Source organism: Advenella sp. FME57 (genome assembly GCF_014897675.1).
Lineage (GTDB): Bacteria > Pseudomonadota > Gammaproteobacteria > Burkholderiales > Burkholderiaceae_B > Advenella.
This window is the reverse complement of record NZ_JABUXU010000001.1, coordinates 1-115,343: the sequence shown is the minus strand read 5'-3', so window position 1 is coordinate 115,343 and position 115,343 is coordinate 1. Positions and strand designations below refer to the sequence as shown.

Below are 115,343 nucleotides of genomic sequence, written 5' to 3'. Positions count from 1 at the left end.
TCGGCTTGAACCGGCCATTCGTGGCCGCATTCGGGACAAATGTAGAGCCCGCTACCATCTTCATAGGTGAGGCTGGACTGGCATTGTGAACAGGGGGGTAAAGTACTCATATCAAAGAATCCTAGAAACTTGCTCCGGCTTACCCGAGAGCCCTCCCAATACCGTGCCGGCATCACTAACACGGTGGTGGTACCGGTGTTTTTCTCAACGGTATACCTGCCGGACATCATGAAAAATACCTTTAATGATGTGCGAGATATAGTTATCGAGTCAAAATTTTTGAAGTTAAATCTATAACTTATAAATCGACCTCATTCCCACTCAATCGTCGCAGGCGGCTTGCTGGAAACATCATAAACCACCCGGTTGATGCCGCGCACTTCGTTGATAATACGAGATGACACACGACCCAGTAATGGGTATGGCAGTTGCGCCCAGTCAGCCGTCATGAAATCAGAAGTCTGCACCGCACGCAACGCGACCACATAATCATAAGTTCGGCCGTCGCCCATGACACCCACCGATTTGACTGGCAGAAACACGGCAAAGGCCTGAGAGGTCAGGTCGTACCAGGATTTGCCTGATTCTTCATCGGTTGTGTTGCGCAGTTCTTCAATAAAAATCGCATCAGCCTTGCGCAGCAGATCGGCGTATTCTTTCTTGACTTCGCCCAGAATGCGCACGCCCAGGCCGGGGCCGGGGAATGGATGGCGATACACCATATGATGCGGCAGACCCAGCGCCAGACCCAGTTCTCGCACTTCATCCTTGAACAGCTCGCGCAGCGGCTCCAGCAGTTGCAGATTCAGCGTTTCCGGCAGGCCACCCACGTTATGATGCGACTTGATGGCAACGGCCTTGCCGGTTTTGGCGCCGGCCGATTCAATCACATCGGGGTAGATCGTGCCCTGGGCCAGCCAGCGCGCGCTTTTGCGTTTGCCTGCTTCGTCCTGGAACACTTCCACAAATTCCCGACCGATAATCTTGCGTTTTTTCTCCGGGTCGGTTTCGCCGGCCAGCTTGCTCATGAAGGCGTCTGTTGCGTCGACATTAATCACATTGACGCCAAGGTGTTCGCCAAAAATCTTCATGACCTGCTCTGCTTCATTCAGACGAAGCAGCCCATGATCTACAAAAACACAAGTGAGTTGATCGCCGATGGCCTTGTGGATCAATGCTGCGGCCACGGATGAATCCACGCCGCCGGACAACCCCAGAATCACGTCATCGGTGCCGACCTGCTCACGGATGCGCGCCACCGCTTCTTCGACGTAGTCGGGCATGTTCCAGTCATTGCTGCAGTTACAAATGTCATTAACGAAGCGGTTCAACAGCGCCCGTCCCTGCGTGGTGTGAGTCACCTCCGGGTGAAACTGCACGCCATAGAAATGACGGGCTTCGTCGGCCATGCCAGCTATCGGGCATGAAGGCGTAGAAGCCATCAGCACAAAGCCGTCGGGCAGTTCAGAGACCTTGTCGCCATGGCTCATCCAGACCTTGAGCATGCCATGACCCTCTGGCGTGACAAAATCGGCAATGTCCTTGAGCAGTGCGGTATGGCCATGCGCGCGCACTTCAGCGTAGCCAAATTCACGATGATCGGACCAGCTGACCTTGCCGCCCAATTGCGAGGCCATGGCCTGCATGCCGTAACAGATGCCCAGCACCGGCACGCCCAGCTCGAATACCTGCTGCGGCACCTTGAGTGACGCTTCATCATAGGCAGACGAATGGCTGCCGGACAGAATCACGCCCTTGAGCCCCAGGCTCTGCTGTTCTGCAAGAAAAGCAGCATCGACATCGCCGGGGTGAATTTCACAAAACACCCCTGCTTCGCGCACGCGTCGCGCAATAAGTTGTGTAACCTGTGAACCGTAATCGAGAATCAGAATCCGCTGATGCATGCTATATCCGCCTGAGGACAAAAGAAAAGAAATTGGAAGACGACATTATAATGGCTGTGACGCCCAAAACGGTGTCAAAACCTGACTGCGTATAAGATGTGACAGTCAGGCTTGTTTCCCGTGCCGCCGCCCTGAACGCAAGCGCGATCGTTTGGCGCACGAACGCAGCAACGCACGCCAGGACAGCGTGTCTGTTTTACCCCTTGTTTCGCTCACCTAGCAAAGGCCCTGAATCAATGAAAAATACCCAGAATCAACCCTTTACCGATCCTGCTCCCTCAGCAAAAACCTTTGTGCTGGTCCATGGTGCCTGGCACGGAGCCTGGGTCTGGGACGAGGTTGCGCAACAGCTACGGGATCAGGGGCATATCGTGTATACCCCCACGCTGACAGGTCTGGGAGATCGCGCAGCCGAACTTTCAGCAACCATTTCGCTTGACACGTTCATTGAGGATATCGAAACCGCAATATTGCACCCGCAAACGGCGCCGGCGCTTGCGGGCTCATCTACTGATTTCAATTACAGTTGCAATAATGCCACAGCACCTGAACAAGACTCGCCAGGGCCTGGCGCGGCGATATCCGGAGCTCTTGCCAATACGTGTGAACCCGGCGCTGGCGAAGCACTTGCCAACGTAATTCTCGTCGGCCACAGTTTTGCCGGGTTGATCATCAGTGGCGTTGCGGATCGTATCGCAGATCGTCTGGACCGCCTGATTTACCTGGATGCCTTTGTGCTGCCTTCAGGTCAGTCCACGTTTGCGACTTTGCCCGATAAGGTGGTCAATGCACTGACTGCCTCTGCCCAGGCACACCATGGATATGGCATTCCCGCACCGGATCCGATTCATTTGGGCATTCCCGCCGATACTGAGCAATACACATTCGCACGAGGAAAATTGACGCCGCATCCAATCAACACCTATGCCAGTGCGCTCTCGCTGAACGCGCCATTAGGTGCAGGCGTGAAAAAAATCTATCTGGCCTGCACCACTCCACCCTATAAGCCGGTCGTAGCCTCGCATGACTGGGTAAAAGACCAGCCAGACTGGGTCTGGGCAGAACTGAACAGCTCTCATTCGGCCCCGTTACTGGCGCCGAACATGGTGGTTGAAAAATTTCTGGCGCTGTCCTCGCTGTGATAACGTGCAGCAACGTTGCCCGAATGAACATTGACCGTAGATCCATCGATACTGATTATTGCTTCATCGGTCAACTGAGATAATCCTGGCTGCATCACTTGCATGGTAGGCAGCTACACTGCCCGCAACAATCTGATGCAATCTATTGGGACAATAAAAACCCGGCGCTGTGATAAACAACGCCGGGTTTGGTTCCGGGTTTCGGTGCCGATCACGCAGTGTGCCACGGCATGCGTGGCGTCACTGGTGCGGCTGTACTTAGTCGGCGCGGTAGTTCGGTGCCTCTTTGGTGATTTGCACATCATGCACATGCGATTCGCGGACACCGGCAGAGGTAATCTCTACAAATTGCGGCACGGTACGCATGTCATCGATCGAGGCGCAACCGCAATAGCCCATGGAAGCGCGGATACCGCCTACCAACTGATAAATGATGGCCAGCACACTGCCTTTATATGGTACACGGCCTTCAATACCTTCCGGCACCAGCTTGTCGACGTTGTTGGCAGGATCCTGGAAATAACGGTCGGCAGAGCCTTTTTCCATGGCACCAAGACTACCCATGCCCCGGTAGGACTTATAGGAGCGCCCCTGGAACAGTACGACTTCGCCCGGCGCCTCTTCAGTGCCGGCGAACATGCCGCCCATCATGCAGGCAAAGGCGCCCGCAACCAGCGCTTTGGACACGTCGCCGGAATAGCGGATGCCGCCGTCGGCGATCAGCGGTACGCCAGTGCCTTCCAGCGCCTTGGCAACATCGGAAATGGCCGTGATCTGGGGAACACCCACACCCGCGACAACTCGCGTGGTGCAGATTGAGCCCGGACCAATACCCACCTTGACACCATCGGCTCCAGCATCCACCAGCGCCTTGGCGGCTTCGGCAGTGGCAATATTGCCACCAATCACGTCAACTTCCGGGAAATTCTCTTTCACCCAGCGTACGCGATCAAGCACTCCCTGGGAGTGGCCGTGTGCGGTATCAACGATAATAACGTCGACATCGGCTGCGGCAAGCTTGCGTACACGCTCTTCGGTGCCCTCGCCCACGCCGACCGCTGCGCCGACACGCAATTGACCGAATTCGTCCTTGCACGCGTAGGGGTGTTCCGTATTTTTAACAATATCCTTGACGGTAGCCAGCCCGCGCAATTCAAAATCGTCATTGACAATCAATACACGTTCCAGACGGTATTTGTGCATCAAGGCCTGGGCTTCGCGCAGCGTGCCACCTTCATGCATGGTGATCAGCCGTTCCTTGGGCGTCATCACAGAGGTGAGCGGCACGTCAAGACGGTCTTCGAAACGCAAGTCCCGATTGGTCACGATGCCAACCACCTTGCCGTTGTCTACCACGGGCAGACCGGAGATGCCATGCTTTTTCTGCAGGGCAATGGCATCGCGCACCTTCATGTCTGATGTGACCGACACCGGATCGATAACAATTCCGAACTCATGACGTTTGACGCGAGCCACTTCTGCGGCCTGCTCATCTGCGGTCATGTTCTTGTGGATGATCCCGATCCCGCCTTCCTGAGCCATCGCGATGGCCAGACGTGCTTCGGTAACCGTATCCATGGCTGCCGATACCAGCGGAATATTCAGTGTGATATTACGGGTAAGTTTAGTTTTGAGAGACGTGTCGCGCGGCAACACATTTGAGTACGCAGGTACCAGAAGAACATCGTCAAAGGTAAGTGCTTTTTGAATGAGACGCATGAAATAACTCCGGGCGCAAAGCAAAATTATACGCTTGCGCCCGAACGGAATCAACCGGGTTCGCCCACACAGCGAGAAATTCCCCGCTGCGCGAACCGTTTTCTATCCCATGGCCACACGGGCGTTCATGAACATCCGCATCCACGGCGTGTAGTCGCCACCCGTATCCTGGTCGCCCCAGCTGTCCGGATGCCAGGACATCATGACATTGCGCGTAACCCTTTCTGGATGGGGCATCATAATGGTGAACCGGCCATCTGCCGTCGTGACAGAGGCAATACCCTGCGGACTGCCGTTGGGATTGGCCGGATAGGCCTCTGATACAAACCCTGCGTTCGATACATAGCGCAAGGCTGTCTGGACGGCATTGATATCGCCTTGCAGGCCAAAATCGGCAAAGCCCTCGCCGTGCGCCACCGCGATCGGCAGGCGGCTGCCCTGCATGCCGTTAAAGAAGATGGACGGAGACTGGTCAATTTGCACCAGGCTCAGGCGGGCTTCGTACTTGGCTGACTGATTATAGGTAAACCGTGGCCAATCCTGTGCACCAGGGATCATGTCAGCCAGCGTAGCCAGCATCTGGCAGCCATTACACACGCCCAGCGCAAAGACGTCGGGCCGCGCGAAGAAGGCAGCGAACTGTGCAGACAACGCCGAATTAAACCGAATGGTGCGTGCCCACCCTTCGCCAGCGCCAAGCACATCGCCATAACTGAAGCCGCCAACCGCCACCATGGCCTGATAGTCGTTAAGCGAGGAGCGACCGGACAGAAGATCGGTCATATGCACGTCGTAGGCATCAAAGCCGGCCTTGTCGAAGGCCCAGGCCATTTCAACCTGACTGTTGCAGCCCTGCTCGCGCAATATGGCAATTTTAGGACGTATGCCACTTGAAATAAAGGGCGCGGCCAGCGGCTCCTGGGGATTAAAGCTAATAACAGCATTCAGGCCTGGGTCTTTGCGCTCGTCCCAGTTGTCGAACTCAGCCTGGGCACTGGCCGGGTTATCGCGCCGTTTCATTATTTCGTAGGTAACCTGGCTCCAGGCCTTACCCAGATCGACGCGATCCAGACCGAGAATACGGCGGCCATCACGGTAAAACTCGATCAGGTCAGAGGTATTCGGCGCTCCTATTACATTTGAAATGCGGGACAGCCCGGCTTCACGCAAGGCCTGTAGCACCTGATCACGCTGTTCGGCTCGCACCTGAATAACAGCGCCGGCTTCTTCGTTGAACAACGCCTTGACCGTCAATTCATCGCGTTGCACCGCCACCTGTTCGGGACGAATTTTATAATCCCCCCAATCGGCAGAGGTTTCGTCAAACGTCAACATGTCCAGATTGATGGAAACACCCACGTGGCCTGCGAAGGCCATCTCGGCTACCGTAGCAAGCAGACCACCATCGGAGCGGTCATGATAGGCCAGAATCAGCCCGCGCTCGACCAGCGAACGGATGGTCAGGAAAAAGGTTCTGAGCAACGCCGGATCGTCCAGATCAGGAACGTCGGAACCATACTGGTCAATCACATTTGACAATACCGAGCCGGCCAGGCGCTGTCGCCCCTGCCCCAGATCGAGCAGAATCAAAGTGGTATCGCCCTGGTCAGTTACCAGTTGCGGCGTCAGGGTTTTGCGTACGTCGGCCACCGGCGCAAAAGCCGTTACAACCAGCGAAATCGGTGCTACCACTTCTTTGGGCTCGTTTTGTTCGTCCCAGCGTGTCCGCATGGACAATGAATCCTTGCCTACCGGGATAGATAGACCAATCGTCTGACACAGTATTGAGACGGCGTTCACTGTATCAAACAGTGCGGCGTCCTGACCCTCGAAGCCGCAAGCGGCCATCCAGTTGGCTGACAGCTTGATGTCTTCCAGCGAAGCGACATCGGCTGCGGCAAGATTGGTCAGCGCTTCGGCAACCGCCATGCGACCTGATGCCGGCGCGTTGCCAATAGCCAGCGGCGTACGCTCGCCCATCGCCATGGCCTCTCCACGCACTGATTCATAATCGGCCAGCGTAACCGCGCAATCGGCCACAGGCACCTGCCATGGGCCGACCATCTGGTCTCGTGAACATAGGCCGCCCACGGTGCGATCGCCAATGGTAATCAGAAATGATTTGTTGGCTACCGTCGGGTGGCGCATGACTTGCAGTGAAATATCGGCAAGATCCAATCCCGTTACGTCCATTGGCACCAGCGTACGTGCCTTGTGTTCGGCCTGACGCTTCATGCGGGGCAGTTTGCCCAGAATAACGTCCATTGGCACATCCACCGGCGCAGGGCCCTCGGCCTGCGCTGCGGCTTGCGGCTCGGAAAATCCCGGCAAGCCCTGGCCATCAGAGACCTTCAAATGACGCTCTGTCGTGGTTACCCCCACGACGGCAAACGGGCAGCGTTCGCGCACAGCAATCGCCTCGAAACGCGACAGGTCTTCAGGCAGGATGGCCAGCACATAGCGTTCCTGCGCCTCATTGCTCCAGATCTCCGCAGCCGACAGGCCGGACTCTTCCAGATGAACCCGTTGCAGATCGAAAATCGCGCCGCGGCCCGCATCATTGACCAATTCAGGAAACGCATTGGACAAGCCGCCCGCGCCCACATCATGAATGGCAATGATCGGGTTGTCTTCTTGCAATTGCCAACAGCGATCGATCACTTCCTGGGCGCGACGCTCGAGTTCCGGATTGCCGCGCTGGACCGAATCGAAATCAAGCTGCGCGGTATTGGCGCCGGCGCTCATGGACGAAGCCGCACTGCCTCCCATCCCAATACGCATGCCGGGCCCGCCAAGCTGAATCAGCAGCGCCTGTCCCGGTATGACATCTTTATGGGTAAGCGTAGCGTCAATGCTGCCCAGGCCGCCTGCAATCATGATCGGCTTGTGATAGCCCCAGCGCACCCCATCGATCGTCTGTTCGAAGGTGCGGAAATAGCCCAGCAAATTTGGCCTGCCAAATTCGTTATTGAACGCAGCGCCACCGATTGGGCCTTCAATCATGATGTCGAGCGGGCTGGCAATTCGATCAGGCAGGCCATAAGGCTTGGCCTCACGCGATTCGGCGATATCAGGCAGATTCAGATTGGATACGGTAAATCCGGTCAGGCCCGCTTTGGGTTTGGAACCTCGCCCGGTTGCCCCTTCGTCGCGGATTTCCCCGCCGGCGCCGGTGGCCGCGCCTGGAAATGGCGCAATTGCCGTTGGGTGGTTGTGCGTTTCCACTTTCATCAATGTATGGGTCAGACGCATCTGGCTACCGTACCTGGGCGCCGCCGCATTGTGATCCTCTGCCGGCAAGCCAGCAAAAAACCGGCTTGCCGGCCCGCCTTCCATGACGGCAGCATTATCCGAATAGGCAACCACGGTTCCCTTGGGCTGTGCCGCATGTGTCTTGCGGATCATGCCAAACAGGGTATCCTCTTTTTTCTCGCCATCAATTTCCCAACTGGCGTTAAAAATCTTATGACGGCAATGTTCGCTGTTTGCCTGCGCAAACATCATCAACTCGACATCAGTGGGATCGCGTCCGAGCTCGCTGAACGAGGTCAGCAGATAATCTATTTCCACAGGCGACAATGCCAGACCCAGGTTCTCATTGGCCTGGTCAAGCGCCGTCCTGCCTCGGGCCTGAACCGGAATTTGCGCCAGCGGCTTGCCAGGCAAAGTTTGCATTAATATTGAGGCATCAAAGGCCGAATCTACCACGGTCTCTGTCATCCGGTCGTGGACAAGCGCTGCAATTTGCGACAGCTGCTCTTGCGTAAGCTTTTTGGCGCCCAGCAACCCTTTTTTTGGAACAAACCGGTATTCAATGCCCCGCTCTATGCGCCGCACCGCCGATAAGCCGCAATTGTGTGCAATATCGGTTGCCTTGCTGGCCCACGGTGATAATGTCCCCAGACGTGGCAGGACCCGCAGCACCAATGCATCTTGCGCCGGCACGCCTGCCTGGGCGGTGCCGTAGTTGAGAAGCTGATTCAACCGTTGTTGATCTTCCTGAGACATAGCGCCGTGAATGAAAACGTGGTGCTCGTAGCGGGCAGTCATGTCCTGCACAGGCAACCCGGCCTGGGCAAGCGCCACAAGCAGTCGCTCTTTCTGAAACGGGGTCAAGGCGGCACAGCCGTATGCAATTTGGTGCTGATGTTGAGTATCTGACACAATAAAAACCGGAGTAAATGAAAATTGCCTGAACAGGAAAGCGTTATTTTATCGCCCCTGGCCCCGTCTCATGCGCAATAACCATGCAATTGCGATATTTACCCTGACGCTTCAGGGAAAAGTCGCCTGCTTTTCTACCTATTTCCCTCAGGAAAACATTTGATACAATTTAGTGTGTTTTAGCCAAAAATAGCCGTATTTACGTCTATTATCTTCGTTCCTCGTTTATTTTGTTATTAAAATGCAAACCAAAGCTTAAGCTATCCACTTAACAGTAAATTTAGATATCGCCTCTAACCCATTAATAAATATATTTTTTTTCAAATCTTATTTATAATTGCGCTGACCCTGATCTAATTTGCCCGTGACGAACCTATGCAAAAATATCTTAGAAAAACCCTGACCGCATGTCTGGCCGTGGTGCTAACCACTGGTTCCATTGTACCCGTTTCCAGTTTCGCCCAGGAAGACGATGGAAGCCCAACCTATGACGCCCTGCCACTGGCCAGCACCGTTGTCGGCCAGGCCGATAACGGTGGTATTGTCCGTTCCCAGGTCGCCTATGTGGTCGATCTGACTGACAACCGTATACTTTATTCCAAAAACGCCGATGTGATCCGGCCCATTGCGTCGATCAGCAAACTGATGACAGCACTGATCATTACCACTGCCAGTCTGAACATGAACGAGCAGATCGTCATTACGGCGGATGACATTGACCGGGTCAAAAAATCATCTTCGCGGCTGTCCGTTGGCACTACATTGACGCGCCGCGAGTTGCTGCATCTGGCCCTGATGTCGTCGGAAAACCGGGCAGCTCATGCGCTAGGCCGAACCTACCCGGGCGGCATGAACGCTTTTGTGCGCGAAATGAATGCCAAGGCGCGCCAGCTGGGCATGACCCGTACGCGTTTTGTAGAGCCGACGGGGCTGTCGCCACAGAATGTCGCCTCTCCCCGCGATCTGGTGCGCCTGATGCAGGCTGTACATCAGCAGCCTCTTATTCGCGAATACACAACCAGCGACAAATACGAAATTGTAACCAGCAACGGCCGCGAACAGCGCTATCGCAATACCAATCGCCTGATCCGCAACAGCAACTGGAATATCCAAATATCCAAAACAGGCTTTATCCGTGAAGCGGGCGACTGCCTGGTCATGATGACCGAAATGGATCATCGCCCGGTTGCCGTCGTGCTGCTTAATGCCGATGGCGGACTAACTCGTTTCGCAGACGCGGTACGTGTGCGTCATATGGTTCAGCAGGATTACCCCACCTTGCTATAAAGGCCAGCCAGCCGGTCCGGACAGCAATGGTTTGCTGTCGGGCTGCTGCTCTAATGCAGAGACGTGGGCGGAGCCCTTCCCTCTTCTTGCCTATCGCTTTCAGACTCTGCGGCATAGCGCCAGTATCGCAATGGCACGCAGGTTTTCAGTCGTTCAAACATTTTTCCAATCAGCACTTCACTAAACGACTCGGCCGAGTTCATGGCAATGTCGATTGTCGCGTCCGCCTGCAGCAACGCCATCCGTTCATGCGCCTCGCGGGCCCGAGCCGATGAAATCGTTGTATCGCGATCGGCATGCAGCAGATGGACCGTTGTATCCAGAGATAACTCCAGTGGATAGGCAGGAAATTTCGCCCCGAATGTAATAAGCCTGCCGGCAATCGGCTGCTCCAGCAACGTCAGGCCCAACACCAGCGATCCAGCAGGGCCCACACCAATTACGGCTGTGGCTTCGCTCAGTACGCCGTGTATGTTCTGACCCATCTGAATATCATGTTCCAGCGATTTGATATTGGCCGCCAGGCGCGGCGCAAGTTGCGCCGTTTCCGGCGCGTCCGGTTCGGTGTCCCCGGCGTCCAGCCATGCCGTATCTTCGTCCAGAGCAACCACCGCGATCCGGATCACAGCATCAGGAAATTCAGCCCGAATGGTACCTAACAGAAATGGCATATTCGTCAATTGCTCGTTCTCTTCATGCAGTATGTAAAACAACTGGCCATGCGCGTCGCCTTCCGGGAGAAGAATCTGGGAAGTCTTTATTTCCGTCATATATGTCTCCGAAAAAGTTATGCCATAATATGAAACTAATCTTACCATTCCCGGAATAAATTCATGTCTTCTTCCCTCAAAATAGCAATATCAGATGGCGTCAAAGACGCCATGCGCGCCAAGCAGACGGCAAGGCTGGGTACACTGCGCTTTCTGCAGGCCGCTATCAAACAGAAAGAAATCGATGAGCGCATCGAATTGAATGACGACCAGGTGCTGGCCATCATTGAAAAACAGGTCAAACAGCGCAAAGAGTCCATCACTGCTTTTGAAAATGCCGGCCGCACTGAAACTGCTGAAGCCGAAAAAGCCGAGCTTGAAGTGCTCAGGGAATTCCTGCCGGAAGAAGCATCAGAACAGGAAGTGACTGAAGCAGTTGACGCGGCGCTTACCCAGGTGACTGCAGACGGCATTACCGGCCCGGCAGTCATGGGCAAGGCCATGGCCATTCTCAAGCAAAAGCTTGCCGGCCGTACAGACATGGCAGAATTGTCCAAACGTCTGAAAGATCGCCTTAAACCGTAAACCCTGTGAATTGACAATACGCGCCCGATCATTGGCGCGCAATACGGTTGCCGTTAGTACGCGATCGTGTAGACGCCAACACAGTGAGTGCCATGCCATTTTCCTGCCGGCCAACAGCCTGAAGAAAATGGCATTTTTCTTGTGCGACGCAGGCCCTTAAATGCCTCGTATATTCGTAACCCCGCATCTTCGATATCAGGCGTCTTCACATTCTCCTGCGTCCGCGCATGCGTGACGGTTAGTGCCAGACAACACACTGCCTACAGCAGCGATATTTGCACCTCAATCTCATCAACTTCGGCAAACGCGCTAATGCCCAGGCCAATGAGCCGATACAGCGTATGGCGTTTATCGGCTTCGACGCGCGCCAGCAGCGTGGCCGCGGCCTGCCGCACGTCATCCACCGAATACAGCGGACTGGAATAAGTCTGCGATCGGGTCACTATCCTGAATGAGGCGCTTTTGAGCTTAAGCGTGACGGTACGCCCGAACTTGCGTTTGCGCAGCACCTGCTCCCATAGTTTTCTGGCGATGGCGTCCAGTGGATCCTGTAGTTGCAGATAGGGCAAGTCCTGATCAAAGGTGGTTTCTGTGGAAATCTGCTGCGATTGCTGATTGGTGTCGACTTCGCGCAGATCAATGCCACGCGCCAGTTCGTACAAACGACGGCCATAGCGTCCGAAATGATGCGTCAGCTCCCATTCACTGCGCTGGCGCAAGTCAGCAATGGTTTTCATTTGCAGCCGATGAAATTTTGCCAACGTCACGCGTCCGACACCGGGAATCTTTTCCAGCGGCAGATCCTGCAAAAATGACATCACTTTGGATGGCGGAATAACACAAATTCCATTGGGTTTATTCCAGTCCGACGCAATTTTGGCCAGAAATTTATTGGGCGCCACCCCAGCAGACGCGGTAAGCGACGTCTCAAGGAAAATGTCCTCCTGTATCCGGCGGGCCACTTCTGTCGCAGACGCAATACCCTTGTTATTGACGGTGACGTCCAGATAGGCCTCATCTAGCGAAAGCGGTTCAATCCGGTCAGTGTACCGCTGGAAAATGCCGCGCACCTGGCGCGACACGTCGCGGTATAAGGTAAAGTTGGGGGCGATATAAATTGCATGTGGACACAGTTCGCGTGCGCGCCTGACCGACATGGCCGACCTCAAGCCATATTTGCGCGCCTCATAGGACGCGGCAACAATCACCGAACGAATGCTGTCCCAGGCAACAACCACGGGCAAGCCTTTGAGCTGCGGATTTTCACGCAGCTCGACAGAAGCATAAAATGCGTCCATATCAATATGGACAATTTTTCGTGTCATGGATCCGGGCGGTCAGTTCGTATTACAATTGCATTGTAGCGATTCCCGCTAGCTCTCATTCCAGGTACTTTAACTATCATGCAAAAATTTGTCGCATTGACTGCCCTTCTCATCGCCCTGGCCGGTTGCGGCGTATACCAAGGCCATTATAAGGGTGCACCGGCCGTGCCCAGCGATGCGCCGCCGCCAACATCTTTGCTTTCTGAATAAATCATGACGGTTGAACCTGGTATACAAACAAGCCTAGTTCGGGCGATCCATAACGGCATTCAGGTGTTGGCGCAAGCCAACGGTCTGGCACTGGACATCTATTTAATTGTGGAAGACGTAGACTTTGACCGGATTCCGGATATTTTGCCAAAAGCGCGTTTTGAGCAGGACGGCCAGATCCATGTCTCCAGCCTGGGCCTTGAAGAGGAACCGGTAGAAGATGAAATGGAATCCATTCTGGCCAATATGGACTCAGATGATACGGTTCTTTTTTTCTGTGCCAACCTCGATGCCTATGATACAGCGCTTGATTTTATCAACTACACCGGCGATCGGGCGTTTCTGCCGATCAGCTAGCGCGCTGCCGCGCGTGTGCAAGCGCCAGCCAGGCCGTGGGCCGCAAGCTGTTTTATCTGGGATGTTTGATGCGCTTGCGCCGCCAGAGGGCCTGTTCGCTCTCCGGCAGGCACCTCTTCTTGCATTGCGTAAACCAAAGCGGCGGACCACGGCTTTATTATCCTGCAGCAATTCCGTCACGAATACCGATATATTTTTTTTGTCTTGTGGCACCAGCAGCCACACATGCTTTCTGGCGCGCGTCAGCGCGACATAGAACAGCCGACGCTCATCGGCGTGCTCAAAGCCCTCCGGCTGCGGCAGAAAACGTTCAATCACAAGGTCCGATCGCCTGCCTGAAGGAAAGCCGTAATCCCCCTTCTCCATATTCAGAATCAATACATAGTCAGCCTCCAGTCCCTTAGATGCATGCACGGTGCTGACGCTGATCTGCAAAGCAGGATAGCGCACAGCGTACGCGTTCAGCCTTTCGCCATCCGGCAGCAGATGTGCAAACCGCGCCAAAATAAGCACCGATGCCTTCGGTGCCGAAAGCGGTTCTCCACGACAAGCGTCGGTCTCCATGGTTGTCGTTGAACAGGTAGAAGGATCGACTGAGTCGATGGTAACGGCTGCAGACAATAACCTGGCCAGCACCGGCGCCGCAAAACCAGCGCGTGCCGCGATCCGAGTCGTTCTCTTGACGCCTGCCGCCAGCAAGACTGGCGCAGCACAAACTCGCTGAACAAGCGCCTTGGCTGTGTGACCGGAGTCGTGATCTGCGTCTGCGCGCTGCTGCACCGCGTGCTGCAGCATTGATAAAATAACCGCCAGGCCGTCCTCCTGCCGAGCGACAGTCACCACCGGCCGCATGTCATTACATGCGGCGAACAACTGCTTGCGATTCTGGAACGGGTTTTTCATCAGGAACTGGCTGCTGATGTCGCACAGTGCCTGATTGAACCGGAAGGTGCAGCTCAAGGGCACCATGCGGGCCTGAGGATGAACATAATCAGAAAATTGCGTGCTGTATCGGATCTCACTGCCTGCAAAACGATAGATGGCCTGCCAGTCGTCACCCACGCAAAAAAGTCGCAGACCTGGCCGCTGCCGCAACATGGCAGCAATCAGCGCAAAACGCGGCAGCGAGATATCCTGGAATTCATCAATCAGTATGTCACGCCAGGGAACAACAAAGCGACCGGTGGCGACATACTGCGTTGCCCGGGCGATCATATCGTCAAAATCAATTTGACCATGCGTATGCAAACGCGCTTTATAGGCCTGCGCCAGCGGCTGCACCAATGCAGTGATATTCGCAATGCGGCGCCGTTCCCAAGCCTGCTTCAGTTGGGCACGCTTTGTGTCCGTAACCGTCTGTGCCTGCCATTGAAGGTATAGCGGCAGCACAGTGGCTAGCGCGTCCAGCAGCGAAGACCAACGCGCAGTGCCGACCAGCGGCCGCAGGCAAGCACGATACCTGTCTGCCCTGCCGTGATTATGCGAAACCCAGTTATTCTGAACGCTGCTCTGAGCAGCGTCGGCCCTGTCCGGCCACGCCGATATACCACACTCAATAAACTTGCGGCTTAGCAGCTTAACCAATTGCCAGATGTCGAGCACATAGCCTGGCGCTTCCCAAAGAATGATATGACGAGTGCCATATTGACGATGAATGCGGGCAAGCCGGCTCGCCAGCGCAACAGTGGCACATTTCGCGCTGGTCGGTCTCGAGCAATCGAACACATCAATATAAACGTCTGTATCTGGCAGATAAAAAGTACTCTGGTATGGACGGCGCCTGGCCAGGAATACGGGATGAGGATAATGTTTTCGATAGTCATACTCAATACCCATCAAGCACAGCGCATTGGCCACCAGGCAATCAAACGGACAACGCACGACTTCACCCCGAACAGCCTGTAAAAGGTGGGCCGAATACTCGGCCTGATAATTGCTGCGCTTGGCAAATTCGCATGACAATGCAAGATCAGGTTCGATCTTTGCAAAATACTCAAACAGCACGCCGGCAAAGTCGGCCGATCGCGCTGTCAACTGCAGCATTTGCTCGTGAATAAACGCAAGCAGTTTCTGCCGGTTACCGCACAGTTCGGTCAGCACGGGCGCGCTGCCTTCGACTTCGCGTACGATACGCAAACCCAGGCTATGAAAAGTGCTTGCTGCAAAGCCCTGTATCGGCCAGCGCGCAGCAAGCCGGCGTTGCAACCGATCATCAATTTCCAGCGCTGCTTCACGGGCAAACGCCAGGCAGAGAATGTCGCCAGGCTTAGCCAATCCATGTGCCATGAGAAACGCCGCGCGCCCGGTCAGCGTGCTGGTCTTGCCTGTTCCGGCGCCGGCCAGAACAAGTGTCGCTGGCGCATTCGAGATACACGCCTGGCGTTGCTCTGGCGTCAATGGCGTGCTTTCAATATTGTCGAACAAATCGGCATAGCGTGTCAGTAACGCTGCCGGACTGTCGTTGGTTGTCATTTTCAATGGCTGCATTCGGTGTCTGCGCTTATACCGAGCGAATGCCACCAGATTAATGAATGCAAAGCGTTAACGGGGTCATATGCGGACGTTTTTATCTCCTGGTATTTACCAGCCGCTTCGGATGCCGCGCTGTATATATCGGGTGTCGTTGCCTGAATGTCAGCGCCGATCGCCAATAGGTCGCCAGGTGGGCGCCCGACAGTACCCCTGCCCCTTATGCGTTACTTTGGATCTTCATTGACGCCGCGTATAATAATCAAACTGATTGCGCAATTGACCGGCTGTTGCAGGCACTGCGCGTACGAAGTCCACAACTGAATCCACGCACGATTAGAACAAAAAAACCGATAACGCAGCAACGCTATCGGTTTTCGTGTAGCCAGTAGTAGGCAGATCCTCATGATGGCATAAACAACAGCAATAATAATGCGCGCTATCTATATCTGCGGATCATGCCCATATGGCCAAGCGGCATTATACTGCCAAGCCACAAGCCATCAGGGCTGTGGACGAGACAGATCCTGAACAGGTGCGCCACTGGTACCTTGCTGCATTGGTACTGGCTGGCCTGGCGCAGCTGGCTGAGCAGGCTGCTGCATTGGCTGCGCAGGCTGAGAAACAGGCTGACCGTCAGGGCCAATCACTGTTGTCGTGGTGGTGCCTGTAGGTGGAACGGTGCCAGCAGGAACTGTCTGAACCGGTAAGTTTTGCTGCTGAGCTTGCTCCGGCGTGACTGGCACAGTTGTCTCTGTCATGCGCAGTGTGGGCTCAACATACATATCCTGAGATTTGGCCCAGGCCGAGCGGGTATCCTTTGCCTCGCCCAACGCATGCCGGGACAGATTGTCAGATGGCGTAGCAGCGTGTACGTTTACTGTTGCTGCAGTGGCGAGAACGATCATAGCGGGAACGAGAAATTTTTTCATAGAAGTACCCCTTTAAAAGACATAAACAAAACTTATACGACTCTCATCATAACAACAGAATCACACTTGAATGTAACGGAATGCATACAAATCAAACATATCACTTCCCACATTGGGGCAAATACAGACGTTCAATTCAATACGTTACAGGATATTGTTCTACTACTATAACTGAATTTAATTAAAATAAAAGTGCGTGATTAATAATCCGATACAATACAGCCACTAGACAATACAGCCCCAACAGGAGTTCGTGAATGAAAAAACTGCTATTGCTTCTTGTCCCTATCGTGCTGGCCGGGTGTGCATCCAGTGGGCTTGACGTGACAGATCGCGGCAATTATGGCGTCAAATGTTCACCCGATGCGAAAACGCCACCGAACTGGGAAATGTGTATGCAGACGGCCCAAAAAACTTGCGGCTACCAGAAACCTGTCAATATTTCACAACACAATCCCACCGGTACTGGTACGCCAGAAGACACCTACTTCATCAATTTTCAGTGTCAATAGGCGCCAGGCACCATAGTGATGTCGTCTCGTGTGCGCGTGCCTCATGCAACGGATCTGAACGATCTGCGGCACGGGCGTGAGTCGGCTTGGCTTCATAAACGGCAAGCACGCGCAGATCATTATCACTAAACAGCTGTGTCAACTCGTGCGCCGCACGCAAGCCCAGCAACTGGGCTAGGTCAGACATGATCAGCCAGATCTGACCACCCGGCTCCAGATGTTGTCGCGCTTTTTGCAGAAAACCTTTCAGCATCTGTTCGTTCGGGTCATAGACGGCCGCATCAAGTGACGAAGTGACCTTGCCGGGCAACCAGGGCGGATTGCACACTAGCAGGTCGGCCCTGCTCTCGGGGAAAAATTCAACTTCCCGCACGGTTACCTGATCGCCCAACCCCAGTCTGTCCACATTGTCCTGCGCGCAAGCGACCGCGCGCGGTGAGGAATCGGTGGCAATGATCCGCGCGATGCCCCGTTTGGCCAGCAGGACAGATAGCACACCCGTGCCGGTGCCGATATCGAATGCACTCCGGCAGTTTTCCGGCAATGGCGCCTGCATGAGCAATGCAAGATACTCGGCGCGCGAGGGAGAAAATACGCCATAGTGCGGATGAATCCGAAAATCACAGTCGGCGATGAGCATCCCTTTGCGGCGCCATTCATACGCACCGACTACGCCAAGCAATTCTCTTAACGATACCAGCATGGGCGGATGCTCGGCCCCGTATACCTGCAGCAGAGCCTGCTCCCAGGTTGGCGCCCGACGCAGTGCAATCGTATTATCAGATTCGAGCCGGATCAACAACAGACCAAGCAAGCGCGCCCGTTGTGCCTGCTGCATCCGGTAACGGTGAAAGCGCGCCGCCATAGGCTCATCGCCATGATCATTAGCGGCTTTAGACTTTCGGTCCAGACGGCGCCCCAAAGCCTGCAGCAGTTGTCTGCCATTCTGGAAGTCACCTCGCCAGAGCAATCCGATGCCGTTGCGCATTTTTTTCAAGGCCTGATCGGCCCGCATTGTATCGTCGGCATGCTCCAGAGAGATTGGCGCAGCGAAGCCGGCCTCGGAATGCCAGACAGCCGTTTGCTCGCCATCAGGCAGGATTTGGCTCAACCCCTGAGTGCTGCTCTCGGTCTGTTCGGTATTCATTTATTCAAATTCCTTAGATTGCATATACTGCTGTTTATCGCCGGCCAAACGACTTTTATGCTTGTTCTTACGTTGCCTGCATGCGGTTGAAGTGCTGGATGTGCTGGAAAGCGCCCAGATGGCCAATCCCCAATCAGCACGCCAAACCGGACAAACAAGGCATTGTGCCATAAAACAAGCCTGGCACTGCCTTTGTTACAGCACGCAGTGGCCCGGTATTGGCTGTACACCCAACAAAATTCGTCGAGCACGGTAACCGGTTGCATTTTGGATTTGCCTTCATGACGAAAATGAAGAATACCGAGGGCATGCCATTACTTACAGAGTACTGAATAAATTCATGATAAATTATCAGGAAGATTCGCACGCCAGGCACCAGTTTATCGCCTTGCCATCACTATTTTTTCGGGAGTATATTGAATGACCTTTGTATTATGTAACGCTGCTATTTCCGCAGCCCTGCTCTGCGGCATAGCTGGCACGGTCCATGCTGAAACGGCAAACTATGAAGTGGAACCGACCCACACATTTGTGACCGTGGAGGTCATGCATTTTAAGACTTCGACACTGCGCATTCGCTTTGATGACGTCCAGGGCACCATTGCCGCCGATGCCAAGCAAAACAAGGGAAACGCCGATATAAAAATAAAGGCCGGATCGGTCAATTCAGGCACCAAGGATTTTGATGATCATTTGAAGTCTGCTGATTTTTTCAACGCCGAAAAATATCCTGAAATCACGTTTGCCGGGAAGTCGTTTGAATACAAGAGTGACAAACTCGCCACGGTAGGTGGCGACCTTACCCTGCTGGGCCAGACTCATCCGGTGACGTTGAAAAATACCAATTACAATTGCTATTTCCAGCCCGTTCTGAAAAAGAACATCTGCGGTGGCGATTTCGAAACCACAATCAAACGCTCAGAGTGGGGCATGAACTGGGGCATCGACATGGGCATTCCCGACGAAGTCAAAATACTTGTCCAGATCGAAGCCATCGTCAAGTAACAGATGACACATTTTCCTGTTATTCACAGGAAAATGCACTTGCCGGGGCCTGGCGCGGTTTTTGCTTTTACCTGGCAACCCTGCAATAGCCGCCGGCAGCATCGGCGGCTAATTGTATGCACTGACTGTTCTCTGATTTATTCCGCTGTCATTCCCCTCTTTCTGACTCGCCTTATCTGAGTTCCCTTTTCTGCGCTTTTTCTGGCAGCTTACCTCTTCGGGTTCCTCTTTTTTATCCCCCACTGAATCACTGCCATTGCCTGGCGGCTGACCCTCCATGCGCCCGCCTCCCGTCAACCAGCCAACCAGCCAGCCAGCCACACACTAACCAGTTTTCTGCCCCCGGCCTCTTTCCGTTCTTACATTCTGGCATCGCCAACGCCATCCCATCCGGGAGAAACCTTTTTTCCAAGACGCGCAAATGGAGAGCATGAGCCTGGCCGCATTCACATTCCATTCATAATTTTTCTCTTTGTATCAATTCTAAAGTTGTATATACTTTTGCGCAGGCAGGTTCCCTTCTCTAGCTAACGTTTCTTGCTTCAGGAAAATTCGAACATGACTTCAATAGTGAAAAAGACAGCCGTTATCACAACCTTAATTATGTTGGCAGCCTGCTCGTTTACTCAGTCCGATCCCTATGCGGAGTTCACCGCACAGGAGCTGGAATCGGATAAAGCCATAACAGCAACTGCAACAGCCTTCGCCGATAAATATCCGCCCGCATCGGTGAGCCGCTGCGAGGCCATGACACATGAATCCTATGAGAAAGGAACGCGATGCTATCGGGTGATCAATCGCAATTGGGAGCGTGACTACAAGCACGCATATGACAATGCTGACAAGCGTACCCGCCCCATGTTAAAACGGTACTATTCCAGTTTCTCTTCGTATTACCTGGCTCCGACAACGCCGGCCAGGCAAAGAGCAGCTGAACGAGCTTATGAACAACTGCAGCGCCGAATCGGCTCCTGACCGCACAGGCCAGGCACGCTGAACGCGCCAAGCCACGCGGTCTGCCAAAGCCGGGGGTGCAATTTACAAGGGGCGATCAATGTCATATCAGGGAAGCTGCCACTGTGGCGCAGTCACTTTTACGGTCAATGCCGAATTACCCAGTCAGGCAATCAGTTGCAACTGCTCGATCTGCAGGCGCACCGGTTCATTACTGGCCTTCGTTCCCGGCGACCAGTTTGAGTTGAACAGCGGCAGTGAACAGCTAAAAACGTACGAGTTCAATAAACACAAGATCCAGCATCTATTCTGTCAGAACTGCGGGGTCCAATCATTTGCGACAGGCCGACAGCCGGATGGCACGCAAACCTACGCGGTCAATTTGCGCAGCGTGCCCCAGGCGGACCTGGGTGTCCTGGTGTTGCAAAAATATGACGGTGCCGCGGTTTAGCGTTTTATCGGGTTCTCACAACAGTGCGGTTGGCAACATCTGCCGCGCCAGCCAACAATGCCAGCGATAAGACGACAACCACTCATATATGATGTTGCGGCGTCGGCGTTGCAAAAAACAGGCAGGAACGCACTGATTATGGCGCACGAACCCATCAATCGCGGGCCAGATTTTTCATGGAACCTGCCTTGGACGATTGAAAAAAAATAGTCACAATGATATGATGCACGACTTAGCTTGGATCGTATCACTAACCTGCCATTTCCCCAGGGTTTAGTCGAATGCGATTTACCTCAAAACTGCTAAGCGACAACATCGTCGGGGCGTAGCGCAGCCTGGTAGCGCACTTGCATGGGGTGCAAGGGGTCGAAGGTTCGAATCCTTCCGTTCCGACCAACAAAATCAAGGACTTACAAGATGATCTTGCAAGTCCTTTTTTATTATTGTATGTAAGGGGTAAACGCGGGGGTAAACAGCTATTTGAAACACGTTAACTAACCTTATCGGCCTCCTCCTGTCCTTCCACGCTTGCACTTAATTTTACAGCAAGAAGATAGACGAAATTTTTCTGGCGTTTCTTCCTAAAGGCCACGGCTGGGTATTGCATACATGTAGGGGTGGATTCACTTCCCCCAAAGTGCGGATCGAATCGTCCAGGTTAGAGCATCGCCAAGAATGCGGCAACATTCTTTAGAATTTCAGCAGCTTGTCGAAACGCTTAAGGCATTTCAATTCTAAATCAGATGCTAACAATCGGCTGTCCTTATCGATTCCGTTACGGAATACATAAGAAATCAGATAGTCTGAATATGAGCCTACATCGTTTTTTTCCGACATATCTTCTTTAAACAACTGAATTGGCTTCCCTCTTTGTCGCAGCGTTTGAATTTCTCTAATAGCTGAACTTAGAGATTCACAAAATTTTTCTTTGCTTTCTCTTGATTTTTGATAGCCGGCAAAACTACGTATAGTGCTATCAACAATCTCATCATCGCACTTAAACTTATTGTCCCCAGAGTAAATCAAGTCACAAAGACTCGGGCGAGTTGTCTTAGGATCTAAATCCTTTTCTATGGCAAAAATCCGATTCCGGTAATGTTCGGTAGTTTCATCAGCCTTCACGTATACCTGCTCCATGATGAATTCCATGTCACTGGAGCTGGGAACCGACTTGGCCTCGGTTGCGTAAACAACATTTACTAAAGCGTATGACAATGCTGTGACTAGTATCCTGAAATTCGTTGTTTTCCGATATTTAACTTTCATAAATTCCTATCTCATATGAGCCGCCGCTAACGGGATTCTAACTACGATGGTGCCTGCATCAAGACATTGAGTCGTTGTCTTGTCTTGCATAGCACCTCATGAGAGGAACGTGCCTGCCACCAAAAAAATACGACAGCGAGTATGCTAGCCAATCCCATGCAAATTACAAGGAGGCAACTGCTAGTTGAGAAATGCTGCCAAACTACTGCACCAAGTCCAATAATGAAAATAGGTGATGCCCAAATCATTGCCAATTCAAAATAGAGGCTTGTAACTATCTTGGCCAAATACGAATACCCTATCGGCTTTGGTTCGAGCGCACTAGCCAAATAGATGTGCCAGTTCTTTTCGATCTCGTAATTCGTCATTCTTGGACAGTTGTCCCATGAAGCTTCAAAATGACTTCCAAGCCCTTCAAAAATCGAGCCTAATACCGCAGCTAGAGTGATCACAATTGCCGGCAGTAAAATTGGGTTTACAGAGCCTACTTGTGGGTTCGCATATTGATGTAAAAGGAGCAGCCACGGGCAGAGGGCAAACAAGCCAGGAATTAAAATTGTCAATATGGATCGCGTCAACGTATGTGGCACGGTTTACTCCCAATGTAACATTATATCTTATAATATTACCTTATATTTTCAATTCGGAGAACATGATAATTTTCTGGCTAAATTTTGAACAAAACTGGTGTGCATTCTAAATCGCCCGTAGTAGCAAGACACCAAGTTTCAGCTCAGCTACCATGCGGATGAATGCAGCAATGGTGGATGTTAATCGCTAGTGCCAGCGACAACGCCACAAGGCAGGCTCCCATTCTTCCGCTTAACGAGTCCCAATACAAATGATGGAAATTCCATCAAACCTAATTGGTTGCCCGTAATATCGCATTAATTCGATGACCTAGTTTCTGCCAGGCCTCCTGTTTTTCCTTAGCATAGTCATATTTCAGATAGTGTCGGCGCACTCTCGATCCGCCCAACACATGATTTTGGCACCGGTCAATAATATCTAGCGGCACGCCCAACTCCTGCATCAACGTAGCGCCGGTGCGGCGCAAATCGTGCGGAGTCCATTCCTCATCACCAATCACCAGCGTGTTGTCGTTACGGCGGCCCTTAAGGCCGTTTGGACGGTCCTTGAACTTCTCCTGACGGTCGCCGATCAGCTTGGATACCGATTTGACATCCACGTGATTTTCGCCATCACGCGCCGGGAAGCACCATTCGGTATTACCTGTTAGAGCCTCCAGGCGTTTGAACTGCGCAATGGCAAAATCATTCAGATAAATGTAGTGGTCTTGTTTTTTCTTCCCCCTACCCTTTACATTCTCGCGAGGAATTGTCCAGATACGACCGTCCAAATCGACGTGATCCCAACGAGACATTAGTAACTCTCCGATACGGCAAATAGTAGCAAAGCATATCCAGATAGCACACTGCGCTCTGGGATTAATAGCGCGCTGCGCCACGCGGCGATCTGGAGCGTTCAGATAGGCCGCGCTCTGTTCCCGAATCAATCGATCTAGCGTGCGAACTTCCTCATCACTCAACACTCTATCGCGTTCTTCCGTATAGTCGTCGGATATGAGCTTTGAGACATCCACCATCAAAGCCGGATTGCCATTCGCCAGTAACGTGCGCCAGGGCTGACGTTGCTCGGCCCATCTAAACAGTTGACGAATTGAGGCAGACAAATCCACTACTGTGCGATCCCGAGGGTTCCTTTCGGTCCCCCTAGCCAATACAGCGCGGTAAATGGCGCGGAGATCTTGCTCAGTCACGGCCCGCAATGGCTTATCGCCAATAGCTGGCAAAACGTCCTTTTCGAAGCCACGTTTCAAACCCGCATTATCATCCTGCCGTGACACCCCTCCATCGAGCCAAGCTGCAAACATTTCCCGAAATGTCTTATTCCGCTCTCGTTCGGCACGCTCTTCTGCCAAAATTGCTTGAGTCTGATTTTTAGCCTCAATGCGGTCGGCTTGCTTTTTCTCATTCGGATTGATTCCGTCATGAACCTGTCTTTTAGCAAGGTCGCGCCGCTCCCGAACCTCTGCCAGTTCGACCGTGGGCCAGGTGCCACACTGGAACCACGATATTCTAGTTTCCCATCGGAACGCATAACGCCATCGCACGGATACAGAACCATCGTTCACTCTCACTTCGCCTGACAAGCCACCGCCATCGCTCAAAGTATCCCCTTCCCAATCCACTGGGATGGCATTTAACTCACGTAGGGTCCATCGAGCACCCTTTCCTTTTTTGGGATAGCGCGTCATATTTTAACCTCCAAAGGGGTAAACATAGGGGTAAACAAATATTCAGCGCTGACTCTATCATGTCAAATTCAGTTAGACAATAGAGTTGTCTAACTATTTGATTATATGGACTTTAATTAAATTTCACAGTTCAAATAAAAAATTGAAAATATTTATAATAAATGCATGGGGTGCAAGGGGTCGAAGGTTCGAATCCTTCCGTTCCGACCAACAAAATCAAGGACTTACCGAGAAATCGGCAAGTCCTTTTTGTTATCTTACGCCCACAGCACCCGCTGCAGTACGCTAGCGACAATGCGGTCGCAGTTATCACCATCAAACTCAAACATATCGCGCGCAGTCTGATCCAGATCACGCGCCAGCAGTTTGCGCAATATTGCGTTGGCACGATGATGCCGGCTGCGCACCGTTGCTTCGGGAATGTCCAGGCACAGTGCCGTCTCTGCTACTGACATTTCCTCGACCGAGCGCAGCACAAATACGGTGCGAAACGATTCCGGCAACTGATCCAATCGCGCCTCCAGAAGCGACCGAAACTGTCTGCGTGTCGCTTCATGGTATGGTGGATTGCTATCGGTGATCAACATGGCATGTGTCTCGTTTTCGATATTGTCCGCCACTGAAAATAGCCTGCCACGTCGTTGCGTCTTTCGCAGTCGGGCAAAACAATCATTCAGCAGCATGCGAGAAAGCCACGTGAAAAGTGATGCCTCGCCACGAAAATTGGCAATGCCACGGTACGCAGAAAAATACGTATCCTGCAATGCCTCCTCGGCGTGCTCATCGTTGCGCAACGTCGCCCGGGCCAACCTGTACAGGCGCCTATTGTGGCGGCGCATCATCAACTCCAACGCCGCCATATCCCCGGCAGCGATCCGCTGCGCCAATGCGACATCTTCGCTGACATCATCAATAGTGGTTGCCAGTAACTCATGTATCATCTCTTGAGTCTCCCGCATGTTTTTATTGTGCCATCAATGTCGCCTGCATTCCAGGATGGTATCGGCAAACATAGCCGAGCGTTCCCTCCTTTTTGACAGTATACGCCCAGGATGCGCCCGCAGCGATAACGCCCGAATCAAATTGCGAACCAGCTGCGCTGGCCGTATGCGGCACCAGGTCTTTATTGACCCACGTCACTCTGTCACCAGGTCGGACCGTCAGCGCTGCTGGCACAAACTGCATGTTCTGAATCGTCACGACATGTACTGTCGCTGCAACCGCCACCCCCTTTTTCGCACCATGGGCCAGCGGTGCCTGCAGCAGGCATGCCAGCAGGAATGCTGTCGCCCATTCAAATGGTCGTCGAACGCCGGGTTTTCTGCTCACACCGGCCTCGGTCATGCACGGTTGGCCGTTCATTATTTCAATTGACCCTGAAGATGTTTTGCATGCGTCAAATGCGCGACAAAGGCAGGTCGCACTTTGATCAATAGCGCTTTCAAGTCGGCATTGTCTGCACTGGGAATCAGGGTTTTATCCAAGGCGTCGATCACCGCTTCATGATAGGTCACCTCATTATCGACATAAGCCATGTCAAACGCAGCGCCTTTCAACGTTTTGAGTTTTGCCAGGTTAGCGTCGCCGGCAGCTTGCAATTGGCCGCTGACAGCGCCTGGCTCCGGTTTCACGTTCAGTTTCTGCACCAGCGCCGTGGCCGAACGATTGACCGCGTTATGGTCGGTAACCATCAAACTCGCAAACGATCGCACATCCTTCGATCTGGACGTGGAAACTGCCAGTTTGCCTGCATCCACATCGACCTGATTGGCAGTGACTACAATGGCGGCAATTTGTGCGTCCGTGGGTCCGGTATCCTTTGCCGCCGATGCGCAACCAGACAGTGCCGCTACCAGAATCCATCCCATATATGTTGATTTCATTTTGCGTCCTTTGATGTATGGTTATGACAGAACGAATTGACAGCCCGTCAGGCCGCGACAGTTCTGTTCATTGCATTGGATGTCACCAGATGCACTGGCGTTCCGGATATTCTGAATGGTCAAGAATATTTCAGACGGCATCAAAACGGTCATTTTCCCGGTTTTTATGTTTACACTGATTTAGCTATCCAGGTTTTTATACGCGCATGAGAGTAATGCGTCTGGATCGCTTTATAAGGAGTATCAGAATGAATACACAGTTTCCCATCCGCCATATCCAAACGTTTCTGGCTACCTCTGCCCTGGCTTTGGGCCTGACGATAGGCTGCGCCAATGCCGTATTCGCACAGGTACAGCCGCAAAGTTATGAGTCGATCCAGTATATTACGGGTGGCATCGGCAACGCCGAGCAGAATGAAATGAAAAGCGCCGAAAAGAACTACAACCTGCATATGACCTTTTCGGCGGTCAAGGATCAGGCCTTCCTGTCCGATGTTGCCGTACAGATTGTTGACAAGGACAACAAAAAAGTATTTGATGCCGCAAACACCGGGCCTTACCTCAATGTCAAGTTGCCCGACGGCGAATATAAACTGACTGCCACGTACAAGGGCGAAGCCCGCAAGCTTGCATTTACGCTTGCCAAAGGCAAGACCGAAAAGGCTGTGTTGCGCTGGCCAACTGAATAAGCGCTGCAGTTTTCGTTTTTTTAATTTTAAGGGTGAAGAGACTGTGGTTTCTTCACCCTTGTCCGTATAATTGACGCTATTGTTTGTTTTCCTGGAAATGAAATAATGGCTGATCTTACCAAAATCACCTGCCTGGACGATCTACAACGCATCGCGCGGCGTAAAGTTCCAAAAATGTTTTACGACTATGCCGATTCGGGTGCATGGACTGAATCCACGTATCGGGCCAATCAGGAAGATTTCCAGAAAATAAAATTTCGTCAGCGTGTAGCGGTCAATATTGAAAACCGCAATTTGCGCAGCAAAATGCTGGGGCAGGATGTCACCATGCCGGTGGCTCTGGCGCCTACAGGCTCTACCGGTATGCAGCATCCCGATGGAGAAATTCTTGCTGCCCGTGCCGCAGAAAGATTTGGCGTACCCTTTTGCCTGTCCACCATGAGCATTTGCTCTATTGAAGACATTGCCGCACATACGTCTGCCCCTTTCTGGTTCCAGCAATACATCATGCGCGATCGGGACTTCAATGAACGTCTGATTGATCGCGCCAAGGCAGCAAACTGCTCCGCGCTGGTGGTTACACTGGATCTGCAGGTGCTTGGGCAGCGCCACAAGGATATCAAAAACGGGCTTTCCGCTCCGCCTAAACCAACCATTCCGAATCTGCTCAACCTGGCGTTAAAACCAGAATGGGTATGGAAAATGTCCAGAACCCAGCGCCGCACCTTCGGCAATATTGTCGGGCATGCCAAGGGGGTGGACGATTTATCCTCGCTCTCTTCCTGGACCGCCGAGCAGTTTGATCCCAGCCTGAATTGGAATGATATCGAATGGATTAAAAATCGCTGGGGTGGCAAACTGGTTCTCAAGGGAATTCTGGACCCGGAAGATGCACGACTGGCAAAGGAAGCCGGTGCTGACGCCATCGTTGTATCAAACCACGGCGGCCGCCAGCTCGATGGCGCCCCATCGGCCATTTCCATGCTTCCCTCGATTATGCAAGCGATCGGCACGGACGGTCCGGAAGTCTGGCTGGACAGCGGTATACGTTCTGGTCAGGATGTACTTCGCGCGATTGCGCTGGGAGCCAAAGGCACCATGATCGGTCGTGCCTTTCTATATGCTTTAGGGGCCTATGGAGAAGAAGGCGTCACCAAGATCCTGCAGATTATCCGCAATGAACTGGACATCACGCTCGGATTCTGCGGACAGACAGATATCAACAAAGTGACCGCCGATATCTTGTTGCCCCAGCAACGGTAATCTGCAAGCGATCTGTTTGGCAATTATGTTGCCAAATAAAAAAAAGCCGTGATTAACGTTATGTGAATCACGGCTTTTTTGTGCATGCAGTTATTGTAAATATAGCGACTGGGGTCGCCTGGACGCATGTGGTAGATTCATTGTTTAGACTGAATTGCTGCAACAGAGCAGTTTAACGGGACAGCTTAAACAGGACAATTTAAGCAGCAGAAAAGGTTTAAGCAGAACACCCCTGCACGGCAGGGTGGTCTAAGCAGCGATCGCATTGCATCAATGCCTTTTTTGCCTGACAAGGAATCAGGGCGCGACCATCTGGTCGAATATTTTCATTACGCTGTTCAGTTCTGAGCGGATGTATTGCAGATCCTGCGCAGACAGACGAACGGCGGCATCCTGATCGTGCTTGGCATCGCGACCGTCGCTCAAGCGATTGCGCGCGCCACTGATGGTAAACCCCTGTTCATAGAGCAGATCACGAATTTTGCGAATAAGCAGCACTTCATGATGCTGATAGTAACGACGGTTACCCCGGCGTTTGACCGGATTCAGTTGTGTGAACTCCTGTTCCCAGTAACGCAGAACATGTGGCTTGACGCAGCACAGCTCGGATACTTCACCGATGGTGAAATATCGCTTTGCCGGAATCGGAGGCAACGCAGTGATGGAAGGTATTTCAGTCTGATTCATGCGCAGATTGTAAACCCAAACCGTCTTTTAAGGAACTACTTTAATCGACGAGCGTAAGATCAGGATTATACTCATCACCCTGCTCTACGATACCCTTGAGCTTCTGGCTTGCGTGGAAGGTGACTACTCGGCGAGCAGAGATGGGGATGACCTCGCCGGTCTTGGGATTGCGACCCGGCCTAGCGGGTTTGTCTCGCACCTGAAAGTTGCCAAAACCCGACAGCTTGACCGGGTCGCCCTTGGCGAGCGACTCCCGGATTTCCTCAAAAAAGGTATCCACGATATCCTTGGCTTCCCGTTTGTTCAATCCGACGCGCTCAAACAGCAATTCGGCCAATTCTGCCTTGGTTAAGGTATTGTTTTCTTCCAACATGCTCTTTCCCTTCCTGTTCTATCTTTTACGAACGCCGTGCTTTTGAACCAGCAATTCAAGCACTGCGTTCATGCACTGGTCTACACGTGTATCTTCCAAGGTTGCCGCCGGATCCTGCAACGTAAACCGCAAGGCCAGACTGCGCTCCTGCTGCTCCGAATGAGGATCCTTCCAGACATCAAATAACGCAATATCCTTAATAATATCAAGGAATTGCCCATCTTGCTGATTATTCTCCAATGTGTCAAGCAAGTCCTGCAGTTTCAACGTTACAGGCGCCCATATGGCCAGATCCCGAAATACTGCGGGCTGCCGGGCCACTTCCGCGTAATGCGCGAACTGCATGTGCTGCAGCGCGACAACATCCAGCTCAAATACCACGGGGGGATGAACCAATTCATTGTCCTGCACCCATTGCGGATGCAGCTCACCGACAAAACCGATCAGTTGGCCGTTGAGCAGGACATTCGCACTGCGTCCGGGATGCAGAGCCGGGTGGTTCACCGGCTCGAAACGCAAGTGGTGTGCCTGCTGGCTGCACAGGCGCTCAATATCGTTTTTGATATCAAAAAAATCGGTCTGGCGTACGGGCAAACCCCACTGCTCCGGTTCCGCCGGACCCCATGCCGCGCCGGCCAGATGCAGTGGCTGGCGCACACCTGCCACGCTCAGATCGCCGTCGCTGACAGTACTGTCGCGAATAAAGATGCGCCCCAGCTCAAAAACTCGAACTCGATTCTGCTGGCGTTTTTGGTTATATTGAATATTGGCGACCAGACCGCCAATCAGACCCGAGCGCATCACTTCCAGCTGACTGGCAATGGGGTTGAGCAATACGATCGGGTCGGTATTGCCCATGTAATTGCTTTCCCAGTCTTTCTGCACGAAACTGAAATTGACCACCTCCTGGTAGTCCAGCGCGGCCATGAGATGGCGCAACTGGTGCTGGGAGCGACGCGTTTCGTTCGTGGGCAGCATCGTGGCCGACGTCTTTGGCGGATTGCTGGGAATATGCTCAAATCCGTAAATGCGGGCAACCTCTTCGATCAGGTCTTCCTCTATTTCCAGATCAAAACGAAATGATGGCGGGACAACGGAAAATACGCCGTCTTGTTCTGTGAATTGAAAATTAAGTTTGGTAAAAACGTCGCGCACGTGCGCATCGGTCACCGGAATACCCAGCACCTTGCGGCAACGGGCAAGACGCATAGCCACGGTGGGCCGGGCCGGCAGCGCAATGCTTTGATCACTGACCGGGCCGGCCTGGCCACCACAGATTTCGAGAATCAGGCTGGAAATATATTCAATGTGCTCAACGATATTCTGGAAATCCACACCGCGTTCAAAGCGGTGGCTGGCTTCGGAACTGAACTTGTAGCGGCGCGCGCGCCCGGCAATGGCATCTGGAAACCAAAAGGCGGCTTCCAGATAAATATCGGTTGTGTCCAGGGATACAGCGGTGGCGCCGCCGCCCATGATGCCTGCCAGGCTTTCGATCGTCTCGCCAGCGGTAATTACGCCCACATCGGGAGCCAGTTGCACCGTCTGATCGTTCAGCAACGTCAGGCTTTCCCCTTCTTTTGCCCAGCGCACGGTAAGCCCGCCATTGATCTTGGCCAGATCAAACACATGGGTGGGTCGGCCCAGCTCCAGCATGACGTAATTGGAAATATCCACCAATGCTGAGACTGAACGCTGGCCAGCGCGTTCCAGCCGGCTTTTCATCCAGTCGGGCGTGGCTGCCCTGGCATTGACGTCGTGAATGATCCGGCCCGCAAAGCGACCGCACAGATCCGGAGCCTGGACCGTGACCGGCAGTGTATCCTGATGCGTGACGGCTACCGGCTTGCAGATCGGCTCGGTCAGCGGCGCTCCGGTCAACGCACACACTTCACGCGCCACACCCAGAATCGACAGGCAATCGGCACGATTGGGCGTCAGTTTTATTTCGAAAATGGTATCGTTCAGGTCCAGTGCGCTGCGGATATCCTGCCCGACTTTTGCGTTGACATCCAGTTCCAGCAATCCGCCATGATCCTGGGACAGACCCAGTTCACGCGCAGAACACAGCATGCCGAACGAATCTTCACCGCGCATGCGCGCCTTGCTGATTTTGAAGTCCCCGGGAAGGACTGCGCCAATTCGTGCCAGCGGCACCTTCAGGCCCTCGGCAGCGTTCGGTGCGCCACAAACAATCTGCAACGGCTCGCCCGAGCCATCATCTACGGTACAGATGCGCAGTTTGTCAGCATTGGGGTGGGCGCGCACAGCCGTGATGTGGGCCACTACTATCCCCGAAAATGGCGGCGCGACGGGCGCAGTCCCTTCGATCTCCAGACCCGCCATGGTCAGCATGTGAGCCAGCTCGTCGGTGGAAATTGATGGGTTAACGAAGGATCTTAACCAGGATTCAGGAAATAACATGATGTCTTTTTCTAGGTTCAAATAGGGAGTTAAAGCGTGAAAATCAGCGATTGAACTGACGCAGGAAACGCAGGTCTCCCTCGTAGAACTGCCTCAGATCGTTCACGCCATAGCGCAACATAGTCAGACGCTCAATGCCAGATCCGAACGCGAATCCGATGTATTTTTCGGGATCCAATCCGAAATTGCGTACAACCTCAGGATGCACCTGGCCTGAACCGGAAATTTCCAGCCAGCGCCCCTGGTTGGGACCGGAAGTGAACATCATGTCGATTTCGGCAGACGGCTCGGTGAACGGGAAAAAAGAAGGGCGAAACCGTACGCTCAGGTCGTCGGTTTCAAAAAAAGCTTTCAGAAAATTCGTATACACCCCTTTCAGATCGGCAAAAGAGATGTCTTCTGCGATCCACAGGCCCTCGACCTGATGGAACATGGGGGAATGCGTCGCGTCGCTGTCCACGCGGTAAGTACGGCCGGGCGCAATCACTTTGATTGGCGGCTTGTGCATGCGAGCGTAACGCACCTGCATGGGGCTGGTGTGGGTGCGTAGCAGAAAAGGCAGGCCCCCGGCATCGTTCATATCCACATAGAAAGTGTCCTGCATGGAGCGTGCAGGATGATTCTCGGGATTATTCAAGGCGGTAAAGTTGGTCCAGTCGTTTTCGATTTCAGGGCCGTCGGCCACATCGAAACCGATGCTGTGGAAAATTTCTTCGATACGCTGCCACGACTGGATTACCGGATGGACGCCACCCATGGAACGGCCTCTGCCCGGCAACGTGACGTCAATGGTTTCCGCGGCAAGGCGCTGGTTCAATTGATCACGCGCAAACTGCTCGCGACGCGCGTTGAGCAACGATTCGATTTGCTGCTTGACCCGGTTGATGCGGGCGCCTTCGGCTTTCTTCTGATCAGGTGGCAGCTGTGCCAGCCCTTTCATGAAACCGGTTATGACCCCGTTTTTCCCAAGAAATTTTGCCTTTTCGTTTTCAAGCGAAGCCGAATCGATTGCATGCTCGAATTTGTCTTTGGCCTGAAGAATCAGATCGTCCAGCGATTGCGTCATGAAATTACCATTCTTGAAATAACAAACGGGACCCGAAACGAGCCCCGTTTGTATACAGCACAAATTTAAATCGTCAGTGGATCAGGCGCCCAGGGCAGATTTGGCCTGTTTGACAACGGCGGCAAAACCAGCCTTGTCGTGGACAGCCATATCGGCCAGAACCTTGCGGTCCAGTTCAATGGCGGCCTTTTTCAGTCCGGCGATAAATACACTGTAGGTCATGCCGTTTTCACGGACCGCCGCGTTGATACGGGTAATCCAGAGAGCACGGAATGTACGTTTCTTATTGCGACGGTCACGATATGCATACTGACCAGCACGCATAACGGCCTGTTTGGCAATACGGAATACATTGCCGCGGCGGCCACGATAGCCTTTAGCTGCAGCAATAACTTTTTTGTGACGAGCACGTGCGGTAACACCGCGTTTTACGCGAGGCATAGTTTAACTCCTATCAAGCAAAAGGCAACATGGCTTTTATGGAAGCCACGTCAGATTTATGAACAGCTGTCGTGCCGCGCAATTGACGTTTGTTTTTCGTGGTTTTCTTTGTCAGAATGTGGCGTTTGAAAGCCTGACCACGCTTGATAGAACCGCTACCGCGTACGATAAAGCGCTTAGAAGCACCTTTCTTGGTTTTCATTTTGGGCATAACTGATACCTGCAAATGTGGATAAAAGGTGCCTAATAACCGTTTATTAAGACTTTGCTAACCCGTATCCGTTTTTCCCGTCATCATCCGCTCGAACTCCCCGGCCAACTGTTATTTTTACTGGTTACCCAGAAAACAATTATCCGTGGCGCCTACGGCCTGCGGGAAACCATTGATTATACGATGGTTTTTCTCCAACTGCCAGCAATTAAGTGGGAAAAACCTGAGAGAATTCGTTGAATCGGCAATAAATGTGGTCATCAGGCGACGGATTGTCAATGAAGGCGTCCATAACTTGCCCGTTTACCGGGTCCCCTATCTGGCCGTTAATGGGTCAATTGCTGGCGAAAGGACATGGCTTCGGTCAGATCGGCTGCGCGAATCGGCCCGACCCCTGCCATATCGGCGATCGTGCGGGCCACGCGCAACACCCGGTGCACAGCTCTGGCTGACCATCCCCAATACCTCCCGGCGCTGGCCAGCAATTGCGCCGCCTCTGGGTCTGTACGGCAGACCTGATCCATCAGATCCGGTGTCAGCCGTGCGTTCAAGCGCCCCTGGCGCTGCAACTGTCTTTCACGGCAGCGCACCACCCGCTGCCGTACGATCCTGGAAGCTTCGGATGGCGGCAACTGCTGCCATCCCTGCACCGGCGGCGTCAACTGTAACAGCATATCCATGCGATCCAGAAACGGCCCCGACAAGCGGGCGCGATAGCGCTCGATTTGCTCGGGCGTGCAACGACAGGATCGGTGTGCACTGCCCAGATAGCCGCAAGGACACGGATTCATGGCGGCAACCAGCTGGAAACGACACGGATAGCTCACCGAGCGATTGGCGCGGGCGATATGGATTTCCCCGGTTTCCATGGGCTCGCGCAAGGCTTCCAGTACATGTCGTTGGAATTCGGGCAACTCATCCAGAAACAGGACGCCATGATGGGCCAGGCTGATCTGGCCAGGCCGTGGATTGGCCCCGCCACCGATTAACGCCGCCGCAGAGCTGGAGTGATGCGGTGCACGCATCGGTACTTTCCGGGAAAACCGGGGCGTACGCTGCTGCAGGCTGTGAATCGCTGCCACTTCTATGGCTGCATTTTCATCCAGTGGAGGCAATATTCCAGGCAAACGCTGCGCCAGCATGCTTTTGCCGATACCGGGCGGCCCCGACATCAGCAAGCCATGGCTGCCGCTGGCAGCCACCTCCAGCGCACGACAGGCCACCTGCTGCCCACGCACATCTGATAAACAAAGGGTTGGCGTCTCATTGCTGCCCTGTCCTGTTAGGCTCTCCGGACATGCCTGGTCTGCCGCCGTAACCGGCGCCAGCGCTGCCGTTTCATCCAGGTGGCCTGCCACCTCCCGTAGCGTGCGGGCACCAATGACAGTCAGGCCGGGCACGGCGGCGGCCAATCGGGCATTCTCGACAGGCAAAATAAGGGTGGGACGACCAGCAGTCATTTCGGCCCTATTGACCCCACCGGCCTTCGCTGTGGCAAGCGCAATAACCAGTGGAGCGGCAACAGGAACCAGTGCGCCGGTGAGCGAGAGCTCACCCGCAAAGACGACGCCGGGCAGCACCTGCTGTGCCATTTTGTCGGATAAGACCAGTTGCCCCGAAGCCAGCAGCACGCCCAGCGCAATCGGCAGATCGAATCTGCCGGACTCTTTTGGAATATCGGCCGGAGCAAGATTTGCCGTTAATCGTCCGGCCGGGAAGGTATAGCCGCTACTCAAAATACCCGAACGCACGCGCTCCCTGCTCTCTCTGACGCCGGCATCAGGCAAGCCCACGATGGTAAAGGACGGCAATCCCTGGGCGAGATGCACTTCAACAAACACTTCTGGCGCGTGCATACCGCAAAGCGCCCTGCTGGACAACACCGCTAGGCTCATCTGATTCTCCTGAATGCACCAAAGCATTCTGGCAGAAACCTGGCGAGGCCGCCGTAATTGCAGGACAGATTGATCTATGGTGAGAACCGACAGTCCCCAGATAGGCGCTATGTACAGCGTGCCATACCTGGCAGCCAAGCGAACCCGGTCACCATGACCAACGCCAGCAGACCCGGTATCTACGGCCTCGTACATGCGGTCAAAAAAATGCGGCCACAAATGAGGCCTCATATGAGCCCTCATACCACCCGACGGATGACCTGACAGAGGATCTGATGATACCCGGGGGCCAGCATGAAGCGCTGGCCGCCTTTTTCGTGGGCAGCACCCTGGAGCGCTGCAATTTACTTTGTGGGTTTAGTCGACAACCGGGCCGGTATGGGCGCTTGTGGAAGACGGTGTTGTAATGCCTGCCTTGTCCTCCAGCAGACGAACCCGGGACTCCAGTTCGAACAGACGTTCGCGCAATTTTGCCGACAAGGCAACCTGCACATCAAATTCTTCTCGAGTAACCAGATCCAGCCGGGAAAATCCCTGGGCCATGAATGCCTTCACATTCTTTTCTATATCTGCCGCCGGGCTGTTCTTGATCAATTCCTGAATATTCTTCTGAAAATCTTCAAATAACTGATTCGATTTCATGATTGTGATTCCTGTATGCATACGGGCACCAGTGCCGCGTTCTGTTCTTCATATTGTACACATTTGCCATTGCAAACTTTGTACTGCACAGACTGAAAGCGACGTTCTACGTCCAATACACAACACAGTACGATAAAGCACAGCGCGGCGCACCGCACAAGCCATGGCCACAGTACAGTACCCAGCATAGCCCAGACCGACGGGTGCAGACGGGCACGCTCAGGCTACGCGCCTGCCACGCTTTTAGCGCCATCCGCACAACACATCCGCGCATGGTCCGCCCCAGAGCATCAACCCGCCTTTCGGCGGGTTGATGTAAGCAATGACTTATTGTGGTTTTGACTCAGTGTCCGGTTCGGTCGGCGCAGCAGGTGCACTCTCGGCTGGCGCAGTTTCAGTTGGCGTGGTTGTAGACGCGTCGCCTGCCGGTTGGGTAGCTCCGGATGTTTTCTCTTTTACCGCTTCCATGGCATCAGAGGCCGCCTGTTTGGCTGACTCTGCAGCTTCTTTGGCAGATTCCATAGCCGTGTCGGCATAATCCTTGGCTGCATCAGCAGCGTTTGAACCAGCCTCTTTGGCCGACTCAAGGGCACTGCTGGCCGCTTCCTTGGCAGATTCCATCGCGTTGCCGGAGGCTTCGCCCGCTTTATCTGCTGCGTCCTGGGTGGCATCGGCAGCTTGGTTGGCAGACTCCGAGGCCGCTTCAGTTGCTTTATCGGCTGCAATCTTCGCTTCTTCGGCTGCCTTGTCTGCCGCCTGCTTGGCCTGATCCACGGCCGAGTCGGTTGCAGCAGGGCCCTGCGTGGTCTGGTCAGTATCAGAACTATTATCACAACCAGCAATAAAAGCAGCGGCGGACAACATGGCTACAAGACTGAGTTTGGATACGTTCTTCAAGGCTTCACCTCTTTAATTGAAAATAGAATTTGTTTCACGATTTTACTGTAATTTCACGACCCGCATAAGCTGAATGTCTTCTGAATTGTCGCAAATCATTCCTCTTGGTTACAAACCATGCACTAAGACAATGAATGGCAGCACCGACCCAGGCGCATTTTGCAAGCTAAGCAAACAACACCGCGCTTGACGCACCAATATCGGGCACACGCTTATGGCCACCCGCATTTATGCATCATTAGCGTGCCCCAACATGCGCCTGCACGGCAGCGAAAACTGGCACAACTATTGCTTTTAAGAGGCCATGGACAATCGGTCCTTAAAGACAAATGTTATTTCTGGGAGAACATTGTGAAACTGATCACAGCCATTATCAAGCCATTCAAACTGGATGAGGTCCGTGCTGGCCTGGCCGAAATCGGAATTCAGGGGCTGACGATTACAGAAGTCAAGGGTTTTGGCCGGCAGAAGGGTCATACAGAACTATACCGTGGCGCAGAGTATGTCGTGGACTTCCTGCCCAAAATAAAGCTGGAGACAGCCGTCGCCGACGAGCAGGTGGAACAGGCAATTGAAACCATCTGCCAGTCAGGCACCACAGGCAAAATCGGTGACGGAAAAATTTTCGTGACTGACCTGGAACAAGTCATCCGGATTCGCACCGGCGAAACCGGCAATGCGGCGCTGTAAGCCCGTCGCTCCCTATCACCTGTATTGAAAGGAAATTGAAAATGCAAAGCGCCGATTTAGTCTGGGTAAGCGTGTCCACCATTCTCGTGCTGTTTATGGTTGTTCCCGGTCTTGCCATGTTTTACGGTGGCCTGGTTCGCAGCAAGAACATTCTCTCGCTGATGAGCCAGGTCCTGGTTACCTTCGCCCTGGTCACGATTCTGTGGTTTGCCTATGGCTACTCCCTTGCCTTTTCAGGTGGGAACGCGCTCTTTGGCGACCTGTCCAAGGCCTTCCTGTCCGGCGTGATTGACCTGCCCGCAGACTCCTATGCACTGGCGGGCACCATTCCCGAACTAACGTTCGTTGCCTTCCAGGCCACCTTCGCCGGCATCACCTGCGCCCTGATCGTGGGCGGCTTTGCCGAACGCATCAAGTTCTCCGCCGTGCTTATTTTCATGGCAATATGGTTCACATTTTCCTACATTCCTGTGGCCCATATGATCTGGGCCGAGAAAGGCCTGCTATTTGGCGATGCGCTGGATTTTGCCGGTGGTACCGTAGTTCATATCAACGCCGGTGTGGCCGCGCTCGTGGCCGCCTATGTCGTGGGACCACGTATCGGTTATGGCAAGGAAGCCATGCAGCCACATAACCTGCCCATGACCATGATCGGTGCAGCGATGCTGTGGGTGGGCTGGTTCGGCTTCAACGGTGGCTCATCACTGGCCGCCAACAACCAGGCAGCGCTGGCGGTGTTCAATACACTGCTTGCCACGGCTGCTGCCATCATCGTGTGGGTCCTGGTCGAGTGGAAATTCAAGGGCCAGCCGTCCCTGCTGGGCGGCGCCTCCGGTGCCGTAGCCGGCCTGGTGGGCGTAACGCCTGCCGCTGGTCTGGTGGATCCCATGGGCGCGCTGATTATCGGCGCCGTCACCAGCTTGTTCTGCGTCTGGGGCGTAAATGGCTTAAAACGCTTGCTTAAGGCCGATGACTCGCTAGACGTATTTGGCATACATGGCGTAGGTGGTATTGTCGGCGGCATCTTGACTGGGCTGTTCAACGCCAAAGCAATGGGTGGTCCGGGCCTGGATTCTGCAGGCATGATTCCCGGACAGCTGTTCAATCAGATTGAAGGCATCGTAATTGCAATCGTCTGGAGTGCCGTTGTAAGCTTCATTGCCCTTAAGATAGCAAGTCTGGTCACCGGCGGATTGCGTGTGGACAAAGACGAAGAACGCCAGGGCCTGGACATCAGCTCTCACGGCGAACAGGGTTATCACAATTGAATTGAGGCTGTAACAGGACAGCACTAATTTCCAGAGGCGCCTTAAATCCTCACCCGGGAAGCCAGCAAAGCCAACCGCTTTGCTGGTGCCCCCCAACAGCGCAGTTCTGGCCATGACCATGGCAAAGTGTGAAAAACCAATGGTTGCAATATGAAAAAAAGGACACGATGGTGTCCTTTTTCTTTTCCAGGGCGGAGCCTCGAGCGCTACCTGAATGCCCTATCTGAGTAGAGCCATCTATGTGGGGACCATCTGAGTGGGGACACGCTGGATGACATTGCCGGGCCGCTGGACTTGCTCATGCCCGGCTCCGACAAAGCTCAGTTGAGCTTGCAGCAAGCAAGAAAAGATACATGAACTAGATTAGAGACCCAGATTAATCAAATACCCAGGCTGTTCAAATCAATAGATTCGGCACGGTTGAGCGCAGTTGCGATCTTGGTACGCAAGGCATTGGTGTGCGAAGTCCTGACCAATTTTTTGACGTCCAACAATTGCTGCGGATGCATGGAGAATTCGTTCAGACCGAGCCCGAGTAGAAGTTTGGTGTAGCGGGCATCACCTGCCATTTCGCCGCATATGGCCACGCTCTTGCCAACGCGCTCGCCCGCCTGGATAGTATGTGAAATCAGCCGCAGCACAGCCGGATGCAAAGGATCGTACAGGTCGGACACCTCATTGTCGACCCGGTCGATAGCCAGGGTGTATTGAATCAAATCGTTGGTGCCGATGGAAACAAAGTCCAGCGATTTAAGAAAAGGTTCGATGGCGATGGCAATGGCCGGAATTTCGACCATGGCGCCCAGTTCGATATTGTCGCTATATTGCATGCTGGCGGCGTCCAGCTCTTTTTTTGCCGACTCGATGGCGTCACGCACCGCGTGCAGCTCGTGCATATGCGAGAGCATTGGAATCAGAATTCTGAGTCGGCCATGTACCGACGCGCGCAACAGCGCGCGCAGCTGGGTCATAAAAAGGTCTGGACGCGACAGGCAATAGCGTACCGCACGCAAGCCCAGCGCCGGATTGACTGCGACCGTCGCTTCGCCATCCAGGGTTTTATCCGAGCCCAGATCCAGGGTGCGGATCGTCACCGGTTTGTCAGGCATGGCACGCAATACATGCGCATAGGCCTCGAACTGCTCTTCCTCAGTAGGTAGTATTTTCCTGCCCATAAACAGAAATTCGCTGCGAAACAGCCCGATGCCATCGGCGCCCATATCCAGCGCTTGAGACACCTCATGGGGCAATTCGATATTGGCTTCCAGGCGAATGCGTTTGCCATCCAGCGTGATGGCGGGTTCATCCTTGGACAGAATCAACTCGGCCCGTTCCTGAATAAAGGCTTGCTGCTTGCGCTGATAGAAGTCCAGGATCTCCGAGGTCGGATTGACATACACCAGCCCGTTTTCGCCATCGACAATCAGCATATCCCGATCGTGTACCAGACTACGGACATTTCCCAAGCCCACCACCGCAGGCACATTCATACTGCGCGCTACGATGGCCGTGTGCGATGTGGGGCCACCAAGATCAGTCACAAAAGCAGCAAAGCGTCCGCCGCGCAGCTTAAGCATGTCTCCCGGCGAAATATCATGAGCCACCACAATGAGCGAATTTATGTCCATGTCGTTGGACATATCGGGCAGCATCAATTCACCCGAACCGGCCAGGATACGGATGACCCGTTCAATCACCTGATGAATATCGGCAACCCGCTCACGGATATAGTCATCATCCATGACCGCAAATTGCTCGGCCACCATCTGACCTTGGGTGCTCAAGGCCCATTCGGCATTATATTGACGGGATGCAATCAACGCTTTGGTTTGCGCGGCCAGCTCCGGATCGGACACCAGCAAGCTGTGAACCGTGAGCAGCGGAACCAGTTCTTTTGGCGCATCGGCCGGCAACGTATCTATGGTGTGCTGCAGCATGTCATAGACAATTTTCAACGCATGATCCAGCCTGGCGCATTCAGCCGGCACATCTTCAGATGCAATACGGTAGTGACTCACCTCAAGCGTGGCTGCACCCATCACGACCGCGCGACCAATGGCAAAACCGCGCACAACACCTTTTCCCTGTAGGGTAAAAACAGTATTTTGTCTTGTCGGTGTGTGCTCGTTATGTGTCATCGTGTATGGTCTTGTCCCTTGCACTTTTTACGTGCCTGTTCTCAGATGCAACTGTCGCTCATTGCCAGAATGGCCAATGGGCTGTCGTTATTCGGGTTCGCCAAATTTATTTTCAAACAGCGCCTGAATCTGGACGAGCGCCAGATCGGCGTCATCGCCTTCGGCTTCAATATTGACCGTGATGCCCTTGCCGGCAGCCAGCATCATGACCCCCATGATGCTTTTGGCATTAACCCGCTGGGAGGCCCGGGTGATAAAGATTTCGCTTTTGAACTTGCTGGCCAGTTGGGTAAGCTTGGCGGCAGCGCGGGCATGCAGCCCTAATTTATTACTTATTACTATATCAACTGAAGGCATATGAGCGCGGTCTTTATCAGAAAGGTTAATCGTTAGGAGCCAGGTCGACACATTTCATGCCTTTCTTGCCCCCCTCAAAAATGGATTGACATAATTCGTCCATCGGCTGATCCCGATATCGAACCGCATTGAGCAACATACAGGCGTTGGTGCCGGAAAGAATATGGGCTTTGACGCCGGCATCCTGCAACTGGCGCACTACACGGGCGCCAATATTTGCCGGTGTCGCGCCGCCCAGATCCGATAAGATCAGCACCTGCTGGTCCGGACCGAGCATCGCCTTCAATTGCGCGATCAGTTCCTGCGCCTTGGATTCCGGATCGACATCAGGCTCGATGTCGAAGAAAACGTAATTATCAATTTGTCCCAAGACATGCTGAGCACATTCGGACAGGGCCGAGGCCAAAGGCGTATGCGCTATAAGAGCAAGGGTGGTCATTTTTTGTACCTTCAGACTGCAGCAGCTTTCTCAAGCGCAGCAGCAAAATGGTCAGCAACATCAAAATCAGTCTGCTCTGTAATTTCCACAAAGCAGGTCGGGCTGGTCACGTTGATTTCGGTGACATAGTCACCAATCACATCAAGACCGACCAGCAGCAGCCCTCGTTCCCGCAGTATAGGGCCAATTCGGTTTGCAATGGCAAGATCGTGCTCGGACAGCTTGCGGGCAACGCCGCGCCCGCCAGCTGCCAGATTGCCACGGGTTTCACCAGCCAACGGTATCCGCGCCAGCGCGTAAGGCACGGGCTTGCCGTCAATCAGCAGAATGCGCTTATCGCCCTGCACGATTTCGGGAATATACTTTTGCGCCATGATTGTTTGCGTCTGGTCCACCGTCAGGGTTTCCAGAATGGCGTTGACATTGGGGTCGCCGTCCATGATTCGGAAAATACCCGTGCCACCCATACCATCCAGCGGCTTGACGATAATATCGCCATGCAGTGCATGAAACGCCTTCAGGCGCGACATGGTGCTGGTAATAAGCGTGGGCGCCGTAAATTCGGAGAACTCGGTAATCGCCAGTTTTTCAGGGTGATTACGTATGGCGCTGCCCGAATTGAATACCCGTGCCCCCTGCTTTTGCGCGGTCTCCAGCAAATGCGTCGAATACAGGTACTCCATGTCGAACGGCGGGTCCTTGCGCATGAGTACCGCATCGAAGTGACCGACCTCGGTTTCAGCCGCATTCTCTGGCTGCGTCCACCAGCTCTGGGCGTGCAAATCCGCCGTCATATCCAGCTGTATCGGCTGCGCACGTACTTTTACCCGACCCTGTTCGACATACAAATCGGACTGAAGCGCAATGCTGATGACATGGCCACGCTTGTGCAGGGCTCGCATCATCGCCACAGAACTGTCCTTGTATGCCTTCAGCGAAGGCAGCGGATCAATGATAAAAAGTACATGCATCTAATTTACATCCCACATTGACGACGGAAGCGTGTTGGCAGTCCGTGTTTATTTATCGTCGGCCTTGCCGGTCGGTACAGCCTTGCGCTTAGGCGCCAGAACCATGACCATCTGACGGCCTTCCAGCTTGGGCATGGCTTCAACCTGCACCAGCTCTGCCATATCGTCACGAACCCGTTCAAGAACACGCATACCCAGTTCCTGGTGAGCCATTTCACGGCCACGGAACCGCAGGGTAACCTTGGCCTTGTCACCGTCTTCAATAAAGCGCTTCAGGTTGCGCAGCTTGACCTGATAGTCGCCTTCATCGGTCGCCGGGCGGAATTTGACTTCCTTGACCTGAATAATTTTCTGCTTGGCCTTGGCTTCCTGCTGTCGCTTTTGTTCCTGATACTTGAACTTGCCGTAATCCATGATGCGGCATACGGGCGGTTCTGCGTTTGGCGCGATTTCAACTAAATCGATGCCTTCCTGCTCAGCCAGACGCAAGGCTTCTGCTGTTTTGACAATACCCAGTTGTTCGCCGTCTACGCCGATCAGTCGGACTTCCGGAATACGGATTTCGGCGTTGATACGATTGGTTTTTTCGGTTGCGATGTTAAGATCTCCTGAAATTAATAAACTACGCCGAAACGTCCTGACGTGTTGCAACGTCATGACGTAGGCGTTCTATAAATGCTTCTACAGACATGGTTCCCAGGTCCAGATTGCCGCGGGCACGAACTGCGACAGCACCGCTGTCCCGTTCTTTTTCGCCAACAACCAGAATGTAAGGAACCTTCTGCATACTGTTTTCCCTGATTTTACGGGTGATTTTTTCCCCGCGCAAATCAGATGAAGCGCGAAAACCGTGTTTTTTCAACTCTGTGACCACCTGGGTGGCGTAATCGGAGAACGATTCGGATATGGTGCAAACCACAACCTGCTCGGGGGCCAGCCAGGGTGGCATGGCACCGGCATGGTTCTCGATGAGCATACCAATGAAGCGTTCGAGTGAGCCCAGAATCGCACGATGCAACATGACCGGGGTCTTGCGCTGATCGTGGGCATCGACATATTCCGCGCCAAGCCGCACAGGCATTGAGAAGTCTACCTGGATCGTGCCGCATTGCCAGTGGCGGCCGATCGCGTCCTTAAGCGTATATTCGACTTTGGGACCGTAAAATGCGCCCTCTCCCGGTGAGATTTCAAACTCGCATCCAGAGCTGCGCAGGCTCTCCATCAAGGCATGCTCGGCCTTATCCCAAACTGCATCCTCGCCGATACGTTTTTCGGGTCGGGTAGCCACTTTGTACAGGACTTCGGTAAAGCCGAAATCCTTGTAGACTTTCTGCAATAGTGTTGTGAATTGGGCACACTCTGCCAGCAATTGGTCTTCCGTACAGAAAATATGTCCATCATCCTGCGTGAAACCACGCACCCGCATCATGCCGTGCAATGAACCGGAGGGCTCATTACGATGGCATTGACCGAACTCACCATAGCGAATAGGCAATTCCCTATAGGAATGCAACGCGGCATTATAAATTTGCACATGTCCGGGGCAGTTCATGGGCTTGAGCCCATAAACACGGCTCTCGGACTCGGTGGTGAACATGTTCTCTTTGTAATTGTCCCAATGTCCGGTTTTTTTCCACAGACTCAGATCGAGAATTTGCGGCGCCTTCACTTCCTGGTAGCCGTTATCGCGGTATACGTCGCGCATGTATTGCTCAACCTGTTGCCAGATCTGCCAGCCCTTGGGATGCCAGAAAATCAGCCCCGGCGCTTCATCCTGGAAATGAAACAGGTCCAGTTCACGGCCCAGCCTGCGGTGGTCGCGTTTTTCGGCTTCCTCGAGCATCGTCAAATAAGCGACCTGCTCTTCCTTGGTGGCCCAGGCCGTACCATAGACGCGCTGCAGCATTTCGTTCTTGCTGTCGCCACGCCAGTAGGCACCTGCCACTTTCATTAGCTTGAACACCTTGAGCTTGCCAGTAGAAGGCACGTGCGGACCACGACACAGGTCGATGAAATCGCCTTCCCGATACAGGGATATTTTCTGATCCTGCGGAATGGAAGCGATGATCTCGGCTTTATAGGCTTCGCCCTGCCCCTTGAAAAATGCCACGGCATCATCGCGCGACCATTCTTCACGAACTACTTTTTCGTCCTTTCGGGCCAGCTCAGCCATCTTTTTCTCGATCAATTCAAGATCTTCGGGCGTGAACGGGCGTTTGTAGGCAAAGTCGTAATAAAAACCATTGTCGATAACAGGGCCAATGGTGACTTGAGCATCGGGAAACAGGGATTTGACCGCATAGGCCAGCAGGTGAGCGGTGGAATGACGAATAATATCCACACCGTCAGGGTCTTTCGCAGTCACAATGGCTAGATCGGCGTCCCTGTCAATGACAAATGACGTATCCACCAGTTGCGGCTGGCTCCCATTGATTGCTACCTTACCAGCCAGCGCCGCCTTACCCAGGCTGGGCGCGATGGTCGTCGCAATCTCCCCCACCTGGACAGGTTGGGAAAACTCACGCTTGGAACCATCGGGTAAAGTAATTTGAAACATGCTGTTGCCTTGAATTGAATAAAAAAACGCGACTTCACAAGTCGCGTTCGCTGTTCTTTTGAAAAATACGTTTGGCAAGAATCACGAGCGCGCTGGTAGACCGATACACGTATCGGTAGTGGTCAGGCTCTGGGTTCGTGAAGCTTCGGACATCATCAAAACAGTCTCACCATTTCGTAAAATACCCCGTGATTTTACACCAGCCCCGGGCCCATAGCCAATAAATGGCTGCAATTTGTAAAAAATCAAGAGGTGCATGTCAGCAAAAAAGCACAGTAATCCCCCGATTGGCGTGCCCATTAACCTGCCGATTGTCGCGGGTTGTCCTAAAAAGACCTGTTGCAGTATATTAATGCTCATTATTTTTAGCCCGGGCTATGCTAGGCTTATGACCAAAATTTCACTACACGGAGCTAATATGCCTCAATTACGCCTATTGCGCAACGCGCTGGCTTTGCTTGCCCTCACGCTGCTCACCGCCTGCGCCGCGATGGGCGGCAATGACCGCAGCGGACTGCAAATAAGCCAGGATCCGCGCGGCGTCGCCATCGCCTCAAAAGACAGCAACCTGTTCTTGCCCGGCTCGGCCACCCTGCAACCGGACTCGGGGCCTTTTTTTGACCGGGTCAACCAGTTGCTGCGCGACCATCCGGAACGCAAAGCCCTGGTAGACAGCGTATCGGATAATACCGGCTCGGCTGAATACAACCAGGAACTGCAGGAAGTACGTGCCCTGTCCATCATGAAGGCCCTGACCAGCCGCGGTGTTGATCGCTCGCGTCTGGCCTATGTTACGGGATCCTCGGCTACATCAACACCCGGCACCATGCAACCGGTCGATACAGCAGCCCAGCAGTCAAAGATCATCATTCTTGGGGCCAGCACGGCAGACATGAACGTCAATACCATAGAACAGTTCTTCGACGGGATTTCCAATTTGGGTAAAAGCCTGTTCAATTGATTCGCACCTGTGCCAGCCAAGATATACTTATACTGTAGCCGCAAGCTGACGGTCGCCAAATTGGACCGGCAGGCATCCTGCCCGGCCTGAAACTGATAACGCCAAACTTATGTCAAAGTCTTTTATCTACAATCTGATCCTGACCATTGTCGCGATCGTCGTGTTCATCTTCATTGGTGCCTCCGTATACGATGCATTCACGCGCAATCCGGTCAATCGCACTGCAGATGATGGCGGCGCCAGCAGTGTGAGCGGCCAGATTGAAGCAGCAACGCCCGAAGCGACCCAGCCTGCGCAATCCACAGCGGCCAGCGATGCCCCGCCCATAGAGCAGCAGCAGGCAGAGGCTGCCTACGACCTGACCAATGAACCAGCCAGCAACAATGCTGCGCAGGGTAGCGCAAATTCAGCCCGCGCTTCTGGCAGTGAACCCGCCACAACCGGCACACCGCAGGAGGCTGCACCCGCTCCAACACCAACACCAACACCAACACCAACACCTGCGCCAGCCAGCCCAAGGCCCGAGACGAGCACCAATGCGGCACGCAGCAGTACAAATCAGCAGAATGCGCCAGCCAGTTCGCCCAGCCCTGCCAGCCCAGCCAAACCGGCAACACGCAGCAATCCGGATCTGCGAGCAGTCATTCCGCCGGTGCCCACAGCACCGCCACGGGCAGAAGGCGTGCCGCCGCCAAATACAACAAGTCAGGATATGTACAACGCCACGAATTCGGGCCTGGACAATGGCAATGTTTCCGATAGCTTCCCTGCCCCGGTATCGAACTTTCCTGCGCCGGTGGCCCCTGGGGCCACTGACAACGCACCTGGCGTCAACAACGACGAACAGCGGCGTCTGCAGGAGCTGCGTAACCAGAAACAGCAGTTACGCAGAGATCTCGGTTTCTGATTGCCTATCGGGCGCCTGCCAGGCGTCACGGCTGCCTGGCGATTGATCTCGACAATCGCAGATCCTGCCCGCTCCGCCCACACTGTAAACAGCAAAAAACAAACCCCGATGTAAGTAATTACACCGGGGTTTTTGTCTTGTGACGCCGTTCCTGAGCTGATATGCCAACTCAGCCAGGTAACGGTGTTATCAGTGCTTCACTGATTTGACATTATCTACTGGTGGCTTGGCTGCAGAAACCGCAGCCTCCTCTGCCAGTTTGGCAATTTCCGCCTCGGACAATGGCGTGAGCGGCCTCTCTAGTGCTACTTCCAGTACGCGGTCAATCCATTTTACAGGAATGATTTCCAGATGGTTTTTCACGTTATCCGGAATCTCTGTGAGATCCTTGACGTTCTCTTCAGGGATCAGCACGGTTTTGATGCCACCGCGATGAGCTGCAAGCAGCTTTTCCTTCAGCCCACCAATGGCCAGCACCTCGCCCCGCAGGGTAATTTCACCCGTCATGGCGACATCAGCCCTTACCGGAATACCCGATAGCGCCGACACCAATGCAGTTGTAATGGCGATACCGGCAGACGGGCCATCCTTGGGCGTTGCGCCTTCAGGAACATGGATGTGAATATCCTTTTTCTCAAAGACACTATCGGCAAAACCCAATGCATGCGCCCGTGAGCGTACCACCGTGCGCGCTGCCTGCATGGACTCTTTCATCACATCACCCAGCAGCCCGGTGTGCTGGATATTACCTTTACCGGAGACCACAGCGACTTCAATGGTGAGCAGATCGCCACCGACTTCGGTCCAGGCCAGCCCAGTTACCTGGCCGATCTGGTTGTCTTTTTCGGCCATGCCGAAAGAATACTTGCGTACCCCCAGATAATGGCTCAGGTTGTCGGCCGTCACATGAATGGCCTGCGCAGCTGCCGCTTTGCCCTTGGCTGTCGGTTTGGCGGCAGTCACGGCACTGCTCAGCAGCTCCTTGATAACTTTACGGCAAATTTTGCTTACTTCGCGTTCCAGCGCCCGCACCCCAGCTTCACGTGTGTAATAGCGCACGATATCGCGCAGCGCCGATTCTTCGACAACCAGCTCGCCATCTCGCACACCGTTGTTTTTCATCAGCTTGGGCAGCAAGTGGTCCATGGCAATATGCACTTTTTCGTCTTCGGTGTAACCCGATAGGCGAATGACCTCCATCCTGTCAAGCAACGCTGGCGGGATATTCAGCGTATTGCTGGTGGCCACGAACATGACATCTGACAAATCGTAGTCAACTTCGACGTAGTGATCCTGGAAGGTATGGTTTTGCTCGGGATCAAGCACCTCGAGCAATGCCGAGGCAGGATCGCCGCGAAAATCCATGCCCAGCTTGTCAATTTCGTCAAGCAGGAACAAGGGGTTGCGTACGCCCACACGATTCATATTCTGCAGAATCTTGCCCGGCAGCGCGCCAATATAGGTACGTCGGTGACCACGAATCTCGGCCTCATCACGCACGCCGCCCAGCGCCATGCGCGTGAATTTGCGATTAGTTGCCCGTGCAATGGATTGCCCCAGCGAGGTTTTACCTACCCCTGGAGGCCCGACCAGACACAGGATAGGCGCTTTGACCTTATCGACGCGCTGTTGCACCGCCAAATATTCAAGAATGCGTTCCTTGACCTTTTCCAGACCATAATGGTCGTTGTCCAGTACTTTCTGTGCATTGATCAACGAATTGTTGATCCGACTTTTTTTCTTCCACGGCAGACCGATGACCGTATCGATATAGTTGCGCACAACGGTTGCCTCTGCAGACATAGGCGACATCAGCTTGAGTTTTTTAAGCTCGCTATCAACTTTCTTGCGGGCTTCCTTGGGCAATTGTGCAGCTTCGATTTTCTTTTCGAGCTCTTCAATATCTGCGCCCTCTTCGCCTTCGCCAAGTTCTTTCTGAATCGCCTTGACCTGCTCGTTCAAATAGTAATCGCGCTGGCTTTTCTCCATCTGCTTTTTGACACGCCCGCGAATGCGTTTCTCAACCTGGAGAATATCGATTTCGGTTTCAATTTGGGCCAGCAACGCCTCAAGGCGGCCAGATGCGTCCAGTTCCTCGAGCAGCTTCTGTTTCTGTTCGAGCTTGAGCGGCAAATGGGAAGAAATAGTATCAGCAAGACGGCTGACCTCTTCAATGCCATTGAGGGAACTGAGTATTTCAGGCGGGATTTTCTTGTTCAGTTTGACGTACTGGTCGAACTGGGCAATGATGGTGCGACGCAGTGCCTCTATCTCAGAATTGCGCGTGTCACTCTGCTCGATGGGCAGAATCTGGGCTGAGAAATGCGACTCGGTTTCGATAATATTTTCTACGCGTGCGCGCTGCTGTCCCTCGACCAGCACTTTGACAGTGCCGTCGGGCAGTTTGAGCATTTGTAAAATTGACGCCACACATCCGATGTCGTACATATCATCGGGGCCGGGCTCGTCCTTGCTGGCCGATTTTTGCGCAACAAGCATAATCTGCTTGTCATTTTCCATCGCCAGCTCCAGCGCACGAATGGACCGGTGCCTCCCGACAAATAGCGGAATGACCATATGTGGAAACACGACCACGTCGCGAAGGGGCAACAGTGGCAATTGTGTTGATTCTGCCGGCAAAATCTGACTCGCTGACATAAGCTGATTCCTTGAAAAACGTTGTACTTCTACAGTAATTATGCTGTAGATGGAGCCTCTGGGGGCAATTTCAAGGTCGCCTGGATTAAATACCGGCGGTTTTTATGCAGGTCGCGCTGTGATTGTTGCGCAGGGAATCGATCCCCCTGCTTGCATCCTGGCGCGACCTGTCCAGGCTAACCTGACCCCGTCAGGCAGCAGCATCTTTGAGCTTTTTCTCTTTATTCTCCGAAGCTGTGTTTTCTTTGTCTTCAGCGAAAACCAGCATGGGAGATCCGGATCCTTCAATGGCAGATTCGTCCAGCACTACTTTCACTACATTGCTCTGGGATGGCAGGTCAAACATGGTATCCATGAGCGATGCCTCTAGAATGGAACGAAGCCCGCGCGCACCGGTTTTGCGTTGCAGTGCCCGGTAGGCAATGGCTAACAATGCGGCAGGACGCACTTCGAGCTCCACTTCTTCCATGGCAAACAGCTTCTGGTATTGCTTGATCAGCGCGTTCTTCGGTTCAGTCAGAATCGTAACAAGTGCAGCTTCATCCAGCTCTTCCAATGTGGCGACAACCGGCAAGCGTCCCACCAGCTCTGGAATCAGGCCAAACTTGATGATATCTTCAGGCTCGACTTCGGAAAAGACCTCACCGATGCCCTTGGCAGATTTACCCTGCACTGACGCGCCAAAGCCGATACCGGATTTTTCAGTACGATTACGAATGACCTTATCCAGGCCATCAAACGCACCACCGACAATGAACAGGATATTGGTGGTATCAACCTGTACGAAATCCTGGTTCGGGTGTTTGCGCCCGCCTTGCGGTGGCACCGAAGCAACCGTTCCTTCGATCAGCTTGAGCAGAGCCTGCTGCACGCCTTCTCCTGATACATCCCGCGTAATGGACGGGTTATCGGACTTGCGTGAAATTTTGTCGATTTCGTCAATGTAAACAATAGCGCGCTGTGCCTTGTCGACATCATAATTACAATTTTGCAGCAGCTTTTGCACGATATTTTCAACGTCTTCGCCAACATAACCGGCTTCGGTCAATGTCGTGGCATCTGCCATGACGAACGGGACGTCCAGCATGCGGGCCAGTGTCTGTGCAAGCAGCGTCTTGCCCGATCCGGTAGGCCCGATCAGCAAGATATTGCTTTTGGCAAGTTCGATATCATCTTTCTTGTTCAGGTCGCTGTGGCGTATGCGCTTGTAGTGGTTGTATACCGCTACTGCCAGATTGCGCTTGGGCTGATCCTGACCAATGACGTACTGGTCGAGAAACGACTTGATTTCGGCAGGCGAAGGCAACTCTGTCTTGATGGCCTCACGAGCTTCGTCCTGGGCACTGTCATGAATGATTTCGTTGCACAGCTCGATACACTCATCACAAATGAATATATTCCCAGGGCCCGAGATCAGCTTCTTGACCTCGTTCTGGTGCTTGTTGCAGAACGAGCAATGCAGGTTTTTGCCGTCGGTAGAACTTGGTTTATCTGCCATATCTGTAATTTGATTAATCTGATAAAAAGCAGGTCGACCTTCGTTAAAAGGTCGACCTGCACGAAACCTTTGAAAACAGTATATCAAATACTATGCAACGTCTGCCCGCGTAGCCAGAACTTTGTCAATTAATCCGTAAGTCTGGGCGTCTTCGGCCGCCATATAATTATCGCGTTCGGTATGCTCGCGGATGCGATCAATAGGCTGGCCGGTGTTCTTTGCAAGAATCTGATTGAGTCGCTCGCGCAAACTCAGAATTTCCTTGGCCTGAATTTCAATGTCGGAAGCCTGGCCTTGCGCGCCACCCAGCGGCTGGTGAATCATGATACGTGAATTGGGCAGGCTGAAGCGTTTGCCCTTGGCGCCCGAACTGAGCAGGAAGGCGCCCATGCTGGCAGCGAACCCGGTACACATCGTTGACACATCGGGTTTGATGAACTGCATGGTGTCGTAAATGCCCAGACCGGCATATACCGCACCGCCTGGTGAATTAATATACAGGGAAATGTCCTTGTCCGGATTTTCCGACTCAAGGAACAGCATCTGCGCAACGATAAGATTGGCTGTCTGGTCGTTTACCTGGCCGACCAGAAAGACAACCCGCTCCTTGAGCAGGCGCGAATATATGTCGTAAGACCGCTCTCCGCGCCCGGATTGTTCAATAACCATTGGAATATAGCCCAGCGCCGAGGGGCGCACAGACTCGTCTCCGTGGACAGACGCGTAAAAGTCGGTAAAACGATTCATTATACAGTTCCCATTAATTCTTCAAACGGCACTTTTTCTTCAGTAACCTTGGCTTTTGATAAGATATGGTCAACAACGTTATCTTCAAGGACTACGGATTCAATTTCTGCACGACGCTCACGGTCGGTCAGATAATACGTGACCACCTGTTCGGGTTTTTCGTAGTTCTGTGCGAACTCTTCAATACGCGTACGAACCTGCTCAGGCGTGACCTGCAGTTTGGCGCTGTCGACCAATTCGGCCACGATCAGACCCAGTCGAACACGGCGCTCGGAGTCGGACTTAAACGCATCGGCAGGAATATCCATCGTGTCGGCGTTGGGCATACCACGTTGCTTGAGATCTTCACGGGCGGCCACAATGCGACTTTGCACATCATTGTCAACCAATGATTTGGGCACATCGAAGCTGGCAGATTTTGCCAACGCATCCATGACGCTGTTTTTGGTGCGGGCCTGGGTGCGGTTTTTGACTTCGCGCTCAATGTTGCTGCGCACTTCAGACAGCAGTTTCTCGGTATCGCCTTCCGGCTGACCCAGCGATTTGGCAAATTCGCTATCGACTTCCGGCAGTACCGGTACGGCCACTTCCTTTACAGTGATCGTGAACTCGGCTGTCTTGCCGGCAACTTCCTTACCAGGATAGTCTTCTGGAAAAGTAAGTGAGAATGCTTTGCTTTCACCGGCTTTCAAGCCGCTTGCAGCCTCTTCGAACTCGGGCAGCATACGGCCCTGGCCCAATTGGAACGGGAAGTCTTCCGCCTTGCCGCCCTCGAACTCTACGCCGTCGATCTTGCCGACGAAATCAACCGTTACACGGTCGTCTTTTTCGGCAGCGCGTTCGGCGTCGGCGCTGAACGTGGCACGCTGCTTGCGCAGAATGTCGATGGTATTGTTCACTTCCTGCTCGCCAACCTCTGCATTAAAGCGCGTAACTTCGAGCGCATCCAGATCAGGAACAGACACTTCCGGATAAACTTCAAATTTTGCAGCAAAGCTTAACTGACCATCTGTAGCGTTTTCTTCCGTGGGCTCAATGGAAGGTGCACCGGCAACACGCAGTTTGGCTTCACGAATGGCTTCGTCAAACAACTGACCAACTTTCTGATTGATCACGTCGTAACGAACGCCAGGGCCGTGACTGCGCTCAATGACGGAAACGGGTGCTTTCCCGGGACGAAAACCCTGCACTTTGGCGGTGCGGGCAACGCGGGAAAGTTGGGTTTTGACTTCTTTTTCAACGTCGTCAATGGAAATTACCAGATTAACCTTACGTTCCAGACCTTCTAGAGTTTCAACCGTTGGCTGCATTCGTGGACCTTACTTATGAAATAATTTAAGAATAACCTCGTATTCTACCCAAAAATCGAAAAAAACATGCTTCGCGGCCGGCGTTTGAAAAAATTATGGGCACCATGAGCCCCACTTTTTGGTATATTTTTATTTTATCCGATTACCCGTTTGCCCGAATGCAAAACTAAACTGGTGTAATTTAGTAAGCTTTAGTAAGACGAGCGCGACTGCGCCATCTGCATTTGGTCTGTTATTTCAGTATATCGAAGGAGTTTACGATGTCCGACCCTATTCATGAGCCTGACAATGACCGTCATGGCACCCATCCGTCCGAGCCTTCGCAGGCCGCCCCTGACGACACTCCTGCCGGCAAATCGCCTGGCAAATCATTGTTCAGTAATGGCGGCTTTGTCATCGGCCTGATTATTTTCGGGCTTTTCACCGCGCTGATTACCTGGTCTGTCAGTTTTTCGGCTATGTTTTTTGGCGCTATCGGCTCGATGCTGTCTGTCGCCACCTGCGTTCTGGACCACGAACATATTCGCTTTTCCCGCGCCGAGCGCAATTGCAAGCTCGACGATGAAAACTGGGCCTATCTGGTCATCCGTGCTGTATTCGGCATGATCTTTGGTACCGCAGCCTATGTTTTTGCCTTCCAGAGCGTGCTAAGCGATACATCCTGGGCATCAGTGGCAACGATTGCCGCATTTTCCGGTTTTGTGTTCGATTACTTGCTCTTCAAACTCGGCAAATCCCGGAAATAATCCGCCAGGCCACCGCCTGTGCTCAGCAACTGAGACTCAGCCACACAGCCATGGCGGCACAAAAAAGGTTCACGGTTTATCCCGTGAACCTTTTTTCATGTGTGTTTGATTTTGATTCAACACAAAGGCGGGGACACGCAGCCTGAAGGCTGGCGCCCCTGCATCTTCCGACCCAGCATTGCGCGCCTCTGCTTTACTTACCTGCCGCTGCCGCCTGATCCCGGCCGCGCAACCGTCCGCCAGAGGGCACCGATTGGGCGCCCAGCACCACGCCATTGATTGTACGGCCGTACAGGTTGTCATCCGCTGAGTGGAACCGCTCGCGCGTTTCCTGCACGTTGCCGGTAAACCGCGGATCCTGTGGTCGCTCGTGCGAATTCATGAAATAGGCCACATCCCACGCCTGCTGATCGGTCAGGGTATTGTCTTTTCCCAGCGGCATATTGGCTTTTATGAACGCAGCCGCATTGGGCATCTGATGCATTCCCGCTCCCCAGTTGAACGAGTCGTCGCCCCACAAGGCAGGAAACACGGTCACGCCTGCCGTCTTGCGCCCTTGCCCGTTGGCGCCATGGCAAACAGCGCACTGCGCTGCGTACACCGCTTTGCCGCGATCAAGATCCATTGGCTGCGCAGGCGCAGGCAGGCGCTTATAGCCCTGCCCTGCAAGCTTGACCCCGGTTGGGGCTTTGCTGGCAAGCCAGTACATATAGGATGAGAGGGCGACAATCGCCTCGGAATCGGCCGCTGGCGCCTTGCCATTCATGCTGTACTGAAAACAGCCCTGCAGTCTTTCGGCCAGCGTATTGACATGGCCGTTTTTCTTGCGATACGCAGGATATAGGACATAAGCGCCCCACATGGGTGCCGAGTCGGCGCGTCGCCCCGCATCAATATGGCAATTGACGCAATTGAGCGAATTGCCCGTGTACTGCGGCAACAAACGGGAAGTATGTAAAAAATAGTCCTGCCCTTTTCTGACAACCTCGCCGAACTCGTTATCAGGTATTGCATCGGCCGCCGGTGGCGAAAATCCCGTGGTATCGGCCGAGATGGCTGCATTGGCTTGCCTTGGAGCAGCGGCTGTCGTTGCATGACCGTCTGCAGGCTGGCCAGAATCCGCGGGCGCTGCCACGGAACCAACAGGCATGATCAGGCAAATAACTGTTGTCATGGCCACAAAATGCGTCGTGCGAAGGAATAAAAGACGGTTCATTATTGCCCCCCTGCTTGTGCTGTCGTCGCGCTGGCAGCAGCAGCGCCAATATCGTTTCCGAAATAGGCACTGACGCCGTCGATCTCCTCATCTGTCAGTTTGCGTGCCAGATGCGCCATCAGACCATGCGCGTCATCGGCGCGCGTACCCGTTTTCCAGGCCAGCAATTGGTTTTTGATGTACATGGCAGACTGGCCCGCCAAAGCAGGGAACGTGGGCGCAACACCGACGCCGCCCGGACCATGGCACTGTACACAGGCCGGCAGCCCGCGCGACCAGTCACCGCGCTGCGCCAGCCAGGCGCCCATCTTGCCTTTGGGATAGCTGTCCTGCAGTTGCACCGCGTGGGCCGGATCGATTACCGGCTTGAGGGACGCATACCAGACAGCAACGGCCTTTTTTTGCTCGGCGCTCAAGGCCTTGGCAATCGGCTCCATCACAGCCTGCTTGCGCTTGCCTTGGGCAAAATCCACAAGCTGGGCTTCAAGGTACACGGCCGGCAAACCGGCAAGAAAGGGAAACCCTGCAGCTGCCATGCCCTCGCCATTTGCGCCATGGCAGGCCATACAGGGCGCCTGGCCGGTAATGCCGTTGGCTGCAATACTTTTACCCTGCGCGATATCACCGGCAGACGCAATTTCTGTGGGCAGCCAAAGTACGCTACAAGCGCTCACGATTGCTGCAGCGGATATTCCGCTACGCTTTTTTCGATTTCTGTTCATCTTCTACTCCTAACCATAATGCTACTGAATTCATATATCTATTACTTATTAGTATATATTTTTTAGTAATTTTATAGAATCGACTGGTCGGGGTAAAGCAGGCATGTCCAGGTATCACAAATTCACACGGACCATCACGGCGCATTGACGCACCGACATCATGCATCGACGACCGCCTTTGGTATCGAACGCACCAATATCGAATCAACACAAGCCAATTCAAATCACCATTCATGAATGGTAACGCCTTGCGCACCTTTTTATTCCCGTTGATGCTCCCTCGATGTGCTGTCCCACTGCTCCCTTAATGCGTCTCCCTGCCGGGGCGCGCAAGCGGGTAAGGCTAGCTCCCGCTTGAGTTGCTCGACCCACCGCAGCAACGAGATCTGTTTGCTGGCACGACTATTGCTTTAGCTCTATCGCTACTCACACATGCAATTTGCCTTTACTCATCCCGGAGCTGATAAATGAAACGTCGCAATGTTCTTAAAACCATGGTGTGCAGTCTTGCACTTGCATTTGGCTCTGGCGCGCTCAGCAGCAGTTGGGCCCAGGGTCAGATTGATCCATCCAAACCGCCGATCAAGATCGGCATACTGCATTCGCTGTCCGGCACGATGGCTATTTCCGAAACTGTGCTGAAAAATGTCGCGCTAATGCAAATCGACGCGATCAACAAGGAAGGCGGCATTCTTGGTCGCAAGGTAGAGGCCGTCATCGTGGACCCCGCTTCCAACTGGCCGCTGTTCGCAGAAAAAGCGCGTGAATTGCTCAGCCAGGAAAAAGTAGCAGCGGTTTTCGGTTGCTGGACATCGGTCTCGCGCAAGTCGGTGCTGCCGGTCTTTGAAGAACTGAACGGCCTGCTGTTCTACCCGGTTCAGTATGAAGGCGAAGAAATGTCGCGCAATATTTTCTATACCGGCGCGGCGCCTAACCAACAGGCCATTCCTGCCGTTGAATATTTGATGAGCGAAGAAGGCGGCGGCTACAAGCGATTTTTCCTGCTCGGGACAGACTACGTCTATCCGCGCACCACCAATAAAATTCTGCGCGGTTTCCTGCATAGCAAGGGCGTTGCCGATAGTGACATACAGGAAGTCTACACTCCCTTCGGTCACAGCGATTACCAGACCATCGTGAACGATATCAAACGTTTTGCTGCGGGCGGAAAAGCCGCGGTCATCTCCACCATCAATGGCGACTCCAATGTGCCGTTCTATAAGGAACTCGGTAACGCCGGCGTCAAGGCAATAGATACGCCCGTCATCGCGTTCTCCGTGGGCGAAGAGGAGCTGCGCGGCATCGACACCAAGCCGTTGGTTGGTCATTTGGCAGCGTGGAATTACTTTATGTCCGTGGACAATCCAGCCAATTCGGCCTTCAAAAAACAATGGGCGGATTACGCCGCTGCGCAAAAGCTGCCTGGCGCAGAAAAACCGCTGACCAACGACCCCATGGAAGCGACCGTTGTCGGGTTGCAAATGTGGAAAGCTGCCGTTGAAAAAGCGGGCAAGACTGACGTGGATGCCGTTCGCGCGGCCATGATCGGTCAGAAAGTGTCAGCGCCGGACGGCTTCGAAGTTCAAATGGGCAGCAACCATCATTTATACAAACCTGTCATGGTCGGTGAAATCCGTCCTGACGGGCAATTCGACATTGTCTGGCAAACAGAAAAACCCGTGCGCGCCCAGCCATGGAGCCCGTTCATTGCCGGCAATGAAAAAAAACCCGATGAAGTGAAATAAATGCGAACAATGACCCGGCCCGGCGGGCCGGTCATGCAACCGACAGCAAAAAATGGAAAGATCCGCATGAAACGCACCCCTTGCCTCGTTAAGGATTGGATTGGAAAACTGGCCATGATTGTCGGCGTTCTGCTTATGTCTGTAACGCCAGCCCATGCGAGCACGCTGACACCGGCCGATCTGAACGTGCTTGTTTCCGGCAGCTATGGGGAGCGCAAAGAGGCCATAGAAAAACTGGTGAACGCCGATCCTGCGGTCGCCCGTCCGCTACTGCAAAGCTTATCGCAAGGCACTGTGTTGGGCCTGCCCGATGGACGGCTCCTGATCAAGTCCGATCAAGGCTACACAGACCCCTTAACCGGTGAAAGCATCGCGCCTCCAACGGCGCCGACCCGTCAACCGATACTGAACAATGCGCTGCGCCGACTGATCCAGAATGCGCTGGCCTCGATGAGTCTGTTCTCCCAGGACAAGACAATCCGCCGAATGGCCATTGAAAATATGCTGAGTCGCCCGGACAGTCTGTCGGCACAGCAGCTGGACCAGGCACTCAAGGCAGAAACCGATCCTGCGCTGAAACAAAAGCTCGATATCCTGCATGCCTTTGCGGCGGCAGCCGATCACAGCACAGCGCCCGAGCAGCGACTGCAGGCCGTGCAATCGCTGGCCTCAGTCAACCTGCCTCATGCGCGCACCGTATTGAACAACATTATTTCCGAAGAAAATAATCCCCAGAGTGCAATCGCTGTTGCTGCCTCCGAATCGCTTTCACATATTGATGCGCGGCAACGCAATTCGGCCCTTGCCAATAACGCCTTCACCGGTCTGAGCCTGGGCAGTGTGCTGGTGCTGGCTGCACTGGGCCTGGCGGTGATTTATGGCCTGATCGGCGTGATCAATATGGCGCATGGCGAATTTCTCATGTTGGGCGCCTACGCCACCTATCTGACGCAGCGCGCCTTTCAGACCTGGATGCCCGAGTGGTTCGACTACTACCTGCTTGCGGCGCTACCCGTGGCATTTCTAACAGCGGCTGCCGTGGGTATCCTGATCGAATGGTTGATTATTCGTCACCTGTACGGTCGCCCCCTGGAAAGCCTGCTGGCCACTTTTGGCGTAAGCCTGCTGATGATGCAGACGGTACGCCTGATCTTTGGCGCGCAGAATGTGGACGTGGCCAATCCAATCTGGATGAGCGGCTCTTTTGCACCGCTTGCTGCGTGGTTACCGGCTTTCGCGGTTCCCTACAACCGGCTCATTATTCTCGCTTTTTCTATTGCAGTTGTCATTAGCCTGCATCTGGTCCTGAACCGTACCCGCCTGGGGCTTTTCATCCGTGCTTGTACCCAGAATCGCACAATGGCAGCCTGCGTAGGCATCCGGACCCGCAAGGTAGATGCTTACGCCTTTGCGCTGGGAACCGGCATTGCCGGCCTTGGCGGGGTCGCACTGTCGCAAATCGGCAATGTCGGCCCCGATCTGGGCCAAGCATATTTGATCGATTCATTTATGGCCGTGGTGCTCGGCGGCGTCGGCCAGCTTATCGGTACCGTGCTTGGCGCTTTCGGCCTGGGCGTCCTGAGCAAGCTTGGCGAGCCGGTGCTGGGAGCGGTATTGGTGAAGATTGTCATCCTGCTGCTGATCGTTGCCTTTATTCAAAAACGTCCCCAGGGCCTGTTTGCCCAGAAAGGCCGCAGCGCGGCGGAGGCTTAACGCTCATGACTACATCATTCGAACTGAATATTCCTGAACGAGCACCGCTGTTCTCGCGTACAGGCTGGCTGACACTATGCGCCGTGGTGATCGGCGTATTCCTGGTCACCCTGCTCGGTACGCAATGGGCCGCTCCCGGGAGCACGCTACATATCAGCGACTATGCACTCACGCTTGTCGGCAAGATGCTTTGCTATGCCATTGTGGCAATGTCGCTTAATCTCGTTTGGGGCTACTGCGGTATTCTCAGCCTGGGGCATGGCCTGTATTTTGCCCTGGGAGGCTATGCCATGGGCATGTATCTGGTGCAAGCACCCGTGCCCGGGCAGGAGTCGGCAGGGCTGCCGGCGTTTACGTTCCTGCTGAACTGGACCCAATTGCCGTGGTACTGGGCCGGCACCCAGACCCTGGCCTGGGTACTGATTCTGGCGGCGCTGGTTCCAGCAATCGTCGCGTTCATCTTCGGCTACTTCGCCTTTCGTTCGCGCATCAAAGGCGTGTACTTGTCCATCATGACACAGGCGGTGACCTACGCCGCCATGCTCCTGTTCTTTCGCAACGAGACCGGATTCGGCGGCAACAACGGCTTCACCGATTTCAAGTCCATCGCAGGCTACTCCATCAGCACGACCGAAACCCGTACAGTGCTTTTTCTGATTAGCTTTGCAGTGCTCGTCTTGGTATTTGTACTGGTGCAATGGATCATGAAATCCCGGTTTGGCAAGGTGATAACTGCGATCCGCGACAGTGAAAGTCGCGTCATGTTCATCGGATTCAATCCATTGCAGTACAAACTGGCGATCTGGACGTTGTCGGCCCTACTGTGCGGGATTGCGGGTGCTTTATATGCGCCGCTGGTGGGTATTATCAACCCAGGTGAAATGTCACCCGTCAATTCAATTGAAATGGTGATCTGGGTAGCCGTGGGCGGTCGCGGATCGCTGGTCGGCAGCATCCTGGGCGTATTCACGGTCAACGGTGCAAAAACGTTTTTCACAGCGTTCATGCCGGAATACTGGCTTTACGTCCTTGGGGGACTGTTTGTTGTGGTGACCCTGTTCATGCCCAAAGGGCTGATCGGGCTGTTTTCACGGCGTCGCAAACAACCGCTTACGTCTGGTTCGAACGCGGCTCCGGCCTCGGAGGCGGTATGACTGATATCCACGCTGACACTACCGGCGCCGGTGGCACGATCACCCATCTGGCCCATTTTGCCGAATCAGGAAAAATCGATACAACGCACGGCGTCGTGCTGTACGTAGAAAACCTGACCGTCAAATTCGATGCCTTCTGCGCCATCAATGACTTGTCCCTGTACATCAAAGAGGGTGAACTACGCTGCATTATTGGCCCCAATGGCGCTGGAAAAACAACCCTGATGGACGTGATTACCGGAAAGAGCGGCCATCGCAACGCGACTATCGAAGGCCAGGTCTATCTTGGCCAAACGCTGGATTTGCTGACCATGCAGGAACCGCAGATCGCGCAACTGGGTATCGGCAGGAAATTCCAGAAGCCCTCGGTATTCGAAAGCCAGCCGGTATGGGAAAACCTGTATCTGGCCGATGCCGGAGATCGTCGCTGGCACAGCGCATTAAACGCGCGCATAACCGCAGACGTGCGCCATCGCATTGAACATGCACTGAGCATTATGAAGCTAGAGAGCGTTGCCTATCGGGCTGCGGGTGAACTGTCGCACGGCCAGAAACAACGTCTGGAGATCGGTATGCTGCTGATGCAAAAGCCTGCGTTACTGCTGCTAGACGAACCAGTGGCCGGCATGACAGACCGCGAAACAGCCGAGCTTGCTGAAATACTCCATCGCATTCGTGGCACCTGCTCCATTGTCGTGGTGGAGCACGATATGGGCTTTGTTTCAAACCTGGCAGGCGATCAGGGCACCGTCACCGTCCTGGCTGCCGGAACAGTACTGGCGCAAGGGACCATGCAGCAAGTACAGCAGGATCCTCAAGTCATTGAATCCTATCTCGGCCGCTAATCAAGGAATGCGTACCATGCAGCTCAGCGTACAAAACGTCAATCAGTATTATGGCGGCAGCCATATTCTCCGCGATATTTCATTTGAAATAGAAGCAAATGCCCTGACCGCCCTGCTGGGTCGTAACGGCGCGGGTAAAACCACACTGCTGCGCAGCCTGCTTGGCGTCGTACCCATTCGTAACGGGCAGATCAGCTATGCCGGCAACGATATCAGTCGCATGGGGACCGCCGACCGCATCGCCCAGGGCATTGGTTATGTGCCACAGGGACGCGATATTTTTCCCCGACTGAGCGTAAAGGAAAATCTGCTGGTCGGCGCAGCATCACGCAAAACACCTAAAGGAATACCAGCCTTCATTTACCAGCTCTTTCCAGTGCTCAAGGAAATGGAACTTCGCAACGGCGGAGATTTGTCAGGTGGCCAACAACAGCAATTGGCGATTGCCCGGGCCCTCATGGGCGAACCACGACTGCTGATCCTGGACGAGCCCACCGAGGGCATTCAGCCAAATATTATTCAGCATATCGGCAGAACGCTCAAATTTCTTGTTGCAGATCATGGAATGACTGTGCTTCTTGTTGAACAATATCTGGATTTCGTCAAACTTATTGCCGACGACTATCTTGTCATGAACCGCGGCGTCATTATTGCCAAGGGAAAAGGCGTAAATATTGATGCAGACGGTATTGAACGTCACATTAGTGTGTAACCGCAAATGTCAGCTGTCATCCAAACCGAACGCTGGGCTGCAATTCTCGCATTGGCATTTTCTTGCCAACCGTCCGGGCGCAGTGCCCTGACCAGCAATGTCCATACCGGCCCATTGCTGGTGCAGAAGCCCCTTTATCCAGAAGGACCTGCCGTTTGCCATGCAACGATATTACATCCACCATCCGGTATTGCCGGGGGCGACGAACTGAACATTGATGTGACCGTGCATGATGCTGCCCATGCAGTACTGACCACGCCCGGGGCAACACGCTGGTACAAAGCCAATGGTAAACCCGCAAGCCAGACCGTAACGATCCGCGTGGAAGCCGGCGCAAGCCTGGACTGGCTGCCACTGGAAAATTTGATATTTGAACAGGCTGACGCCAGTAACGACACCCATATCCAACTTGCCGCCGGTGCGCACGCTATCGGCTGGGATTGCTATCAACTGGGCAGCGTCATCGCACAGGGACACTGGCAGGCTGGCCTGATCACCATCCATTCCACTCTACATTACGACGGCAAACTGATATGGACTGAAGCAGGTCAGGTCGATGCACAGCATCCGATCAGGCACCGTGGCGCAGGACTGGCCAACTTTCCGATCATGGCTACGGTCTGGAGTGTCGGTCCCGTAATTAGCGCCGAACAAATGGAGCAGCTTACCGCGAGCTTACCTTGGACCGACAGGCTGCGCGCAGGCGCCAGCCAGATTTCACTTGATGCATCCACCAGCCTGGTCCTGGTGCGCCTGCTTGGGACACACGCTGAAGCAGTCAGACAATTAATGATCGCGTGCTGGCAGCATTTGCGCCCACTGCATCTGGGCATTGCTGCGATTCCCTTGCGGCTGTGGCGCACCTGATCCAATAACCGGCCCGACTATTTAAATTTGTACTTGCGGAGAAAACCATGGATCTGACCCCCAGAGAAAAAGACAAACTGCTGATATTTACTGCAGCACTGCTCGCGGAGCGGCGCCGCAGCCGGGGCCTCAAGCTTAATTACCCCGAGGCGGTCGCCCTGATCAGCGCCGCCCTGCTTGAAGGCGCCCGCGACGGCAAGACCGTTGCCCAGCTCATGCATGAAGGCACGCAAGTGCTCACTCGCGACGATGTGATGGACGGCGTACCCGAAATGATTCCAGATATCCAGATCGAAGCTACTTTTGAAGACGGCACAAAACTGGTCACCGTCCATCATCCCATTGCCTGAACACTGAATCGACCAGCCAGCGGCGAACCTGCCCTGCTCCTGTTTCTAAATACAAAGGAAAATCCCATGTTTCATGCACCTGCCACCCAAATGCGAAAAATGCTGACAGCACTCGCGCTACTCAGCCTGGCTCAGCCAGTGCTGGCCCATCCCGGGCATCCTGGGCACACCGATACCATATCCATGCTGACAGATGGACTGCTGCACCCGCTGGCCGGCCCCGACCATCTGCTGGCCATGCTCGCTGTGGGGGTCTGGAGCGCCCTGGTGTACCCGTCTATCAAGCGCGCGGTCTACGTCCCTTTGTCGTTTTCAATAATTCTACTTGTAGGCGCGCTGATGGGTATGGCAGGGCTGCACATCCCCCTGGTCGAGCCACTGATCATGGCCTCGCTGCTGGTGCTGGGTCTGATGCTGGCCGGAATGACCAGGCTACCACTACCCGTGGGCTCCGTGCTGGTCGCATTCTTTGCCTTCTTTCACGGTGCTGCGCATGGACTGGAACTGCCTCAAGGCGGTACTGCCATCGTGTTTATTCTGGGCTTCATGGCCTCTACCCTGCTCATCCACTGCACCGGCATGGTTGCCGGCGCGATACTGACACGTCGTCATGTCTGGCCAGCACGGCTGGCCGGCGCAGGCATCGCTTCGTATGGAGCGATATTGATGCTGACCGGTCACTAAGCAAGGGGACAAATCATGATTCCAGGTGAAATCATTGCCGCCGACGGCAACATCGAAATCAACACGGGCCGAACCACGATTGTCCTTGAAGTGACCAATACAGGCGATCGCCCGATCCAGGTTGGATCACATTATCATTTTGCCGAAGCCAACGCGGCGCTGCTGTTTGATCGCCAGTTAGCCCGGGGGTATCGATTGAATATTGTTGCCGGCACAGCAGTGCGCTTCGAGCCGGGGCAAATCCGTACCGTCCAGTTGGTGGCATTGGCCGGCGACAGGCGCGTATTCGGCTTCACAGGAAAGGTCATGGGAGCACTGGAATGACAAATATATCAAGGCAGGCCTATGCCGAAATTTTTGGCCCCACCATCGCAAACGGCGTAGCCGACCGTGTTCGACTTGCCGATACCGAACTGTTTATTGAAGTTGAACAAGACTTCACCATATTCGGAGAAGAAGTCAAATTTGGCGGAGGCAAAGTCATTCGCGACGGCATGGGGCAAAGCCAGCGATGCACGACCGACTGCGCCGATACGGTCATTACCAATGCACTCATCGTTGACGCCATCGCCGGTATTATCAAGGCCGATATCGGTATCAAAAACGGCCATATAACGGGTATCGGAAAAGCCGGCAATCCTGACATCCAGCCCGGCATCACCATCGTCATCGGCCCTGGCACGGAAATTATTGCCGCTGAAGGTTTTATCGTTACCGCAGGCGGTATTGATACCCATATTCACTTTATCTGTCCACAACAGATCGAAGAGGCTATATCCTCTGGTATCACAACCATGATCGGCGGCGGCACCGGCCCCGCAACAGGCACGTTCGCTACCACCTGCACCCCGGGGCCATGGCATATCCATGCAATGCTCGGTGCAACCGATGCCTTTGCGATGAATATCGGCCTTCTTGGCAAAGGCAATGCCAGCGACCCGGCTCCGCTACTGGAACAAATACATGCCGGTGCCCTTGGCCTGAAACTGCACGAAGACTGGGGTACCACGCCGCAAGCCATCGACACCTGCCTGGGCGTGGCCGACCAGACCGATACACAAGTGGCCATTCACAGCGACACCCTGAACGAGTCGGGCTTTGTCGAGGCAACCCTGGCCGCGTTCAAGGGCCGCACCATCCATACCTTTCATACAGAAGGTGCGGGTGGCGGTCATGCACCTGATATCATTCGCGCCGCGGGCATGCCCAATGTGCTGCCCGCTTCGACCAACCCGACCATGCCTTTTACCCGCAATACGATTGACGAACATCTGGATATGCTGATGGTTTGCCATCATCTGGATGCATCCATCGCGGAAGACCTGGCATTTGCCGAAAGCCGAATCCGCCGGGAAACCATCGCAGCCGAAGACATCCTGCATGACCTGGGCGCCTTTTCGATCATGAGTTCCGACTCGCAGGCCATGGGGCGTGTTGGCGAAGTTATTCTTCGCACCTGGCAAACCGCAGACAAAATGAAGCAGCAACGCGGCAGCCTGGCCGGCGACCCCAGCCATGCAGACAACAACCGCGTCAAACGCTTTATTGCCAAATACACCATCAACCCGGCTATTGCACATGGCATCGCCCATAAGGTAGGGTCAATACAGAGCGGCAAACTGGCCGATCTTGTGCTGTGGCGACCTGCATTCTTTGGGGTCAAGCCAAGTCTTATTATCAAAGGCGGCATGATCGCTCACGCGGTCATGGGCGATCCGAATGCTTCTATCCCAACACCACAACCGGTGCATTACAGAAAAATGTTCGGCTCCTTCGGGCGTGCGCTGAAAACCTCGCTGGCCTTTGTGTCCCTGGCAGGATTCGACAACCCCGCCGTACACGCATTGGGTCTGAACAAAACGCTGTCCCCCGTCAGCGGCTGCCGCAATATCGGCAAGCGCGATATGGTGCGCAATGACTGGCTGCCCGATATACGGGTCGACCCGCAAACCTACCAGGTTTTTGCCGATGGCCAGATCCTTAGCTGCGAGCCGGCCAAAACATTACCGATGTCCCAGCGCTATTTTCTATTCTGATATTTCACCCTTCTCCCAGGAACCCGTTTGAAATGACGCGTACTGTACAAAAATTCCTGCGCCACAGCGGCCTGTCTGCCACGCTGCTGCAGCGTGCGCCGGTGGTACGAATGACGTTTGAGCAACGACGCCGCAGCCGCCAGCAACTGACCCTTGACAATGGCGAAACAATCCATTTGATCATCCCCCGCGGTCAGGTCCTGCTGCCAGGCGATGTGCTCGTAGCCGATGATGGCGGCATCATAGCTGTGCAGGCACAACCGGAGAAACTGATTCGGGTCAAGGCCGATGCGGCCATCGACCTGACACGTGCAGCCTATCATCTGGGCAATCGCCATGTCATGCTGGAAGTTGGCGCAGACTATCTGCATCTGGAGCACGATTCTGTCCTCGTGCAGATGCTTCATCGCCTTGGCGTTCATACCTCGCTGGTTGAGCAACCATTCAACCCGGAAACCGGCGCTTATGGCGGTGGCCATAAACATGGCCACGACGAAACATTCGAAGAAGACTATTCACTGGCCCAGGCAGCGTACCATGCCCATGAGACCGGATCCGCCAGCAGCCATGATCATCGACATATGCACGCGACCGACAACCGGTCAGATCATGCACACCCGCTACAGCGTAATCAGGGACATGCCCATGGCAGCATGCACGACGCGGTTCCATCCCGCGGCAACCACGATTGTGATGAACTCAGCGCATTGAAGCGGTCATTGAGCTTGACCCATGGACATCCGCACAAATGACGCGTTCATGATGACGCCTGCGCAATACGCACAATTGATGCGCCTGTCTTCTCCGGCCCTGCCTGTGGGAGGCTTCAGTTATTCCCAGGGGCTGGAATCGGCGGTGGAACTAGGGATCGTGAAAAATGAAGGCGATGCACGCCTGTGGATCGAAGAGACATTGCACACGGTGATGACGGTCTGTGATGCTGCCGTGTGGCTGGTGCTTTCTCGCGCATGGCGTTTGCAGGACACCAACGCGATCCGACAATGGAACCAATGGTACTACGCAAGCCGCGAGACCGCCGAAGCCCGGGCTGAAACCACCCAGATGGGCATCTCGCTGATCAATCTTATAGATGCCCTGCACTGGGCACGCGAGAGCGAACGCACCGCACTCAATGACATGGACATTCCCTGCTTTCCCACAGTGCATGCGTTTGCCGTGGCAGCCCTGGATCTGCCGGAAGATGCCGGCGTCACTGCCTTGCTGTACGCATGGATGGAAAATCAGGTTATGGCAGCAATCAAAACGGTACCGCTGGGGCAAACGGCCGGCCAGCGCCTGCTATCGGCACTCGTGCCCCAATTGGATCTTGCCGTATGCGCTGCCAAAGACGCGGCAAGCCGCACGCCGCCCAGTATCAAGACGCTTGCCCCGCAATACGCCATTGTCGCTGCCCGGCACGAGAGCCAATTTTCCAGGTTGTTCCGATCATGAGCCCCGCCGCTACTGCTCGTATGCATACCAAGCGCCTACGACAGTTGTCATTACTGCCCACCATTGCCTCCGTTACAGGTAAGGAATTAAAGGTAAAGAACCCATGAACACTCTCAACAGAACCAAAACACTGCCAGCACTGCGTGTTGGTATCGGCGGGCCCGTCGGATCGGGCAAAACCACGCTACTCGAGGTGTTGTGCAAGAAGCTGGCAACCCGCTATGATCTGGTCGCCATTACCAATGACATCTATACCAAGGAAGACCAGCGCCTGCTCACCGTATCGGGTGCCTTGCCTGCCGAACGCATTATGGGCGTGGAAACTGGTGGCTGCCCCCATACAGCGATCCGTGAAGATGCGTCCATTAACTTGCGCGCGATTGACCAAATGCTCGAGCGTTTTCCTCAGGCCGATATTGTGTTTATCGAATCTGGTGGCGACAACCTGGCGGCAACCTTCAGCCCGGAGTTGTCTGATCTGACTATCTATGTCATCGACGTCGCGGGTGGAGAAAAAATTCCCCGCAAGGGTGGGCCTGGCATCACCAAATCAGATCTGCTGATTATCAATAAAACCGATCTGGCACCCTATGTCGGCGCCTCGCTGGATATCATGCGCCAGGATACCGAGCGTATGCGCCAGAACCGGCCATTTGTGATGTGCAATATGAAAACCGGCGACGGCATTGATGCCATCATTCAATTCATTGAAAAAGCCGGCATGCTGATCTGACGCTATTGCCGCAGCGTATCGGCAACTGCCTGACACCATGGCATGACGGCGCCCGGCGGCAACAGATATATATGTCGCCGGCCATCTGTAAAATACGGCTTGATCTTAGCCCACTCGGCAAAGTCGTTCATCCGTCTGAGATCGCTCAGAATCCAGCGTCGATCGCTGGCGGGAACGCATAATGCGCGCTGAAAAGCGACAGGCAAGGCGAAGCGATAGGCGCTATTTTCCGCATCGAACTGGTGTGCATCCCACAGTTCCTTGCGCCAGGTGTCCTTGACGCTCACCTGCCCGTCGGCCCAGTTACTGACCACAGTCAGCGCCGGATTGTTTCCCATATAAAACCCAAAATCGAACGGGTAAAAATCAAGACTGTAATATCGGTCCGCCTGCCCGAGCGCTGACGGCGCCTGCCTTATCGCCTTTGCAATACGGCTGCTGCCTGGCAGCGCGGCCGTGGACAGGTACACCAGGCCTGCTATACCTGTAACCAGACACAGGAGCATGCGGGCAATAAAATGACCCGATTCAGCTGCGCGCACACCCAGGTTCCGCTGCCGCTGTTGCGCAGGCCCGGCTTGAGTGCCAGTAACCGGCAAGCGGATGGTCGCGTCCCTGGCTGCGCCGGGGAAAAACTCCGCAAACAGGAATGCCAGCGGCGGCAGCACAGGGAGAATGTATCCAACCAGCTTGGACTGGGGAATGGAAAAAAAGACAAGAATGACGGCAAGCCAGATGCACATTAGCCGTCGTACGCTTGCATGATTTTCCTGGCGCCAATAGCCACGGGTGAAAACCGCAAGCATTACCCTGCGATACCATGGCAGCATGCTGCCCAACAGGATGGCAAGGTAAAACCACACAGGCATCGCATTATTGAACCCACCTTGCGTAAAGCGCGCCAATTGTTGATAGACCAGATAATATTGCAAGAACCCAGGGTAGCGCCATTGCATCAGCAACAGCCAAGGCACAACGATGGCAAAAAAAAGGACAATGCCCGGAATACGCAGCAATATCGCAATAGCTCTGTTACGACGTTCAATGATCAACCAGCACAGGAGCACGGCCCCCGGCAAAACGAAGCCGATTAGTCCTTTTGCCAGGAACCCCAAAGCGGCAAACAGATACATCGTCAGTACCCATCGCAGGTAAGATTGCCCTTGCTGATGCAACAATACGGCGCCTGCCCCGCACAGAATCGTGGTGCTGATCAGGGCCGCGACCAGCAAGTCCAAATTGGCATAATGTGCAGCGCCGAACATCAACGGCGTTGCCGCCAGAATGATACTTGCCGTCAGCGCGCGCGCCGGCGCCACGAAACGGCGTACAAAGACAAACAGCGCACCAACCATGGCAAGGCCGGCCAGCGCAGGCACCAGTCTTGCCGCAAATTCATTCTGACCGAACAGGGACAGACTGGCAGCGGTAAGCCAGTAAAACAGCGGCGGCTTATGAAAATAAGGCATGCCATTGAGCAGTGGCGTACCCCAGCGATTGGACAGCAACATTTCCAGCGCTACGCCAACGTACCGCCCTTCGTCTGGGTTCAACAGCGGCCACAGCCAGTTGCCAAGCACAAACCACGCTGCGGTTGTCAGCAAAAGTAACGGTAACAGCAAGGGTTTGGCGGCCAGTGACGACAACAGATCAACACGATTGATCGCAGACGCGGCGCCAGACCGCACAACAGCAGAAGAAAGCATGAGGGCAAACAGGAAATGAAATTGCATTCATCATAACGACCGGGATATCAAATAATCGTCAAATTCCCGCCCTGTGTCGCTGCCGCGCCATGACAAATGCATTGCCTGCAAAATTGCCATCACCGCTGGCCGATGAGCACCCATCACCCGTCGCCAGCCATCGGCCACGCGTCTTTAAGCATCTGCCGTGAGTCACTCACTATCAGCATTCAATGATGTTGACGGCCAGCCCGCCGCGCGATGTTTCCTTATACTTCGATTGCATATCTGCCCCGGTCTGCATCATGGTCCGGATTACTTTATCCAGCGACACGTAATGCGTACCATCACCCCGCAAGGCCATGCGCGCGGCATTGATGGCCTTGACCGCACCCATCGCATTGCGCTCGATACACGGGATCTGCACCATGCCTCCGACAGGATCACAAGTCATACCCAGGTTGTGTTCCATGCCGATTTCGGCGGCATTCTCCACTTGCGGGACGCTGCCCCCCAATACTGCTGCCAGCGCGCCTGCGGCCATGGAACACGCAACGCCCACTTCTCCCTGGCAGCCGACCTCGGCCCCGGAGATGGATGCGTTTTCCTTGTAAAGAATGCCAATGGCCGCAGCCGTCAGCAGAAAATCGATCACGCCCTGTTCATTGGCGCCTGGCACAAAATTCACGTAATAATGCAGGACCGCAGGAATCACCCCTGCCGCCCCATTGGTCGGCGCCGTCACCACCTTGCCGCTGGCCGCGTTCTCCTCATTGACTGCCAGCGCATACAGATTCACCCAATCGAGCATGGAAAGCGGATCCTTCAGCGACGCATGGGGCCGGCTGCACAGCTGTTCATGCAGTTGTCGGGCGCGACGCTTGACGTGGAGAAAACCCGGCAGGCTGCCGGTGGCCGAACAGCCGCGCGTCACACAGGCTTGCATCACTGTCCACAAGTCCAGTATTTTCTGCCTGACTTGCTGCTGCGGCCGGTAATGCCTTTCGTTCTCCATCATCAACTGCGCAATCGTCATCTGATGCCGCTGGCACAGATCGAGCAATTGCTGACCAGAATTGAATGGATAAGGAATGTCAATATCTGGGGTCAGATTCACCCGGACTCGATCGCAATTCATCACGAAGCCGCCACCAATGGAATAATATTCCTTCTTCATGAGTAATTGATCGGTAGCGTCGAAGGCCTTGAAGCGCATTCCATTCGAATGCTGGGGCAATGTTTCCCGCCGATTGAACTTGATATGGACGCTCTCGTCAAAGGCAATCTCGTGGCGATTGAGCAGCCTGACCACGCCACTGCTGCGCACCTGCTCGATCAGTGCCGGCACCATGTCCGGATCCAGCGTCTCGGGCTGGTAGCCATGCAGTCCGATGACAACTGCCATGTCACTTTTATGACCCTTGCCGGTCGCGCCTAGCGAGCCGAACATTTCAATATGAAGACGTTGCGTGTTTTCAAGCAATTTGGCTTCGTCCAGGCGGTTCACAAAACGCAGCGCGGCAATCATGGGACCAACTGTGTGGGAACTGGAAGGTCCGATCCCCACCTTGAAAATATCAAATACGCTCAAGGCCATTTTTCCCTCGACAATGTTGGTGGACCGCTTAATGGGTCCGGTACAGCTCATCCATTTTCCGTTCGGATTCACGACTTTTCAATTCGGCTTCGCTGGGCAGCGCCATGTCGTTGAGCAATGGCTTGGCCCAGTTTCCGGTGACATGATATTTTACCGTCAGGGCACGCTGCAATGGCGCCTGCAGCAGCCATTGCGTCAGGAAAGCGCCAACACCGACCGCCGGATTGACGATCGTTCCAGCCAGTACAGAGGCGCCGCTCACATCCAGCTTGGGCACGACCACAGCCTGAAAGTCCAGGCTTTCGGATTGCAGATCTGTCATCCCGGAGGCCACGATGGCCGATGAAGGGCCATTCAAGCGGAAATCCTCGACAAACAGGCGCCCGGCATCCAGGCGCATGCGGCTGCGAACCGTGTCAAATGTCAAACCAGACTGTACCGAGTTGCCCAGTGTCTCTCCAAATTTTGGCAACCGCCGGAACGACTGCAGCGACAAGAGTTCCAGTGCCTTGACCGCAGACGATTGTATGCTTTCCAGACGTCCCTGCCTGAGGCTGCCGCTGAGCGAACCATTGAGCGTGGCCAGATCCAGGTCCTGAACGTTTTTCCAATCAATTTCCGCGTCAATTTGCCCGTTGCCGTTTTTGATGACGCCGCCCAACTGGTAGGTTTCAAGAAACCGACCCAGGTCAGAGACCACGACTTTTCCTTGCAGTTGCAGATCCTTGGCCGTACCCTGCTGATGAATCGATCCTTGCCCCGCCAGCGAGCCACCCTCATTGACCAGACTGAAGTAATCCACCTTCCAGTCGTCCGAGCCGGGCAACTGGTAGCCTTTGAGTATCATCTGTCCCATTCGCTTGCCATAGACAGTCAGATTTTTCACTGACAGGTCAAGACGCGGCAAAGGCTGCGTCGCGCCGGCGCGCGCCTTCGCAGCGTCCCTTTCCTTTTGCAACGGGGTGCGCGTGTCGGCACGTTCATCGGCCGGTTCAATAATGTTCAGGGTATCGAGCCTGACGGTCAGGTTGCCCGGATCCCGTGAGCGCGTGCCGGGGATCCAGGTCCCGCTTCCCTGCGCCTGATCGGAATTCAGCTGCAGGTTCCATTGCGTGCCCGTCTTGGTGGCCGCCAGCGTGGCGTCCGTCAGCGTTTGGTTCTTGACCACAAATGCCTGGGCTTGTACGGTCACGTGTGACACATCCGGCAATATCTGCCGTTCGCGATCCGTCGTGGCGCTATCGGTGAACTCATCGACAACATCCTCCCACGCCTGCGCATCCAGCGCCGGGTTCTGCGCCAGAACCGTCAAGCCGGGCTGGCCCAGTTCTGCGACCTTGTTGACACCGATGGTGCCACGACTGAAATACGGTCCCTTGCGGCTGTTAACGTCGTGCTCAAAAATCGCTTGCGTACGGATGCCATCAATGCGGATATCCAGGTAACGCTTGCCATTATCTCTGGCGCCGTCGTTTGCCCGCCAGATAATGGTGGCCGGCCAGCGTGCCGACTTGGGCTTGGACAGACCATCGGGAAATCGCGTTGCCAGGCCCGCCAGATCGGACTTGAATTGAACCTTTACCCTGCCGCCCGGTGAAAAATGGACCAGACTGGTGTAGTCGGTGCTGCCGCTGATGCGGCGCATGCCCTGCACCGGTATCAATTGACGCAAGCCGGCAGCAGTCAGGGTGCCGTTAATGGATAGCGGCTTGCCCACGGTGCCGATTGGGCCGTCAAAGACGACTTTACCACCCAACATGACGCCCTTGACGGCATTGGCCTGCAATTGCGTCTCGGTAAACGGCATTTCTCCGTCAAGGTGCTCGGCCCACGGAAAATCCGGTGTGAGCCGGAAACGGCCATCATCCAGGTCAATTGAACCGGAGATGCGCGAATTGTCCGCGTCGAGCACCGGAATATGCAGCTCAATGGGAATGGTCCACTGGCCGCTGCCTTGTGCTTCATCCAGCACATTATTGATCAGATTGCCCAGCGGACTGATTCTCGTAAAGGTCAGGAAATCCTCGGCACGTCCCCTTGCCTTTGCCTGCAAATCAACCGTGGTGTTTTTCTCAAGACTGGATACAACGCCATGGAATGCATCAAGATCCAGCCGCTGCCCTTTGGGCATGGCATAGAATGCCTGAATAGAATCAATAATAATCTGATCATTCTTAAAATGAATCGTGCCGCTATCGGAATTGACAACCGGCCAGCGTTTCCCTCGAATCTCCTTCTGGTGATAATTGAGCAGCAGGTCTGCGTAAGTGCCGCGCAGCAGAAAGCTGCCCGAGTCAGGCGCCAACCCGAAAGGAAAATCGTCGACAACGCCCTTGAGTTCAAATTCGGCTGCGGACAGTTCCCCATTCTGGAATGCATCCTTGAGCCACTCACGCGCATCCGGATCCATCACATTGGGCAGGTAATTGTGCAGATGCGGCAATGACACCGCCCGCAGGGATCCGCTCAAATCCACGATACCGTTGTCGCTGTTGACATCGGAACGCCAGGTCCCGGCCCCCTCCATCTGCAAATCACGATTATGAACCGTAGCCTGGGTAAAATTGACTCTCGGCTCCTGCATAGAATTGCGACTGAAATCACCACGGACACTTGCCTCGTCAATCGAAAGCGGGTTTTCAAAAATCACCGGGTCCTTATAATAGAAGCCCTTGACACTGGACTCGAACTGCACCGGAGGGTAGCTGATGTTGTCGGCCATGCCGGAGTCATGCAAGGACAAACGCCAGCGATTAAACTCATTAATCACACTCGTGAATGACGAGTTTAAGCGGGAGTTCAGGCTGTCTGCCGCGATAATAAATTCATGATTGCGGATGTGATCTTCAACCCGAACCTTTTCCAGCCCATAGGCCACCATCATGTTCTGGGGCACATTGCTGTCAATCTGAAGATCGACCACCGCGTGAGAGACGATACCCGATTTTACTTTTTGCGGTATATCGAACCAGGGCCTGGCGGCCAGGACATCCATCTTGAGCACAGATACCCGCAAATTTCCCGACCAGGCCGGCATTTGTTCGCCTGCAACACCATCCTGCTGCAGGCTGCTCAATAACTGAATGGAATGACCCACCTGCTCCGGCATACGCGCGCTGGCGCTAAGCACCCGCTTTGTGCCATTTTTTGTCAACTGCAATGTGAAATCGGAGAGCGTAAACGGACCCGCCTGCGGTCGCGTCTGGTCAATCCAGCTGAAGCTGCCATTGAGCACGGTCATTTCGGGCAAGGCCTGCAGCAAGTCGGACAGCGGCGCCAGCGTCACATTACCGGCATCAACGGCCTCGGGCGCCGAATGCACGTTATCACTGTCCAGGCGCCTGCCAAGCAGCCAGATCCGATTCTGCCGGTCGCGGGTCATGTTCAGGTGAATCTGCTGGATTTCTACAGCGGCCGGCTCCAGTTGCAGCTGCATGGCACGCCCCCAGTCCAGGCTGGCTACTGCCTCACCGACAGCCAACATCGGTGTATCGGTCTGGTCGGAAATCTGTAGCGCCCGCAGTCGTAAGCGCGGCACAATCCCCGTCCAGTCAATCGCCAATTTTCCGATCGTGACATGCTGGCCAGTCTCCGCGCTCAGCCGCTGCTCAACCTGCTGACGAAAATGATCGATATTAGGAGCAAGAAGGAAGCGGACAGCCAGTGCCGCCGCCATGGCCAGGACTATAAGCGCTATAAGGACGGTGCCGGCGGATTTTAGCAGTCGGTACGGCAAATTCACTCAGTGATTCTCGTTGGACATCGGTCTGTTCATGGGTCGGTCGGGGTTCGGGTATTATTATATACAGCATCCAGTCATCACATCGGCAACTCATGAATTGTATCCAATCCCTGCAAAACGCTCTTTCCTGGTCCGGCTATCTGCGCCGCCGTCTTGATGCGCGCCCCGAGATTCAAAAGCAAATACTGGCAGACTCGGCTGAACCCATCACCTCTGCGCGTATCATGCAATGGTCGCAGGAGCTGGCCGCCGGCGTGGGCGCTCCCGCCACCCAGGTCTGGGAAATCGAGCACTGCCGAATCATCCTGCGCAAGCTGCGCAGCCGTCTGTTCGACACGCTGCTTGTGCGGGACACGGGCGGCGAGGCAACGCTGGAAGAAGTGACACACGCCATGTCCTTTTTGGCTGACTTCGCCGTTGCTCAGGCATATCGCAGCTTGATGACCGATATGGTTCAGGTCCATGGCGCGCCCATGGACCCGGCCACCGGCAAACCCATGGAAATGATCATTCTGGGAATGGGCAAACTGGGTGGATACGAACTGAATGTCTCATCGGACATTGACCTGATCATGCTGTACCCCGAAGAAGGTGAAACTACCGGACGGCGACCACTGAGCCACCACGAATTCTATGGTCGCCTGACCCGGCGCATGATGCCGATCCTGTCCGATCAGGATGCCGACGGTCAGGTATTTCGTACCGATCTGCGGCTGCGTCCGGATGGCGACGCCGGTCCCCTGGCCTGGAGCCTGGACGCACTGGAAAACTACCTGATTGCCCAGGGACGTGAGTGGGAACGCTACGCCTGGCTTAAGGCGCGCATCATTCAGGTACAGGCACTGGAGGGCAGCGCGCCCGCGCCTTACGCCCAGCAATTGGAAAGCCTGCGGCTTCCCTTCATTTATCGCAAATACTTCGACTTCGATACGTTGGCCTCGCTGCGCCAGTTGCGCGAGCGGATCCGCCTGGACTGGCAGCGACGAGCCCTGTCCAAAAGTGGGGTCGACACGGTTCACAATATCAAGCTTGGGGAAGGCGGCATTCGCGAAATCGAGTTTGTGGTGCAGCTGTCGCAACTGATCAAGGGCGGCCGCCTGCCCACCATCCAGGAACCCTGCCTGATCAAGGCACTGCACGCCGAAGTCAGCGCCGGCCTGATCGCCCCGGAAATAGGCAACAAGCTCGAAGAGGCATACCGCTTTTTGCGCCGGGTCGAACATTTTCTGCAATATAGAGAAGACGAACAGACCCATCTGCTGCCCAACGATCACGAACGCATGGCGGCACTGGCCACAGTGCTGGGTTTCACGGCAGCCGATTTCACCACCAAGCTGGCGGCCCATCGGCAGTTTGTTGCTGATACATTTCGCGATGCCTTTCGCATTGCCGGTCTGAACGACGACCAGAGCAACGGCCAGCAACCGCAAACATGCGACACGGAACACCGTGACGACAGAAACCTGGAAGACATTATCAAACAGCACTTCGCTGAACATGACTCAAACGATGTCGAGCACCGGCTGGAAGCATTGCTGAGCAGTTCACGTATTCGCAGTTTGTCCAACAGCAGTCGCGCACGCCTGGAAAAACTGCTGCCTGCAGTCATCCAGGCAGCCTCACGTACCCCATTGCCCAATACCGCCTGCGCGCGACTGTTCGATTTGATTGAAACCATTGCGCAACGCAGCTCTTACATTGCCCTGCTCGCCGAATTTCCAGACACCCTGGCCCGCGTGGCGCGACTCATGGCCTCCAGTCCCTGGGCAGCCAGCTATCTGACCGCCAATCCGATTCTGCTCGATAGTCTGATCGAATGGAGCAGTCTGATGGAGCCGGTCAACATCGCCCTGACAGCCGAACAGCTGGACAAGGAACTGGATGCCTGCGTCCTGCATGACGGCACTCCGGATGTGGAGCAGCAAATGAATGTCATGCGCGATGTGCAGCGCCAGGTCAGTTTTCAGCTACTGGCGCAGGACCTGGAAGGCGAACTGACAGTGGAAAAACTGGCTGACCAGCTCTCCGGCCTGGCCGATGTGCTGCTGCAGGAAAGCCTGGAGCGCGTCTGGCCGCTGGTGCGACCAAAACAGATACAACCGGACGATGCCCTTTATCACATGCCGAAATTTGCAGTGATTGCCTACGGCAAGCTGGGTGGCAAGGAACTTGGTTACGCGTCGGATCTGGATCTGGTCCTGCTGTTTGACGACCCAGGCGACTACGCACTGGAGGTGTATGCCAAGCTTGGCCGTCGCCTGAGTACATGGCTGTCCAGCATGACTTCGTCTGGCCGGCTGTACGAAATTGATTTGCGCCTGCGTCCCGACGGAGACGCCGGTCTGCTGGCGGTATCGGTGGATACCTTTGAAAAATATCAACGGGAACATGCCTGGGTCTGGGAACATCAGGCGCTGACGCGAGCGCGCTTTTCCGCCGGCGACCCCGAGATTGGCAAAACGTTCGAACGTATCCGCCGCGACATCCTTTTGCAGCAACGCGATCCGGACAAGCTCAAACAGGAAGTAATCGAAATGCGCGCCCGAATTCGTGCAGGGCATCCGAATAAAACCGAATTATTCGATGTGAAGCACGACCATGGCGGAATGGTGGATATTGAGTTTATTACACAGTATTGCGTCCTTGCCTACGCACACCAGCATAAGCAACTGCTGGAAAACCTTGGAAATATTGCCCTGCTCAATATTGCTGGTGAGGTTGGCATTCTGAATGCCGAGCATGCCCGCAAAACGGCGAACAGCTACCGTATCCTGCGTCGCATGCAACATGCCGTCAGGCTCAAGGGTGACGAAAAAGCCAGGATAGATCCTTCGCTGCTAACGGAAGAACGGGCTGCGGTATGTACGCTTTGGGATGATGTTTTCGGAGAAAACACTTGAAAATAAAGAGATTTTTAAAAAAAAACGTCAATCCGCCCGGGAAATATCCTAAAATAACGGATTAAGAAACGACTCATCTTTTATCGCCATGGTTACTGTTACCGATATCGAACGCCCCACCCTTGCCCTGCCCGAAGGTCACGGCAAAGTACTGCTGCATTCATGCTGTGCCCCGTGTTCGGGCGAAGTCATGGAAGCCATGCTGGCATCGGGCATCAACTACTCCATCTTTTTTTATAATCCGAACATTCATCCGGTTCGTGAGTATGAAATCCGCAAGGAAGAGAACATACGCTTTGCGCAACAACACGGCATTGAATTTATTGATGCCGATTACGACGTAGACAATTGGTTTGACCGAGTCAAAGGCATGGAAAATGAACCCGAACGGGGCATTCGCTGTACCGCCTGCTTCGATATGCGCTTTGAGCGCACTGCGCTGTATGCGCACGAACATGGTTTCGATACCATTACCAGTTCGCTCGGCATTTCGCGCTGGAAGGACATGAATCAGATCAACGGCAGTGGCGAACGTGCAGCCGCGCGCTATCCCGAGTTGGTGTACTGGACCTACAACTGGCGCAAAGGTGGCGGCTCGGCCCGCATGATCGAGATCAGCAAGCGCGAAGAATTCTATCAGCAGGAATACTGCGGTTGCGTCTACTCATTGCGCGACACCAACCGTCATCGCCGCACTCAGGGGCGTGATCGCATCACAATCGGGGTCAAATTCTACGGTAGGCAGCAAGAAACGCTTTAAATCAGGCATTTGTCTATAAGGCATGTTGTTTGCCGCAAGCTGCGACCCTGGACGGACAGTGAATCCCGCCGCCTGATTTCTCGGCCTTGTCCAATCCATACGTGTTGCCGCCATCAAACCCGGCCCTGCTATATTACAAGAAAGGACTGAACCTGATATCGCACAGGTTCAGTCCTTTTTTACCCTGGAACACCATCGGGCAGCGCGCATCAGACGCCACCTATCTTTATTGGGCAGGTGTTGCCGCTGCATCCGTGTCGGTTGACGCCGCCGCTGCACCCGCTTGCGGCTTGCCCGCACCGCTATCCCTGGCGTTTTCCGAACCGCCAACAGCACTCTCGCTGCCTGGTTGGGTAATAAAGCCGAGTTTTTTCAACCCTGACCCTTTTGCCATGGAAAGAACCTGCGCCAGTGCTTCGTAGCGCGTATCGGCATCCGCCCGGATCCGCAGCTCTGGTTGCGGGTCTTGCTTGCCTTCGTTGACGAACATTTCTCTCAGGTCATTCTGTTCTACCGGCTCATCATTCCAGTAAATGGTACCTGACTTGTCCATCGCCAGATCGATAATGACCGGTTCCTGCTCTACCGGCCTGCTGCTGACCTGAGGCAGATCGATCTTGATCGAATGCGCCATCAGCGGCGCTGTAATGATAAAGATCACCAGCAGTACCAGCATCACGTCAATCAGCGGCACCATATTGATTTCGGTCATGGGGCTGGCCGAACCGTTTTTCTGATCAAAACTTCCAAAAGCCATGGCTATCTCCTGTGTGACTAACGACCGCCGCCGCCACGCAAACTGCGTACTTTGGGGTTCTGGCTTTCAAATTGCTGGCCGGTTGTCACAAATGCGTACAGATCGTGGGCGAATGCGTCCAGACGAGCGAGCATCACGCGGTTGCGGCGAACAAAGGCGTTATAGGCCAGCACCGCCGGAATGGCAACAGCCAGGCCAAGGCCGGTCATGATCAGCGCCTCGCCTACCGGCCCGGCGATTTTGTTGATGGTAACGCCGGCTTCCGCCATGCCGATACCGATCAGGGCGTGGTAAACACCCCATACCGTTCCGAACAACCCGACAAACGGCGCAGTCGAGCCAATGGAGCCCAGGACTGACAGTCCGTTCTCGGCCTGAGCCGTTTCCTCATCAATCACTTTTTTCATGCGGCGGGCGACAAACTCCGCATTGGTACCCAGTTCGGCCAGATTGCTTGCGCCATAACGGCTGTGATGATCGCGCGCATGAAGGGCCTGGTCGGCAAGGCGCGAGAACGGATCGCGGGCACCGAACTTATGCAGATCCTGATCAACCTGATCCAGAGACTGCGAACTCCAGAAGCGTTGCAGGAACCGGTTTCCCTTGCGCGTTCCACTGATATTCATTAATACCTTGACCACGATCAGGTACCAGGTAACCAGTGCCATCAGAACAAGAATACCGAACAGGGATTTGCCGACAATATCGCTCTGCATTAGAAAATCCATAATGCCGGGGTTCTGCGGCGTAGTTTCCGTTGTCGCCTGAGCAAGGGCGAGCAATGTGGATGACAGCCAGGGGGTAGTCATGATTAATACATTCCTTTATTGAAAAACAATAGGTATATCGGCGATGGAGTCCCGGGGAACGCCATTTTCTGAATAGGGTTTGAAACGGGCGCGTCGTACCGCTCTCAGAGCCGCATCATTGAGCGAGTCATAGGGTAATGCCTGGCGCAGTGTCGCGCTTTTGACCGTACCAGCCGTTGAGATATGCACCCGTACGATAACAGTTCCCGATTCGCCACGCATTTTTGCTGCGCGCGGATAGGTCGGTTTAGGCTTGACCAGATAACTGACCGACGACACGACCTTGGGGGCCTGATTGGTCTGGCCGCCCGAAGGCTTGGCACTCGCACCATTGCTGACACCCACCGGCTTGAGCGAAATATTGCGATCAATCTTGATATTGGACAGATTGTTTGCAGGCTTGACCGCCGGTTTCGGTTCAGGCTTGGGTTTTGGCTTGGGCTTGGGCTTGGGCTTCGGTTTGGGTTTAGGCTTGGGCTTCGGTTTGGGTTCCGGCTTTGGCTCGGGTTTAGGTTCTATGACAGGCTTGGGTTCTGGCTTGAGCTCGTATACGGGCTCCGGCACAGGCTCTGGAGGTGGAATAATTTCTTCCTGAACCGGCTCAGGTTCAGGCTCAGGTTCAGGCTCAGGTTCAGGTTCAGGTTCAGGCTGGGGTTCCGGCTCGGGCTCAGGTTGTACCTCTGGTTCGGGGGCCGGCGCCAGTTCTTCCCCTTTCGGAGGTGGACGTACCGGTTCGTCGATAATCGTTACCATTACCGGGGTATCGGTCGCTTTGACAATGGGTGGCGTCAGATCCAGAGTGCCAAGCCAGGCCGCGCCTGACATTAATGCCAGCGCTGCAGCCAGGCCGGTGAGCCGAAAGCTCAGAGGAACTGCCGCGGGGGAATTTGATCCGTTAAACATGCTCAACATACGTGCCTTGTGCAGGCAATTACAGCAGACAACGCTTGAGGCGGGAACCGCATCCAGCGAAAAAACATTAGACAATATGAATGAAGTCAATGTTCATCTGCAGGTCAGCCTGTTATTGTAATAATAACTATTCTCATTTTCAATAAATTTCTTGAATTATGTGCACGGAGTAACGTTGAATACGTAACAATGGTTTTACAGTGTGGCTGAATCGTTCTCTGGTCGCATCTGAGAAAGAGCACACTATTTTTCATGGCCGGCACGCCAGGCAGGCGCAGCGCAGCATTTGCGTCTTTTTTTGTATCCTTATATAACAATGACGAAATTGGACACTATTTCGACTGAAATTTGTTGTTACTAGACCACAAACCGTCAGATACAGACGAAAAAATACCGCCCGTGGGCGGTATTTTCAGCACAGCGCAAATAAATTATTTGGCTGAAACTTCTTTAGCTTGAGGACCTTTAGGACCTTCAGCAACCACGAAAGTCACTTCCTGGTTTTCCTGCAGTGATTTGTAGCCTGTACCGATAATGTCTGTGTGGTGCACAAACAGATCTTTACCACCTGAGGCGGGCTTGATGAAACCAAAGCCTTTCTCGTTATTAAACCACTTTACAATTCCTGATTCTGTCGACATGTCGATTTCCTGATGTATAAAAAAAACTGAGATAAAATCCTATCTCTTGGGACAAGACTTCAAGGAGACGACACATGCAAACAGTACCGCTGTAACCAGAAGCCTATTTCGTTTAACCGAAGCACGGCTTCCTTTAACTTGAATATCTTATGTGTGACACTATGTCGGTAAAAAGAACCTGTGTCAATGAATATTTATGCGCTGGCGTCAATACAACTGTCATTAAATTTTAATTTATATAAAAATAGCCCGGGAGACACCCGGGCTATTTAGACAGCAAAGTAGCGGCTTTAGCCCGCAATATCACTGTTTTCGCGGCTGAACAAAAAAACGCCGTCCTTTACATCGACCAACACGGTGTCGCCCGGACCAAATTCTCCCTCGAGAATTTTTCTTGCCATGGCGTTTTCCACGTGTTGCTGAATTGCACGTTTCAACGGCCTTGCCCCGAATACCGGATCGAAACCGCTTTTTGCCAGCAGTGCCAGTGCTGCATCTGAAATATGCAAATGCATATCCTGACCCGCCAACCGAGCTGCCAGACGATCCAGTTGAATCCGCGCAATAGAGGAGATCTGCGCGCTATCCAGCGAATGAAATACCACCACTTCGTCAATACGGTTCAGAAATTCAGGCCGGAATGCCTGTTTCACGTCTTCCCAGACTACTTCCTTGATCGCTTCGTAAGACTCCCCAGCCATACTCTGAATATGATGCGAACCCAGGTTCGAGGTCATCACAATCACGGTATTGCGAAAGTCTACCGTTCGCCCTTGTCCGTCGGTCAGCCGGCCATCATCAAGCACCTGCAACAGGATATTGAACACGTCAGGATGGGCCTTTTCCACTTCATCAAGCAAAATGACGCTATAAGGCTTGCGACGCACCGCTTCGGTCAGGTACCCGCCCTCTTCATAACCGACATAGCCCGGAGGCGCCCCGATCAGGCGTGCCACGGAATGTTTCTCCATGAACTCGCTCATATCAATACGCACCAGGTGGTCTTCGGAATCGAACAGGAAGCCGGCCAAGGCCTTGGTCAGCTCAGTTTTGCCGACGCCGGTTGGCCCCAGAAACAGGAAGGATCCATAAGGCCTTGACGGATCCGACAGGCCGGCGCGCGAACGCCGGATTGCATCGGAAACCAGCGTAACCGCCTCGTCCTGGCCTACCACACGTTTATGCAGGAAACCTTCCATGCCAAGCAGTTTTTCACGCTCGCCCTGCATCATTTTGGATACCGGGATGCCGGTCGCGCGAGAAACCACTTCTGCAATCTCTTCGGCCCCGACTTCGGTACGCAGCAGGCGTGGCTTGGCCTTGCTGGACTCTTCTGATTCTGCAGCCTTCAGACGACCTTCCAGTTCCGGCAGGCGACTGTATTGCAATTCGGCCAATTGTTCATACTGGCCCTTGCGCTGAAACTCAGCCATTTGCGCCCGGACCTTCTCGATTTCTTCCTTGATCGACTGCGCACCCTGCACCGCCGCTTTCTCGGTTTTCCAGATCTCTTCGTAGTCGTTGTACTCGCGCTGCAGCTTTTCCAGTTCATCCTCGATCACTTTCAGGCGGCGGGCAGATGCATCGTCGGTTTCCTTACGAACCGCCTCGCGTTCAATTTTCAGCTGGATAATCCGGCGATCCAGGCGGTCCATGACTTCGGGTTTCGAATCAATTTCCATGCGGATACGCGCCGCAGCCTCGTCGATCAGGTCAATCGCCTTGTCCGGCAAAAAACGGTCTGTGATATAGCGATTGGACAGCTCAGCGGCCGCCACAATGGCCGGGTCGGTAATATCGACACCGTGGTGCAACTCATAGCGCTCCTGAAGACCGCGCAATATGGCAATTGTGCTTTCAACGTCGGGTTCGTTGATCAGCACTTTCTGGAAGCGCCGTTCCAGTGCGGCGTCCTTCTCAATGTACTTACGGTATTCGTTAAGCGTGGTGGCGCCGATACAATGCAATTCGCCGCGCGAAAGCGCTGGCTTGAGCATATTGCCGGCGTCCATCGCCCCTTCGGCCTTGCCTGCGCCTACCATGGTATGGATTTCGTCGATAAAGACGATATTGCTACCGTCATCCTGCGCCAGTTCCTTGAGCACCGCTTTGAGGCGTTCCTCGAACTCACCGCGATATTTGGCCCCCGCCAGCAACGCAGCCAGGTCCAACGACAGCACGCGTTTCCCGCGCAAGGTTTCGGGCACTTCATCATTGATAATGCGCTGCGCCAGTCCTTCCACGATGGCTGTTTTACCCACACCAGGCTCACCGATGAGCACCGGGTTGTTCTTGGTGCGCCGCTGCAGAATCTGAATGGCCCGACGGATTTCGTCATCGCGGCCGATAACCGGATCCAGCTTGCCCATGCGCGCTCTTTCTGTCAGGTCTGTGGTGTATTTTTTCAGCGCCTGACGGTTGCTTTCGCCTTCCTGGTCTTCAACGGCTGCGCCGCCCCGAACAGCCTCAATGGCCGCCTCGAGCGCTTTTTTCTGCAGGCCGGAGTCGCGCAGGATGCGCCCGGCCTCGCCCTTGTCTTCGGCCAGTGCCAGCAAGAACAATTCACTTGCAATAAATGCATCCCCCCGCCGGGCCGCTTCCTTGTCCGTAGCGGTCAGCAGCCCATTCAGTTCGCGACTGATCTGCACATTGCCGTCGACCCCTTGAACCTGAGGCAGCGATTTGATGGCGCTGTCCAGGGCCGGGCCAACGCGATTGACCGCGACGCCCGCACGCGCCAGCAGGCTGCCGGCACCGCTGTCGGCATCGCTCAGCAAGGCGGATAGAACGTGAACCGGTTCAATGTACTGATTGTCGTTACGGCCGGCAAGACTTTGGGCGTCAGCAAGCGCCTGTTGAAATTTTGTGGTTAATTTGTCAAATCTCATGATTCTTCCCATGTCATTCATTACGGCCATGCATATATGGCCAGGTTGCTTAATACATAATGGCAACTACCCACATTTCAAGATGTAATACAGCACAGTTTTTGACCAATGATAAAGACTGCCACCCAAAGAACGGTACCACAGCCGGTACAATCAAATTTTAACCGCTCCGAAGACCGTTCAATGAATTCAGGCTTTCCCGACACCGCTGCCGAGCGCGATCCCCTCGCCGCCAGTAACCTGTTGCCCCAGCGTGTCGTGTTGGATACCTGTGTGCTGATGTCCACCATTCTGAAGAACCTGCTGCTGCGTCTGGCGCAATCGGGCATGTTCGAACCAGTCTGGGCCGACTACATCGGCCAGGAATGGCGCCGCAACGCCAGCCGCGTTTGGGCCGTACCCGAAGACGACATCGCAATCCAATGGGTGGACATGCAAGCGGCCTTTCCCCGGGCCGATATGGGAATAGTCAATGAATTCGAAACGGGGCTGTCCAAAAGCGACCCAAAGGATTGGCACGTCATTGCTGCTGGCCGGGCCGCGCTTGCCCAGTTTCGCGGCCAGTCTGTCTGCATTCTGACCCGAAACCTGCGAGACTTCAACCGCAGCGAACTGCGCCTGCTTGGCTTGTCTCTGTTCGATCCAGATCAGTTTCTGATCAAGTGCTATGAATTGAACCCTGATTTGTTTATGCAACTGCTGGCCCTGATTCCCGACGATGCCGTAAAGATCGGCCGTCCCCGAGAGCCCCTGGAGACGGTCCTTAAGCGGGAACGCCTGTTCCGCCTGAACAGCCTTATTGCCCAGGACGTGAATGCGGCTGCCTGATCAAACAGCCTCAGACCATTGTTTCATGAAGGATGCTTTCCATGTGCATTATTTATTTGTCCATTGCCAAAGATCCCGACTGGCCACTTTATATCGCCGCCAATCGTGACGAATTTCACACCAGGCCAGCTCAGCCGGCCGCGCCTTGGGATGCCAATCCTGACGTTTTCTCGGGATTGGATCTGAGCGGCGGCGGCACGTGGCTGGCGATCAACAGAAACGGCCGTTTTGCCATGCTGACCAATTTTCGCGAACCTTCCGGCTTTATCCCCCAGGCCCCCACACGCGGCCTGCTGGTGAGCAACTTTGTAGATGGGGATATGACCGCAGGCGACTACGCCGCGCAGGTGTGGAAAAGCGGCGATAACTATAATGGCTTCAATCTGATCGTGGGTGATGTCAGCGAGGTTTACTACACCGGTAATCGACAGGATGCGCCACCGCAAAAGCTGACGCATGGCAGCTATATTCTATCCAATCACTTGCTGGACACCCCCTGGCCCAAGGCCGAACGCCTGCGTCGCGGCCTGGATGCGCTCACGCCCGACTGCTGTCCCGATGCCCTGCAACAGGTATTCAAACTGCTTAAAGATACGACCCCTGCGCCTGACGACGCCTTACCCGCCACCGGCATTCCGCTGGAACGCGAGCGGCTGCTGAGCAGCCCTTTCATCATCAGCGAGAATTACGGCACCCGTTGCTCCTCCATTATTGCGGTCAATCGCGCTGGCTGCGCCACCTTCAGCGAACTGACCTACGCGCCCGACGCCAGCGAAACGGGACGTCGTGACTGGAGCTTCTCCATGCACACTGCCTACCACTACTGATTGCGCAGTCCGTCACCATTCGAAGGTACAATGACCGGATTGTTCATTCAACCAGACTCAAGACGCACAAGCCATGGATCGCTTCACCCAACTGGAAAGTTTTGTCGCAGTTGCCACGCTTGGCACCCTGTCGGCTGCCGCTAAGCAGCATAGCATCGCCCCTGCGATGATGGGCCGCCGTATCGATGCGCTGGAAGAGCGCCTTGGGGTGAAACTGCTGATTCGTTCCACTCGCAAGCTCACCCTCACGCCTGAAGGCCACGCCTTTGTCGAAGAAGCCCAGCGCATCCTCAAGGATTTGGCAGAAACCGAGAGCCAGATAACGCAGGGCAAGGTAAAAATTGCCGGTCCCTTGCGATTGACCGCGCCTGCCGGTTTCGGCCGACAGCATGTGGCGCCGCACATACCGGATTTTTGCCTGCTCCATCCCGACATCCGCGTCACACTGGATCTGACCGACAGAATCATCGACATGTTCGAAGAGCAATATGACTGCGCCATCCGCATCGGCGACCTGCCAGACTCCCAACTAATCGCATTAAAGCTGGCTGAAAACCGCCGGGTGGTGGTCGCCTCGCCCGCATATCTGAAGCGGCAAGGCACACCCAAGGTACCCGCTGATCTGGTCAAACATGAATGTCTCTCCTTCGGCCCGCAAGGCAGCCAAAGCAAGGGGTGGCTATTCCGCGAAAAAGGCAGCACGCGCGCCTTCAAACCTGCCAGTCGTCTGGCATGCTCCGATGGCAGTGTCCTGCACGAATGGGCATTGCATGGCTTCGGCCTGTCGTGGCGGTCCTTGTGGGAAGTACAGGCCGACCTGAATGCCGGTCGCCTGGTCACTGTTCTGGACGACTATGCAACCGCGCCCAACGGGATCTATGCCGTATTGCCAAACCGCAAGCACCTGCCCCAGCGCACCCGCAGCTTTATCGATATGCTCAAGCAGCACTACGCTTCAGACGGCTACTGGGACGCGGTACACACGCCGCCCGTAGCCCCGCTCTGAAGAAACGGCGCGCGCAACACGCCCGTTAGTTATTTGCCTTCAGCCAAGACGTCCTGCGGCAAATCGGTTGCATGATATTTTTTGAAGATGGTATTTAACTGGCCATTTTTCAGATTCTGGCGTATCAGTTCATTGATTTTTTCTTTCAATTCGGGATTGTTGCGGGCGACGCCGATACCCATTTTCGAGGTCGACATCACAACCTTGATATCCAGGGCTTTGGCCGGATCCTTTTTATTGAGCGCGGCAATAATGGAAGGTGCGGTCGAAAAAATATTCGCCTGTCCGCTGGTTATCGCGGTAATGGCTGTCGCATCGTTTTCAAAACGTACAATATTTGTTCCCGGTGGTGCCAGCTTGGTGACGTTCTGATCATTGGTGGTGCCCCTGGCCGTGACCACGGTCTTGCCTGCCAGATCCTTCATCTGCTTGATGGGTGCGTCCTTGGGCGCGCCTATCACAGACTGGATCACGGCATAGGGTATTGAAAAATCAATCACCTTTGCCCGCTCCGGCGTGATCGACAAACTTGAAATGACAATGTCGGCCTTATTGGTAAGCAGAAATGGAATACGATTGGCCTGGGTGGTCGAGACAACTTGCAGCGTTACACCCAGATCCTTTGCCAGCAGAGTGGCCGTTTCAACGTCCGAACCCACTTCCTTCATGGTTTCGCTTTTCATGCCATAAGGGGGCGCGCTCAGGTCGATGGCAACCCGCAACACTTTCTGCTGCATGATCTGTTCCAGGGTGTTGGCACAGGCGGGTGCCGCCGTGCCCAGCAGTGCCGTCGCAAGGGTGATTGCCGCAAGCGCGGGCTTGAGCGAATAAGTCATTATTGTCTCCTGTGTGGAATATTGTTTTCTAACGAATCAACAAAAATAAGGGGTACGCTTAATCAAGGGTACGTTTAGCTTCTTTTATAGCGAACCCGGATTACAGGCCGATATCCAGGAAGTGCTTCAATTCAGGGGTCTGCGGATTTCGCAGCATGTCCGGCCCGCCCTGTTCATGGATTTTTCCCTGATACATATAAACAATACGATGTGCGACCTTCATGGCAAATGCCATTTCGTGCGTTACCAGCACCATCGTCATACCTTCACGCGCCAGTTTTTCGATAACACGCAACACCTCCCCGGTTAACTGTGGATCCAGCGCAGAGGTCACCTCATCGAACAACATGAGTTTGGGACCCATGGCCAATGAGCGGGCAATGGCAACGCGTTGCTGCTGTCCGCCCGAGAGTTGTTCCGGATACATCTGGCTTTTCTCCGACAGGCCAACCTGCGCCAGTACGGTTTGCGCGATTTGCTTTGCCTGGCTCTTGCCCATCTTCTTGACTGAGGTTAGCGCAAGTGTGATATTGCGCTCGACGGTCAAATGCGGGAACAGGTTATAGCTTTGGAAAACAATCCCTACATCCTGGCGCAGCATCTTCAGGTCAGACTTTGGGATATCCGCGCCAAAAGTATGTCCGCATACCGTCACCGAACCCTTGTCGATCTGTTCCAGATGATCCATGCAGCGCAGTGCCGTGCTCTTGCCCGACCCGCTCTGGCCGATAATGGCAATAATTTCGCCTGGTTTGACGCTCAGGTCGATACCTTTGAGTACATGATTGTCACCGAACCATTTATGCACATTGTCCAGGCGCACGATATCGCCGGTTATCGCTTTACCGTCGCGCGATAAGGGCTGTATGCCTGCCTGTCCGTTGTCTGGCGGCACTGGTGCGCTGACAGGCAGCTCGGCTACTGATTGCTGCGAAGGCACTGAATTCATATAGGCTCCTTTGTGTAATTTTGCATTTCAGCCGCGAGATACGTTCAGCTTGCGCTCTAGCTTCAGACTGAGTCGCGACAGCGGATAACAAATGATGAAATACAAGACCGCGGCAAGCCCGAAGTAAAGAAATGGCTGGAAAGTTGCGTTATTGAGTATTTTCGCGTTATAGGACAACTCGGCAAAACCGATCACCAAAGAGGCAATGGAGGTATTCTTGACGATCTGCACCATAAACCCCACAGTGGGCGGTACGGCGATACGCAATGCCTGCGGCAAAATAACCTGGAACATGCGCTGAATACGGTTCAAGCCCAGGCACTCGGCCGCTTCCCACTGGTTTTTCGGCACCGATTCGATACAGCCTCGCCAGATTTCACCCAGAAATGCAGACGACTGAATGGTCAACGCCAGCACGGCAGCCGTCAGCGCAGGTACCGACGTAAAGCCCAGGATGGTCGGGCCGTAAAAACAGACGCCCATCAGCACCAGCAGCGGCGTACCCTGGATGGCCTGAATATAGGTAAAGGCTGCGCCACGGGCAATGGGATTGGCAGACACGCGCATCAGCGCGATCATCAGCCCCACTGCACTGGCAAACACAAACGTAAGGACAGACAGCACAAAGGTACCCCAGGCGCCCTGCAACAGAAAAATCAGCTGTTCATAATTCATATTTCAGCGCTCCAGTTCAAAGCAAGGTGCCCAGGCGACGCCTGCGTACAAAAAGCAATTTGGACAACATCCAGAAAATGGCGCGGACCATCAGAGACATGGCCAGATAGATTCCCCAGAGAATGACAAACACTTCAAAATTGCGGAACGTCATGGATTGCACCTGACCAGACACTCCAAACAAATCTTCGGTGCCCACCGCCGACAGCACACTGGTAACCAGCATCAGCAAAATGAACTGGCTAGTAAGCGCCGGGTATACACGCTCCAGGGCCGGCACCAGAATAATATGCCAGTACACCTGCAAAGGCGATAAGCCCAGGCACTCGCCCGCTTCCCGCTGGCTGCGCGGCACCGATTCGATTCCGGCCCGAACGATCTCACAGGTATAGGCCGTAATATTGATGACAAGTGCAAGTATGGCGCCGACCAGAATCGGCATGGTCAGCCCCACACTGGACATGCCGAAAATCAGAAAGTAGCTTTGGATGATCAGCGGCGTATTGCGAATCACCTCGACATAGGCACCGACCGTTTTGCTCAACCACGAAATGGACGAACTACGAGCGATCGCGCACATCACGCCAAGAATAAACCCGGCCAGCGTGGACCAGAACGACATGACAACCGTCGTACGCGCCCCTTCCAGGAAAAACTGCCAGTAGGCAAAGACAGAACTGAAATCGAACTCATAAGTCATGTCTGACCCGCTTTTGACTGTGATAAAAGTAAGACATCCTACACGGACTAATTGGTAAAACCACTTATAGAAAACCCTATAAAATGCATATTTACACCACAATTGGTTTGACCACTTAAGTTGAATCCCCTATATTGGATTTAATTTGATTTCAATTAAAAATATGACTTCCGACACACCGTCCCCATCGCGCAAAATGGCGGCAAGAGCCTATTTGCAGACCGCTGCGCAATTGCGCACGGTTATTGCGAACCTATGCATCGGTGCAGGCGCCCGCCTGCCTTCCGAAAGAGAGCTTGCCCAACAGCTGGGGGTGTCGCGGCCGACGCTGCGTGAAGCACTGATCGTTCTGGAACTGCAGGATGAAGTTGAAATCCGGATCGGATCGGGCATTTACGTAAAAAGCAGCTCAGCGCAAACCGGATCAACGGGACAGGTGGATCATGCCGGCGCCGACAAGATGCCGCGTATCGAACCCCAGCGTGAGGTTCAGGCAGAAACAGACGAGGCTGCCAGTAGTCAGCAAGCTCAGGCTGAAGATATGCCGGATGATGCTCCTAATGGCGCTCCCCTGGCCCATGCGGCCCTGATGCTGCATAGCATTGCAGAAGACAGCCCGAAAGAGGTCAACCAGATGCGCTATTTTCTGGAATCTGCCGTAGCTGCAGAAGCGGCCCGTTTCATGTCGCCCGGCCTGCGTAAAAAACTCAGAAAAAGCCTGACCGACATGCAGGCGGCCTTGGCGCAAAACGATCTATCCACCAATGCCCGCATGGCCCATGCAGATCGACTTTTTCATACAATACTGGCGCAAAGTACAGACAATCAACTGGTCATACAGACCATTACCAGCCTGTTCGACCAGCGCTACCGGCCGATTGCCCGCACCATGCACCGGCATTTTGACGATCAGCAGGCCTGGCTGGCGGCCATGCAGGAGCATGAGTACATCTGCCTGGCCATTGAAGAGCGCGACCCGTTGCAGGCGCAGGCCGCCATGCAACGCCATTTGACCCGCGCTCATCAGCGCCTGATGGCCATCATTGGCTAAAACAACATCCATTATTTCAAAGCGAAATCCAGAGGAACTCAATGAAGAAGACCATACGACTGCATGCCAATGATAATGTCATTATTGCAACTGAACAGCTGATGCAGGGCAACACAGAGGACGGGATCGCCATCCTCGGGCTGGTTCCAGCCGGACACAAGATCGCTACCGTGGATATCGCAAAAGACAGCCCGGTTCGCCGCTACAACCAAATCATTGGCAAGGCGACACGCGACATTCGCGCTGGCCAGCATGTCCATACACACAACATGACCATGATGGACTTCGAGCGTGATTACGATTTCGGCTCTCATGCAAAGGATGTGCCAGTCAACGAAAATACCGACCAGTTCATGGGTTACGTCAGGCCAGATGGCCGGGTTGCAACACGTAACTTCATCGGCATTCTCACCTCTGTCAACTGTTCGGCGACCGCTGCCAAAGCCATTGCAGACCATTTTCGCCGCGATATCAACCCCGCAGCGTTAGCGGACTTTCCCAACGTTGACGGTGTGGTCGCCCTGCCCCATGCCACCGGCTGTGGTCACGCAGCCGAGGGGCTGTTTGTGGAAACCCTCAGGCGCACCCTGGTCGGCTACGCAAAACACCCCAACTTTCATTCGGTGCTGATGGTCGGCCTGGGCTGTGAATCCAATCAGATCTCGGCGATTCTTGCGTCCGGCAACATGAAGGAGAGCGTCAACCTGCAAACCTTTACCATTCAGGATACCGGCGGCACCGCGAAAACCGTCGCCAAAGGCATTGCGGTGGTCAAATCCATGCTACCTGCCGCCAATGAAGTCCAGCGTGAGCCGGTCTCCGCATCGCATCTTACCGTGGGCCTGCAATGTGGCGGCTCTGACGGCTATTCCGGTATTACTGCAAACCCGGCGCTGGGTGCGGCGGTTGATCGCCTGGTGCGCGCCGGCGGTACCGCCATTCTTTCCGAAACGCCCGAGATTTATGGCGCAGAGCATCTACTGACCCAGCGCGCCGTCAGCCGCGAAGTTGGGGAAAAACTGGTAGCCCGGATCAAGTGGTGGGAAGATTATTGCGAACGCAATTTTGCCGAAATGAATAACAATCCGTCTGCCGGCAACAAGGCTGGCGGGCTGACGACCATTCTGGAAAAATCACTGGGCGCAGTTGCCAAGGCTGGCACCACCAATCTTAATGACGTTTACGAGTATGCGCAGCCCGTTACGGCAAAAGGCATGGTGTTCATGGATTCTCCCGGTTTTGACCCGGTATCGGCCACCGGACAGGTCGCCTCGGGCGCCAATCTGATTTGTTTTACAACAGGTCGCGGCTCGGCTTACGGCTGTACACCCTCGCCTTCGCTCAAGCTGAGCACCAACAACGCCTTGTGGCAGCGCCAGGAAGAAGATATCGATATCAACTGCGGCACGATCATCAGCGGTGAAGAAACGGTAGACAGCCTGGGTGAAAAAATCTATCGCATGATGCTGGACTCGGCATCCGGCAAAAAAACCAAAAGCGAATTGCATGGCTATGGACAGAACGAGTTTGCCCCATGGCCGTTGGGTGTGACAATGTAGGTACCAGCAACAAGGGGTTCAGCAATAAAGGCGTGAGCAAGCAATACATGGCGGTTGGCAGTCTACCTGCCGCCATGTATTGACCCTAAAAGCGCGCGACGTTGCCGCAGTACGACGTCACGGTCAGGGCCGTTATGTGACAGCGATAGCAAAGCAGGTGGTATTTCTCTTCGACATCGGCAGCCCATGGCGCGCCATGCTGCGTCATTGCTGCCACCTGAGACCGTCAAGCCATCGAGCTTAATCGAGCCATTCCTGAACCATGACTTCTATCGTAATACACACGGGTGAGCCGCCTTTGATAAATCTGCCGGCAAACACTTGGCCTGCATTGTTGGCCACAATCCCGTAGAGCTCCACTTCGGTTTTTCCTTCACGATCACGGCGCACGTGTCCGTTCATGCTCAGAATTTCCACCGCGAAGCCTTCCACATTGATACTGCGCAGCACGCCTTCATCGGTCATGATTTCCAGACTGGACTTGAACAGACTGCCAAGCCCGCCTTTGATAACGCCCTGAGCAATTTCGTGCTCGCGACAGATGTCCTCCATGCCGGTGATCAGATCGTCATTACAGAAAAACCGGGCATTGACCACACGCCCTACCCGGCAGTGCCTGATACTGGATTCCATACGTCTGTTCCTTTGCCGTTCTGGGCCAAACTTCAGCGCTCGTGCGCAGCAGACACCACAGCACGATCTGCAATGCCACCAATATGCTCTGCCAATTGCGGATGAAATACATACATACCGGAAGTGGCGTCCAGTCTGGCGACAAATTCGATCTCGCTTGTCGCCGTCACATAAATGCGTATCCCTGTCTGCCCCACGATGCATTGCTGCGTGTCCAGATGGCCGCCCTGTGTCTGGCCATTGCCGGTCACAAGACAACCATGGCAATGCAGCAGGGGCTTGTCGTCCCTATCCTTTCCGTATATGCCCATGGCTGAGATCAGTGTTGCATGGCCGGTGTGGTTAGGCGCACCATATTGCGCAATGCGCTTGCCAGCCGGATCAGGATATCCGGTATAAAAAATGGCAGAACGAAGATGCCCGCCCATCAAATCCAGATGCGCGCTTTGAATGTCGTACTGTGCGAAGGCGGCAGATACCCACTCCCAGAGCGATGCGCCTTCGGGCACATCAAGCACCCAGTTGCTTTGGCCCTGCCGGGCCAGAGATAGCACTCTTGAGTTAAGCCGTTGCATCATCCTGCACCATGCGTCGCAAGTCTTTTTTGACAATTTTCCCATAGCCCGATTTTGGCATGGAATCCCAGAAGTAATATCTGGCCGGATACTTGTACCGTGCCACTTTACCATTCAGGTGACGGTTCAGTGCTACGGCATCAGTCCTGCAGCCGCTTTTGCATACCACTACCGCGACACCGGCTTCTCCCCATTTTTCATCGGGCACGCCAAACACGGCCACCTCAGAAACAGCAGTGTGCGTCAGCAAAGCCTCTTCAATTTCCCTCGGGTACACATTGGAGCCACCCGAAATATACATATCTGACTGGCGCCCGGTAATATACAGGAAGCCCTGCTCATCCAGATGGCCCAGATCACCAGTGTGAAACCAGCCATAACGAAATGCTTTCTCATTGGCCGCAGCGTTGTTGTCATACCCCATGCATACTGCCGGACCGCGCACGCAGATTTCACCTGTCATGCCGGCATCGCAGCGCTGGCCTTGCTCATCCAGGATCGCTATTTCCATACCCGTTCTGGCGTATCCGCAGGTGCCGATCCTGGCGTCAGCGGCGCTATCATCCTGCTGGTGCATATGCGCCGGCAGCACCGTGATATTGCCTGTCACTTCGCCTAGTCCGTAATATTGCACCAGCACCTTGCCCAGTTTGCGCAATGCATGTTTCTGGTCCTCCCGATACATGGGCGCACCCGCATAAATCACGTATTTCAATGACGAATGATCAAACTGGTCCACCGCCGGGTCTTCAGTCAGCCGTTTGACAATGGTGGGCACGGTAAACATATTGTCAACGCGATATTGCTGAACCAGCTGCCATGCTTCGGCGCAATCGAGCCGTGCCGAGCCAGGCAATATGCTGGCTGCCCCCCTGGCTGTATTGGCAATGGCATGAATTCCTGCACCGTGCGACAGCGGCGCGACCACCAGGGACCGGGAATGCTGGTCAATACCAGGCAGCAGATCCGCCAGATGATTGGTAATCACAAACGCCATTTGACCGTGCGACAGCACGCCGGCCTTGGGGAGCCCGGTGGTCCCAGACGTAAAGAAGAACCAAAGGGGGTCTTCATAATCCACATCAATCGCTTCGAAGCGACCGTCGCCTCTATGCTGCGCCAGCAACGCCTCGTAGCTGTGCTCGTCCTCTTGCGGCTCGCCTATGGCAATCACATGCCTGACAGAATCTGCGGCGTGACAGCAACTGTTGGCGTGACCCGCATACCCATCGTCATATATGACGATCGACGCGCGGCTCGCAGAGGCTAGATAGGCAATTTCCGCCTCGGTAATCCGCACGTTAGTGGGAACCCAGATAGCGCCCAGCTTGAAGGTTGCCCAGCAGCTTTCGAACAACTGCACGTTATTGGAGGAATGGATCAAAATACGGTCGCCCTTGTCTATGCCAAGTTTCCTTAAAGCATGAGCAAGCGCATCGACCCTGGCGTTAAGCGTACCCCAGCTATAGGTACGGTCACCATGAATAAGACCAGGCAGTTCCGCAAAACGCAAACTGACATCAGTCAGAAAGTTACCAATATTTTTTACCGGCTTGAGCATGACACCATTCCAGATTGACCCGATACCTGCGTTTATCGCGGGATCGCGGGCATATCACACGCGCATCAGGCGCGCTCAAGAATACTTACATAATTGGCGACTGCCGAGCCGCCCATATTAAAGACACCGGCACGATCCGCTACCGGCAACTGCATGTCCCCCGCCTGCCCGCTTAGCTGCATGGCGGCCATGACGTGCATGGATACGCCGGTCGCTCCAATGGGATGCCCTTTGGATTTGAGACCACCCGACGGGTTCACCGGCAAGCGCCCGTCCCTGGCACTGATGCCGTCCAGGATGACACGCGCGCCTTGCCCCGGGCGGGCCAACCCCATGGCCTCGTACTCAATCAACTCGGCAATGGTAAAGCAGTCATGGGTTTCCACAAACGACAGCTCGCCCAGGCTCAGGCTGCTGTCAGCCAGCGCCTGCTGCCAGGCACGCGTTGCCCCTTCGAAAGCAATGGGATCGCGACGGCTCATGGGCAGATAATCATTGACCTGCGATGTTGCAAGAAAGCGCACCTGATTGTCGCTATTGCGAACGTCATCATCCCGACAAATAATGATGGCCGCTGCGCCGTCAGATACCAGTGAGCAATCGGTACGCTTGAGCGGGCCAGCCACGAAGGGATTTTTTTCCGATTCCGTGCGACAAAACTCGAAACCGAAATCTTTTCGCATATGTGCATACGGATTGGACAGGCCGTTATGGTGGTTCTTGGCGGCAATCATCGCCAGCGCGTCAGACTGATCACCATAGCGATCGAAATAGGTTTTGGCAATGACATTGCCAAACAGGCCGGCAAAACCACCGGCAACCGTCGCCTCTTCCCTGGCATAGGAACATTTGAGCAGAACGTCTCCGATTTGCGGTGTAGACAGTTCCGACATTTTCTCAAAGCCAAGCACCAGCGCATAACGGCTGCGTCCACTGGCAACCGCATTGAGCGCAGAATGCAGCGCCGCCGAACCGGTGGCGCAGGCATTTTCCAGCCGTACAGCCGGAATGAATCGCAATGCCGGAATCGCATTGAACAACAGCGAGGACGGAAAATCCTGGTATAAAAATCCACCGTTGTAATGGCCAACGTGCAGCGAATCTATATCACTATGCTCCAGACCGGCATGGGCAATAGCCTGCAGCGCCACGTCGCCGATCATCTGTTCAGGATCAACGCCATCCATTTTTCCGAATTTCGAATGGGCCCAGCCCGTCATTGACACACGCATTACAATCGACTCCCTTAAATTGAAACTATGACAGTTGACATAAGCAGTCAATGTCCGATAATGCCTGCAGCCAGAAAACCGCCATCGACCGGAATCACATGACCGTTGATATATGATGCAGCCTCGGACGCCAGGAACAGGCAGACCTGGGCAATTTCCTGCGGCGTACCGTAACGTCCCATGGGGATTGAGCCAATGAACTCGTCCCGGGTGGCCTGTGTATGCAATTGCTGGGTAAGCGGCGTATCCACCGGACCCGGCGCAATCCCGTTGGTCGTGATGCCAAATTCGGCCAGCTCCAGGGCCATCTGCCGCGTCAGCCCGAAAACAGCGGCCTTCGATGTACCATAGGCCGCTCGACCCCAGCTTGCGCGCTCACCACTCACAGATGCGATATTAACGATACGCCCCGAGTGCCTTTTTTGCATCAGCCGCCCAGCATACTGTGACATCAGAAATGGCCCGGTTACGTTCACCTGCATGACCTTATCCCAATGGTCCTTCGGATAATCCAGATAGGCCACAGTTTTGGCAATGCCTGCATTGTTCACCAGGACATCGCAGCGGCCATAATCGCGCTCTACAGTAGCAAAAAACTGCGCAATGCTGTCCGCGTCAGCTACGTCCAGCCTGAGAAAGCGCGCCTGTAGCGATTGCCCGTTGAGCGAAGTCTCCAGCGCCTGCGAGTCTGCCTCGTTGAGGTCGGCGATCATGGTCTGATAACCGGCATGCGCAAAAGCCTCGACAATTGCCCGGCCAATGCCATTGCCGCCACCGGTAACCACCGCGACGCGCAAATCACTTGCAGAACTATCACTCATACTGCACCACCTATACTGAATAAGGGATCAGAGCGGACCCATCAAAGGAACCCGATAGAAAACCAGGGTACAAACGCAATGACAAACGTGGTTACCAGCAGAACAGCCAGATACAGCCACATTTTTGGAATGACCTTGTCGGGATTGACCTTGCTGATCGCGCAGGCCGAATAAAAGCCCACGCCCAGCGGCGGAGCAAACAAACCAATACCCATGGCAAGAATGACCACAATGGCGTAATGCACCTCATGAATGTGCATGGCCTGAGCCGCCGGGAAAATCAACGGGCCGAACAGCACAATGGCGGGAATGCCTTCCAGGATGCTGCCCAGCAAAACGAAAAGCACAATACTCACCGTCATGAAACCGAACACCCCGCCCGGAATATGCGTCATGAATTCAACAAGCGTCGTGGAAAAACCTGATTGGGTCAGTGCCCAGGCCATGGCAGTGGCAACGCCAATAATAAGCAAAATGGCGCCCGAGAGCGAAGTCGCCTCAATCAGCATGGGATAAATGCGCGATTTGTCTACACCACCGATAAGCATCTGCACAATGATTGCGTAAATAATGACATACACGATGCCAATGGAAGCCACCTCAGTCGCCGTTGCAACGCCTTCGACCACACACACGCGGATAATGATCGGCAGGATCAGCACCGGCAGCGCCCACACAAAAGTGCGGCCAATCTCGGCAGCATTGGCGCGTTCAAGCGTATCCTGCGCGTTTTTGCGGGACTTCAGATAGCACACCAAAGCAATGGCCAGCGTACACACCAGCGCCGGCACCAGCCCGCCAATAAAAAGCGCACTGATTGATACGCCGCATACGGCCCCAATCGTAATCAGCACCAGACTGGGCGGAATGGTTTCGGTCATCGCGCCGGTGGCCGACAACAGTGCCGCCAGGTCATTTTCGTCGGCGCCCTTGCGTTTCATTTCCGGAAACAGTGCCGGCGCGACCGCGGCCATGTCTGCCACCTTGGAGCCTGAAATACCGGAGACCAGGAACATGGCGCCCAGCAGTACATAATTGAGCCCACCACGAATATGGCCCAGTATAGATGACATAAAATCAATCAGCTTGCGCGCCATGCCACTGATCTGCAGCAATACGCCCAATACCACGAACAGCGGCACGGCCAGCAACACGAGATGCGAAGCCCCTTCATCAATGCGCGTCACGACAATGGACGGCGGCACTTCCGCAATATTGACGATATAGGCCAGCGTGGCGATACCGAAGCAAAAGGCAATGGGCACGCCACTCATGACACATGCGCCCAGCACCAGCACAAAAAATACGATAAGGTTAAGATTGCCTATGTCGTACATAAAATCGGCAAAATACCAGAGCGCATAGCCCACCACCGCGACAACGGCCGCCGCAGAGATAATGTCCTGCCAGCGCGAGTGCGCCAGCAAATGGCTCAGGGCAATAAAGGCAAACAGGCACATGCCCACCGGAATCGCAAGCGCCCTATAGCCATCGGGAATATTGAGCGCCGGCGAGGTGACCACCATCTGGCTGCCGGCATGATGAAATCCGGGCCCGATCAGATACGCGGCAAACAACAGAATAATCACCAGCCCCAGTGTTTCAAACCAATTCTGGGCCCGCCTGGAAAAGCGCGCTACTACGGCAGTCAGCCGCATATGTTCGTGCCGGTCCAGCGCCAGCGCGGCGCCGAACATGCACAACCAGATAAATACAGACTGCGCCAGCTCGTCGGACCAAATAATGGGTTTATGCAGGAAATAGCGAAACACCACACCGGTAAAGAGCAATGCCGATTCGAATACCAGCATTGCCACAGCCAGCAAACCGACCAACCGCATCACTGCGGTCTTGACGGCGACGACACTTCTGGAAAGCATATGGGTATTGACGCCAGCCGATTGGCTGGCAATGCTTACATTCAAGACAGCGCTCCGGTAAATTGCTCCAGTTTTGACCAAAGCGGATCGCCAAAGGATTTCTTCCATTCTTCGTAAAAACCGGCATCCTTCAGTTTGCCACGGAAAGCGTTGGTGTCTACTTCATTAAAGACCATACCCTCACCTTCCAACGTCTGTTTGACAGTCAGGCTCAATTTGGCAAGATCGTCCCGCTCTTTGAGGCTGGCGCCCATCACGTGCTTGCGAATCACTTCCTGCATATCCTTGGGCACCTTGGCCAGGTTGTCCCGGTTCGCCAGGAACCAGAATCCATCCCACATGTGATTAGTAAGAGAGGCGTATTTCTGTACCTCATACAGCTTGGCTGTCTCGATCAGGGTGATCGGATTTTCCTGGCCGTCGGCGATATGGGTTTGCAGTGCTGAATAGGTTTCGGCAAAGTTGATCGTGGTTGGCGATGCGCCCAGGCTTTTGAACATGGACGTCCACAGCGGGCTTGGCGGCACACGCAGTTTGACACTGGTCAGATCATCAGGCGTTTTGACCGGCTTGGAGCTGGTGGTAATAATCCGGAAACCATTGTCCCAGATCTTATCGAAAGCGGTCAGGTTCGAACCCTTCTCGATTTCTTCGCGCACGGCGGCGCCCAGTTCACCGTCCATGGCCTTCCAGACCTGGTCGTAGTCCTTGAAGCCGAAACCAATACCGGAAATCTGCGTTTTGGAGATAAGCGTCCCCATGATAATGGGCGAAAGCGTAAAAAAGTCTACGGCGCCAGCACGAATTTGAGAGAGCGTGTCGGTATCATTTCCCAGCTGGCTGCTTGGATATACACGAATATCTACAGCGCCGTCCGTTTCTTTCTTGATGGCATCAACCATTTCCTTGGCACGGATATTCATGGGATGGGACACCGGCAGGTTATTGGCAAATTTGAGCCGAAAATCGGCGCGACGCGCCAGAATCACATCAGAATAGCTCAGTCCAAAAGCCGATGCCGCCGTGACAGCGGACATCGATTTCAAAAAACTCCTACGTTTTACACCAGCCATTATTCCCTCCTCCAGGACTAAATATGCTTGTTGTCTCAAATTGCTTGTTATCTCGAAATGCCTGATATCTTGACCTGGTTGCGACTCTCCTGCGAATGATCGCGCTTACCTCGCTTGCGGGCCTGGCCATCTTGTCTGTTGTGTGATCACATCTCTTATAGCACAGATATTGCATTTATTTCGATGAATTTTCAACAGGGGTATGCCCGAATTGCTCCAGGCAAAATACAAAGCCGGCTGGCCGTTGCTACCCTGCCGGCCTGCCGAAATTCCCTGTGGCAACCTGCTCACCCGAATCAAACATGAGCGTGCGCTCGGGCCAGCGCATGGCGGCAAGTCGGGTTTGTCCCTGCGCCATCACGCCGGATCGTTCCAGGAACCGGGCGCCGACACAATAATCCACACAAAACACATTACCGCATGCGCCGTGCCAGTCGTACGGCGCCACACCTGCGAACAGGTCGCGACCTCGAGACAATGCGCTGACTGGCTTGTCCTGCGGGTTGCGCCAGTAGTGCCCGATCAGGACCGGCACCGCTTCGGTATAGGTGTCCCACCAGCGCGCCCGTTGTACAAAACGCCATTCTCCCCCGCTGAACAAGGTCCCGCTATCGGCCGTTTCCACGCCGGAAGTCAACACCCGGATCGGATTGGCCATTTGTCTGAGTTCACGCATATAGGCCGTTGCTCCCAGGAAAGGGACGGCTTGCGCCTCGTCGGAAATATGCACACGCCATTGCTTCTGCTCCGCAACATAATACTGAAACCGGCTATCGCTGTGGATAACATCGTTGGTCTGCCTTTCTCGTGCGTCAAAGTATTCAACGATGGAAGTCAGCGCCTGCGAGCCGATCTCGTTGAAAGAAGGCGTATGCCAGGCCGCATGTACCACCCGCAATTGACTGTTGCAGGCGACAATGGGCAGGTTGGTGAAAAAATCCAACACGGACTGTCGCTCGGCCATGGGAAGGACGCGCATTTTGCCAAATTTCCCGTCACCGTCTGCCGTTTCATTCCAGAACCAGCTATTGCCATCCTTGCGCAGCCCCCGCAGGATATTCAATTCATGATTACCCAAAACACAAATGGCATTCCCGGCATTGACCATGCCCTGCACCAGCCTGACCACCGCAGGGCTGTCGGGCCCGCGGTCACATAAATCACCAATAAAGACCAGTTTACGCCCCGCCGCATGACGGCCAAGGCTGTCATAACCCAGGTAATGCAACAGTAGTCTAAGCGCTTCATATTCACCATGAACGTCCCCAATAATATCCAGGGACGCAGACGGGAGCGTCACGATAGGTTGGTAGGAATGGAGCAAGTTCATTGTGTTTTTACTGCCTGTGAATAAAAGGATTCTTTCAGAAATCGACACGAGATTGCACATATTCATGGGGACCAATGGGCATGATCAGGCGCAAACAAAGGCTGATTGCTCCAAAATTTTGCGCCACGCGGTTGCGATCGCGTCGTTCCCAGAACGCCTATTTTACCGATTTCATATCGCTTATCGGCAGCGCCGGAACAAAGCCAGCACTGCCCTGCTTCGGGTAACAGGCCGTGGGCAATCAATCCCGGCCACTAAATCCTGTAATCTGCAGCACGTGCCTCTGGCATTATCACAGGGACGCCCGTTCAACCGATCACAACTGAAATGGCATTGAATCCCGGCGAAATATCCTGAAGCATGCACACTCTGCAGTCGGTTCGCCAAGTAACACGCTGAAATGTCGTTAACGGTTTAGAAAAACGCTTACCCCGCATCTTGCCTTATGATCAAAGCGGTAATAACCTGTGTTCGGGGGTACAAATATGAAGCTGCTTAGCACAACCGCAATTTTTTTATCACTCATTCTTCTGTCGGGCTGTATCGTTCACGATCACGGTCGAGGTGGACGAGGGTATGACCGCGACGGCTATTCTGACCGGCATTCCCATTATGATCATCGAGACCGTGGCTATCGCGGCCGGGGTCATCACCGCTGGTAACGCGAAGGCGTGGCAAGGTTTCAGAACTGGGTGATAACATATCGGCGACCGCAGCACTGCCAATGATTCCGCCAGTCGGGCACAGACAGTGCTGTACCAACGCACAAACACTACACCTCGTCTTAGTCGTGAAGCATCACTTTTATATAAATGGCAACCAGACATACGTCCTGTTGCGGTAAGCACGGTGATGCGCTACGTGCCCCTCAACATTTTCAAGATGAACTATTTGAAGCTCATCAATTAGCGTCTGATCTCGTTGTCGACCAAAAAACAGATTTTATGATCCACAACAGGATTTACGCTGCGCGACTCAAAGGTTAATTTGGGTCATTCCGGGGGATGAATAATGGCAATTTTCCCTGAATATAATAATTAAATTAATAAGTTAAAAAATAGCTTTGCTATTGCATACGCGCAGCCACGATCTGGGGGTCATTCAATAAGATCTGGGCAAACTCCCTTACCAGTTCATTTTTTTCCGAAGCAACGGTTCTGACCAGATACAAGTGGCGAACTGCCCAGGTATCGCTTATGGCCAGCGGCACCACACGCCCATTGCGTTCGCTTTCGGCCACGACACTGGCTGGCACAACGGCTGCGCCCACACCCGACTCAACCATATAAATTGTTGAACTGAAGTTATGGACATGCACCCGGGTTTTCATGGGCCTGCCCGTCAGCCTGGCCTGATTGGCCAGAAAGTGAAAATTGCTGCTGCTATGATCCATACTGACCAGATCGTAGGTCAGCACATCCTCAAAGGCAACGGTTTTCGCGCTTGCCAACGGATGGTCAGGAGAAACCGCGCAGACGAGCCGGTCAATCGCATATAGCTCGCGCATCAGACCCGGCAATTGTTCCAGATCAGCACCCACGCCTATATCGGCCTGGCCCTCGACGATCGCATGGCTTATTGTCAGGCTTTCTTTTTCTTTCAGATCAATATCTATGCCTGCATTTGAAGTGAGAAATCGCGTCACACTGGGGATGATGAAACTATTGAGCGCACTGCTATTTGCCAGAAGTCGGATACTGCCCCGCAAATTACTTGCATAATGACTTAACTCTGCATGCATTGTTTCAACTTCTGCAAGCAACTTCTTGGCGTGCTTGGTCAGTACCTCGCCCGCTGGGGTGGATATCATGCCTTTGGGGGTACGCAAAAACAGCGCGCTGCCCACTGTATATTCCAGATTCTTAAGCCGATAACTGGCTGACGATGCAGTCATATGCATGCGTTCAGCACCGGTAGACAGGTTCTGCGCTTGCACGATAGCCAGAAAAAGACGGAGATCTTTTAATTCGTAGCGCACAAGCGCTCCTTTTCGTTTGAAATATGCCAGTTAACATATTATTGTACTGGCTACGTCAAACCAAAAAGAGAAACTCGGTATCAGGTGGCCCGATGGCAGACCGCGACATCAGCTACGCAGACTTGCCTTTCTGTTTGTCTTTTACAAATTGGCCCATGTATTTTTGTGGTTCGCCGGTATCGAACGCTTCTCCGAACTCGCGAACGCTATTTTGTATTGACGTCTGCAACGGTTCGTTTTGCCATTCGCGCAGCAAGCGCTTTTGTTGGGCAAGCACTTGCGGCCCGCATTGGGCCAGGCCAGTCGCTACCTGCAACATGTGCGCGTCCAGATCTGCAAGCGCGACCGCTGCGTCAACCAGACCCATGTCCAGCGCCTGCTGCCCGTTCACCACTTCGCCGGTCAACAGCAACCAGGACGCCCGTGCGCCGCCAATCAGGCGCGGTAGCAGTGCCGCATGAATAATGGACGGGATACCCACTTTGACCTCCGGCATCCCCAAATTGGCGCTGGCGGCGCATATACGCAAATCACACGCCAGCGCCAGCTCCAGGCCGCCGCCCAGGCACCAACCCGGAATCCGTGCAATAACCGGCACAGGAAGAAGTCGTACCGCCTCACACAGTTGCCGCAGCAGGTCAATGAATGCTACCGCATGCTCTTTGTCAAACGTTGCCATTTCCTTGATATCTGCGCCGGCTATAAACGCCTTGTCAGCGTCGCCACGCAGAATCAGCACGCGAAGGGTTTGGTTGTTTTTCAAATCAGAAAGCGCCTCCAGCAAAGATGCAACGACCGGTGTTCCTAATATATTGAGCGTACCGGCGTTTTTAATACAAAGCGTGCCTATCCCCTGCTCGTCTATCGAAAAAGAGGCGTGTGCGTATTCGGTTGCTGTTGTCATTTCAGGCTCACAGTTTTTCAAAATTAATGTCATTTACAATGGCCCGCCACTGCACGTTCGAATCACGGATGATGTTCGCAAACTCCTGGCGTGTCGTATAAGCTGGAATCGCTCCTTGTTTTTGCAAGGCAGCAATAACCTGCGGATCGGACAGCGTCTTCTTCACTGCACTGTTCAATGTATCCAGTGTCGCGTCGGAAACCCCGGCCGGCGCGGCCAGACCAAACCATGATGGCGTGTTCAATTGCGGATAACCAGCCTCTGCATAAGTAGGTGTATCTGGCAATTGTTTTAACCGGGTGGGTGAAGCCACCGCAAGCGCACGGATTTTTCCCGCTTCCAACTGGCCGGCCGACGATGGATAGTTATCAAACACTACATTTATCTGACCTGCCAGCAAATCCGTCAGCGCCGGTCCCAGCCCCTTGTACGGAACATGCAGCATTTTGCTGTTGGTCGCTTTAAGAAACCTTTCTCCGAATAAATGGCTGTATCCGCCATTGCCGGATGAACCAAATGAGAATTTCTCCGGATTGGCCTTCAGTTGCTTGACCAATTGATCGAATGTCTTTATATCGGTAGACGTCCTGATATCCAGTACACCAGGCACATTGGCCAGATTGCTGATCGGTGCAAAATCCTTGATCGGGTCATACATCTGTTGCTTCTGGACGCTTGGATTCACGCTATGGGAGCTTTCTACCGCCATCACCAGCGTATAGCCATCCGGCGCCTCACGGCTGGCCGCCGCACTGCCGATCGCCCCGCCCGCTCCGGGCTTGTTAAGAATGACCACAGGCTGCCCCAGAACATCACCAAGCCCGGACGCCACAATTCGGGCGATTAGGTCGGTCGTGCCGCCCGGCGCATAGGGAACGATGAGCTTGAGCGGCTTGTCCGGAAAAGCGGCCATGGCTGGCAAGGCTGCCGTAACCAGGCCTGCACATAGGCCGTATGTCAAAATGGATATTTTCACTGTATGTCTCCTTAACTGTTATCTGTTTCGGTTTAGTCAAATACTGCTTTGGTGTGCTCGCCCAACAAAGGCGGTGGGACGGAACACGATGTTGACCCGGGTGCAAGCATAGGATTCCTGATCAATGGAATCCGCCCCAGCTGGGGGTGAACAACGCTCTGCTGCATTTGGCGATGGCGGACCTGCTCATCCGCGAAAACGTCTTCAAGCGTATTGACGGCTCCCCAGGAAATGCCAAGATTATCCAGTGCCGCAGTCCAGTAACTTCTGGGTTCGACAATCAGAATGTCTGCCAGTACAGCTCTGAGCGAAGGCAAATTTCGGATGCGTTCGCTATTGGTCGAAAACCGCTGATCCTCTGCCAGCTCGCTTCGGTCGCAGAATGCGCAGAAGCGCGCAAACTGGGTATCATTGCCAACGGCAAGAATCAGATAGCCATCGCTTGCCCTGAAGACCTCATAGGGCGCCAAATTCGGATGCGCGTTACCGCTACGAGCGGGGTTTTCTCCAGAGATCAGATAATTGGCAGCCTGATTCGCATTCATGGCCACTGCCACATCGAACAAGGCCAGGTCCAGCCACGTGCCCTGCCCGGTACCATGGCGTTGAAACAGCGCCGCCAATATGGCGGAGGTGGCATACATGCCAGTTGTAATATCGACGACAGCAACGCCGGTGCGTAGCGGACCTGCACCTGGCTCGCCATCAGCATGCCCGGTATAACTCATCAGTCCGCCCAGACCCTGAAATATATAGTCGTAGCCCGGCCTGGCCGATTTCGGGCCCGTCTGGCCATAACCAGTGATTGATGCATACACCAGGCGCGGATTGATGTGCCTGATACTCTCGTAGTCCAGGCCGTATTGCTTTAGGGTACCAACCCGATAGTTCTCAACCAGGACATCGGCGCCACGAATAAGCTCCAGGAGCTTTTCCCGGTCAGGCGCATTTTTGAAATCCAGGCATATTGATTTTTTATTCCGGTTGCAGCACATAAAATAGGCTGACATCGACTCACCGGATTCGGCTTCAAGGTACGGTGGCCCCCACTGACGGGTATCATCACCCGACTCGGGCCGCTCCACTTTAATGACCTCTGCCCCCAAATCGGCCAGATTCTGAGTACACCAGGGTCCTGCCAATATCCGGGACAAGTCGACAACCCGAATACCCGTTAACGCGCCAGCCAGCATAAAAGTTCTCAATCCACAAAATCAAACGTGGATTCAGTCTAGCGTAGCCACTCACGTCCGATCCAGTTCAAATTTTCGACAGGGGCGTTCGAATATTTCAATCCGGATTCAATCAAAGCCAATTTGTCACCATCGGCCAGGATGTGCTGCGCGAAATCACCAGCCGATATTTAACTAGCCCCAGAAAACAAAGGATAAAGGTGAACACATCGTTCACCGGGCAGTTGTGGGCTAAACAGCAAGACACTTGCAGCAATACATTGATTGAAACAAAAAGGCTCAATTGCAATAACCTTGCAATTGAGCCTTTTTGTTCTTAACTGGCCTATCCTACACGTCCAGCCTGCCACGTTCAATATCCAAGTACACGATCGCTGGTGTTACCCCGGTTGTCTACCAACAAAGTGCCTTGCGTAACGATTGCCGGTAGTCACGCTGTGTAAGCGCCTTGTGGCCTGTTTGCTCGCACAGATCGCTATTTGGCAGCGAGTGGATTCGCAGCGCTTGTAACCTTGAGCGTTACCCTACGGTTTGGCGCCAGGCAAGTAATCAACGTCACCTTAGCCATACGCTTGTCGCATTGTGCAAACATCGTGGTTTCACCGGCGCCTCGAGCAATCATCACGCCGGCAGGAATGCCCAGTGTCTCCAGATATTGCCTGACTGTCATAGCCCGCTGCTCAGACAGCATGCTGTTGTGGGCTGCTGAACCGAGAGGGTCGGTATAGCCTGTTATCAGAATAGACTCTATAGCGCCCAATTGTCCAATTTCGCCTGCTATCTCCTGCAACCTGCTCTTGCCGGAGGCAGTCAGGTTCGTCAGGTCTGCTTTATTGAAAGCAAACACGCCATCGGCAGAAAGATCAAACTGCTGCATCTGTTTATCAGAGTTGAGCGTGCACATATCGTTCGGATCGCCAACAGGACGCATAAAGAAACTTTGTGCATGATAATCTTTATCGAAAATCACCTTGAACTGGCAGGTAGTGACCCTGTTCCTGCCATTTCCGGGGGTGCGGAAATGAAACAGATAATCCCACTCTCGTACGCCGAAGAATCCTTCCTGGAAATGTGGGCGTCCCAACAGGTGGTACAGCTGGTCTTTGGTCATTCCTGACTTGACCAGCTTGAGTGAGTCACGATTCGGGAATGTACCCTGATCATTGTCGAAAGTTACTTTACGTGGATCTGGAAACACGGGCTTTTCCGTTGTGCCGTCCGCCGTGACTTCACTCAGCGAGGAACATCCGCCCAGAACAAGGCTGGCAACCATCACCATTGCTGCAACTACACGTTTGCTTGTGGAATATTTCATCTTCATCCAACATCATCCATCTGTTAATCTGCAGCCCCGGCCGAAACCGGGACTGTCCCAAGATTTACTGGTTTACCATTGATACCCGATACCCGCGCCAACCATCGTCTTGCCACGTGTATTGCCACTTACACTACCCTTGATAATCCAATTGCCGTTTTCGGATACCTTGGATAAACCGGCCGCAAAGCCTTGCTGGCCAACGTATCTCGCGGTTGCCAGGGCAAACATGCTCTTGCCTGGCAAGTAGGCTTGTGGCAGATTTGCCATGGCACCCGCTGTTGCACTGCCAGCATTGGCATCCTTGGCTACACGATCCAGATTGCCTTGCAGACGATTAAGGGCCGCAGCCGTACCACCTGCCAGACTATGCAGTTGGCCGCCAGTGACCGCATCCGTACTACCCTCGGCAATCTCACCTGGCTTCAGATTTGTGATCGGTTTGCCGGCTGCATCAATGCCAGACTGGGTCAAAGCGGGGCCATCAATCACGCCCAGGTATGATTTGGCAGAGATCGTATCGCCTTCCACCCGGTCGGTTTTTACCGACTCGAACGTCACATTCGGCACTGTGGCAACCGTAATCTGGTTACCATCGCGCGTCAGCTGCATATTACTTCCCTGGTTGAAGCCAACCGTAGAACCCGCTGCCACATTCTGCGGCGTATCGTTATTCAGTTGCAATTGCCATCCGCGATCGGCAGCTTCGCCAATGCTACTGAGCGCATCCGCTACGTTGTGGTAGGAATTATTACCAATACGAATTGTCGTATCAAGCTGCCCGGTTTCAGCATTAAAGCGTGTCTCGCCACCCAACGTGCTTGCAATACTTTGGCCAAGGCCATAGAGTTGCTGCCCATTGACTGCCTGCACGCTGTCAGCCGAAAGCGTAGCCCTGGCCACATTGTTCAAGCTCACTGGCGCAGTTGTGTCCTGCCCAACCAATGTTACGGAATTGGTCTTGATAAACGGATCGGCGATGGGGTCGTTTTTGCCATTCGCCTGATTGGCCTGCGTATACTGTAATGGCGAGCTGGCAGCAGACACACTCACTGTGGACACACCGTTATCCTGAGTTACGCCCACTTTGGTATACTCATTGCCCGCAACAAACCGAACTTGTCCGCCGGTAGCCACATTCGCAACAATCCCGTCGGCGCCTGCAATGTCCCAACCGCGTCTGGCGACTGTGCCAACATTATTATTGATCGCGTCCAGAGCACTATTGACGCTCGTGAAAAGTTTATCGCCGATCTTCAATCCGGCTTTGACCTCGCCCGTTTCAGGATCGAAGGTACTATCACCACCGAAGGCGGCCGCTGTGCTACTACCAGCCGCAAACAGCTGGCTGGCATTGACACCATCCTTGCTGTCTGCTGACAGCGTACCTGCTGCCACATTAGTTAGCTTTTTGTCGCTCAGGTCAATACCGGTGCTGCTCAACACAGGACCACCGTTGTTGAAGGTCAGGCTATCTGCGGTGAGGTCTGCTACCGTTGCGATGGTGATCTCATTACCGTTTCGGATAATATCGATGTTGGTGCCATCAATGAACTGCACGGTATCGCCAGGCTATCGGCCGTCAGATCTGCAGCCGTTGCAATGGTGATGTCGTTACCTACGCGAGTGATATCGATGTTGGTACCATCGATGAACTGAACGGTGTCACCTGGCGCTACTTTCGTTGCCGTATCGCCATTAGCTTGCAGGTTCCAGCCCTTGCTGGCTTCAGTTAATGCATTGCCAGCCTGAGTCAATGCATCATCAGCCCTGGACTTAACCCCGTCCAGTTGAGAGAAGTTAACTGCGTCATTGGGTGCCGCACCATCAGCTAGACCAGTAATTTTTTTACCGCCCATGACAATGCCGTCTGCATTGAGTGCAGGGCCGCCATTGTTAATGGTCAGGCTATCCGCTGTCAAATCGGCTGCCGTTGTAATGGTGATGTCGTTGCCAGCACGATTGATATCGATGTTTGCACCATCAATGAACTGAACAGTATCACCAGGGGAAACTTTCGTTGCCGTGTCACCATTAACTTGAAGATTAAAACCTTTTGATGCCTCAACCATCGCACTGTCGACCACGGTTTTAACGCCGTCTAGTTGCGAGAAACTTACAGCATCAGTGGGCGCAGTGCCATCAGCCAGGCCAGTGATTTTTTTGCCACCCATATCAATGCCACCGGCATTAAGGACTGGACCACCATTGTTAATGGTCAGGCTGTCGGCCGTCAGATCTGATGATGTTGCAATTGTCAAATCATTACCGTTACGAATCACATTAATATTGTTGCCGTCAATGAATTGAACAGTATCACCTGGGGCGACTTTCGTTGCGGTATCACCGTTAGTCTGTAGATTAAAACCTTTTGATGCCTCTGCCATGGCGTTGTCGGCCACGGTTTTAACGCCATCCAGTTGCGAGAAGCTCACCGCATCAGTAGGCCCAGTACCATCAACCAAGCCGGTGATTTTTTTGCCGCCCATGTCAATGCCGCCAGCATTAAGAACTGGCCCCCCATTGTTAATGGTCAGGCTATCTGCTGTCAGATCTGCAGCCGTTGCAATTGTGATGTCATTACCTGCACGAGTGATATCGATGTTGGCACCATTGATGAACTGAACGGTGTCACCTGGCGCTACTTTGGCCGCGACATCGCCATTAGCTTGCAGGTTCCACCCTTTACTCGCTTGAACAATTGCACTGCCTGCCTGAGTCAATGCATCATCAGCCACGACCTTAACGCCGTCAAGTTGCGAGAAGTTAACTGCGTCATTGGGTGCAGTGCCATCAGCCAAGCCAGTGAGTTTCTTGCCTCCCATGTTAATGCCACCGACATTAAATACAGGACCACCATTGTTAATGGTCAGGCTGTCAGCTGTCAGATCTGCCGCTGTTGCAATGGTGATGTCGTTGCCAGCGCGAGTGATACCGATGTTTGTACCATTAATGAACTGAACTGTATCGCCAGGCGCAACTTTCGCTGCCGTATCCCCGTTAGTCTGCAGATTAAAACCTTTTGATGCCTCAGCCATGGCATTGTCAGCAACGGCCTTAACGCCATTCAACTGCGAGAAGCTCACAGCATCAGTGGGCGCAGTGCCATCAGCCAGACCAGTGATTTTCTTGCCACCCATGTTGATGCCACCGGCATTGATGATTGGACCGCCATTGTTGATGGTGAGACTATCGGCCGTCATGTTCGAAGCAGTCGCAATCGTCAGATCTTTACCGTTACGTGTCACATTAATATTGTTGCCGTCAATGAACTGAACAGTATCACCAGGGGCGACTTTCGTTGCGGTATCGCCATTAGCTTGCAGGTTCCAACCTTTACTCGCTTCAACAATCGCATTGCCTGCCTGAGTCAATGCATTGTCAGCGCTGGACTTGACCCCGTCCAGTTGAGAGAAGTTCACTGCGTCATTGGGTGCAGCCCCATCAGCCAGGCCAGTGATTTTCTTACTGCCCATAGCAATGCCATTGGCATTGAGGACTGGACCACGGTTGTTAATGGTCAGGCTGTCAGCAGTCAGAGCCGGTGATGTGGCAACTGTGACGTTACTGCCCTGGCGGGTAATGTCGATGTTTGCACCATCAATAAACTGAACGGTGTTACCAGGCGCCACTTTGCTTGCCGCGTCACCGTTGGCTTGCAGGTTCCAGCCCTTGCTAGCTTCAGTGAACGCATCGTGTGCCTGAATCAATGCATTGCCTGCCTGGATCAATGCATTATCGGCCCTGGACTTGACTCCGTCCAGTTGAGAGAAGTTCACTGCGTCATTGGGTGCAGTGCCATCAGCCAGGCCAGTGATTTTCTTGCCGCCCATGGCAATGCCAGTGGCATTGAGGACGGGACCCTGGTTGTTAATCCTCAAACTGTCAGCAGTTAGATTTGAGGATGTCGCAATTGTGACATTGTTTCCCTGGCGAGTGATATCGATGTTTGCACCATCAATAAACTGAACCGTATTGCCGGGTGCCACTTTGCTCGCAGCATCACCGTTGGCTTGCAGGTTCCAGCCTTTGGAGACTTCAGTCATCGCATTGTCTGCAGTGGCTTTAACGCCATTCAATTGTGATACATTGACCGCGTCAGTGCCAGCCGTTCCTGGACTGAGCCCGGTAATCTTTTTGTTATTCATATTAAGACCGATATTGCTCAAATTCGGACCGCTGGTGCCAAAATTCAGACTGCCATCGCTCCCAAGATTCAAGTCCTTTCTGAGCCGGACGTTCAATGTTTTCCCGGCAGGATCTGCCACTACGCCTATCTGGTCATTTAGCAGGTTGGCAGGATTGGTAACGCCACCTGTGATATTCAGATTTCCACTGGAAGGAATTTCGACCTTTCTGTCGTTTTCCACGGTCGACCCATTGGTATTGGCATCACCCGAAAAATTCATTCCGCCGCCCTGCCTTGACGCAATCGCATAGAGCTGGCTGCCATTGACTGCATCAGTACTGGTAGCTGAAATTTCTCCCGATCCCACATTTTTAATCTGGCGTTCGGCACCTGCCGCGCCTACTGACAATACCCTGTTTGGATTGCTGACAACACCGGCGAACTCAGTATAAGCATGTCCGCCTACGGTGGCGTTATTAATGGCAGTCGCAGCCGCATTCGTGTTCGAAGCACTGCCTAAAGCCACCGCATCAGCCCGTGTTGCCTGAGCGCGTTCGCCGAGCGCCACGGCACGATCCGCCGTTGCACGCGCGCCACCGCCCAGGGCGATCGAGCCACTGCCCTCCGCCTTTGTCAGTGATTGTGCTTGATAAGTAACGCCGCGTTGCCCTCCCACAACTTCCGAACCAGGATCCGCCCCACCAATGGCGATAGACCGTGAACCCGTTGCTGTAGCGGAATGGCCGATTGCCAGGGAGGACGTGCCAGTGGCTGCCGAAACATTACCGATCGCCTGCGCAAAATCTGCGTTTGCCACAGATTCCCGCCCCAGCGCCAGGCTTGTATTGCCGGTGGCCAGAGTCCTGGGGCCAATTGCCACTGAAGATTTTCCCTGCGCGCGCGCCCATACGCCCATTGCCGTTGCGAAATCGTCTGTGGCGTTGGATCGACCACCCAACGCAATCGCCGATTTTCCTGCGTAAGAAGCTTCGCCGATCGCGATCGATTGTGTTTCGAGCAATCCGCCATTTGACGTAGAAAACCTCAGATCATTGCGGTTTTCAAACGGATTTCCTCGATCCAGGACACTGACGATACCGCTAACTGCTTGAGCGCCACAACCGACGGCGATCCCAGCCACATTCGTGGCATTGGCGCCAGTACCGCATCGACTGCTCGCAACTTCAGTACCCGGATTGAAACTTGCCTTGAGCGCTGCGGCCAAGGCAGGTGATGCGACAGTCCATAATCCAGCCAGGCAAAAAGCAATGGCCAGCTCGGTCAGTTTCAAGCGGCCTGAGCCGGAGGCCACAGATGCCAGAACATTGTTTAGCTGCTTTTCTGGTGCATAAACACTTCCTGGTTTTGAAATCGCGGCTTTGCTAATTTCCGAGACTACTACCCAGTTGCCGGTGGCTGCGCTCCATATAACGCGAAAAATCTTATTCACAAAAGTATCCTTAACTCAAATCGTAATCTGACTATTCATTTGGACCTACGGTTATGCCGTGATCATCATGTGGACATAACGATCCCACGAATCGATTACCAATCGCGATCTGATCATTACGTGCAGAGAAATACATCCGGGTCGGAATTGTGTATTTTTATCTTCGAAAAAAACTTAATCGAAATCAATTTTTAAAGTTAATTCACCAATATTTGCGTTTTAGAATCCGACGCCTGGCGCAGGCCGCTATAGCTGTTGCTTTTCGGCTATATCCATTGCCCTGAGTACACGTACGTACCGCAAGCAAACGTGACCAAGGGCATGGATGAGGCTGCCATTTGCGGCCAGAATGAGCTATTTTTCTAACTATGCGGCAGCATGTACTGAATAATCCGCTGCCCTGCAGAACGGGCCGGGCCGGCACAGACCGACACCATCAGCTATTTAAAATATGGTCAAAGTGGAAATGCACCGATATAACAAAAGTGCGCATATAAATCAGCATTCCTGCGTGCAAACCGCCAGGGAAACACCTCTTTGACATCGACCAAATGTGCTGAGTGCTCGCTCGCCGCTTATATGCCCATAGTCCTGGTCGATACCAACGCGGCCCATTGCGACGCCTGCGGCGTTTAAGCAAACCACGACGCTTCCTCGCTACGCAGCGTCTGCTTTGAGTTCAAAAGAAACAAAACCAATTGATACATTTTGTTAATCTTTGCGGATCCAATTGACTGAAATTTAATTGTCTGTGAATCGACCAGATTTTTATAGACAGTTCGTAGCCTCAGAAAAGTATTGCTGTTC

General features: G+C 54.0%; 98 protein-coding genes, 1 tRNA gene and 1 pseudogene (1 of these 100 running past the window's edge). 36 read left to right on the top strand and 64 right to left on the bottom strand.

Annotation, left to right across the window (positions count from 1 at the left end):
* On the bottom strand, window positions 1-110 hold the 5' end (the start) of the coding sequence (locus INT32_RS00495) for a zinc ribbon domain-containing protein YjdM (RefSeq protein WP_193086782.1). It extends 235 nt beyond the left edge of the window; the window shows 110 of its 345 coding nt (coding positions 1-110); it begins with the start codon at window positions 108-110; its stop codon lies beyond the left edge, outside the window.
* Window positions 111-311: 201 nt separating this feature from the next.
* Window positions 312-1,904, bottom strand: coding sequence for a glutamine-hydrolyzing GMP synthase (gene guaA, locus INT32_RS00490; protein WP_193086781.1), 1,593 nt, complete (start codon window positions 1,902-1,904; stop codon window positions 312-314).
* A gap of 236 nt (window positions 1,905-2,140) precedes the next feature.
* Between guaA and INT32_RS00485 the strand changes: the two genes are divergently transcribed.
* Entirely contained in the window at window positions 2,141-3,046 is a 906-nt protein-coding gene (locus INT32_RS00485; protein ID WP_193086780.1) for an alpha/beta fold hydrolase, read from the top strand.
* 258 nt (window positions 3,047-3,304) lie between these two features.
* Here INT32_RS00485 and guaB read toward each other — a convergent pair whose 3' ends face one another.
* Window positions 3,305-4,765 (bottom strand): IMP dehydrogenase, encoded by a 1,461-nt coding sequence (guaB, locus tag INT32_RS00480; protein WP_193086779.1) that lies wholly within the window; start codon window positions 4,763-4,765, stop codon window positions 3,305-3,307.
* A 102-nt stretch (window positions 4,766-4,867) separates the two neighbouring features.
* Window positions 4,868-8,932, bottom strand: coding sequence for a phosphoribosylformylglycinamidine synthase (gene purL / locus INT32_RS00475; protein ID WP_370540158.1), 4,065 nt, complete (start codon window positions 8,930-8,932; stop codon window positions 4,868-4,870).
* Window positions 8,933-9,430: 498 nt separating this feature from the next.
* Between purL and pbpG the strand changes: the two genes are divergently transcribed.
* The gene (gene pbpG / locus INT32_RS00470) at window positions 9,431-10,216 is read left to right on the top strand and encodes a D-alanyl-D-alanine endopeptidase (protein ID WP_193087219.1); all 786 of its coding nucleotides are present in this window, start codon (window positions 9,431-9,433) and stop codon (window positions 10,214-10,216) included.
* Window positions 10,217-10,266: 50 nt separating this feature from the next.
* On the opposite strand, the gene INT32_RS00465 is transcribed toward pbpG, so the two are convergent.
* Complete coding sequence (locus INT32_RS00465; protein WP_193086778.1) at window positions 10,267-10,986, bottom strand: hypothetical protein; 720 nt, start codon at window positions 10,984-10,986, stop codon at window positions 10,267-10,269.
* Between the two features lie 63 nt (window positions 10,987-11,049).
* On the opposite strand from INT32_RS00465, the gene INT32_RS00460 reads away from it, so the two are divergent.
* Entirely contained in the window at window positions 11,050-11,511 is a 462-nt protein-coding gene (locus tag INT32_RS00460) for a GatB/YqeY domain-containing protein (RefSeq protein WP_193086777.1), read from the top strand.
* Between the two features lie 260 nt (window positions 11,512-11,771).
* Here the strand turns inward: INT32_RS00460 and dinB are convergent, their stop codons facing one another.
* Complete coding sequence (gene dinB, locus INT32_RS00455) at window positions 11,772-12,836, bottom strand: DNA polymerase IV (protein ID WP_193086776.1); 1,065 nt, start codon at window positions 12,834-12,836, stop codon at window positions 11,772-11,774.
* Between the two features lie 213 nt (window positions 12,837-13,049).
* Here dinB and INT32_RS00450 point away from each other — a divergent pair, with 213 nt between their 5' ends.
* A complete protein-coding gene (locus INT32_RS00450; RefSeq protein WP_193086775.1) occupies window positions 13,050-13,403 on the top strand; it encodes a hypothetical protein in 354 nt (117 codons plus the stop codon).
* Here INT32_RS00450 and INT32_RS00445 read toward each other — a convergent pair.
* Window positions 13,299-15,890, bottom strand: coding sequence for a UvrD-helicase domain-containing protein (locus INT32_RS00445; protein ID WP_193086774.1), 2,592 nt, complete (start codon window positions 15,888-15,890; stop codon window positions 13,299-13,301). The two genes, INT32_RS00450 and INT32_RS00445, sit on opposite strands and share 105 nt — an antisense overlap.
* A gap of 485 nt (window positions 15,891-16,375) precedes the next feature.
* Window positions 16,376-16,804, bottom strand: coding sequence for a hypothetical protein (locus INT32_RS00440; RefSeq protein WP_193086773.1), 429 nt, complete (start codon window positions 16,802-16,804; stop codon window positions 16,376-16,378).
* 257 nt (window positions 16,805-17,061) lie between these two features.
* On the opposite strand from INT32_RS00440, the gene INT32_RS00435 reads away from it, so the two are divergent.
* The gene (locus INT32_RS00435) at window positions 17,062-17,316 is read left to right on the top strand and encodes a hypothetical protein (RefSeq protein WP_128394096.1); all 255 of its coding nucleotides are present in this window, start codon (window positions 17,062-17,064) and stop codon (window positions 17,314-17,316) included.
* Here the strand turns inward: INT32_RS00435 and INT32_RS00430 are convergent.
* A complete protein-coding gene (locus INT32_RS00430) occupies window positions 17,297-18,463 on the bottom strand; it encodes a class I SAM-dependent methyltransferase (protein WP_193086772.1) in 1,167 nt (388 codons plus the stop codon). The genes INT32_RS00435 and INT32_RS00430 overlap by 20 nt on opposite strands.
* A gap of 420 nt (window positions 18,464-18,883) precedes the next feature.
* Here INT32_RS00430 and INT32_RS00425 point away from each other — a divergent pair, with 420 nt between their 5' ends.
* The 4 genes from INT32_RS00425 to INT32_RS00410 all read left to right on the top strand — a co-directional run bounded on the left by INT32_RS00425 (window position 18,884) and on the right by INT32_RS00410 (window position 21,269).
* Entirely contained in the window at window positions 18,884-19,468 is a 585-nt protein-coding gene (locus INT32_RS00425) for a YceI family protein (RefSeq protein ID WP_193086771.1), read from the top strand.
* Window positions 19,469-20,026: 558 nt separating this feature from the next.
* The gene (locus tag INT32_RS00420) at window positions 20,027-20,443 is read left to right on the top strand and encodes a hypothetical protein (RefSeq protein WP_193086770.1); all 417 of its coding nucleotides are present in this window, start codon (window positions 20,027-20,029) and stop codon (window positions 20,441-20,443) included.
* 79 nt (window positions 20,444-20,522) lie between these two features.
* On the top strand, window positions 20,523-20,873 hold the full coding sequence (locus tag INT32_RS00415; RefSeq protein ID WP_193086769.1) for a GFA family protein: 351 nt from the start codon (window positions 20,523-20,525) through the stop codon (window positions 20,871-20,873).
* 319 nt (window positions 20,874-21,192) lie between these two features.
* Window positions 21,193-21,269: transfer RNA gene (locus tag INT32_RS00410), tRNA-Pro, on the top strand.
* Window positions 21,270-21,563: 294 nt separating this feature from the next.
* Here the strand turns inward: INT32_RS00410 and INT32_RS00405 are convergent.
* From INT32_RS00405 to INT32_RS00380, 6 genes are all read right to left on the bottom strand, one after another.
* Window positions 21,564-22,010, bottom strand: a complete 447-nt coding sequence (locus tag INT32_RS00405; RefSeq protein WP_193086768.1) for a hypothetical protein — start codon at window positions 22,008-22,010, stop codon at window positions 21,564-21,566.
* A gap of 170 nt (window positions 22,011-22,180) precedes the next feature.
* A complete protein-coding gene (locus tag INT32_RS00400) occupies window positions 22,181-22,729 on the bottom strand; it encodes a hypothetical protein (protein ID WP_193086767.1) in 549 nt (182 codons plus the stop codon).
* A gap of 272 nt (window positions 22,730-23,001) precedes the next feature.
* Window positions 23,002-24,417: a site-specific integrase gene (locus INT32_RS00395; protein ID WP_193086766.1), complete on the bottom strand. Its 1,416-nt coding sequence runs from the start codon at window positions 24,415-24,417 to the stop codon at window positions 23,002-23,004.
* Window positions 24,418-24,674: 257 nt separating this feature from the next.
* Entirely contained in the window at window positions 24,675-25,358 is a 684-nt protein-coding gene (locus INT32_RS00390; protein ID WP_193086765.1) for an RNA polymerase sigma factor, read from the bottom strand.
* Between the two features lie 22 nt (window positions 25,359-25,380).
* Complete coding sequence (locus INT32_RS00385) at window positions 25,381-25,746, bottom strand: cupredoxin family copper-binding protein (RefSeq protein WP_370540145.1); 366 nt, start codon at window positions 25,744-25,746, stop codon at window positions 25,381-25,383.
* 32 nt (window positions 25,747-25,778) lie between these two features.
* Window positions 25,779-26,300 (bottom strand): DUF4142 domain-containing protein, encoded by a 522-nt coding sequence (locus tag INT32_RS00380; protein ID WP_193086764.1) that lies wholly within the window; start codon window positions 26,298-26,300, stop codon window positions 25,779-25,781.
* Window positions 26,301-26,548: 248 nt separating this feature from the next.
* On the opposite strand from INT32_RS00380, the gene INT32_RS00375 reads away from it, so the two are divergent.
* Together INT32_RS00375 and INT32_RS00370 are read left to right on the top strand one after the other, a co-directional pair.
* A complete protein-coding gene (locus INT32_RS00375) occupies window positions 26,549-26,989 on the top strand; it encodes a carboxypeptidase regulatory-like domain-containing protein (RefSeq protein WP_193086763.1) in 441 nt (146 codons plus the stop codon).
* 105 nt (window positions 26,990-27,094) lie between these two features.
* Window positions 27,095-28,252: an alpha-hydroxy acid oxidase gene (locus INT32_RS00370; RefSeq protein ID WP_193086762.1), complete on the top strand. Its 1,158-nt coding sequence runs from the start codon at window positions 27,095-27,097 to the stop codon at window positions 28,250-28,252.
* Window positions 28,253-28,549: 297 nt separating this feature from the next.
* Here INT32_RS00370 and INT32_RS00365 read toward each other — a convergent pair whose 3' ends face one another.
* From INT32_RS00365 to INT32_RS00325, 9 genes are all read right to left on the bottom strand, one after another.
* Entirely contained in the window at window positions 28,550-28,939 is a 390-nt protein-coding gene (locus INT32_RS00365) for a MerR family transcriptional regulator (protein ID WP_193086761.1), read from the bottom strand.
* 40 nt (window positions 28,940-28,979) lie between these two features.
* Window positions 28,980-29,312 carry an integration host factor subunit alpha gene (locus tag INT32_RS00360; RefSeq protein WP_193086760.1) on the bottom strand — a complete coding sequence of 111 codons (333 nt, stop codon included), beginning with the start codon at window positions 29,310-29,312 and terminating at the stop codon, window positions 28,980-28,982.
* A gap of 18 nt (window positions 29,313-29,330) precedes the next feature.
* Window positions 29,331-31,736: a phenylalanine--tRNA ligase subunit beta gene (gene pheT, locus INT32_RS00355; protein WP_193086759.1), complete on the bottom strand. Its 2,406-nt coding sequence runs from the start codon at window positions 31,734-31,736 to the stop codon at window positions 29,331-29,333.
* Window positions 31,737-31,779: 43 nt separating this feature from the next.
* Window positions 31,780-32,802 (bottom strand): phenylalanine--tRNA ligase subunit alpha, encoded by a 1,023-nt coding sequence (gene pheS, locus INT32_RS00350; protein ID WP_193086758.1) that lies wholly within the window; start codon window positions 32,800-32,802, stop codon window positions 31,780-31,782.
* An 81-nt stretch (window positions 32,803-32,883) separates the two neighbouring features.
* Window positions 32,884-33,243, bottom strand: a complete 360-nt coding sequence (rplT, locus tag INT32_RS00345) for a 50S ribosomal protein L20 (protein WP_025372900.1) — start codon at window positions 33,241-33,243, stop codon at window positions 32,884-32,886.
* A gap of 13 nt (window positions 33,244-33,256) precedes the next feature.
* Window positions 33,257-33,454: a 50S ribosomal protein L35 gene (gene rpmI, locus INT32_RS00340; protein WP_193086757.1), complete on the bottom strand. Its 198-nt coding sequence runs from the start codon at window positions 33,452-33,454 to the stop codon at window positions 33,257-33,259.
* Window positions 33,455-33,780: 326 nt separating this feature from the next.
* Entirely contained in the window at window positions 33,781-35,349 is a 1,569-nt protein-coding gene (locus tag INT32_RS00335; protein WP_193086756.1) for a YifB family Mg chelatase-like AAA ATPase, read from the bottom strand.
* A 357-nt stretch (window positions 35,350-35,706) separates the two neighbouring features.
* The gene (locus tag INT32_RS00330) at window positions 35,707-35,991 is read right to left on the bottom strand and encodes an accessory factor UbiK family protein (protein WP_193086755.1); all 285 of its coding nucleotides are present in this window, start codon (window positions 35,989-35,991) and stop codon (window positions 35,707-35,709) included.
* 327 nt (window positions 35,992-36,318) lie between these two features.
* Window positions 36,319-36,888 (bottom strand): hypothetical protein, encoded by a 570-nt coding sequence (locus INT32_RS00325; RefSeq protein ID WP_193086754.1) that lies wholly within the window; start codon window positions 36,886-36,888, stop codon window positions 36,319-36,321.
* A 351-nt stretch (window positions 36,889-37,239) separates the two neighbouring features.
* Between INT32_RS00325 and glnK the strand changes: the two genes are divergently transcribed.
* Window positions 37,240-37,578, top strand: a complete 339-nt coding sequence (glnK, locus tag INT32_RS00320; protein ID WP_128394071.1) for a P-II family nitrogen regulator — start codon at window positions 37,240-37,242, stop codon at window positions 37,576-37,578.
* Between the two features lie 41 nt (window positions 37,579-37,619).
* On the top strand, window positions 37,620-38,846 hold the full coding sequence (locus tag INT32_RS00315) for an ammonium transporter (protein WP_193086753.1): 1,227 nt from the start codon (window positions 37,620-37,622) through the stop codon (window positions 38,844-38,846).
* 380 nt (window positions 38,847-39,226) lie between these two features.
* On the opposite strand, the gene ptsP is transcribed toward INT32_RS00315, so the two are convergent.
* The 6 genes from ptsP to thrS form a co-directional block, all read right to left on the bottom strand.
* The gene (gene ptsP, locus INT32_RS00310) at window positions 39,227-40,984 is read right to left on the bottom strand and encodes a phosphoenolpyruvate--protein phosphotransferase (RefSeq protein WP_193086752.1); all 1,758 of its coding nucleotides are present in this window, start codon (window positions 40,982-40,984) and stop codon (window positions 39,227-39,229) included.
* Between the two features lie 87 nt (window positions 40,985-41,071).
* Complete coding sequence (locus INT32_RS00305) at window positions 41,072-41,341, bottom strand: HPr family phosphocarrier protein (RefSeq protein ID WP_193086751.1); 270 nt, start codon at window positions 41,339-41,341, stop codon at window positions 41,072-41,074.
* Between the two features lie 25 nt (window positions 41,342-41,366).
* Entirely contained in the window at window positions 41,367-41,780 is a 414-nt protein-coding gene (locus INT32_RS00300) for a PTS sugar transporter subunit IIA (protein ID WP_193086750.1), read from the bottom strand.
* An 11-nt stretch (window positions 41,781-41,791) separates the two neighbouring features.
* A complete protein-coding gene (gene gshB, locus INT32_RS00295; RefSeq protein ID WP_193086749.1) occupies window positions 41,792-42,751 on the bottom strand; it encodes a glutathione synthase in 960 nt (319 codons plus the stop codon).
* Between the two features lie 48 nt (window positions 42,752-42,799).
* Window positions 42,800-43,408, bottom strand: coding sequence for a translation initiation factor IF-3 (gene infC / locus INT32_RS00290; protein WP_226816357.1), 609 nt, complete (start codon window positions 43,406-43,408; stop codon window positions 42,800-42,802).
* Window positions 43,374-45,308, bottom strand: coding sequence for a threonine--tRNA ligase (gene thrS / locus INT32_RS00285; RefSeq protein ID WP_193086748.1), 1,935 nt, complete (start codon window positions 45,306-45,308; stop codon window positions 43,374-43,376). The genes infC and thrS overlap by 35 nt, the downstream gene beginning before the upstream one ends.
* 418 nt (window positions 45,309-45,726) lie before the next feature.
* Here thrS and INT32_RS00280 point away from each other — a divergent pair, with 418 nt between their 5' ends.
* Both INT32_RS00280 and INT32_RS22290 read left to right on the top strand, forming a co-directional pair.
* On the top strand, window positions 45,727-46,269 hold the full coding sequence (locus INT32_RS00280) for an OmpA family protein (protein WP_193086747.1): 543 nt from the start codon (window positions 45,727-45,729) through the stop codon (window positions 46,267-46,269).
* A gap of 109 nt (window positions 46,270-46,378) precedes the next feature.
* Entirely contained in the window at window positions 46,379-47,176 is a 798-nt protein-coding gene (locus tag INT32_RS22290; RefSeq protein ID WP_193086746.1) for a hypothetical protein, read from the top strand.
* 189 nt (window positions 47,177-47,365) lie between these two features.
* Here the strand turns inward: INT32_RS22290 and lon are convergent, their stop codons facing one another.
* From lon to tig, 4 genes are all read right to left on the bottom strand, one after another.
* A complete protein-coding gene (gene lon, locus INT32_RS00270; RefSeq protein WP_193086745.1) occupies window positions 47,366-49,834 on the bottom strand; it encodes an endopeptidase La in 2,469 nt (822 codons plus the stop codon).
* A 190-nt stretch (window positions 49,835-50,024) separates the two neighbouring features.
* A complete protein-coding gene (gene clpX / locus INT32_RS00265; RefSeq protein ID WP_193086744.1) occupies window positions 50,025-51,332 on the bottom strand; it encodes an ATP-dependent Clp protease ATP-binding subunit ClpX in 1,308 nt (435 codons plus the stop codon).
* 90 nt (window positions 51,333-51,422) lie between these two features.
* Complete coding sequence (gene clpP / locus INT32_RS00260; RefSeq protein WP_193086743.1) at window positions 51,423-52,079, bottom strand: ATP-dependent Clp endopeptidase proteolytic subunit ClpP; 657 nt, start codon at window positions 52,077-52,079, stop codon at window positions 51,423-51,425.
* Window positions 52,079-53,389, bottom strand: a complete 1,311-nt coding sequence (gene tig, locus INT32_RS00255) for a trigger factor (RefSeq protein ID WP_193086742.1) — start codon at window positions 53,387-53,389, stop codon at window positions 52,079-52,081. Before tig ends, clpP begins: the two co-directional genes overlap by 1 nt.
* 260 nt (window positions 53,390-53,649) lie before the next feature.
* On the opposite strand from tig, the gene INT32_RS00250 reads away from it, so the two are divergent.
* Window positions 53,650-54,135, top strand: coding sequence for a hypothetical protein (locus tag INT32_RS00250; protein ID WP_193086741.1), 486 nt, complete (start codon window positions 53,650-53,652; stop codon window positions 54,133-54,135).
* 193 nt (window positions 54,136-54,328) lie between these two features.
* On the opposite strand, the gene INT32_RS00245 is transcribed toward INT32_RS00250, so the two are convergent.
* Window positions 54,329-55,285, bottom strand: coding sequence for a c-type cytochrome (locus INT32_RS00245; protein WP_370540157.1), 957 nt, complete (start codon window positions 55,283-55,285; stop codon window positions 54,329-54,331).
* 65 nt (window positions 55,286-55,350) lie between these two features.
* On the bottom strand, window positions 55,351-56,073 hold the full coding sequence (locus INT32_RS00240; RefSeq protein WP_193086740.1) for a c-type cytochrome: 723 nt from the start codon (window positions 56,071-56,073) through the stop codon (window positions 55,351-55,353).
* 467 nt (window positions 56,074-56,540) lie between these two features.
* Here INT32_RS00240 and urtA point away from each other — a divergent pair, with 467 nt between their 5' ends.
* From urtA to ureG, 13 genes are all read left to right on the top strand, one after another.
* Window positions 56,541-57,818, top strand: a complete 1,278-nt coding sequence (urtA, locus tag INT32_RS00235; protein ID WP_193086739.1) for an urea ABC transporter substrate-binding protein — start codon at window positions 56,541-56,543, stop codon at window positions 57,816-57,818.
* Window positions 57,819-57,884: 66 nt separating this feature from the next.
* A complete protein-coding gene (gene urtB, locus INT32_RS00230; protein ID WP_193086738.1) occupies window positions 57,885-59,531 on the top strand; it encodes an urea ABC transporter permease subunit UrtB in 1,647 nt (548 codons plus the stop codon).
* A 5-nt stretch (window positions 59,532-59,536) separates the two neighbouring features.
* Window positions 59,537-60,685, top strand: coding sequence for an urea ABC transporter permease subunit UrtC (gene urtC, locus INT32_RS00225; protein WP_193086737.1), 1,149 nt, complete (start codon window positions 59,537-59,539; stop codon window positions 60,683-60,685).
* Window positions 60,682-61,530 carry an urea ABC transporter ATP-binding protein UrtD gene (gene urtD, locus INT32_RS00220; protein ID WP_193086736.1) on the top strand — a complete coding sequence of 283 codons (849 nt, stop codon included), beginning with the start codon at window positions 60,682-60,684 and terminating at the stop codon, window positions 61,528-61,530. Before urtC ends, urtD begins: the two co-directional genes overlap by 4 nt.
* A 16-nt stretch (window positions 61,531-61,546) precedes the next feature.
* On the top strand, window positions 61,547-62,242 hold the full coding sequence (urtE, locus tag INT32_RS00215; protein ID WP_193086735.1) for an urea ABC transporter ATP-binding subunit UrtE: 696 nt from the start codon (window positions 61,547-61,549) through the stop codon (window positions 62,240-62,242).
* 6 nt (window positions 62,243-62,248) lie between these two features.
* On the top strand, window positions 62,249-63,109 hold the full coding sequence (locus INT32_RS00210; protein WP_193086734.1) for an urease accessory protein UreD: 861 nt from the start codon (window positions 62,249-62,251) through the stop codon (window positions 63,107-63,109).
* A 47-nt stretch (window positions 63,110-63,156) separates the two neighbouring features.
* Window positions 63,157-63,459, top strand: a complete 303-nt coding sequence (locus INT32_RS00205) for an urease subunit gamma (RefSeq protein ID WP_193086733.1) — start codon at window positions 63,157-63,159, stop codon at window positions 63,457-63,459.
* A 66-nt stretch (window positions 63,460-63,525) separates the two neighbouring features.
* Window positions 63,526-64,143, top strand: a complete 618-nt coding sequence (locus tag INT32_RS00200; RefSeq protein ID WP_193086732.1) for a HupE/UreJ family protein — start codon at window positions 63,526-63,528, stop codon at window positions 64,141-64,143.
* A gap of 15 nt (window positions 64,144-64,158) precedes the next feature.
* A complete protein-coding gene (locus INT32_RS00195) occupies window positions 64,159-64,467 on the top strand; it encodes an urease subunit beta (protein WP_193086731.1) in 309 nt (102 codons plus the stop codon).
* Window positions 64,464-66,179, top strand: coding sequence for an urease subunit alpha (gene ureC / locus INT32_RS00190; RefSeq protein WP_193086730.1), 1,716 nt, complete (start codon window positions 64,464-64,466; stop codon window positions 66,177-66,179). Before INT32_RS00195 ends, ureC begins: the two co-directional genes overlap by 4 nt.
* A 32-nt stretch (window positions 66,180-66,211) precedes the next feature.
* Window positions 66,212-66,931, top strand: coding sequence for an urease accessory protein UreE (ureE, locus tag INT32_RS00185; RefSeq protein ID WP_193086729.1), 720 nt, complete (start codon window positions 66,212-66,214; stop codon window positions 66,929-66,931).
* Window positions 66,912-67,631: an urease accessory protein UreF gene (locus INT32_RS00180; RefSeq protein WP_226816355.1), complete on the top strand. Its 720-nt coding sequence runs from the start codon at window positions 66,912-66,914 to the stop codon at window positions 67,629-67,631. The genes ureE and INT32_RS00180 overlap by 20 nt, the downstream gene beginning before the upstream one ends.
* A gap of 103 nt (window positions 67,632-67,734) precedes the next feature.
* Entirely contained in the window at window positions 67,735-68,364 is a 630-nt protein-coding gene (ureG, locus tag INT32_RS00175) for an urease accessory protein UreG (RefSeq protein WP_193086728.1), read from the top strand.
* A 2-nt stretch (window positions 68,365-68,366) separates the two neighbouring features.
* On the opposite strand, the gene INT32_RS00170 is transcribed toward ureG, so the two are convergent.
* From INT32_RS00170 to INT32_RS00160, 3 genes are all read right to left on the bottom strand, one after another.
* Entirely contained in the window at window positions 68,367-70,097 is a 1,731-nt protein-coding gene (locus INT32_RS00170) for a glycosyltransferase family 39 protein (protein WP_193086727.1), read from the bottom strand.
* Between the two features lie 175 nt (window positions 70,098-70,272).
* Window positions 70,273-71,697: an L-serine ammonia-lyase gene (locus INT32_RS00165; RefSeq protein WP_226816354.1), complete on the bottom strand. Its 1,425-nt coding sequence runs from the start codon at window positions 71,695-71,697 to the stop codon at window positions 70,273-70,275.
* Entirely contained in the window at window positions 71,675-75,388 is a 3,714-nt protein-coding gene (locus tag INT32_RS00160) for an AsmA-like C-terminal region-containing protein (protein WP_193086726.1), read from the bottom strand. The genes INT32_RS00165 and INT32_RS00160 overlap by 23 nt, the downstream gene beginning before the upstream one ends.
* Before the next feature lie 92 nt (window positions 75,389-75,480).
* Here INT32_RS00160 and glnE point away from each other — a divergent pair, with 92 nt between their 5' ends.
* Together glnE and INT32_RS00150 are read left to right on the top strand one after the other, a co-directional pair.
* Window positions 75,481-78,288, top strand: a complete 2,808-nt coding sequence (gene glnE, locus INT32_RS00155) for a bifunctional [glutamate--ammonia ligase]-adenylyl-L-tyrosine phosphorylase/[glutamate--ammonia-ligase] adenylyltransferase (protein WP_193086725.1) — start codon at window positions 75,481-75,483, stop codon at window positions 78,286-78,288.
* Between the two features lie 88 nt (window positions 78,289-78,376).
* Window positions 78,377-79,048 carry an epoxyqueuosine reductase QueH gene (locus INT32_RS00150; protein ID WP_193086724.1) on the top strand — a complete coding sequence of 224 codons (672 nt, stop codon included), beginning with the start codon at window positions 78,377-78,379 and terminating at the stop codon, window positions 79,046-79,048.
* A gap of 226 nt (window positions 79,049-79,274) precedes the next feature.
* Here the strand turns inward: INT32_RS00150 and INT32_RS00145 are convergent, their stop codons facing one another.
* The 5 genes from INT32_RS00145 to clpB form a co-directional block, all read right to left on the bottom strand.
* Entirely contained in the window at window positions 79,275-79,805 is a 531-nt protein-coding gene (locus INT32_RS00145) for a biopolymer transporter ExbD (protein ID WP_193086723.1), read from the bottom strand.
* Between the two features lie 17 nt (window positions 79,806-79,822).
* Complete coding sequence (locus INT32_RS00140) at window positions 79,823-80,614, bottom strand: MotA/TolQ/ExbB proton channel family protein (protein WP_193086722.1); 792 nt, start codon at window positions 80,612-80,614, stop codon at window positions 79,823-79,825.
* A gap of 15 nt (window positions 80,615-80,629) precedes the next feature.
* On the bottom strand, window positions 80,630-81,517 hold the full coding sequence (locus INT32_RS00135) for an energy transducer TonB (protein WP_193086721.1): 888 nt from the start codon (window positions 81,515-81,517) through the stop codon (window positions 80,630-80,632).
* Between the two features lie 440 nt (window positions 81,518-81,957).
* Window positions 81,958-82,167 carry a cold-shock protein gene (locus INT32_RS00130; RefSeq protein ID WP_014750808.1) on the bottom strand — a complete coding sequence of 70 codons (210 nt, stop codon included), beginning with the start codon at window positions 82,165-82,167 and terminating at the stop codon, window positions 81,958-81,960.
* 290 nt (window positions 82,168-82,457) lie between these two features.
* Window positions 82,458-85,055: an ATP-dependent chaperone ClpB gene (clpB, locus tag INT32_RS00125; RefSeq protein WP_193086720.1), complete on the bottom strand. Its 2,598-nt coding sequence runs from the start codon at window positions 85,053-85,055 to the stop codon at window positions 82,458-82,460.
* 183 nt (window positions 85,056-85,238) lie between these two features.
* On the opposite strand from clpB, the gene INT32_RS00120 reads away from it, so the two are divergent.
* The 3 genes from INT32_RS00120 (at window position 85,239) to INT32_RS00110 (ending at window position 87,716) form a co-directional block, all read left to right on the top strand.
* Window positions 85,239-85,883, top strand: a complete 645-nt coding sequence (locus INT32_RS00120; protein ID WP_226816353.1) for a PIN domain-containing protein — start codon at window positions 85,239-85,241, stop codon at window positions 85,881-85,883.
* A gap of 41 nt (window positions 85,884-85,924) precedes the next feature.
* Window positions 85,925-86,710 (top strand): NRDE family protein, encoded by a 786-nt coding sequence (locus INT32_RS00115; RefSeq protein ID WP_193086719.1) that lies wholly within the window; start codon window positions 85,925-85,927, stop codon window positions 86,708-86,710.
* 73 nt (window positions 86,711-86,783) lie between these two features.
* Complete coding sequence (locus tag INT32_RS00110) at window positions 86,784-87,716, top strand: LysR family transcriptional regulator (RefSeq protein WP_193086718.1); 933 nt, start codon at window positions 86,784-86,786, stop codon at window positions 87,714-87,716.
* 29 nt (window positions 87,717-87,745) lie between these two features.
* On the opposite strand, the gene INT32_RS00105 is transcribed toward INT32_RS00110, so the two are convergent.
* The 4 genes from INT32_RS00105 to INT32_RS00090 form a co-directional block, all read right to left on the bottom strand.
* Window positions 87,746-88,552 carry a transporter substrate-binding domain-containing protein gene (locus tag INT32_RS00105; protein ID WP_193086717.1) on the bottom strand — a complete coding sequence of 269 codons (807 nt, stop codon included), beginning with the start codon at window positions 88,550-88,552 and terminating at the stop codon, window positions 87,746-87,748.
* A 100-nt stretch (window positions 88,553-88,652) separates the two neighbouring features.
* The gene (locus INT32_RS00100; protein ID WP_226816352.1) at window positions 88,653-89,501 is read right to left on the bottom strand and encodes an amino acid ABC transporter ATP-binding protein; all 849 of its coding nucleotides are present in this window, start codon (window positions 89,499-89,501) and stop codon (window positions 88,653-88,655) included.
* 27 nt (window positions 89,502-89,528) lie between these two features.
* Window positions 89,529-90,176, bottom strand: a complete 648-nt coding sequence (locus tag INT32_RS00095; RefSeq protein WP_193086716.1) for an amino acid ABC transporter permease — start codon at window positions 90,174-90,176, stop codon at window positions 89,529-89,531.
* Window positions 90,177-90,192: 16 nt separating this feature from the next.
* Window positions 90,193-90,876: an amino acid ABC transporter permease gene (locus tag INT32_RS00090; RefSeq protein ID WP_193086715.1), complete on the bottom strand. Its 684-nt coding sequence runs from the start codon at window positions 90,874-90,876 to the stop codon at window positions 90,193-90,195.
* A 145-nt stretch (window positions 90,877-91,021) separates the two neighbouring features.
* On the opposite strand from INT32_RS00090, the gene INT32_RS00085 reads away from it, so the two are divergent.
* Together INT32_RS00085 and INT32_RS00080 are read left to right on the top strand one after the other, a co-directional pair.
* Complete coding sequence (locus INT32_RS00085; protein WP_193086714.1) at window positions 91,022-91,927, top strand: FadR/GntR family transcriptional regulator; 906 nt, start codon at window positions 91,022-91,024, stop codon at window positions 91,925-91,927.
* A gap of 41 nt (window positions 91,928-91,968) precedes the next feature.
* Window positions 91,969-93,486: a UxaA family hydrolase gene (locus tag INT32_RS00080; RefSeq protein WP_193086713.1), complete on the top strand. Its 1,518-nt coding sequence runs from the start codon at window positions 91,969-91,971 to the stop codon at window positions 93,484-93,486.
* A gap of 240 nt (window positions 93,487-93,726) precedes the next feature.
* Here INT32_RS00080 and INT32_RS00075 read toward each other — a convergent pair whose 3' ends face one another.
* The 16 genes and pseudogenes from INT32_RS00075 to INT32_RS22300 form a co-directional block, all read right to left on the bottom strand.
* Window positions 93,727-94,119, bottom strand: a complete 393-nt coding sequence (locus INT32_RS00075) for a PPC domain-containing DNA-binding protein (protein WP_193086712.1) — start codon at window positions 94,117-94,119, stop codon at window positions 93,727-93,729.
* Between the two features lie 32 nt (window positions 94,120-94,151).
* A complete protein-coding gene (locus tag INT32_RS00070) occupies window positions 94,152-94,697 on the bottom strand; it encodes a PPC domain-containing DNA-binding protein (protein WP_193086711.1) in 546 nt (181 codons plus the stop codon).
* Window positions 94,681-96,255 (bottom strand): acyl-CoA synthetase, encoded by a 1,575-nt coding sequence (locus INT32_RS00065; protein ID WP_193086710.1) that lies wholly within the window; start codon window positions 96,253-96,255, stop codon window positions 94,681-94,683. Before INT32_RS00065 ends, INT32_RS00070 begins: the two co-directional genes overlap by 17 nt.
* A 65-nt stretch (window positions 96,256-96,320) precedes the next feature.
* Window positions 96,321-97,487, bottom strand: a complete 1,167-nt coding sequence (locus INT32_RS00060) for an acetyl-CoA acetyltransferase (RefSeq protein ID WP_193086709.1) — start codon at window positions 97,485-97,487, stop codon at window positions 96,321-96,323.
* A 47-nt stretch (window positions 97,488-97,534) separates the two neighbouring features.
* On the bottom strand, window positions 97,535-98,308 hold the full coding sequence (locus INT32_RS00055; RefSeq protein WP_193086708.1) for an SDR family NAD(P)-dependent oxidoreductase: 774 nt from the start codon (window positions 98,306-98,308) through the stop codon (window positions 97,535-97,537).
* A 41-nt stretch (window positions 98,309-98,349) separates the two neighbouring features.
* On the bottom strand, window positions 98,350-100,188 hold the full coding sequence (locus tag INT32_RS00050) for a TRAP transporter large permease subunit (RefSeq protein ID WP_370540156.1): 1,839 nt from the start codon (window positions 100,186-100,188) through the stop codon (window positions 98,350-98,352).
* Between the two features lie 41 nt (window positions 100,189-100,229).
* The gene (locus INT32_RS00045; protein WP_193086706.1) at window positions 100,230-101,261 is read right to left on the bottom strand and encodes a TRAP transporter substrate-binding protein; all 1,032 of its coding nucleotides are present in this window, start codon (window positions 101,259-101,261) and stop codon (window positions 100,230-100,232) included.
* A gap of 247 nt (window positions 101,262-101,508) precedes the next feature.
* Window positions 101,509-102,591, bottom strand: coding sequence for a metallophosphoesterase (locus tag INT32_RS00040; RefSeq protein WP_193086705.1), 1,083 nt, complete (start codon window positions 102,589-102,591; stop codon window positions 101,509-101,511).
* Between the two features lie 1,066 nt (window positions 102,592-103,657).
* On the bottom strand, window positions 103,658-104,569 hold the full coding sequence (locus INT32_RS00035; RefSeq protein ID WP_370540144.1) for a LysR family transcriptional regulator: 912 nt from the start codon (window positions 104,567-104,569) through the stop codon (window positions 103,658-103,660).
* Window positions 104,570-104,681: 112 nt separating this feature from the next.
* Window positions 104,682-105,473, bottom strand: a complete 792-nt coding sequence (locus tag INT32_RS00030; protein WP_193086704.1) for an enoyl-CoA hydratase — start codon at window positions 105,471-105,473, stop codon at window positions 104,682-104,684.
* A gap of 7 nt (window positions 105,474-105,480) precedes the next feature.
* Window positions 105,481-106,449 (bottom strand): tripartite tricarboxylate transporter substrate binding protein, encoded by a 969-nt coding sequence (locus tag INT32_RS00025; protein WP_193086703.1) that lies wholly within the window; start codon window positions 106,447-106,449, stop codon window positions 105,481-105,483.
* A gap of 32 nt (window positions 106,450-106,481) precedes the next feature.
* Complete coding sequence (locus INT32_RS00020) at window positions 106,482-107,642, bottom strand: CaiB/BaiF CoA-transferase family protein (protein ID WP_193087211.1); 1,161 nt, start codon at window positions 107,640-107,642, stop codon at window positions 106,482-106,484.
* A 475-nt stretch (window positions 107,643-108,117) separates the two neighbouring features.
* Window positions 108,118-108,963 carry an outer membrane protein assembly factor BamE gene (gene bamE, locus INT32_RS00015; RefSeq protein ID WP_226816350.1) on the bottom strand — a complete coding sequence of 282 codons (846 nt, stop codon included), beginning with the start codon at window positions 108,961-108,963 and terminating at the stop codon, window positions 108,118-108,120.
* A gap of 66 nt (window positions 108,964-109,029) precedes the next feature.
* Window positions 109,030-110,517 carry a YadA-like family protein gene (locus INT32_RS00010; protein WP_193086702.1) on the bottom strand — a complete coding sequence of 496 codons (1,488 nt, stop codon included), beginning with the start codon at window positions 110,515-110,517 and terminating at the stop codon, window positions 109,030-109,032.
* Window positions 110,448-113,762: a beta strand repeat-containing protein gene (locus INT32_RS00005; protein ID WP_370540155.1), complete on the bottom strand. Its 3,315-nt coding sequence runs from the start codon at window positions 113,760-113,762 to the stop codon at window positions 110,448-110,450. The genes INT32_RS00010 and INT32_RS00005 overlap by 70 nt, the downstream gene beginning before the upstream one ends.
* 57 nt (window positions 113,763-113,819) lie before the next feature.
* Window positions 113,820-114,536: pseudogene (locus INT32_RS22300) on the bottom strand (ESPR-type extended signal peptide-containing protein); the annotation flags it as partial.
* Between the last annotated feature and the right edge of the window lie 807 nt (window positions 114,537-115,343).

Bases quoted from the DNA above. Each gene is read 5' to 3' on its own strand.
- rplT (WP_025372900.1), bottom strand. From the start codon at position 33,243: ATGCCTCGCGTAAAACGCGGTGTTACCGCACGTGCTCGTCACAAAAAA.
- INT32_RS00170 (WP_193086727.1), bottom strand. From the start codon at position 70,097: ATGCAATTTCATTTCCTGTTTGCCCTCATGCTTTCTTCTGCTGTTGTG.
- INT32_RS00280 (WP_193086747.1), top strand. From the start codon at position 45,727: ATGCCTCAATTACGCCTATTGCGCAACGCGCTGGCTTTGCTTGCCCTC.
- INT32_RS00425 (WP_193086771.1), top strand. From the start codon at position 18,884: ATGACCTTTGTATTATGTAACGCTGCTATTTCCGCAGCCCTGCTCTGC.
- ureE (WP_193086729.1), top strand. From the start codon at position 66,212: ATGACGCGTACTGTACAAAAATTCCTGCGCCACAGCGGCCTGTCTGCC.
- INT32_RS00205 (WP_193086733.1), top strand. From the start codon at position 63,157: ATGGATCTGACCCCCAGAGAAAAAGACAAACTGCTGATATTTACTGCA.
- INT32_RS00130 (WP_014750808.1), bottom strand. From the start codon at position 82,167: ATGTCGACAGAATCAGGAATTGTAAAGTGGTTTAATAACGAGAAAGGC.
- gshB (WP_193086749.1), bottom strand. From the start codon at position 42,751: ATGCATGTACTTTTTATCATTGATCCGCTGCCTTCGCTGAAGGCATAC.
- dinB (WP_193086776.1), bottom strand. From the start codon at position 12,836: ATGACACGAAAAATTGTCCATATTGATATGGACGCATTTTATGCTTCT.
- INT32_RS00200 (WP_193086732.1), top strand. From the start codon at position 63,526: ATGTTTCATGCACCTGCCACCCAAATGCGAAAAATGCTGACAGCACTC.
- INT32_RS00140 (WP_193086722.1), bottom strand. From the start codon at position 80,614: ATGACTACCCCCTGGCTGTCATCCACATTGCTCGCCCTTGCTCAGGCG.
- pheS (WP_193086758.1), bottom strand. From the start codon at position 32,802: ATGACGCAATCGCTGGACGATCTGATTCTTCAGGCCAAAGACAAATTC.
- INT32_RS00080 (WP_193086713.1), top strand. From the start codon at position 91,969: ATGAAGAAGACCATACGACTGCATGCCAATGATAATGTCATTATTGCA.
- INT32_RS00120 (WP_226816353.1), top strand. From the start codon at position 85,239: ATGAATTCAGGCTTTCCCGACACCGCTGCCGAGCGCGATCCCCTCGCC.
- INT32_RS00300 (WP_193086750.1), bottom strand. From the start codon at position 41,780: ATGACCACCCTTGCTCTTATAGCGCATACGCCTTTGGCCTCGGCCCTG.
- INT32_RS00050 (WP_370540156.1), bottom strand. From the start codon at position 100,188: ATGCTTTCCAGAAGTGTCGTCGCCGTCAAGACCGCAGTGATGCGGTTG.
- INT32_RS00330 (WP_193086755.1), bottom strand. From the start codon at position 35,991: ATGAAATCGAATCAGTTATTTGAAGATTTTCAGAAGAATATTCAGGAA.
- ureC (WP_193086730.1), top strand. From the start codon at position 64,464: ATGACAAATATATCAAGGCAGGCCTATGCCGAAATTTTTGGCCCCACC.
- INT32_RS00165 (WP_226816354.1), bottom strand. From the start codon at position 71,697: ATGAGCTGTACCGGACCCATTAAGCGGTCCACCAACATTGTCGAGGGA.
- thrS (WP_193086748.1), bottom strand. From the start codon at position 45,308: ATGTTTCAAATTACTTTACCCGATGGTTCCAAGCGTGAGTTTTCCCAA.
- ptsP (WP_193086752.1), bottom strand. From the start codon at position 40,984: ATGACACATAACGAGCACACACCGACAAGACAAAATACTGTTTTTACC.
- urtB (WP_193086738.1), top strand. From the start codon at position 57,885: ATGAAACGCACCCCTTGCCTCGTTAAGGATTGGATTGGAAAACTGGCC.
- guaA (WP_193086781.1), bottom strand. From the start codon at position 1,904: ATGCATCAGCGGATTCTGATTCTCGATTACGGTTCACAGGTTACACAA.
- INT32_RS00335 (WP_193086756.1), bottom strand. From the start codon at position 35,349: ATGAGCCTAGCGGTGTTGTCCAGCAGGGCGCTTTGCGGTATGCACGCG.
- pheT (WP_193086759.1), bottom strand. From the start codon at position 31,736: ATGTTATTTCCTGAATCCTGGTTAAGATCCTTCGTTAACCCATCAATT.
- urtD (WP_193086736.1), top strand. From the start codon at position 60,682: ATGACTGATATCCACGCTGACACTACCGGCGCCGGTGGCACGATCACC.
- ureG (WP_193086728.1), top strand. From the start codon at position 67,735: ATGAACACTCTCAACAGAACCAAAACACTGCCAGCACTGCGTGTTGGT.
- INT32_RS00395 (WP_193086766.1), bottom strand. From the start codon at position 24,417: ATGACGCGCTATCCCAAAAAAGGAAAGGGTGCTCGATGGACCCTACGT.
- INT32_RS00150 (WP_193086724.1), top strand. From the start codon at position 78,377: ATGGTTACTGTTACCGATATCGAACGCCCCACCCTTGCCCTGCCCGAA.
- urtC (WP_193086737.1), top strand. From the start codon at position 59,537: ATGACTACATCATTCGAACTGAATATTCCTGAACGAGCACCGCTGTTC.
- INT32_RS00045 (WP_193086706.1), bottom strand. From the start codon at position 101,261: ATGGCTGGTGTAAAACGTAGGAGTTTTTTGAAATCGATGTCCGCTGTC.
- INT32_RS00435 (WP_128394096.1), top strand. From the start codon at position 17,062: ATGAAAAAACTGCTATTGCTTCTTGTCCCTATCGTGCTGGCCGGGTGT.
- infC (WP_226816357.1), bottom strand. From the start codon at position 43,408: ATGACGTTGCAACACGTCAGGACGTTTCGGCGTAGTTTATTAATTTCA.
- INT32_RS00250 (WP_193086741.1), top strand. From the start codon at position 53,650: ATGTCCGACCCTATTCATGAGCCTGACAATGACCGTCATGGCACCCAT.
- lon (WP_193086745.1), bottom strand. From the start codon at position 49,834: ATGTCAGCGAGTCAGATTTTGCCGGCAGAATCAACACAATTGCCACTG.
- INT32_RS00110 (WP_193086718.1), top strand. From the start codon at position 86,784: ATGGATCGCTTCACCCAACTGGAAAGTTTTGTCGCAGTTGCCACGCTT.
- INT32_RS00370 (WP_193086762.1), top strand. From the start codon at position 27,095: ATGGCTGATCTTACCAAAATCACCTGCCTGGACGATCTACAACGCATC.
- INT32_RS00415 (WP_193086769.1), top strand. From the start codon at position 20,523: ATGTCATATCAGGGAAGCTGCCACTGTGGCGCAGTCACTTTTACGGTC.
- clpX (WP_193086744.1), bottom strand. From the start codon at position 51,332: ATGGCAGATAAACCAAGTTCTACCGACGGCAAAAACCTGCATTGCTCG.
- INT32_RS00440 (WP_193086773.1), bottom strand. From the start codon at position 16,804: ATGAAAAAATTTCTCGTTCCCGCTATGATCGTTCTCGCCACTGCAGCA.
- INT32_RS00145 (WP_193086723.1), bottom strand. From the start codon at position 79,805: ATGGCTTTTGGAAGTTTTGATCAGAAAAACGGTTCGGCCAGCCCCATG.
- INT32_RS00095 (WP_193086716.1), bottom strand. From the start codon at position 90,176: ATGAATTATGAACAGCTGATTTTTCTGTTGCAGGGCGCCTGGGGTACC.
- glnE (WP_193086725.1), top strand. From the start codon at position 75,481: ATGAATTGTATCCAATCCCTGCAAAACGCTCTTTCCTGGTCCGGCTAT.
- INT32_RS00240 (WP_193086740.1), bottom strand. From the start codon at position 56,073: ATGAACAGAAATCGAAAAAAGCGTAGCGGAATATCCGCTGCAGCAATC.
- INT32_RS00315 (WP_193086753.1), top strand. From the start codon at position 37,620: ATGCAAAGCGCCGATTTAGTCTGGGTAAGCGTGTCCACCATTCTCGTG.
- INT32_RS00090 (WP_193086715.1), bottom strand. From the start codon at position 90,876: ATGACTTATGAGTTCGATTTCAGTTCTGTCTTTGCCTACTGGCAGTTT.
- INT32_RS00210 (WP_193086734.1), top strand. From the start codon at position 62,249: ATGTCAGCTGTCATCCAAACCGAACGCTGGGCTGCAATTCTCGCATTG.
- INT32_RS00100 (WP_226816352.1), bottom strand. From the start codon at position 89,501: ATGAATTCAGTGCCTTCGCAGCAATCAGTAGCCGAGCTGCCTGTCAGC.
- urtE (WP_193086735.1), top strand. From the start codon at position 61,547: ATGCAGCTCAGCGTACAAAACGTCAATCAGTATTATGGCGGCAGCCAT.
- INT32_RS00380 (WP_193086764.1), bottom strand. From the start codon at position 26,300: ATGAAATCAACATATATGGGATGGATTCTGGTAGCGGCACTGTCTGGT.
- INT32_RS00485 (WP_193086780.1), top strand. From the start codon at position 2,141: ATGAAAAATACCCAGAATCAACCCTTTACCGATCCTGCTCCCTCAGCA.
- INT32_RS00030 (WP_193086704.1), bottom strand. From the start codon at position 105,473: ATGACAACAGCAACCGAATACGCACACGCCTCTTTTTCGATAGACGAG.
- INT32_RS00375 (WP_193086763.1), top strand. From the start codon at position 26,549: ATGAATACACAGTTTCCCATCCGCCATATCCAAACGTTTCTGGCTACC.
- INT32_RS00445 (WP_193086774.1), bottom strand. From the start codon at position 15,890: ATGCAGCCATTGAAAATGACAACCAACGACAGTCCGGCAGCGTTACTG.
- guaB (WP_193086779.1), bottom strand. From the start codon at position 4,765: ATGCGTCTCATTCAAAAAGCACTTACCTTTGACGATGTTCTTCTGGTA.
- INT32_RS00060 (WP_193086709.1), bottom strand. From the start codon at position 97,487: ATGCGTGTGTCAATGACGGGCTGGGCCCATTCGAAATTCGGAAAAATG.
- INT32_RS00065 (WP_193086710.1), bottom strand. From the start codon at position 96,255: ATGCTCAAGCCGGTAAAAAATATTGGTAACTTTCTGACTGATGTCAGT.
- INT32_RS00465 (WP_193086778.1), bottom strand. From the start codon at position 10,986: ATGACGGAAATAAAGACTTCCCAGATTCTTCTCCCGGAAGGCGACGCG.
- INT32_RS00460 (WP_193086777.1), top strand. From the start codon at position 11,050: ATGTCTTCTTCCCTCAAAATAGCAATATCAGATGGCGTCAAAGACGCC.
- INT32_RS22290 (WP_193086746.1), top strand. From the start codon at position 46,379: ATGTCAAAGTCTTTTATCTACAATCTGATCCTGACCATTGTCGCGATC.
- INT32_RS00365 (WP_193086761.1), bottom strand. From the start codon at position 28,939: ATGAATCAGACTGAAATACCTTCCATCACTGCGTTGCCTCCGATTCCG.
- INT32_RS00390 (WP_193086765.1), bottom strand. From the start codon at position 25,358: ATGATACATGAGTTACTGGCAACCACTATTGATGATGTCAGCGAAGAT.
- INT32_RS00360 (WP_193086760.1), bottom strand. From the start codon at position 29,312: ATGTTGGAAGAAAACAATACCTTAACCAAGGCAGAATTGGCCGAATTG.
- tig (WP_193086742.1), bottom strand. From the start codon at position 53,389: ATGCAGCCAACGGTTGAAACTCTAGAAGGTCTGGAACGTAAGGTTAAT.
- INT32_RS00135 (WP_193086721.1), bottom strand. From the start codon at position 81,517: ATGTTTAACGGATCAAATTCCCCCGCGGCAGTTCCTCTGAGCTTTCGG.
- INT32_RS00420 (WP_193086770.1), top strand. From the start codon at position 20,027: ATGACTTCAATAGTGAAAAAGACAGCCGTTATCACAACCTTAATTATG.
- INT32_RS00105 (WP_193086717.1), bottom strand. From the start codon at position 88,552: ATGACTTATTCGCTCAAGCCCGCGCTTGCGGCAATCACCCTTGCGACG.
- urtA (WP_193086739.1), top strand. From the start codon at position 56,541: ATGAAACGTCGCAATGTTCTTAAAACCATGGTGTGCAGTCTTGCACTT.
- clpB (WP_193086720.1), bottom strand. From the start codon at position 85,055: ATGAGATTTGACAAATTAACCACAAAATTTCAACAGGCGCTTGCTGAC.
- INT32_RS00115 (WP_193086719.1), top strand. From the start codon at position 85,925: ATGTGCATTATTTATTTGTCCATTGCCAAAGATCCCGACTGGCCACTT.
- INT32_RS00070 (WP_193086711.1), bottom strand. From the start codon at position 94,697: ATGATGCAACGGCTTAACTCAAGAGTGCTATCTCTGGCCCGGCAGGGC.
- INT32_RS00405 (WP_193086768.1), bottom strand. From the start codon at position 22,010: ATGGAGCAGGTATACGTGAAGGCTGATGAAACTACCGAACATTACCGG.
- INT32_RS00430 (WP_193086772.1), bottom strand. From the start codon at position 18,463: ATGAATACCGAACAGACCGAGAGCAGCACTCAGGGGTTGAGCCAAATC.
- clpP (WP_193086743.1), bottom strand. From the start codon at position 52,079: ATGAATCGTTTTACCGACTTTTACGCGTCTGTCCACGGAGACGAGTCT.
- INT32_RS00040 (WP_193086705.1), bottom strand. From the start codon at position 102,591: ATGAACTTGCTCCATTCCTACCAACCTATCGTGACGCTCCCGTCTGCG.
- INT32_RS00305 (WP_193086751.1), bottom strand. From the start codon at position 41,341: ATGCCTTCAGTTGATATAGTAATAAGTAATAAATTAGGGCTGCATGCC.
- INT32_RS00245 (WP_370540157.1), bottom strand. From the start codon at position 55,285: ATGCCTGTTGGTTCCGTGGCAGCGCCCGCGGATTCTGGCCAGCCTGCA.
- INT32_RS00020 (WP_193087211.1), bottom strand. From the start codon at position 107,642: ATGCTGGCTGGCGCGTTAACGGGTATTCGGGTTGTCGACTTGTCCCGG.
- INT32_RS00180 (WP_226816355.1), top strand. From the start codon at position 66,912: ATGGACATCCGCACAAATGACGCGTTCATGATGACGCCTGCGCAATAC.
- INT32_RS00450 (WP_193086775.1), top strand. From the start codon at position 13,050: ATGACGGTTGAACCTGGTATACAAACAAGCCTAGTTCGGGCGATCCAT.
- INT32_RS00195 (WP_193086731.1), top strand. From the start codon at position 64,159: ATGATTCCAGGTGAAATCATTGCCGCCGACGGCAACATCGAAATCAAC.
- rpmI (WP_193086757.1), bottom strand. From the start codon at position 33,454: ATGCCCAAAATGAAAACCAAGAAAGGTGCTTCTAAGCGCTTTATCGTA.
- bamE (WP_226816350.1), bottom strand. From the start codon at position 108,963: ATGAAGATGAAATATTCCACAAGCAAACGTGTAGTTGCAGCAATGGTG.
- INT32_RS00075 (WP_193086712.1), bottom strand. From the start codon at position 94,119: ATGGAATCCAGTATCAGGCACTGCCGGGTAGGGCGTGTGGTCAATGCC.
- INT32_RS00055 (WP_193086708.1), bottom strand. From the start codon at position 98,308: ATGAGTGATAGTTCTGCAAGTGATTTGCGCGTCGCGGTGGTTACCGGT.